This is a genomic window from Streptomyces rubiginosohelvolus (assembly GCF_014649875.1).
Lineage (GTDB): Bacteria > Actinomycetota > Actinomycetes > Streptomycetales > Streptomycetaceae > Streptomyces > Streptomyces rubiginosohelvolus.
This window is the reverse complement of sequence record NZ_BMTW01000012.1, coordinates 115,344-230,228: the sequence shown is the minus strand read 5'-3', so window position 1 is coordinate 230,228 and position 114,885 is coordinate 115,344. Positions and strand designations below refer to the sequence as shown.

The following is a 114,885-nucleotide window of genomic DNA, read 5'->3' as shown; positions in this document are numbered from 1 at the left end:
ATCTCCTGCCACCACAACTACGTGGCGGAGGAGCGGTACGACGGGGCGGACCTGCTCGTCACCCGTAAGGGAGCGATCCGCGCCGGTTCCGGGGAGTACGGGATCATCCCCGGCTCGATGGGCACCAGCTCCTACATCGTGAAGGGCCTCGGCAACGAGCAGGCGTTCAACTCGGCCTCGCACGGCGCCGGTCGCCGGATGAGCCGGAACGCGGCCAAGCGCCGGTTCACGGTGCGCGACCTGGAGGAGCAGACGCGGGGCGTGGAGTGCCGTAAGGACTCCGGCGTCCTGGACGAGATCCCGGCCGCGTACAAGCCGATCGAGCAGGTCATGGAGCAGCAGCGGGACCTGGTCGAGGTCGTCGCGAAGCTCAAGCAGGTCATCTGCATCAAGGGCTGAGGTGAGGGGCGCGCCGCGGGCAGCGGCGTGCCCCTCACGGTTCCGCGGACGCTCACGCGCCTGCGGGACCGCCCTCGGGGCGTCGCACCTTTCCGGTCTTCAGCCGCCACAGTCGTACGGAGCAGGAGGCTGAGCTGCGGCCCAGTTCGGCGGCCGCCGTCTCGGCGTCGTCATGGGCCAGCAGAGCGCGGTCCTCCCAGGGTTTCCAGCGTCGTCCGGGCGAGCGGACGGGCATGTCCGCCGGTCGTTCCCAGGACGCCAGGGCCGTGGCTGCCGTCTGCTTGCGGGCGAGGGACAGGCAGCCCGGGTAGTAGTGATGCCCGGCCAGCTGAACCGCCGCTTCCTTCGTGTAGACCACGTTGTAGATCCCGTCCCGCGCATTGCGTCCGATCTGCCGGGCGGAGCCCGTCACCGCCTTGGCGTACCTGCAGAGGTACGCGCCGACTGCGGCGCTCGCGGTGGTCAGCGAGACGAAGGGAAGGCCCTGTCCTGTGTGCCCGACCGAGCCGTCGGCGTCGATGACGCCCCGGAGGTAGTCGCGGCGGGAGAACTCCACCCGGGGCGGGGTGATCTTCCTCGACTTACGGCCGTAGGGAAGGCCCAGCCCGTTGACCGTGGCCCTGGCTTCCTGATCGCAGAGGGTCCAGATCGCCGAGTGGTGCTCCTCGGAGAAGTTCGTGGCCCGCACGCGTTCGGTGATGCTGCTGTTGTACGGGGTGAGGCGCTGGAACGCGCGCAGTACGGCGATGTCCCGGACGCTGATCTCCACCGTCAGGCGGCCTTTGTTGCCGGTGCCCTGTGCGAGGTGGCCGTCGGCCTGGAGGAAGCCGAACATGTAGGCGTAGTCGGGGCGTTGGAGATCCGTGAACGCCGGGGCCGGCGTTGGGGCGGGTGAGACATCTCCGAGTTCGAAGAGTGGGGGCGCGTTAGTGTCGTGCTCAGCCACGGGAAGCCCTACTTCCTGATGGTGAGGCCCTCGGTCGGGACGGCAATCCTGACCGAGGGCCGCGCTGTGTTTTGGCGCGACCGAGCCTAGGGAGCGGATTCGAGGGCAGGGCGGGCGATCCGGCCCGATCACCCGCACGAGTGATCGAGGGCAGTGGCGTGGGGCGCGGCTCCTACCCCACCGCGTCCGCCAGATCCGCCTCCGCCAGGGAGGCGACCAGGACCGTGCGCGGGCCCGGTTCGATGCCGGGGACCGACGGGACCGCGAGCAGGCGGCATCCCGCGGCCAGGGCGGCGGAGGCGCCCGTCGGGGTGTCCTCGACGGCCAGGCAGTCCTGTGGGGCCACCCCGAGCGCGGCCGCCGCCGCCAGGTACGGGTCGGGGTGCGGCTTTCCGCGCGGCGTCTCGCCCGAGGCGACCGAGGTGTCGAAGCGGTGCCGGCCCAGTGTGTCCAGCACCAGGTCGGCCACGTGCCGCTCGGACGCGGTCACCAGGGCCGTCGGTACGCCGAGGGCGCGCGCCCGGTCCAGGAGCCGGAGGGCGCCCGGCTGGACGGCCACCCCTGCCGCCACCCGTGCCGTGAACTCCTGGTCGAGCCGTGCGGCGGTCTCCGCCGGGGACAGTGCGGTGAGGCCGTCGCGTACGAGGCGGTCGGCCGCGTCGGCCACCGCGGCGCCCGCGAACGGGGCGAGGGTGCCCGCGCCGGCCGGGGAGCCCTGGGTCCGCAGGAAGCCGGCGACGGTGTCCAGCCAGGCGTGCTCGGTGTCGACGAGGGTGCCGTCCATGTCGCAGAGCAGGGCGGCGGGGCGGGGGAGCGGGGGCATGCGGGGCTCGCTGTTCCTGGGAGTGGCTGTTCCTGGCGTTGGGCTGTTCCTGGGGTGGGTGTGCGCCGTCCTGCCGTCAGTCCGCCGCCGTGCGGACCAACGGGTTGGCCTGCACCGAGTTGCGTACGGTGAACACGACCGAGCCGGGGCGGTAGCGGTCGTCCGAGGTCTCGACCGGGCGGCCCTCGGCCGTCGTCGTCGTGCGGCGCACCCTCAGCAGCGGGGAGCCGCGTCGGACGCCCAGCTCGCGGGCGTCCGTGGTGCCCGCGGCGACCGCGTCCAGGTGGTGTTCGCCGTGGCTCATGACCACGCCGGCTGTCTCGTACAGGCTCTGGGTGACCGACTCGCAGTCGTCCGGCAGCGCTTCGACGGCCGCCGCGGCCCACCCGGCGTACACCGTGCGTTCCAGGAGTGCCGCCTCGCCGTCCAGGGTGCGCAGCCGCAGGATGTGGAGGACCGTCTCGCCGGGTACGAGCTGGAGTTGGGCGGCCTGCGCCTCGGTCGCCTTCGCGCGGTGCGATCGGAGCACCAGGCCGCCGGGGGTGCGGTCGCCCGCCCTGGCCCACTGGGCGAAGCTGCGCAGCTCGGTGAAGCTCTGGCTGGGCGTGGTGGACAGGACCGTCCGGCGGGCGCCCTGCCGGGAGCCGATCAGGCCCTCCGACTGGAGGGTGCCGAAGGCCTGGCGGAGGGTGCCCCTGGACACCCCGTGGGCCAGGGCGAGTTCGGACTCGGACGGCAGCTCGGAGCCCACGGGGTGGGTGCCGTCGGCGATGGCGCGGCGCAGCTCCTCGGCGATCTGCTGGTGCCGTCGGGTCACGTCTCTCCTCGGGGAGTCGGGGGAGTCAGCGGACTTGGGGGAGTCACGGGGCGTCATGGGGCTTCGGGGTGGCGCGGGGGCGGATGGCCCGGGGCGATCATGTCATTCGCGCGAGGGGTTCCGCATCTTCCGGACTGCGCGCAATCAAGGTCCCCATCGAAGAGCGAACCCTGCGTCTTACCAGTTTGGGGGAAGGTAAACCTACGTCTTCATAACGCTTCTGACCTGCACTTTTTCCAGCCCGAAACCTTTACCTGCCGGTTGCCTGGCTGCTAGCTTCGGCTGGCTTACTGACGATGGCTTGTCCATACAGGTGGCTTGCCGCAGACCCAGGAGTACGCATCGTGAAGGCACACCATCCCCGCCGCGTCCTGACCGCCGCGGCCCTCGTCGGCCTCACCGCCCTGGTGGCCACCGGATGCGGCTCCGCACCCGACAACGCCGGCGGGCAGAACAGCAAGGCGGCGAAGGCGGAGTCGGCGGCGGACCTCGGCGGTATGGAGAAGCTCGTCGCGGCGGCGGAGAAGGAGGGCGAGCTCAACGTCTACGCCCTCGCGCCGGACTGGGCCAACTACGGTGAGATGATCGCGGCGTTCGAGAAGAAGTACGCCATCGAGGTCAACAACGAGGACCCGGGCGGCAGCAGCCAGGGCGCGCTGAACGCGGCGGCCAAGCGCAAGGGCCAGGCCCGGGCCGTGGACGCCCTGGACCTCGGGACCTCGTACATGCAGGACGCCAAGAAGCAGGGCCTGCTCGCTCCGTACCGGGTCGCGGGCTGGGACGGCATCCCGGACGCGCAGAAGCAGCCGGACGCCTCCTTCATGAACAACTACGGCGGCTACATCTCCATCGGCTGCGACGCCAAGGCCGTGAAGAACTGCCCGGAGACCTTCAAGGACCTCCTCAAGCCGGAGTACCGGAACAAGGTCGCGCTCAACGGCGACCCGACCGAGTCCAGTTCGGCGCTGGCGGCGGTCGTCGCCGCCTCGCTGGCCAGCGGCGGCTCCCTCGACGACGCGCAGCCGGGGCTCGACTTCTTCCAGGAGCTGAAGAAGAAGGGCAACTTCGTTCCCGCGAAGTCCACGCTCGCCACCATCCAGCAGGGCGAGACGCCGATCTCGATCGACTGGGACTACCTCAACCTCGGCTACGGCGAGAAGCTGAAGCCCAAGGGCGTCGACTGGCAGGTCGCGGTGCCCGCCGACGGGCTGTACTCCCGCTACTACAACCAGGGCGTCAACAAGCACGCCCCGCACCCGGCCGCCGCCCGCCTGTGGCTGGAGTTCGTCTACAGCCCCGAGGGCCAGAACATCTGGCTGAAGGGCTTCTCGCGCCCGGCGCTCCTCGACGCGATGCAGAAGGACGGCACCGCCGACAAGGCCGCCGTCGCCGCGATCCCCGAGGTCGACGGGGTGCCCGAGGAGCCGACCGTGGAGCAGGAGGCGAAGGCCAAGGAGACCGTCGTCCAGGGCTGGGGCAAGGCGGTCAGCTGACCATGCCCGACCAGACCGCACTTCCCGCCCCCGCCGCGGGCCCTGTGCCCGTGGCGGGCGCGGCGGCCCCCGTGCCGCCCGCACCGGATGCCCGGGGCGGCGGCGCCCCTCGCCGCCGTGGCGCGCGGCCCCACCGGTGGCCCGTCGTCGTCCCGTTCTTCGCGTTCCTCGCGGTGTGCTTCGGGCTGCCCGCCGGAACCATGGTGTACGGGGCGTTCACCGTCCTGGACCCGGAGAGCGGTGCGAGCCGCTTCTCCACGGAGAACGTCAGCGGTTCGCTCTCCGGCGCGTACGCCACCGGGCTCACCGGGAGCGTCGAACTCTCCCTGTTCACCGCTCTGTTGGCGACCGTGATCGGCACCCTGATCGCCCAGGCCGTCGTCACCTCGCCGCGGCCGGCGCTGCGCGGGATCGTCGTCTCCGCGAGCGGGGTCCTCGCCAACTTCTCCGGTGCGCCGCTCGCCTTCGCGTTCATCGCGACGCTCGGCACGACCGGCACGGTCACCCAGCTGTTCCACCTGGACCGGACCGGCTTCAGCCTCTACAGCTTCACCGGCCTGGTGCTGGCCTACCTCTACTTCATGGTCCCGCTGATGGTGGTGACCGTGCTGCCCGCGCTCGACGGGCTGCGCTCCCAGTGGCAGGAGGCCGCCGCGTCCTGCGGGGCGACCCGGGGGCAGTACTGGCGGCACGTCGGGATCCCGGTGCTGACGCCGTCGCTGCTCGGCGGCGCGGTGCTGATGTTCGGCACGGCGTTCGCCTCGCACGCCACCGCGGCCGTGATGGTCGGCTCCTCGCAGCCGCTGATCACCATCCAGATCGCCAACGCCCTCAACGGCAACGTCCTGGTGGGCCAGGAGAACCTGGCCCTCGCCATGAGCCTCAACATGGTCGTGATCGCGCTGCTCGTGATGGCCGTACAGATACCGCTGCAGCGCAGGAGTGCCCGATGGCTCGGATGAAGTTCACCTCGCGGGCCGTCGTCCTGCCGCTGGCCGCGCTGTACTTCCTGGTCCCCATCGGCGCCTCGGTCTGGTTCAGCGTCAACGAGGTCGAGGGCATCAGCTTCGACGCGTACACCCAGGGGCTCGGCACCGAGGGGCTGACCACCAGCCTGATGCTTTCGGTACGCCTGGGCCTGGCCACCATCGTCTGCGGGCTGCTCCTGATGGTGCCGACCCTGGTCGCGGTCGCGCTCTATCTGCCGGGGCTGCGCCGGACCGTCGAGATCCTGTGCATGATGCCGCTGGTCGTCCCGCCGATCGCGCTGGTCGCGGGCGTCACGACGGTGCTGTCCTGGGAACAGGACCTGGCGGACACGCCCTTCTACATGACCTTCCAGATGCTGCGGGACGAGAACTTCCCGCTGGTCCTGGTCCTCGTCTACACGGTGATGTCCCTGCCGTTCCTGTACCGCTCGCTGGACGCCGGGCTGCGCGCCGTCGATCTGCGCACGCTCGTCGAGGCCGCCCGCAGCCTGGGCGCGTCCCGGCTCCAGACCCTGTGGCAGGTGATCGTGCCGAACCTGCGGACCGCCGTGGTGGGCGGCGCGGTCCTCAGCCTGGCCATGGTGCTCGGCGAGTACACCGTCGCCTCCGTGCTCTCCTACCGCCCGTTCTCCGTCTGGATGGTGGAGATCAAGGACTCCGAGGCGCAGCTCTCGGTGGCGGCCGCGATGCTGAGCCTGCTGATCACCTGGGGGCTGCTGCTCCTGCTCACGACTCTGGCGGGCGGCCGCAGCCGTCGCCGCACGCCCCTGAACTCCGGCAGCGAGAAACGCGAGAGCCGCGACAACCGAAAGAAGACCGTGTCATGACCGTCTCCGTGCATCTCAAGAATCTCCGCCGGGAGTTCGGCTCCACGGTCGCCCTCGACGGACTCGACCTGGACATCGCCCCCGGCGAACTGGTCGCCCTGCTCGGCCCGTCCGGCTGCGGCAAGACGACCGCGCTGCGCATCGTCGCGGGCTTCGAGACCGCGGACGGCGGCGAACTGCTCATGGACGGCGAGGACGTCACCTCCGTCCCCGCCAACCGCCGTGACATCGGCATGGTGTTCCAGTCGTACAGCCTGTTCCCGAATATGACGGCCGCCGAGAACATCGCGTACGGCCTGCGGGTACGGGGCCGGGGCACCGCAGAACGCAAGACACGGGCAGGGGAGTTGCTGGAGCTGGTCGGGCTGCCCGGCCGCGAGGGCCACTACCCGCACCAGCTCTCCGGCGGACAGCAGCAGCGCGTCGCCCTCGCCCGGGCCCTGGCGATCTCGCCCAAGGTGCTGCTGCTGGACGAGCCGCTGTCGGCGCTCGACGCCAAGGTGCGGCTCACGCTCCGCGAGGAGATCCGGCGAATCCAGCTGGAGTTGGGCATCACCACCGTCTTCGTCACCCATGACCAGGAGGAGGCGCTGTCGATGGCGGACCGCGTCGCCGTGATGAAGGACGGGCGGCTCGAACAGTGCGCCGCGCCCGGCGAGTTGTACGACCGCCCGGCCACGCCGTTCGTCGCCGAGTTCGTCGGCACCATGAACCGGCTGCCGGGCACGGTCCAGGACGGCGGGGTCGTCGAGCTGTTCGGGCGCAGGCTGCCCATCCATGGCGAGCGGCCCGCCGTCGGCGCCGAGGTCGACGTCCTGCTGCGCCCCGAGGGGCTGGCGGTGGGCGCCGCCGACGACGGTGCGGGCGCTCCCGCGACCGTACGGGTGGCGACCTTCCTCGGCGCGACCACCCGGCTGCACCTGACCACCGATTCCGGAGCCGCGTGCAAGGCCGACCTGCCCAGCTGGGAGGCGACAGCGCTGGCCCCGGGAGCCCGCTGCATGATCACCCCGCACGAGAACCCCGTGCTCGTCGCCGAGCGAGCCGGTGCCCCGTCCCTCAAGGTGTAAGTGAAGGAGTGAGCAACCAGTGAGCGCCAAGCGTCGTGTGTTCCTGTCCGCCACCGGAGCGGTGGTCGCCCTCGCCGCGACCGCGGCCGTCGCGGTCGCCGGTCCCGAGGCGAAGCCCGACGGGCCGTCCGAGTCGCCGAAGCCCGGAAAGCCGGCCGCCGCGAGCGAGCTGCGCGTCATGACCCTGAACCTGTGGCACGGCGGTGCCAAGGTCGACGACGGGCTGGCCAAGCAGCTCGCCGTCATCAAGAAGCACCGGCCCGACGTGGTCGGCCTCCAGGAGACCTCCGGCCACTCCGCGAAGGAGATCGCGGAGGAACTCGGCTGGGACCACTGGCAGTCCGATGCCGACCTGGGCATCATCAGCCGCTTCCCGTTCACCTCCGAGGTCGAGACCAGCCAGGCCGCGGCGGGCGTCCGCATCCGGATCGACGAGGCCACCGGCCAGGAGGTCGAGCTCTGGACGGCGCACCTCGGCTACGACCCGTACGGCCCGTACGACGCCTGCTTCGACGGGATGGCCGTGGAGGACATCTTCCAGCGGGAGGCCCAGTCCGGCCGTACCCCGCAGGCCGAGGCCATCGCCAAGGACCTCGCGCCGAAGATCGCCGCCGCCGACGAGACGCCGGTGCTGCTGGTCGGCGACTTCAACACGCCCTCGCACCTGGACTGGACCGAGGCGACCAAGGACAGCCACTGCGGTTACGGGCAGGTGGACTGGCCGGTCACCAAGATCTTCGAGGGCGCCGGTCTGAAGGACTCCTTCCGGGAGGCCAACCCGGACCCGGCGGCCGTGCCCGGCACCACCTGGTCGCCCGTCTACCCGAAGCACGAGGGCTCCACGGGCGTCGACGAGCCGCAGGACCGGATCGACTTCATCGACTACGCGGGCGACAAGCTCACGGTGAAGGACTCGGTGTCCTTCGTCGAGGGCGACCCGAAGCCGGTGCCGGACCAGGCCGGCAACGCGTGGCCGACGGACCACGCGGCGGTGCTGACGACGTTCACGGTGGGCTGAGGCCGAGGCGCGGCCGAGAGGGGCCCGGGACCGGTACGCCGGTCCCGGGCCCCTCCGCTCACCGGCTCAGCGGCTCACAGCGTCCGGTGGACCTTCGTGTTGGAGGCCTGGGCGCGCGGGCGGACCACCAGCAGGTCGATGTTGACGTGGCTGGGCCGGGTGACGGCCCAGCCGATCGTGTCGGCCACGTCCTCGGCGGTCAGCGGGGCGTCGACGCCCGCGTAGACCTTGGCGGCCTTCTCGGTGTCGCCGCGGAAGCGTGTGGTGGCGAACTCCTCGGTCCTGACCATGCCGGGGGCCACCTCGATGACGCGGACCGGGGTGCCGACGATCTCCAGGCGGAGGGTCTCGGCGAGGACGTGCTCGCCGTGCTTGGCCGCGACGTAACCCCCGCCGCCCTCGTACGAGGAGAGCGCGGCGGTCGAGGAGAGGATCACGATCGTGCCGTCGCCGCTCGCGGTGAGCGCGGGCAGCAGGGCCTGGGTGACGTTGAGCGTGCCGATCACGTTCGTCTCGTACATCTGCCGCCAGTCGGCGGGGTCGCCGGTCGCCACCGGGTCGGCCCCGAGCGCCCCGCCCGCGTTGTTGACGAGGACGGCGAGGGAGCGGAAGGCGGTCGCGAACTCGTCGACCGCCGCCCGGTCGGTGACGTCCAGCGCGTACGCCGTCGCCTGGTGACCGGCGTCGGTGAGCTCGGCGGCCAGCGCCTCGATGCGGTCCTTGCGGCGGGCGGTCAGCACGACCCGGAAGCCTTCGGCGGCCAGCGTACGGGCGGTCGCGGCGCCGATGCCGCTGCTCGCGCCGGTGACGACGGCGATGGGGGTGGCGGCCATGGCGGATCTCTCTCCTCGGACTGCTGATGTGGATCGGACTGCTGATGCGGACTGCTGACGCGGAACGCTGATCGGGTACGGGCCAAGGATAGGCAGGCGCCTCCGGGAGGGCCGCCGGCCCCGTCATCATGGGCAGGTGATCGTTGAACGCGCCTACGCCCATGTGTACGACCCCGACCCGGACACCTGGCCGTGGACCGTGCCCGGTGTGCGGCAGTTCCTCGCCGAGGGGCTGCGGTTCCGGGCCCCGGTGACCTTCCTCGTCGGCGAGAACGGCTCGGGGAAGTCGACGCTGGTCGAGGCCCTGGCGGAGGGGTTCGGGCTGGACTCGTACGGCGGCTCCGCCGGCTGGAAGTACGCCACCTCGCGGGGCAAGTCCGTGCTCGGGGAGCGCGTCCGCTTCGACGCCGCGCCCCGGGGGCGGCGGATGATCGGCAGCCGGACCGCGCGCAAGGGGTTCTTCCTGCGCGCGGAGACCGCCCTCGACGCGCTGGAGCGGGAGAGCCTGGATCCGGACTCCCGCAGCCACGGGGAGGGGTTCCTCGCCGCGTTCCGGGAGAAGTTCACCGTGCCGGGGCTCTACGTCCTGGACGAGCCCGAGGCCGCGCTCTCCTTCGCCTCGTGCCTCGAACTTCTGGGCCATCTCGACCAGTTGGTCAAGGCGGGCGGCCAAGTGGTGTGCGCCACCCACTCACCGCTGCTCACCGCGCTGCCGGGCGCCGACATCGTGCAGCTGGGGGAGGGCGGCATGGAGCGGGTGCACTGGGCGGACCTGGAGCTCGTCGACCACTGGCGCCGCTACCTCGCCGACCCGCAGGCCTATCTGCGGCACATCCTCGGCTGAGCGCCCCCGGCTCTACGCCGGGGTGCCGCCGAACTCGCGGACCGCCTCGGACACGATCGTCTCCAGATGGCCGTGGTGGGCGCCGCGCCAGTACACCCGGGAGCACTCCGTGCACTGGGCGAACACGTCGTACGCCTCCTGCGTGCCGTGCTCCAGCAGTCCGCTCACGGAGTCCTTGGCGGCCCCGGCCAGGGTCCCGTTGCACGCGGTGCAGCGGGACCACGGGTCCAGGGCCGGGGCGAAGCGGCCGAGGACGTCGCGGAGCTGCTCCTTGGGGCGGTCGCTGTAGACGTACGCCCCCGCCCAGAGCTCGCGGCGGCGCAGCAGCCCGCGGTCCCGGGAGAGCAGGACCCGCCGCTCGCGCGCGGAGAGGGCGGCCAGGGCGGGGTCGCCGATGTCCTCGCTCTCGTACGCCGCGTCGACGCCCAGGAGCCGCAGCCGTCGGGCCAGGGTGCCGAGGTGGACGTCGAGGAGGAAGCGCAGGGGTGCGCCGGGGACCCGCTGGGGGCGTTCCACCGCGCGTACGTCGACGTGTTCGCCGTGGCCCGGCACGTGCGAGCGGGCCACCGGGGCGCCGTTCACCAGCAGCGTTCCGGCCTCGGTGAGCGGGACGCCGAGGGACTCGATGACATGGCCGAGGGTCGAGACGCCGTCCGTGACGAGGGGCGTGGGCCCGCCGCGACGGTCGTGCGGGACGAAGAGCCGCAGCTCAGGGGCTACGTCGAGGGTGATCTCGGGTCCGTTCACCCGGTCAGGATGCCACCGGGGCGGGACGGCCTGCCAGGGATTTGGCCGGGGTGCGGCGGGGCGCGCGGGTGTGCGTCCTGGCCGGTTCAGTGCGGTGCGAACGCCGTCGGGGGTACGCCCACCGTCGCGGTGAAGTCGCGCACCAGGTGGGCCTGGTCGCTGTAGCCGAGGTCGGCGGCGAGCCGCGCCCAGTCGACCTCCGGGCCGGATTCGGCGGCCTCCAGTGCCTCGTGGATGCGGTAGCGGAGGATGACCCACTTGGGGCCGACGCCGACGTACGCCGCGAACAGCCGTTGCAGGGAGCGGGCGGAGAGCCCGGTGTCCCGGGCGAGCCCGTCCACCCGGCGGACCGTGCGGTCCGTGCGCACCCGGTCGACGGCGGCCGTCGCGAGAGCCGCCCGGGGATCGGGGCGCGGCTCCAGCGCCAGCAGGAAGGCGTCCAGCGCCGCGACGCGCGCGTCCTCGTCGTCCGGGCCGAGGACGGCGTCGACGGGCGGCGGCAGCCGCAGCACCTCGGCGGCGTCGGCGCGCCGCCCGGTCCAGTCGGAGACCGGGCGCCCGGGGGCGAACGGGCGGAAGCCGCCGGGCCGGAACTGCACCCCGCAGACCCGGCCGCGCCCGGCCAGCTTCCGGGTGAAGAGCCCGGGGTCGACGCCCGCCACCTCGGCGTACCCGGAACGCTCCCGGGGGCTGTCCCCGGCCTCGTACCGCTGGCAGACCAGGTTCACCGACGGGTGCGGGACGACATGGGCGGCGTACGGCTCGGCGAGGTCCCAGTCGATCAGCCAGTAGTGCTCCAGGTACGGGCGGAGCGCGGCGGCGGGCTCGCGGCGGCGGAAGCGGACGTGCGCGAAGAGGTCCGGGGCGTCGACGATGCCTCGGGTGTCGCGGCGCGGTCCGGCAGCCATGACCATGATTTTAGTGGGGCTCCGATGTCAGTGCGGCTCCGGACGGCTGTCGTGTTTCTTCAAGACGCGGGCGGCGGGGCGGCGCAGGGTGGGGGCATGACTCAGACGATCGGTGAACTGCTGGAGACCGCCGCGGCCCGGGCCCTGCCCGTGGTCCGGGGGATCGACGACGCGCGGCTGGGCGACCGTACGCCCTGCGCCGAGTACGACGTACGGGCGCTGCTGAACCACCTGTTCCTGGTGGTCGTGAACTTCCAGGCCCTCGCGGCCCGCGAGGACGTGGATTTCACGCAGGAGCCGGACTTCGTGGCGGACGGCGACTGGCGGGGCAGGTTCGGTGACGAGACGGCCCGGCTGGTGGAGGCGTGGAGCGTGCCGGGGGCCGAGGAGGGCACGACGGGGCAGATGGGGCTGCCGGCCCGGACGGTGGGGCTCATGGTGCTCGGCGACCTGACCGTGCACGCCTGGGACTTGGCCCGGGCGACCGGCGGGGACTTCGTGCCGGAGCGGAGCGTGCTGGACGAGGTGGGCCCGGGACTGGCGGCGATGGCTCCGCAGGCCCGGGAGATGAAGGTGTTCGGCGACCCGTTCCCGGTGCCGGAGAGCGCTACGGCTTTTGAACGGCTGCTGGCGGTGACGGGGCGCGATCCGGGGTGGACGCGGGGCGGAACGGCCCGGCCGGCCGGGAGCTGAGCGCGGCGGGCGGGCCGTCGGGGCCCGGAGCGGACGAGGCGGCCGGGGCGTCGTAGAGGGGGCCGAGCGCGGCGTACGCGTCGTCGACGATCTCCTCGGCCAGCAGCAGCATGTCCTGCTCGGCCAGCCGGGCCGCCCGGTGGGTGTACGGGGACGGTGGCGCCGGATGCCTGCGGCGCCACCAGCAGTCGCAGGCGGCGTAGATGCCGCCGCCGAAGACGAGCACGGGGATGGACAGGGCCAGCAGAACGTCGCCCACGGCGGACCTCCTCGATGGGTCGGTGTCCTGTCCATCGGCGCGCGGGGCGGGTCGGCTGAAGACCTGCCGTCGGCCAAATCTCCCGTGGTTCTGGCTGGAATTTGACCGGATGTGTGCACGTGGGTGCGTCTGTTTGAACGCTTCGACCGGCTGTGCGGCCGGGCTTGGGTGATCCGCGGATCAGGGCCAGACCAGGCAGTACGCCTGATGTCCCGCGTCGTGCAGGCGGTGGGAGAAGTCCTGCCACTCGTGGAGCAGCTGGTAGACGTTGAACGCGTCGCGCGGGCCGCCGCGGTCGGGGACCGTGGACCAGATGAAGGCCGCCGCGCCGACCGACTCCTCGCCGACGCCGCGCAGCGGGTCGACGACGGTCATCGGGAGCTTGACCACGGCGTAGTCGGGGTGGAGGACGACCAGTTCCAGCGGGGGGACCTTGTGCAGGGGTATGCCCTGGATGCCGGTGAGGACCATGGCGGCCACGGTCTCCGGCTTGATCTTGGTGAACATGCCGCCCATGCCCAGCTCGTCACCGCCGAGCTCCTCCGGGCGCATCGAGATGGGCACCCGTGCGGCGGTGGCGCCGTCCGGCGCGCCGAAGTACTTGTACGTCACCCCCATCCCGCCCCCGCTCCTGGTCCCGGGGGGCGGCGTACTCTCCGCGCCCCTGCTCTGTGCGCGCTCGGCCCTGCGCCGGTGCCGCCCTCGCCGGGCAGGCTCGGGCCCCAGGTCGTCGGTCCCTTCGCCCACTCCGCCACCGCGATGCATATCTCATCCACCCGACTACTTCTTAGGAGACACAGCCCCCGCCGCGCAACCCGATCATCGTGTCAGTGACCTCCCCCGCGGGCGTGCGGTGAAACACCTGTCCGCAAAGACCGTCCGTGCCTCTGACACCATGGCATGGGTGAGCTTTCCCTATGACGCCCCAGTTTCGCAGACGTGAGAGCGCTGACGCTCTTTCGTGATACGAGGGGAGCGCCCTCCCTGCTCACCGGTGGCCGAGATTGTTTGGGATTTCCCGGCCCGGCCCCCCGACACCCGAATCGCAGATCAGGACCAAAGTGGCGTATTCATACGAAGCCCCAGTTTCGCAGTCGCTGTTCGACCGGGCGTCCGTCGTGACGCCCGGCGGCGTGAACTCTCCCGTGCGTGCCTTCCGGGCCGTGGGCGGTACGCCCCGGTTCATGGTCTCCGGCGCCGGTCCGTACCTCACCGACGCCGACGGCCGTGAGTACGTCGACCTCGTCTGCTCGTGGGGGCCGATGATTCTCGGCCACTCTCACCCCGAGGTCATCGCCGCCGTCCAGGAGGCGGTCTCCCGGGGGACCTCCTTCGGTACGCCGGGTGAGGGCGAGGTCGCGCTCGCCGAGGAGATCGTGGCGCGGATCGAGCCCGTCGAGCAGGTGCGCCTGGTCTCCTCCGGCACCGAGGCGACCATGTCGGCGATCCGGCTGGCCCGCGGCTTCACGGGCCGGGCCAAGGTCGTGAAGTTCGCCGGCTGCTACCACGGCCACGTGGACGCGCTGCTGGCCGCCGCCGGGTCGGGCGTGGCCACCTTCGGGCTGCCCGACACCCCCGGGGTCACGGGCGCCACGGCCGGGGACACCGTCGTGCTGCCGTACAACGACCTGGACGCCGTGCGGGCCGCCTTCGCCGCGCACCCGGGCGAGATCGCCTGCGTGATCACCGAGGCCTCGCCCGGCAACATGGGCGTCGTCCCGCCGGCGGAGGGCTTCAACGCCGGGCTCAAGGAGCTGTGCGCGGCCAACGGCGCGCTGTACATCTCCGACGAGGTCATGACGGGCTTCCGTACGTCGAAGGCCGGCTGGTACGGCGTCGACGGCGTCCGCCCCGACCTGATGACCTTCGGCAAGGTGATGGGCGGCGGCTTCCCCGCCGCGGCCTTCGGCGGCCGCGGCGACGTGATGGCGCACCTGGCCCCGGCCGGTCCGGTCTACCAGGCGGGCACCCTCTCCGGGAACCCGGTCGCCACCGCCGCCGGGCTCGCCCAGCTGCGGCTGCTGGACGACGCTGCGTACGCGAAGATCGACGCGGTATCCGCCGAGCTGCGCTCCCTGGTGGGCGACGCGCTCACCAAGGAGGGCGTCGCGCACACGGTGTCCGCCGCGAGCAACATGTTCTCCGTCTTCTTCACCGACCGGCCGGTGCGCGACTACGAGGACGCCAAGAAGCAGGACGTCTTCCGCTTCACCGCGTTCTTCCACTCCATGCTGGAGCAGGGCGTCTACCTGCCGCCCTCGGCGTTCGAGTCCTGGTTCGTCTCCACGGCCCACGACGAGCGGGCCGTCGAGCGCATCGCCGCCGCCCTGCCCGCGGCCGCCCGTGCGGCGTCGGAGGCCACCGCATGAGCGAGAAGGCCCCCAACCCCGAAAGCGTCGACCGCGACGAGCAGTTGACCGTGGTGCACGTGGTCCGGCACGGCGAGGTGCACAACCCGGACGGCGTGCTCTACGGCCGCCGCCCCGGCTACCACCTCTCCGACCTGGGCCGGAAGATGGCCGACCGGGTCGCCGAGCACCTGGAGAAGCGCGACATCACCCATGTCGTCGCCTCCCCGCTGGAGCGCGCCCAGGAGACCGCCGACCCCATCGCGCAGGCGCACGGCCTGGACCTGGCGACCGACGCCCGGCTGATCGAGGCCGCCAACGTCTTCGAGGGCAAGACCTTCGGCGTCGGCGACGGCGCGCTGCGCAAGCCGGACAACTGGAAGCACCTCACCAACCCGTTCAAGCCGTCCTGGGGCGAGCCGTACATCGAGCAGGTCGTCCGGATGATGGGCGCGATCGACACGGCGCGGGACGCGGCGCGCGGGCACGAGGCGGTCTGCGTCAGCCACCAGCTGCCGATCTGGATCCTGCGGTCCTTCGTGGAGCGCCGCCGCCTGTGGCACGACCCGCGCAAGCGGCAGTGCACGCTGGCCTCGCTGACCAGCTTCACCTACCGGGGCGACAAGATCGTCTCGGTCGGCTACTCGGAGCCGGCCCGGGACCTGGTGCCCGTGCATCTGCTGGCCGGGGCCAAGCCGGTGAAGGGGAAGGCCGCGAAGGGCCAGTCGAAGGCGTTCGGGGCGTAGTCGACGCCGGACGGGACGACGACAGGACGAGACGGACGAGACGTACGGGACCGGCTGCCGCACACCGCGGCGGGCGGTCCCGTCCCTTTTCCCGCACCAGCTAACGGTGAGTTAGGTTAGGCTAAGCTAACTCACCCCAGGCGGGCAGGCCGACGGCCTGCCGGGCCCTGCTGGTTCCCGTGGGGCTCGTCGTGGTCACGGACGCCTGCGACGAAACGGTGGAACGATGATCCGTACTGCGGCGGACGCCGCCCCCCGCCCGGCCACCGGCCCCCGGATAGCCCGGCTCGCCCGGCAGCTCGAAGCCGCCCGGGACGCCGCCGCCCGTACCGCCCTGACCGAGGCGTTCTGGGGCGAGGCCGCCCGCACCGGCACCCCGCTCGTCGAAACGCTCGACGACGCACCGGAACACCGCGCCGTCACCTTCCTCTGGCGCGGCCACCGGGCGACCCGCCAGGTCCTCCTGATGGCGACCGGCATCGGCGACCGCGACCGGCCGGCCGAGAGCCTCCTCCACCACCTCCCGGGCACCGACATCTGGTACCTCGGCTACCGGCTGCGCGCCGACCACCGCGGGTCCTACCGCCTGGTGGCCGACATCTCGCCCGGCCCCGCGCCCGCCGATCCCGTACGGCTCCAGCGGCGGCTGACCGGGCTGATGGCGCACGGGGTGGCCGACCCGCTCAACCCCCGCCGCCTGCCGGTCCGCTGGCGCGCGGTGGAGAGTTCGGTGTTTGCCCTCCCGGAGGCCCCGCCCCAGCCGTGGGCTGGCCGCCGGGACGACATCCGGCGGGGGACCGTCGAGCGGCACACCGTCACCGGCCGCACCCTGGGCGGGGAGCGCGAGGTCTGGACGTACCTCCCACCGGAAGGCGTGGATCTCCCGCCGAAAGGGGCGGACGACGGCGACGGTGGCCCGCTGCCGGTGCTCGTGCTCGGCGACGGCGACATGTGGTTCGGGCGGCTCGGCTTCAAGGACACCCTGGACGCCCTGATCGCCGACGGGGCCCTCCCGCCGATCGTCGTCCTCTCCCCGGACGCCGTCGACGCGGCGACCCGGCGGCGGGACCTGGGCGGGCGGGAGGCGTTCGCCGCCTTCCTCGCCGAGGAGCTGCTGCCCTGGGCGCGCGCCCGGTGGCCGCTGACCGACGACGCGGACCGGACCGTCGTCGCCGGGCAGGGGTCCGGCGGGACGGCGGCGCTGTACGCCGGCCTCACCCGGCCCGACCGCTTCGGCCGGGTCCTCGCCCAGTCGCCCTCGCCCGGCGGGCATCCCGAGGACGGGACGTACGGCGACGGGAGCGCGATGCCCGGCTCCGGGCAGCGGGCGTACGGAGACGAGGGGCCGGACCCCGCCCCCGTCGTCCACCTCGGCCTCGGCCTGCACGACGGTCCCGCTTCGGCCGAGCACGGCGAGGCCCTCATCCGGGCGTTGCGCGCCCGGGGGCACCGGGTCCACCGCACGGTCCACAACGGCGGCCGGGACCACGCCTGCTGGCAGGGGCTGCTCACCGAGGCCCTGGTGGAGACCTTCCGGGAGGAGCGGCCGGCGAACGGCCTCCGCGTCCGCGCATGAGTTCGACAGGGCGGGGAAGCCGACCCGTCGGCCGGTGGCAGAACTGCGGAGGGTCGTTCCCGCGTCCCCCTCCAGGAGTGCCCGTGAGGGCGTGCGAGAGCCGTACGGGCGTCTCGTCGCGACCGGAAGGTAAAGCGTAAAGAAAGTCCCCAAATGCACGGAACCGACGTGTTACGCGCCTCATCTAACCCTTCAGCAGTTTGTATGGGCTTGAGATAAAACGACCGCAGATGGGGACGGTATGCGCGACATCAATCGAAGGGGCCTGCTCGGCGCAGGGCTCGGGGCCGCAGCCGCGATCGGACTCGCCGGCTGTGGCACCTCGGGCTCCTCCGGTGACGGAGGGTCCCACCAGGGTGGCAAGGGCGACGCCGGCACCGGAGGCAACGGCAGCGGAAACGGTTCGCCGAAGAACAAGGTCCGGCTGATCGGTGACGGCTCGACGGCCGACACCGGCAAGCAGCCCCACCAGCCCGAGGCCCCCGTCCCGCTCGAACCCGGCCAGAAGCCGCCGCAGTTCGTGATCTTTTCCTGGGACGGTGCGGGCGAGGTCGGCAACGGGCTCTTCCCGCGCTTTCTCGAACTCGCCAAGGAACACGACGCGGCGATGACGTTCTTCCTCTCCGGGATCTATCTGCTGCCCGAGTCGAAGAAGTCCCTCTACCGTCCGCCGAACAACCCCCGCGGCGCCTCCGACATCGGCTATCTCACCGATGATCACGTCAAGGACACACTGAAGTACGTACGTCAGGCGTGGCTGGACGGCCATGAGATCGGCACCCACTTCAACGGGCATTTCTGCGGCGGTTCCGGATCCGTGGAGCGCTGGACCCCGGCCCAATGGCACAGCGAGATCAATCAGGCTGTGTCGTTCGTCACGGAATGGCGGACCAACACCGGCTGGGAGAACGAGGAACCGCTTCCGTTCGACTATCGCAAGGAACTGGTCGGCGGCCGCACCCCCTGTCTCCTCGGCCAGGACAATCTCCTGCCGACCGCGAGCAAGCTGGGCTGGCGCTACGACGCCAGCTCGCCCGGCGGCCGCCAGACCTGGCCCGTGAAGCGCGGCGGCGTCTGGGATCTGCCGCTGCAGGCGATGCCGTTCCCCGGCCACTCCTTCGAGGTCCTCTCGATGGACTACAACATCCTCGCCAACCAGTCGCAGAATTCGACCAAGGGCATGCCCTCGCGCTATCCGGGCTGGCGCAAGCAGGCCACCGACGCCTATCTCGCGGGATTCCAGCGCGCCTACGAGTCGAATCGCGCGCCGTTCTACATCGGCAACCACTTCGAGGAGTGGAACGGCGGCATCTATATGGACGCCGTGGAAGAAGTGATCAAGAAGGTCGCGGACAAGGACGACGTCCGTCTCGTCTCGTTCCGGCAGTACGTCGACTGGCTCGACGCCCAGGATCCCGCCGTGCTCGCCAAGCTCCGGACGCTGGAGGTCGGACAGGCGCCCGCGGGCGGCTGGAACTCCTTCTTTAAACAGGCTTGACAAGGGGCTTTACGGGCACCGAGGGGGGCGCGCAGATCCCCGGAAACTGCCATGCGAAACTTTTCACATGAGCTTTGGCCGCGCGTCCCGACGCCGCTTCACCCTGCTCGCCGCCACCGCCGTGGCCGGTGCCCTCACGCTGTCCGCGTGCGGCGACGGCAACAAGGCCGGGGGTGGCGGCAACACCAACTTCATCACCGGCAAGGGGGGCGTCTCCACCGTCGCGAAGGCGGACCGGGTGGCCGCGCCGAAGCTCGACGGCACCAGCCTGGAGGGCAAGACGCTCGACCTCGCCGACTACCAGGGCAAGGTCGTCGTGCTCAACGTCTGGGGCTCCTGGTGCGGCCCCTGCCGGCTGGAGGCGAAGTACTTCGCGCAGGTCTCCGAGGCGACGAAGGCGAAGGGCGTCCAGTTCGTCGGGATAAACACCCGGGACCCCGAGCGGGACAAGGCGATCAACTTCGAGAAGGACTACGGGGTGAAGTACCCCAGCTTCTACGACCCGATCGGCAAGCTCATCCTCCGCTTCCCCAAGGGCACCCTGAACCCGAAGGCCATCCCGTCCACCGTGGTCATCGACCGGGACGGGAAGATCGCGGCCCGCACGCTCCAGGCGCTGAACGGCGACGAGCTGCGCGAGATGATCGACCCGATCATCGCGGAGAAGTGATCCGGTGATCCCCCTCGCCGCCCACCACGAGACCGTCACGCTGGCCGCGTACAACGACACCGTCGTGTCCGGGGCCCTGCTGTTCGCTCTGCCGCTCGCCCTGCTGGCCGGTCTCGTCTCCTTCTTCTCGCCGTGCGTCCTGCCGCTGGTGCCCGGCTATCTGAGTTACGTCACCGGGGTCAGCGGCACCGACCTGGCCGACGCACGCCGGGGCCGGGTGGTGGCCGGCGCCTCGCTGTTCGTCCTCGGCTTCACCGTGGTGTTCGCCTCCACCGGCGCGCTCTTCGGCTACTTCGGCAACGAACTCCAGATGCACGCCGAGGTGCTCAACAAGGTCCTCGGCGGCCTGATGATCCTCATGGGCGTCTTCTTCATGGGGCTCCTGCCGGGCGTGACGCAGCGCGAGTTCCGCTTCCACAAACGCCCGGTGGCCGGACTGGCCGGAGCACCGCTGCTCGGTGCCCTCTTCGGGATCGGCTGGACGCCGTGCATCGGTCCGACGCTCTCCTCGGTGCTGTTCCTCTCCGCCGAGAGCGCCACCGCCGGACGCGGCGCGATACTGACCGTCGCGTACTGTCTCGGACTCGGTGTCCCGTTCGTCCTCGCCGCCGTCGCCTTCCGCAAGGCGCTCGGCGCGTTCGGCTGGGTCAAGCGCCACTACGCATGGGTGATGCGGATCGGCGGCGGCATGATGATCGTGACCGGAATCCTGCTGCTGACCGGCGTGTGGGCCACGCTCATGCAGCAGATGCAGAGCTGGTCCAGCGGCTTCGTTGTAGGGATCTGAGTCCAATGAGCAAGGCGAACAGCACCAGCACGCGGCAGCGCGAGGAGGAGGACGAGCAGGGCTCCGCCCACGGCGCGGCCGGCGAACAGCTCTCCACCGCGCCCCGCGAGGAGCGCCCCGACACCGGGGCGGGCGTCCCCGCGATGAGCGTGATCGGCTGGGTGCGCTGGTTCTGGCGTCAGCTCACCTCGATGCGGGTGGCGCTGATCCTGCTCTTCCTGCTCTCCCTCGGGGCGATCCCGGGATCACTGATCCCGCAGACCAGCGTCGACGACATGAAGGTGCAGGCCTTCAAGGAGCGGCACACCACGCTCACCCCGATCTACGAGGCGCTCCAGCTCTTCGACGTCTACAGCTCGGTGTGGTTCTCCGCGATCTACATCCTGCTGTTCGTCTCGCTCATCGGCTGCATCGTCCCGCGCACCGGCCAGTTCGTCGGCCAGCTCCGCAGCCGCCCGCCGGGCGCGCCGAAGCGGCTGACCCGGCTGCCCGCGTACACCACGTGGCGCACGGAGGCCGCGCCCGAGGAGGTCCGGGCAACGGCTCTCAGGCTCCTGCGGGGGCGGCGCTTCCGCGGCCACGAGGTGGGCGACGCGGTCGCCGCCGAGAAGGGCTACCTCCGCGAGGCCGGGAACCTGGTCTTCCACATCGCCCTGATCGTGATGCTGGTCGCCTTCGCCTCCGGCCAGCTCTTCAAGTCCGAGGGCGGCAAGCTGGTCGTCGAGGGCGACGGCTTCTCCAACACGCTCACCCAGTACGACAACTTCAAGTCGGGCTCGCTCTACGACTCCGACTCGCTGGCCCCGTTCAGCTTCGTCCTCGACGACTTCGTCGGTACGTACGAGAAGAGCGGCCCGCAGCGCGGCACCCCGCGCACCTTCGAGGCCCGGGTGACGTACGCCGAGGGGGCCGAGGGCACGGAGCGCAAGGGCGTCATCAAGGTCAACGAACCGCTCGTCGTGGACGGCACCAAGGTCTATCTGATCGCCCACGGTTACGCGCCCGTCGTCACCGTCCGGGACGGCAAGGGCAAGGTCGTCTCGAAGTCCGCCGTGCCGCTCCTGCCGATCGACAACAACATCACCTCGTCCGGCGCGATCAAGGTGATGGACGGCTACAAGGACAAGGACGGCAAGAAGACCCAGCTGGGCTTCAAGGCGTTCTTCGTGCCGACCTTCGCCGGTCACGGCAAGGGCCAGATGTTCTCGCAGTTCCCGGCGCTGGACTTCCCCGTGCTGGCGCTCAGCGCCTACCAGGGTTCGCTCGGCGTCGACTCCGGGCTCGCGCAGAACGTCTACCAGCTCGACACGTCCAAGATGAAGGAGTTCAAGGACAAGGACGGCGAGCTGCTCAAGAAGATGCTGATGCCCGGCGAGAAGCTGGACCTGCCCGACGGCGCCGGTTCCATCACCTACGAGGGCACCGAGGAGTGGGCCAGCTTCCAGATCTCCCAGCAGCCGGGCAACGGCTGGGCGCTCGGCGGAGCGATCGCCGCCATCGCCGGACTCGCCGGATCGCTGTTCATCCAGCGCCGCCGGGTCTGGGTGCGGGCGGTCCGGGGCGCCGACGGCGTCACGGTCGTGGAGATGGCGGGCCTGGGCCGCAGCGAGTCCGCGAAGCTCCCCGAGGAACTGGGCGACCTGTCGGCCGCCCTCGTCACGACGGCGCCCGTCGCGCCCGCCGCGCCGGAGGAACCGGACGCGGCGGACACGCCGGACGGGTCCGCCGGGACCGATGCCACCAACGAGGCCGGGAGCCGGCCCGTACACCCTGCCGAAGCACCTGCCGAAGGGGCTGAGAAGTGAATCTCGCCGCCGCAACCAACGAGAGCCTGGCCGAAGCCAGCAACGTGCTGATCTATTCGTCGATGGCCGTCTACACCCTCGCGTTCTTCGCGCACATCGCGGAGTGGGTCTTCGGCAGCCGCAGCAAGGTCGGCCGCACCGCCGCCGCGCTGTCCACCTCCCCGGCCAAGGCCTCCGCCGCCCCCGCGGTGAAGGCGCAGGCCGGTGGCACGGCCGTGCTGGAGCGGCCCGAGGTCATCACCCGGTCCGCCGCCGGTACGCGTGACGTGCCCGACGGCCCGGGTGCGGCGGGCGGCACGTTCAAGGGTGACCTGTACGGCCGGATCGCGGTCTCGCTGACCGTGGTCGCCTTCCTCGTCGAGGCGGGCGGGGTCATCACCCGCGCCCTGTCCGTGCAGCGGGCCCCCTGGGCCAACATGTACGAGTTCTCCATCACCTTCTCCACGGTGGCGGTCGGCTCCTACCTGGTGCTGCTCGCGCTGAAGAAGAACGTCCGCTGGATCGGCCTCCCGCTGGTCACCACCGTCCTGCTGGACCTCGGTATCGCGGTCACCACGCTCTACACCGACAGCGACCAGCTGGTGCCCGCCCTGCACTCGTACTGGCTGTGGATCCACGTCTCGACCGCGATCCTCTGCGGCGCCGTCTTCTACCTCGGCGCGGTCGGCACGATCCTCTACCTCTTCCGCGACAGCTACGAGAACAAGCTCGCCTCCGGCGGCACGCCCGGGAAGTTCGCGTCCTCGGTCATGGAGCGGCTGCCCTCGGCGTCCTCGCTGGACAAGTTCGCGTACCGGATCAACGCGGCCGTCTTCCCGCTGTGGACGTTCACGATCATCGCGGGGGCGATCTGGGCGGGCGACGCCTGGGGCCGGTACTGGGGCTGGGACCCCAAGGAGGTCTGGTCCTTCATCACCTGGGTCGCCTACGCCGCCTATCTGCACGCCCGCGCCACCGCGGGGTGGAAGGGCCGCAAGGCCGCCTACCTGGCGCTCCTCGCCTTCGCCTGCTGGCTGTTCAACTACTACGGCGTGAACATCTTCGTCTCCGGCCTGCACTCCTACGCGGGAGTCTGAGCAAGCCCGACCGGACACGCAACGGCTCCCCGGACGGATTCTCGTCCGGGGAGCCGTTGCGTCGTGTGCCGGTGGTACGCCGTCAGGACGTGGGCGGGGTCTTGTCGTCGGGGCTCGTGCCGCCGTCGCGACGGCCCGGCTCCTCCTCGGCCTCCGCCTCGGGCTTCTTGTCGTCCTTGAGGGACTTCAGGAAGTCCGGGTTGTCGTCCGGGGCCACCCACTGCTGCCGCCTGTTGCGCTGCCACGAGGAGGGCCCGGCGCCCCCGGTCCGGTTGTGGCGGTTCTTGCCGGCGACGAGCCAGACGACCGGGCCGACGATCCAGAACAGCAGGATGATGAAGACCCAGGCGATCTTCGGCAGATGCTTGGTGTCCTCCTCCGAGGTGTTCAGGCAGTCGATGAACGCGTAGATCGTCAGAGCCAGCGGGACGATGAACATCAGGGCTCTCATGGTGCGTCCCCCAGGAAGTGGCGGCGGGCGGGACGATTGCCCCGTATCGCGGCCAGGGTACCGGCTCGTCATGAAGGATCCGGGGCGTGGGACGGGGGAGCCCCGGCGGGCCCGCGGGGGCGGGGATGACAAACTGGACCGCATGGCTTACGACGATCTTCGCTCCCTGCTCCGGGCTCTTGAGCGCGATGGTGATCTCAAGCGCGTCAAGGTCGAGGTCGACCCCCACCTGGAGGTCGGCGAGATCGTCGACCGGGTGAACAAGGCGGGCGGTCCGGCCCTGCTGTTCGAGAACGTCAAGGGGTCCTCGATGCCCCTGGCCATGAACGTCTTCGGCACCGACCGGCGCCTGCTCAAGGCCCTCGGGCTGAAGTCGTACAGCGACATCAGCGACAAGATCGGCGGGCTCCTCAAGCCGGAGCTGCCGCAGGGCTTCGTCGGCGTACGGGAGGCCTTCGGGAAGCTCGGCTCGATGGTGCACGTGCCGCCGAAGAAGGTGAAGTCCGGCGACGCGCCCGTCCAGGAAGTGGTGCTGACCGGCGACGACGTCGACCTGGACCAGCTGCCCGCGCTGTTCACCTGGCCCGAGGACGGCGGCTCGTTCTTCAACCTGGGCCTCACCCACACCAAGCACCCCGAGAACGGCGTCCGGAACCTGGGCCTCTACCGGCTCCAGCGCCACGACAAGCGCACCATCGGGATGCACTGGCAGATCCACAAGGACAGCGCCAACCACTACCAGGTCGCGGCCAGGCGCGGGGAGCGGCTGCCCGTCGCCATCGCCTTCGGCTGCCCGCCCGCCGTCACGTACGCCTCCACCGCGCCGCTGCCCGGGGACATCGACGAGTACCTCTTCGCCGGGTTCGTCCAGGGCAAGCGGATCGAGATGGTCGACTGCAAGACCGTGCCGCTCCAGGTCCCCGCGCAGGCGGAGGTCGTCATCGAGGGCTGGCTGGAGCCGGGCGAGATGCTGCCCGAGGGCCCGTTCGGTGACCACACCGGCTTCTACACCCCGCAGGAACCGTTCCCCGCACTGACCATCGACTGCGTCACCATGCGCAAGCGGCCGCTGCTCCAGTCCATCGTGGTGGGCCGGCCGCCGACCGAGGACGGGCCGCTGGGCCGGGCCACGGAGCGGTTCTTCCTGCCGCTGCTGAAGATCATCGTGCCGGACATCGTGGACTACCACCTCCCCGAGGCGGGCGGCTTCCACAACTGCGCGATCGTCTCGATCGACAAGAAGTACCCGAAGCACGCCCAGAAGGTGATGAGCGCGATCTGGGGCGCGCACATGATGTCGCTGACCAAGCTGATCGTGGTCGTCGACTCCGACTGCGACGTCCACGATCTGCACGAGGTCGCCTGGCGGGCGCTCGGCAACACCGACTACGCCCGCGACCTCACGGTCGCCGAGGGCCCGGTCGACCACCTCGACCACGCCTCCTACCAGCAGTTCTGGGGCGGCAAGGCGGGTATCGACGCCACGAAGAAGCTGCCCACCGAGGGCTACACCCGGGACGGCGGCTGGCCGGAGATGGTCGTCTCCGACCCCGAGACGGCGGCGAAGGTCGACCGCCGCTGGAAGGAATACGGGCTGTGAGCAGTGCGGCAGAAGCGGCGTCCGTCCAGGGCCCCGCACCCTCCAGCAGCAAGGTGAAGGCGTTCCTGCGGCTCGTGATGATCGAGCACTCGGTCTTCGCGCTGCCCTTCGCCTACATCGCCGCGCTGACCGCGATGTTCCAGCTGGACGGCACGATCCACTGGGGTGTCCTGCTGCTGGTCACGCTGGCGATGGTGGGACTGCGGACGTTCGCGATGGCCGCCAACCGGATCATCGACCGGGAGATCGACGCCCGGAACCCGCGCACCGCGAGCCGTGAGCTGGTGACGGGCGCGGTGTCGGTGAAGTCCGCGTGGACCGGGGCGATCGTCGCGCTGGCCGTCTTCCTGGGCGCCGCCGCCCTGCTCAACCCGCTCTGCCTGGTGCTCGCACCGGTGGCCGTCGTCCCGATGGTGGTCTACCCGTACGGCAAGCGGTTCACGAACTTCCCGCACGCCATCCTGGGGCTCGCGCAGGCCATCGGCCCGGTCGGCGCGTGGCTCGCGGTGACCGGCAGCTGGTCGTGGGACGCGGTGATCCTCGGGCTCGCGGTGGGGATCTGGATCGGCGGCTTCGACCTGATCTTCGCCTGCCAGGACGTCCAGGCCGACCGGGCCCACGGGGTGCTGTCCTTCCCTGCGCGCTTCGGGATCCCCGCCTCGCTGTGGGGCGCGCGGGTGTGCCACGCGGTCACGACCGGGCTGCTGGTGTGGTTCGGTCTGGCGACGGACGCCGAGATCTTCTACTGGATCGGCATGGCGATCGTCGCCGTGGCGTTCGTCTACGAGCACCGGGTCGTCCGGCCGCACGACCTGTCCCGGCTGAACCGGGCGTTCTTCTCGGTGAACGGCTTCATCGGCATCGCGCTGTTCGCCTGCGCGCTGCTGGATCTGCTGGCGCGGGGCCTGACCCCGTAACGCACCTGGTACGTCGAGGGAGCCTCAGACCGTGACCAGGTTGTCCGGTCCGCGGCGCGCGGACGGGCGGCGGAAGAGGAACGCCGCCGCCACTCCGCCGATCAGCCCGAACAGGTGCCCCTGCCAGCTGACGCCCGACTGGGTCGGCAGGACGCCCCACAGCAGCGAGCCGTAGACCACGGCGACACCGACGCCTATGAGGATGTCCCAGGGGCGGCGGTCCACGAAGCCGCGGACGAGCAGATAGCCCAGCAGTCCGAAGACCACCCCGGACGCGCCGAGCGTGACCGTGTTCTCCGGGGCGGTCAGCCAGACGCCGAGGCCGCTGGCCACGATGATCGTGCACACGACGGCGGCGAACCGGCGCAGCCCCGCGAGGGCGGCTATGAAGCCGAGGACCAGCAGCGGGACGCTGTTGGAGGCCACGTGCTCCCAGCCGCTGTGCAGGAACGCGGCGGGCACCACGTCCCGCAGCTCGGACATCTCGCGCGGGCTGATGCCGTACGTGTCCAGCGCGTGGCCCGTGGCCACGTCGATGCCTTCGAGGACCCACAGCAGGGCCACCCAGCCCGCCATCAGCAGCCCGGCGGTCAGGGCCCGCGCGCTGCCGGTGGTGCCGTGGTCCGTGGTGCGGTCGGTGGTCCAGTAGTCGCCCATGGTCTGCCCCTGCCCCCGGGTTGCCCGTCATCCGGAGAACGTCTGTGGCGCCCGCCCGGTTCCGGGTGCCGCGCGCGGAGGGCCGCCGGATAGGCTCGCGGATGTGGAATCCAGGACTTCAGTGACTCAGCAGCAGCGGCGGCCTTGGATTGTCGGGGTGTCCGGTGCTTCGGGTACCCCGTTCGCGGCCGCCGTCCTGCGCGGGCTCCTGGCGGCCGGCGAGAGCGTGGACCTGGTGGTGAGCCGGGCCTCGCGCCTCACGCTGCTGGACGAGACCGGCATCGCGTTCCGGGACGCGCACTGGCGCGAGGACCTGCGGGCCTGGCTGGATCGCGGCGCCGACGGGAAGCCGGACGCGTTCGCGGTGGGGGACGCGGAGCTGGAGCGCGTACGCCACTGGCCGGCCGGCGATCTGGCGGCCGGGCCGTCCTCCGGGTCGTACCCGGCGAAGGGGATGCTCATCGTGCCGGCCTCGACGGCCTGTGTGGCCGGAGTGGCGCTCGGGCTGTCGAAGGATCTGCTCCAGCGGGCCGCGAGCGTGACGCTCAAGGAGCGCCGCCCGCTCGTCGTCGCGGTGCGCGAGACCCCGCTGAGCGGCCAGACGCTGAAGCAGATGGTGGCCCTGGACGAGGCGGGCGCGGTCGTGCTGCCCGCCTCTCCGGCGTTCTACGCGGGCGCGACGCACATCCAGGACCTGGTGGATTTCGTCGCGGGGCGGGTGCTGGACGCGGCAGCCGTGCCGCATCGCCTGTACCGCCGCTGGGAGGGAGAGCTCGGTGGCGGCTCCCGCAGCCCGGAGGACTGAGAGGTCCGGGTCAGCGCTTCTTGGGGGAGCGCGGGGAGCGGGTCTTGTCGACGCGGTGCGCGGCGGCGGGCTGGTGGGCACGCGAGCGGTTGGCCAGGTCCTGCAGCTCGCGCATCCGGGCGTAGGCCATCTCGATCGTGTACACGGTGAAGTTCACTCCTGAAGATTCGAAAGCGTTTCTTGGATGTTCTAGAAGATTTGCAGGGCGTCGGCCCTGCATGCCTTAGATTCTACACGTAGACTCGCGGTACTGCTGAACAATGGAAGGTTTCAGTCATATGGACGCGGTGGACAGGCAGCTCATCCAGGCCCTCAGGGAGAACGGCAGGGCCTCGTACGCCGAGCTGGGACGGCTCGTAGGGCTCTCCGGGCCCAGCGTCACCGACCGCATCAACCGGCTGGAAACCGCCGGTGTCATCACCGGCTACCGCGCCACCGTCGACTCCGCGTCGCTCGGCCTCGGCGTCACCGCGCTGATCGGCATCTCGCTCTCGGACGCGGCCGACCACGAGGACGTCGCGCGCCGCCTGAAGGACCTGGCGGAGATCGAGGACTGCTGGTTCATCGCGGGCGACGACTCGTACATGCTCAAGGTCCGCGTCGGCGACGTGGACGGCCTGGAGAAGACGATCCGCCGCCTCAGCGGTACGAAGGGCGTCTCGCGGACGCGTACGACGATCGTGCTCTCCACGAAGTGGGAGAACCGGGTCGGGGAACTTCCGGAAGAGTCGTAGGCGTACCGTGGGTCGGAGCCTGATACACGGAGATTTGGGAGGCGACGGGTGGACGCGGGACTCAAGCGCGAGCTGGAGGAGAAGGTCCGGGCCGGCGAGCGGCTGACCCGCGAGGACGGGATCGCCCTGTACGCGTCCGACGACCTGGCGTGGCTGGGCGGCCTGGCGCACGAGGTGCGCATGCGCAAGAACGGTGACGTGGTGCACTTCAACGTCAACCGGCACCTCAACATGACGAACGTGTGCACCGCCTCGTGCGCGTACTGCTCGTTCCAGCGCAAGCCGGGCGAGAAGGACGCGTACACGATGCGCATCGAGGAGGCCGTCCGCCTCGCCAAGGCGATGGAGAACGAGAACCTCACCGAGCTCCACATCGTCAACGGGCTCCACCCGACCCTCCCGTGGCGCTACTACCCGCGCTCGCTCAGCGCGCTGAAGGAAGCCCTGCCGGACGTGGCGCTGAAGGCGTTCACGGCGACGGAGATCCACCACTTCGAGACGATCTCCGGGCTCTCGGCCTCCGAGATCCTCGACGAGCTGATCGAGGCCGGTCTCGAATCGCTGACCGGCGGCGGCGCGGAGATCTTCGACTGGGAGGTCCGCCAGCACATCGTCGACCACCGCACCCACTGGGAGGACTGGTCGCGCATCCACCGCCTCGCGCACGAGAAGGGGCTCAAGACCCCCGCGACGATGCTGTACGGGCACATCGAGGAGCACCGTCACCGCGTCGACCACGTGCTGCGGCTGCGGGAGATGCAGGACGAGACCGGCGGCTTCCAGGTCTTCATCCCGCTGCGCTACCAGCACGACTTCGTGGACATGAAGGACGGCAAGGTCCGCAACAAGCTCCAGGCGCGCACGACGATGGCGACCGGCGCGGAGGCCCTGAAGACCTTCGCGGTCTCGCGTCTCCTCTTCGACAACGTGCCGCACGTCAAGGTGTTCTGGGTGATGCACGGCGTGCAGACCGCCCAGCTCGCGCTGCAGCACGGCGCGGACGACATGGACGGCTCGGTCGTCGAGTACAAGATCACGCACGACGCGGACGACTTCGGTACGCCGAACAAGCTCGGCCGTGACGACCTGCTGGACCTGATCCGCGACGCCGGTTTCCGGCCGGTCGAGCGGAACACCCGGTACGAGATCCTGCGCGAGTACCCGGGACCGGACGCGGATCTGCGCGAGTCGCCGCAGCCGATGCGCGTCTGAGACGCATCGCGTGACCCATGAAAGCCCCGGCCGCCGTCCCCGGCCGGGGCTTTCTCATGTTCCGGACAGGGTTGAGCCTCCCCGGAGGTAATAGTTACTGTTGCCTTATGGCCCTTACCTTTGAGCTGGACCCCTCGTTCACCCCGGCCCTCCGCGACGGCATCACCGCCCTGTGGGCCGACGTCACCAACGCGGGCGGGGCCGTCGGCTTCGTGCCGCCCGTCACTCCCCAGGGGATCCGGCCCGATCTGCTGAAGCACCTAACCGCCATGGAGAAGGGGACGGTCAGGCTGCTGGTCGGCCGGGACGAGGACGGCGCGGTCGCCGCCACGGCCTTCCTCACGCTCAACGACCACCGGCTGATGAAGCACTGGCTGTGGCTCTACACGGTCATGGTCCACCCCCGCCTCCAGGGCCAGGGGTGCGGCCGGGACCTCATGGCGGCCGCCGCCGACGCCGCGCGCTCCATCGAGGGCATCGAGGCCATCCGGCTGACCTGCCGGGGCGGCACCGGCAACGACCGCTTCTACGCCGCCTGCGGCTACAAGGAGGTCGGCCGGGTCCCGGACGCGATCCGCGTCGCCCCCGGAGACGACCGCGACGACATCATCATGCTGCTGCCGCTCTGAGGCCCGGCAACCCCCTGAACCGAGAGAATTCGGGCCATGCTTCACTGGACGGGCAGAAGTGTGCCGACCGTTGATGGGAAGAGAGGGCCAGCCGTGTCCGCTGCCAAGCCGAGCGCGTTGATCCGTTACACGGCGTTGCGCCTGCTGATCTTCGTCGGCTGTTTCTTCGTCGCCGGTGTCGCCGTCCACTTCGGGCTGATCCCCTCGGGCCTCGGCGGCTCCAACGCGGTCTGGGTCATCCTCCTCGGCCTCGTCCTCTCCGCGCCGCTCAGCTATGTGCTGCTCCGCAAGCAGCGCGACGAGGTGTCCGAGCAGATCGTCGCCGGCGTCGACCGCACCAAGGCGCGCCTGGACGCCAACCGCACGCGCGAGGACGCCGTTCAGTAACGTTCCTCACACGCGCCCCGCGCGACCCCTTCCTTTCCGCCGGACCCCGTACCGGAGCGAACCGCTCCGGTACGGGGTCCGCGGCGTTTTCCGGACAGGTGCGTGGCAGGAGCGCCGCCCCTGAGCCAAAGAAAGGCTTTGAGCTTCTCAAAGTTCAAGTGTTAACGTATTCGACGTGAAGACAGCTGTGCGCCTCCGTCATGCCGCGAGCATCCCGCTCGTGGCGCGCCTGCATGTCGATCTCTGCCGCTGTATGTCCGCGGTCTGTTGCCGCGAGGTCTGATACGGCATCATGCAGCGGCGCCGCCCCTCGACGCGGGCGCCGCGACCCCGTCCCCGTTCCACCGCACGACCGCACGGATGGCTTCCGTGTGTCCCGATGCGTCCTCACTGGAGTGTGTCCGTGTCCGCGAACCCCGCGTCCACCGCCCCCGAGGCCGAGCAGCCCACAGGCTCCGGCTCCGGGTCCCGTCCCCGTATACCCAAGGTCCCGTTCTGGGCCCAGATCGTCGCCGGTCTGGTCCTCGGTGTGCTGCTCGGCTGGCTGGCCCGCAGCCAGGACCTCGGCTGGCTCGTCACCACCCTCGACGAGATCGGCTCGCTCTTCGTCCAGCTGCTGAAGCTGGCCGTCGCCCCGCTGGTCTTCTTCGCGATCCTCGTGTCGATCACCAACCTGCGGCAGGTCAACAACGCCGCCCGGCTGGCCACCCGCACCCTGCTCTGGTTCATGATCACCTCGCTGATCGCGGTCGCCATCGGCCTCGCGATCGGTCTGATCACCAACCCGGGCTCCGGCACCGGCCTCACGCCGAAGGACGGCGAGCTCTCCGAGACCAAGGGCAGCTGGATCGACTTCCTGACCGGCATCGTCCCGACCGACGTGATCACGCCGTTCACCGAGCTGAACGTGCTCCAGATCGTCTTCATGGCCGCCGTCGCCGGTATCGCCGCCCTCAAGCTCGGCGAGAAGGCCAAGCCGATCCTCACCCTCAGCCAGTCGATCCTGGAGCTGCTCCAGAAGGCCCTGTGGTGGGTCATCCGCCTCGCCCCGATCGGCACCGTCGGCCTCATCGGCTACGCCATCGCCGACTACGGCTGGGACCTCATCGGCAAGTACGCGACGTTCACCGCCGACGTCTACATCGGCTGCGCCCTGGTGATGTTCGGCGTCTACCCGCTGCTCCTCGCCACCGTCGCCAAGGTCAGCCCGCTCCAGTTCTTCAAGGGCGCCTGGCCCGCGATCCAGCTCGCCTTCGTCTCCCGCTCCTCGGTCGGCACCATGCCGGTCACCCAGCGGGTCACCGAGCGCCTCGGCGTTCCGAAGGAGTACGCCTCCTTCGCCGTGCCGTTCGGCGCGACCACGAAGATGGACGGCTGCGCCGCGATCTACCCGGCGCTGGCGGCGATCTTCATCGCGCAGATCTTCGACGTGCAGCTGGGCATCGGCGACTACATCCTGATCGCCTTCGTCTCGGTGATCGGCTCGGCGGCCACCGCCGGCCTCACCGGCGCGACGGTCATGCTGACCCTCACCCTGTCCACGCTGGGCCTCCCGCTGGAGGGCGTCGGCCTGCTCATGGCCATCGACCCGATCCTGGACATGATGCGCACCGCCACCAACGTGGCCGGCCAGGCGCTGGTCCCGGTGATCGTCGCGGCCCGGGAGAAGATCCTCGACCACGACGCGTACAACTCCGCCTCGCCCTCCCCGATCGACTCCTTCGGCGACGACGCCGACCGGGACGAGATCCGCGACGCGGAGCCGAAGACCGCGGTGCCCGCCACCGCGTAGCGCCCCGGCGGACGCGACAGCGCCCCCGGACCACCACGTATCCGTACGTGGACGGCCCGGGGGCGCTGTCGTGCTCGCCGTCATGCTCCCCGTCAGGGGCGCTGGAAGAGCACCTCGGGGTGGGCCGGCGCCGGGCCGTCCAGCAGCCGGGCCGGCCGGCCGCGCAGGCTGCGGTCGAAGAACGCGGTCACATAGGCGCGGGTGATCGTCGTCGAACGGGCCGCGGAGAGCGGCGCGTCCGGATCCACGATGCCGAGCTGCTCCCCGATCGCCGGGGTGTCCGTGAAGGTGAAGTGCCCGGAGTCCCGGACCGTCAGCCACCGCTGGAAGCCGTCCAGCCGGGCCCAGCCCTCGTCCCAGGACGTGTCACCCGCACCGGGGGCGTGGTCGGGGTCGGTTCCCAGCATCAGGAACGAGCGCCCGTCGAGCCCGCGAGCGGCGACCGGGTCGAAGAACGTACCGTCCATGTTGACTCCCGCGTCCATCCGGCGGTCGGCGGCTATCGTGGAGGCGGCCGCGTTGCCCCCGATGGAGTGGCCCGCCATGCCCACCCGTCGCGCGTCGATCGTCCGGGCGTGCCGCCACGCGGGGCGCGGCCCGGTCAGCCGGTCCAGCAGGAACGAGAAGTCGGCGGCCCGCCCGGCGGAGACGGCGGCCAGCACCTTGCGCCGCCCGGCGTCGTCGGGCTGTGCGGCCACCTCGTCGCAGGCGGCACAGGTCAGGACCCGCCCGTCGGGCAGCTCCGTACCGGTCGACTCGTACGGATGGTCCGCCGTCGCCACGACGTAACCTCGGCTCGCCAGCTCCTCCGCGAGCCCGGTCAGCGTGGCCCGGGGCGTGCCGAAGCCGGGGGAGAGCAGAACGAGCGGGAAGCGCCCCGGGGCGGGCCGGGCGTCCGTACGGGAGAAGGTCCGGGTGGCGGCGACCAGCCCGGGCCACTCCGGGTCGTCCAGCCCGCGCTGCGCGAGCATCAGCCGCGCCTCCGCCTCCGGCATGTACGGGGCCGGGTCACCGCCGCTGCCCGGGCGGGCCGGGTAGTGCAGCGACACCAGCAACTGGCGTGCCCCGGCGGCCGGCACCCAGGGGTCGGTCCGCTCGTGGTCGGTGAGGAACAGGGTGTCGCGGCCGGTGGCGTAAGGCCCGGTGGGGCGGGGAAGCGTGAGCGCGGCGGGGACGGCGGGGTCGCCGGAGGCGGGCGGGGTGGAGGCGGCCGGGGAAGCGGGCTTCAGGGCGGCGGCCGACGCAGGCACTAAAGCCGTAGCCGTCGCCGCTGTCGCCCGCCCGGACGCCGAGGCGGGCGTGGCCGTCCCGGCGAGCGCCGCCAGGGAGGCCAGGGCCAGCGCCGTGGCGGTCGCGGCGGCCCAGGACCGTCGATTACGCAGGAAGATCGTCATGTCCGCCACGCTAGGCGGCGGCCCGGACGGGGCGCATCGGGCGGCGGGTGGAGACGTGTCGGACGACGGGTGGAGACGGGTCCGACCGGAGGAGGAGAAGGCCACGGTTCCACAGGCGCGGAGGCGCTGCGGGAACCGCTGTCCTTCGCTCGCCGGAACGGCTGTTTCAGCCAGCTGGAAAGGGCTGGACGCCCCTTTCCTGGTCGTATGTCCCTGGCTGCGTGGCCGGTACCAGCCACCCTTGCGTGGTCCAGACCATTGACTTGCGCTGTCTCGCCCTCCTACCGTGACCGTTGCCCGGGGCCGAGATCGCGGGGAGGCCGAAACGCGCCACTGCGGCCCCCTGCGCTGCTTTCTGACGACCCGTCGGCGCACGCGTCCGGTGCTGCCCGCCACCCTCGGCGGAGCGGTGCCGACGGTCGGCACACAGGGGAGCACCGCACATGATCGGTACGACAGGTGGGGCCACGGCGGGCGCGGACGGCGCCCTCGATCCGGCGGTGGCGGGAGCTGGGCAAGAGATCGGCCTCCCCCTGAGTCCGGCACAGGAACGCCTGTGGTTCCTGCACCAGTTGGACCCCGGCGACGCCTCGTACAACATCCCGCTCGTGCTCCGCCTGACCGGCGCGCTCCACGAACCGGCTCTGCGCTCCGCCTTCGACGCGACCGTCGCCCGGCACGAGGCCCTGCGTACCCGCTTCCCCGACCGGGACGGCCACCCCGTCGTCCTCGTGGAGCCGCCCGCTCCCGTCCCGGTCGAGAGCGTCGACCTGCGCCGCGACCCGGGACGCGCTCCCCGGCTGCTCGCCGAGCGGACCAACGCCGCCTTCGACCTCGCCCGCGGTCCGCTGCTGCGGGTGGCCCTGCTGCGGACCGACGACGACGAGCACCTGCTGTGCCTCGTCCTGCACCACATCGTCGCCGACGGCTGGTCGCTGAACCTCCTGCGCGCCGAGTTGGCCACCCGGTACGCCGCCCACCTGGACGGTCACGCGGTCGAGCTGCCCGAACCGTTCCCATACACCGAATTCGCCAGCAGGGAGCGGGAGTTCGCCGACGGTCCCGAGGCGGACGCGGCCGTGGCCCACTGGCGGGAGCGGCTGGCGGGTGCGCCCGTGCTCGACCTGCGCCCCACCGCCACGGCGACGGACGAAGGACCCGGTGGCGCCTTCCACACCCGGCGGCTCACCGGTGCGGGCCGTGCGGTGGACGCCCTGGCCCGCCGGCAGCGGTGCACCCCGTTCATGGTGCTGCTCGCCGCCTACCAGGTGCTGCTGCACCGCTGGACGCGCCAGGACGACTTCTGCGTCGGAGTCCCCGCGGCCGGCCGCGGGGAGCCGGAACTGGAGGAGACGATTGGCTACTTCTCCACCACTCTCGTCCTGCGCGCCGAACTCGCGGGAGCCCCGTCCTTCGCGGAGCTGCTGCGCCGGGTGCGCCGCTCGGTGCTGACCGCGTTCACCCATGACCGGGTCCCCTTCGAGCGGCTCATCGACGAACTGGGCGTCGAGCGACGGCTCGGTGGCAGTCCGCTCTTCCAGACGCTGCTGACCGTTCACACCCAGGACGAACCGGACGGTCACGCGGGGGAGTTCGCAGGCCTGGGCTGTGCCGAGACGGACGGCGGCCATGCGGCCAGCAAGTTCGAGGTGATGCTCGACCTGCGCCGCGAGGGCGACGACCTGATCGCCGTGTTCGGCTATCGCACCGACCTCTTCGACGACCCCTGGGCGGCCCGGTTCGCCCGGCACTTCGAGACGCTGCTGCGCGGCGCGCTGGCGGACCCGGACGCCCCGGTGCCCGGACTGCCGCTCCTGACCGGGGCGGAGGAGGACGAGCTGCTGGCCCTGGGCACCGGCTGCGCCGTACCGGAGGCCGACGGGGAGGCGCTGCCCGCCGCGCTGGAGCGTGCGGCACGGACGTACGGCGACGACCGGACGGCGGTGCGTGACGCGGCCGGTGCGCTCACCTACCGGGAGCTGTGGGAGGCGGCCGGGGCGCTCGCGGTGCGGCTGCGGGGCGCGGGGGTGCGGGACGGGGACACGGTCGGCGTCCGCCTGCCGCGCGGTACGCGGGCGGTCACCGCGATGCTGGCCGCCTGGCGGGCCGGCGCGGCCTATCTGCCCCTGGACCCGGCCTATCCCTCCGCCCGTCTCGACTTCATGGTCGCGGACACCGGCGTACGGGTGATCGTGGCCGACCCGGATGCCGCGAAGGGCGGTCCCGCGGACGTGGCCGAGGTCCCGGATGCCGCGGAGGGCGGCCCCGCGAGCGGCCCCGAGGCGCCGGACGCCGCGACGACCGCCCCCGTCGTGCTCGCGCCCGAGGTGCCCGGCCCGGCCGGTGTGCCCGATCCGCGCTGGGCGGCGGGCCGGGACCATCCGGCCTACGTCATCCACACCTCCGGCTCCACCGGCCGGCCCAAGGGCGTCGTCGTCCCGCACCGCGCACTGGCCGCCCGGGTCGGCTGGATGCGGGAGCACTACGGCATCACGGCGGACGACGAGGTGCTGCAGTTCGCGTCGCTGAGCTTCGACACCCACGCCGAGGAGATCTTCCCCGCCCTGATCGCCGGAGCCCGCCTCGTCGTCGCCGACCCGGACAGCACGCTGCCCGACCACCTCCACCAGGCAGCCGGGCGGGGCACGGGCCCGACCGTCCTGGACCTGCCCACCCCGTACTGGCACGAGCTGGCAGGCGACCTCGACGCCGTCACCTGGCCCCCGGGCCTGCGGCTCCTGATCCTCGGCGCGGACCAGGTGCAGCCCGGGGCGGTCGCCGCATGGCGGGCCCGGTTCGGCGACACCGTGCGGGTGGTCAACTCCTACGGTCCGACCGAGACCGCCGTCATCGCCGCCACCGCGGACCTGGGCCACGCCGACGCCCGTCACCGCCCGCCCATCGGCAGCCCGATCGGCGGGACCACCCTCACCGTCTGCGACCCGCTGGGCCGGCTCATGCCGCAGGGGGCGGCCGGTGAACTCCTGGTCGGCGGCGCCGGGGTGACGTACGGCTACGGCGGCAGGGCCGGGGCCACCGCGCGGGCCTTCGTGCCCGACCCGTACGGCCCGCCCGGCTCCCGCCGCTACCGCACCGGCGACCTGGTCCGCTGGCGGACGGACGGGCGGCTGGAGTTCCTGGGCCGCATCGACGACCAGGTCAAGGTACGCGGCTTCCGCGTGGAGCCCGGCGAGGTGGAGACCGCCCTGCTGGCCCTGGACGGGGTCGGCCGGGCGGTGGTGACCGTACGGGGCGAGGCGCTGGTCGGCTACGTGGTCCCGGAGCGGGGCGGGGGCGCCCCGCCGACCGCAGACGCTCCGACGGGGCCTGCGGCAGAAGCCCCGGCCGGGCACCCGGCGGGCGGGCTGTCCGCCGGGGCGCTGCGGGCCGCCCTGGCCGCCCGGCTCCCGGCCCATCTGGTCCCGAACTCCCTGGTCGTGCTGGACGCCCTGCCGCTGACCCCGAACGGCAAGGTGGACCGCCTCGCCCTGCCCGCGCCCGAGCGGCGGCCCGACCTCGGACCCGGTTACGTCGCCCCGCGCACCGATGCGGAGGCGCTCGTCGGAGAGGTGTGGACGGAGGTGCTGGGCCTGGACCGGGCGGGCGCGCTGGACGACTTTTTCGACCTGGGTGGACACTCGCTCCTCGCCACCCGCGTCATCGCCCGGATCCGGGCCGCCGCCGGGGTCACCGTGCCGCTGCGGACCCTGTTCGTCCACCGCACCGTCGAGACGTTCGCCGTCGCCGTGGAGGACCTCCTGCTCGCGGAGATCGAAGCGCTGACTGACGAGGACGCCGAGCGGCTTCTCGCGGCCGAGTCCGGCCCGGAGAGAAACGGAACGACCACCGCATGAGCAGCACCGAGACCCGCCCCGCGGACAGCACCCGGGAACCCGCAGAGGGACCCGACGACGGCACCCGGGAGCCCGGAGGGAGACCCGGCGGCAGCACCCGGGCCACCCCAGAACCCGGCGGGCGGGCCGCCGCCCCGCTCTCCGACGCCAAGCGCGCCCTGCTCGCCCGGCGGCTGCGCGGCCGCGCCCACCCGGCATCCCGGACCGTGCCCCGGCGGCCCGAGGGCACGGTGCCTCCGCTGTCGTTCGCCCAGGAACGCCTGTGGTTCATGGAGCAGTTCGCGCCCGGCACCGCCGCGTACAACATCCCGGTCGCCCGTCGGCTGCGCGGCCCGCTGGACCGTCCGGCCCTCCAGCGCGCCCTCGACGCGGTGATCGCGCGCCACGAGACGCTGCGCTCGCGCTACCCGGCCACCGACGACGGACGCCCGGTCCTGGAGATCGCCGCCCCGGCCCCGTTCGCCCTGCGCACCGCCGATGCGGACGACGAGGAGCACGCGGCCCGGCTGGTCGACGAGCTGGGAGCCCTGCCCTTCGACCTGGTCGCCGGCCCCCTGATCAACGGCCTGCTGGTCCGCGTCGGCGCCGACGACCACGTCCTGCTCCTCGTGGTCCACCACAGTGTCAGCGACGGCTGGTCGAGCGAGGTCCTGGTCTCCGAGGTGTTGCGCGGTTACGCCGCCCACGCCCGCGACGAACCCGATCCGCTCACCGAACTCCCAGTTCAGTACGGGGACTTCGCGCTCTGGCAGCGTGAGCGGCTGACCGGCGGACGCCTGGGGGACGAGGTCGCCTACTGGGGGCGGGAGCTGGCCGGGGTCCGGCCGCTGGAGCTCCCCACCACCCGGCCGCGCCCCGAGCACCAGACCTTCGACGGAGCCGGATACGGCTTCGATGTCGACCGGGACCTCCTCGACCGGCTCACCGCCCTGGGCAAGGAGCACGGCGCGACCGTGCACATGGTGCTGCTCGCCGCGTTCCAGCTGGTGCTGTCACGGTTCTCCGGGCAGCGGGACTTCGCCGTCGGATCACCCGTCGCGGGCCGGCCCGAGCCCGAACTCGAAGGTCTCATCGGCATGTTCGTCAACGTGCTGGCACTGCGGGCACGTCTGGACGGCGACCCGGCGTTCACCGAACTCCTCGCCCGGACCCGGGAGACCTGTCTGGAGGCGTACGCCCACCAGGAGCTGCCCTTCGCCCAGTTGGTCTCCGAGCTGAACGTCGAACGCGATGTGTCCCGCTCCCCGGTCTTCCAGGCGGTCCTCGCCGTCCAGAACTACGCGTCGGCCGCACCGGAAGCCGAACTGCCTCTGCACGTCGAATCGTTCGGGCTGCATGCCGCCGGGACCCGGTTCGACCTCGAACTGTTCCTGATGGAGGGGGAGGGCGGTCTGCGGGGCGCGTTCAACTACAACACCGACCTCTTCGACGAGTCCGCCGTCGCCCGGATCGCCGAAGCCCTCGACCGGCTGCTGCGCGACGTGGCCGACCGGCCCGATCTGCCGGTCTCCGCCCACGACACCCTGGACCCCGACGAGCGGCACCGGCTGCTCGACGCATGGAACGACACCTCCGTCGGCCTGCCGCACGACGCCACCCTCCCCGGTCTGGTGGCCGCACAGACCGCCCGTACCCCCGACGCCATCGCCGTCGGCTTCGGCGACGAGACCCTGACGTACGCCGAGCTGGACCGGGCCGCCGCGCGCGTCGCCCGGCGGCTGGCCCGGGAGGGCGTCGGACCGGGAAGCCTCGTGGCGGTCAGCGCCGAGCGGTCCCCGGACCTGCTTCCCGGCCTCCTCGGCGTCCTGCGCACCGGGGCGGCGTACACCCCGCTGGACCCCGAATACCCCTCCGAACGGCTCGCGTTCATGCTCGCGGACAGCGCGGCCGAGGTGCTCCTCACCCAGCGACGGCTGCCGGTGCCGGAGGGCTGCGCGGCCCGTGTCCTGCTGCTGGACGACCCGGCCGAGTGGGACGGGGACGGGGCGGACCCGGTGGGACCGGAGGCCGACGACCTCGCGTACATGATCTACACCTCGGGCTCCACCGGCCGGCCCAAGGGCGTGCCCAACACCCACCGGGCGATCGTCAACCGGCTGCTGTGGATGGCCCGCAGATACGAGGTGGGGGTGGGCGACACCGTCCTCCAGAAGACCCCGACCGGCTTCGACGTCTCCGTCTGGGAGCTGTTCCTGCCGCTGATCACCGGAGCCCGCCTGGTCCTCGCGCAGCCCGGGGGCCACAAGGACGCCGCCCACCTGCGCGACACCATCCTCCGACACCGGGTGACCGTGGCCCACTTCGTACCGGCGATGCTGGACGTGTTCCTCGCCGAGGACGATGTGGAGCGCTGCACCACCCTGCGCCGCGTCGTGTGCAGCGGCGAGGAACTGGCCCCGCACACCGCCCGCGCCTTCACCGCCCGGCTGCCGCACTGCGCCCTCGCCAACCTGTACGGGCCGACCGAGGCCGCCGTCGACGTGACCAGCTGGGAGTGCGCGGGCGACCTCACGTCGGTGCCGATCGGCGCCCCGGTGGACAACACCCGCCTGTACGTCCTCGACGCCGACCTGCGCCCCGCCCCCGTCGGCACACCCGGCGAACTCCACATCGGCGGCGTCCAGGTGTCCCTGGGCTACCACCGCCGCCCCGGCCTCACCGCCGCCCGCTACGTCCCCGACCCCTGCGGCCCGCCCGGCGCACGGCTCTACCGCACCGGAGACCTGGCCCGATGGCGGGAGGACGGGCAGCTGGAGCACCTGGGCCGGATCGACCAGCAGGTCAAGATCCGGGGCCTGCGCATCGAACCCGGCGAGATCGAGGCGGCCCTGCGCGCCGAGGACGGCATCGCCGCCGCGGCGGTGATCGTGCGCGAGGACCGGCCGGGCGACAAACGCCTGGTGGCGTACGTCGTACCGGGCGGGGCCGGGGACGCGAGCCCCGCTCGGGGCGGGGGCGACGACCGGGCTGGGGACGCGAGCCCCGCTCCGGCCCGGGGCGACGACCGGGCCGAGGGCGGTGAACCCGGCCGGAGCGGGTCCGCCGGGCCCGACCCCGCCGCCCTGCGCACCGCCTTGCGCCGCACGCTGCCCGACTACATGGTCCCGGCCGCCTTCGTCACCCTGGACGCCCTCCCGCTCACCCCCAACGGCAAGCTCGACCGCCGCGCCCTGCCCGCACCGCAGACCGCCCGCCGCACCGGTGAGCCGCTCGCCGCCCCGGAGACCGCCACCCAGCAGGTGCTGGCCATGATCTGGGCCGAGATCCTGCATCTTCCCGAAGTCGGTGTCGACGACGACTTCTTCGACCTGGGCGGGCACTCTCTGCTCGCCACCCAGGTCATCGCCCGGGCCCGCAAGCGGCTGCCCGAGGCGGGGGCGCGGCCGGTCAGCGTCATGGACCTCTTCACCTCCCGCACGGTCCGCGAACTCGCCGCCCTCGCCGACCTGGACGAGTCCGAGCGGGGCCCCCGCCACCTGCTCCACCGGCTGACCCGCCCCGCACCGCCCGGTGAGCGGACGCTCTCCTTCGTCTGCGTCCCGTACGGCGGCGGCAGCGCGGTCGTCTACCAGCCGGTCGCCGATGAACTGTCCGCCGGATACGACCTGTGGTCCGTCGCCATCCCCGGCCACGACATGGGCGTCACCGAGGAGCACCTGCCGTTCGACGAGCTGGCCGAGAAGATCGCCGCCGAGATCCGCGAACGGGTCGAGGGACCCGTGGCCCTGTACGGGCACTGCGCCGTCGGCAGCGCGCTCACCGTCGCCGTCTCCCGCCTGCTCGAAGCGTCGGACCGGGCGGTGGAGGCCGTCTACATCGGGGCCCAGTTCCCCTTCGCCCGCCCGCGCGGCCGGGTCCTGGGGCTGCTGAGCCGGATCTCCGCCCTGGACCCCCTGCTGAGCGACCGCGTCTACTTCACCTGGCTGCGCTCCATGGGGGCGGAGGTCGGGGACCTCGACGAGGCCCAGATGAAGTTCATGATCGGCAACATGCGCGCCGACTCCCGGGCCGCCGAGGCCTACTTCACCGAGGCGCTGGCCGAGGTCGAGGCGGGCGGCGCGCTGCTGAAGGCCCCGGTGATCTCGGTGATCGGCAACCGGGACCCGGCCACCGACTTCCACGAGGAGCGGTACCGCGAGTGGCAGATGCTCGCCGAGCGCTCGGCGCTGGCGGTCCTGGACGAGGCCGGCCACTTCTTCCTCAAGTACCGGGCGCGAGAACTCGCCGAGATCATCACCCGCACGCATCCAGCGGTCCTGGCCGGCCTGGACCCGGCGGGCGGGCTGCCGCGGGAGGCGGATGACGCTTCCTGGTGGTTCCACGAGGTGAGCGCGCGGGACGGCGGACGAACCGGCCCGCCGGGCGGCGTACAGGACGAGGAGGGGGCCGAGGCCTCCGACGCGCGGAGCGCGGGGGCGCCCGCCGCCGACGCCGACGGGCCGCGCGGCGGTACCCACGCGCCGGACGAGGCCCCCGACTCCGGTCCGGCGCCCGGCATGGGCCGCTTCCTGGCCGTCGCCTTCGGCCAGTTGCTGTCCATCACCGGATCCGCGCTGACCGAGTTCGCCCTGCCGGTGTGGATCTACATGGAGACCGGCTCGATGGGCAAATACGCCCTCTACGCCGTCATCGGCATGCTGCCCGGCATCCTCGTCGGACCACTGGCCGGAGCGGTCGTCGACCGGCTCGACCGCCGCAGGGTGATGCTGACCAGCGACATCGTCGCCGGATCCACCCAGGCGGCGCTGCTCACGCTCCTGCTGAGCGGCAACCTCGCCTCCTGGCACATCTACGTCCTGCTCGGCGTGCTGTCGGTGGCGCTCACCTTCCAACGGCTCGCCTACGCCTCCTCCGTACCGCAGCTGGTGCCCAAGCAGTACCTCGGTCACGCCAACGGCATCACCCAAATGGCCTTCGGTTTCGCCCAGTTCATCGTGCCGCTGGCGGCGGTGGCGCTGATGGCGGGGATCGGCCTGAAGGGCATCCTCATCCTCGACGTCGTCAGCTACACCATCGCCATCGGCGTGCTGTCGTTCGTGAGGTTCCCGAAGACCCTCCCCTGGAAGCGGAAGGAGTCGCTGGTCGCGGAGATCAAGCACGGCTTCGCCCACTCCTGGCGCAACCGGGGCTTCCGGGCGATGCTCCTGTGGTTCGCGGCTCTCAACATCTTCCTGTCCCCGCTGTTCCTGCTGATCACCCCGCTGGTGCTGTCGTTCGACTCGCTCGCGGCGGTGGCGCGGATCTCGGTCGCCGGGGGAGCGGGCGCCATCCTCGGCGGTATCGCGATGGGCTTCTGGGGCGGCCCGAAGAACCACCGCATGCGCGGCATGCTGGGCCTGGCCGGACTGCTCGCGCTGGCCTGTGCGCTGGTCGGGGTGCGGGCGGACCTGTGGATCATCGGCATCGGCGCGTTCGGGATGTCCTGCGCCCTGTCCATGGTCAACGGCGTCTACACGACGATCGTGCAGATCAAGGTGCCCCAGCGGTTCCACGGCCGGGTGTTCGCGCTGAACACCCTGGTCGCCTGGTCCACCCTGCCGATCGGGCACGGCGTCATCGCCCCGGTGGGCTCGGCGGTCTTCGGCCCGATGTTCGAGGACGGCGGCTCGCTGGCCTCGACCGTGGGCGCCCTGATCGGTACGGGGCCGGGGCGCGGCATCGGGTTCATGTACCTGCTGTTCGGCGCGGCGATGCTCGCCCTGGTGGTCATCGGCCTCCGGCTCCCGGTGCTGGCCCGGTTCGACCTCGACGTCCCGGACGCGCTGCCGGACGACCTGGTCGGCATCCAGGAACGCGACCGCCGGACACGGGCGGCGCAGGCCGGCGGGGCCGGAGCGGTCGAGGGCGACCCGGCCACCGCGGAGGCCGTCCGGTGAGCGCCGCCACTTCGGGCAGCCGTCCGACGGGCGCCGCCTCCCCGGGGGGCCGGGTGCGGACCGCCGTGCCGCCGCCCCGCAGTCTCCCCGCCCTCCTCGACCTCCGGGCCGCCACCGACCCCGGGCGCACCGCGCTGATCTGCGGCAGCCATTCCCTGACCTTCGGCGCGTGGCGCGACCGGTCCTCGGCGCTCGCCGCCGGACTGAGGGACCGTGGCCTGCGGCCAGGAGCACGGGTCGTGCTCCGTTACGGTGGCGGCGACTGGATCGCGTACGCCGTCGCCTACTGCGCCGTCCTCCGCGCCGGCTGCGTCGCCGTACCCCTCTCCGACCGGCAGTCCCCGGCGACCAGCGCCCATGTCCTCGCCGACAGCGGGGCCACGGCCCTGCTGCAACCGGGCGGCGCGGACCTGCCGCCGGATCTGCTTCCGGCGGGGGTGTGGTCGGCGACGGAGGAGGAGATCGGGTCGGAAGCCGGGACGGGGGCGGGAAGCGGAACCTCGGCCGGGCCCGGGGCGGAAGCGGAGGACGGAACGGGATCCGGAGCGGGACCGGCCACCGACCACGGCCTCCCGGACCCGCCCGACCCCGCCGCCCTCGCCCAGATCCTCTACACCTCCGGCACGACCGGAACCCCCAAGGGCGTCACCGCGACCCACGCCAACCTGGTGCACGGCTGTACGTCCGACGAACGCCGCCGCCCCCTGCGGCACTCCCGTCACTTCCTGCACGCCTTCCCCGTCGGCACCAACGCCGGGCAGACCATGCTGGTCAACGCCCTGGACTCGGCGGCCACCGCCGTGGCCACCCCGCAGTTCACCCCGGGGCGGTTCGCGCGGCTCATCGAGGAGTACGGGGTCGGCAGCGTGTTCCTCGTCCCGGCCATGGCCATCGAACTGCTCGGCTCACAGGCCGCCCGCCGGTACGCCACCGACACCGTCCGGCTCGTCGGCTCCACCGCCGCCGCCCTGCCGGGGCCCGTGGCGCTCGGCCTGGCCCGGGCCTTCCCGCGCGCCCAAATCGTCAACTACTACACCTCCACCGAGGCCGCGCCCGCCCAGATCACCCTGCTCTTCGACCCCGACCGCCCCGACTCCCCGGGACGCCCCGCCGACCTGCGCGACCTGCGGATCACGGCCCCCGACGGAACGCCCCTGCCGCCCGGCGAGCCGGGCGAGGTCTGGCTCCGCAGCCCCACCGCCCCCCGCGCCTACCTCGACGGAGCCGGCAGCGGGGCGGCAGTCGTCCGAGGCCCCGCGAACGGCGGCCCGGAGGTCTTCCGGGGCCGCTGGGTGCGGATGGGCGACCTCGGACGGGTGGACGAGGACGGGTACCTGCACCTGCTCGACCGGGAGCGGGACGTCATCAAGTCCGGTGCGCACAAGGTCTCGACGCTCCAGGTCGAGGACGCGCTGCACGCCCACCCGACGGTCGCGGACGCGGCGGCGTTCGGTGTGCCGCACCCCGTCCTGGGCGCGGTCGTCGCCGCCGTCGTCGTGCCACGCGGTGAGCTGACCGTGCCGGCCCTGCGGACCTTCCTGCTCGACCGGCTCGCGGCCCACGAACTCCCCGCGCGCCTGCTGTTCCACCCCTCCCTGCCGCGCAACGAGGGCGGCAAGATCCTCAAGCGCGAGCTGCGCCTGCTCCTGGACGACGAGGCCCTGCGATGACCAACCCGAACTCCCCTTCCCCGCAAGCTTCTTCCGCCCCTGCCCTGCCCGCCGGGCTCGGTCCTGCCCAGCACGGCATGTGGGTCACCGAACAGGTGCTGAACCCCGGGGCCGCCCACCACCTGGTGGTGACCGCCCGGTTCACCGGCCCGACGGCACCCGACGCGGCGGCCCTCGCCGCCGGGTGCGCCCGGCTCCTCGCCCGGCATCCGGTGCTGCTGTCCCGGGTGGACCCGGAGGGACCCGTGCTCGTCCCGGCCGCCGGACCGGCCCCCGGACTGCGCCGCCTGACCTGCGCGTCCGACGGCCTCGATGCCCTGCTCGCGGCGGAGAGCACCCGCGCCTTCGACCTGGCCGAGGGTCCGCTCGTCCGGTTCGCGCTCGTGAGCACCGGTGACGGCCATCCGGTCCTGCACGCCGTCGCCCACCACCTGGTGCTCGACGGCACCTCGAAGGACATCCTGCTCGCCGAGATCCTGGGCGTGGAGACGTACGCCGGCCCGGAGACGCACGCCGGCCCGGAGAAGGCCGAGCCCACCGGTCAGCTGGAGCCGACCGCCGAAGAAGCGCAAGCGGCAAGGGAGTTCTGGGCGGACCGCTGGACGGACCCGGCCGCCCCCGCGCTGCCCGGCCTTCCCGTCGACGCACGGGACGCCACCGCACCCGCGCCCGGGGACGCCGTGCCGTTCACCCTTGAGGGATCGCTTCTCGCCCGTCTCGCCGACACCGCGCGCTCCCTCGGCGTCACCCGCTTCGAACTGCTCCTCGCCCTCTGGCACACTCTGCTGCTCCGCTACGGCAACAGCTCGCCCGCCACCGCCGTGGAACTGTCCACCCGCCGCCCGGGGAGCCCCGAGCACATCGGCCTGTACGTCAACGAGCTGCCCGTTTTCACCCGCCCCGACCCGCACCGGAGCTTCGCCGACTTCGCCCGGGACGTCCGGTCCGAGCTGGCGGCCCTCTACGGCCACCGCCCGGTCCCGCTCGGCCGGGCGGTGCGCGGCCTCACCCCGCGCACCGCGCTCACCCCGCTCTCGGTCAGCTACCGCCGCCGCACCGGCTGGGAGGCGCTGGAAGCCCCGGACGTCGAGGTGGACTGGATCGGCTTCCCGCACGCCGTGCGCAACCTGGCCCACCTCCACCTGGTCTCAGGACCGGACCGGTTGGACGCCTCGTTCCAGTACCGGGCCGACGCCTTCGCGCCCGGTGCGCCCGCCCGGATCGTCGGCCACTTCCGCACCCTGCTGGACGCGGTGCTCGCCGACCCCGGCCTCCGTCTCGCCGACCTGCCGCTGCTGCCGGGCGACGAGCTGGACCGGGCGTTGTACGCGGGCAACGGGACGGCTGCGGCCCGCCCGGCGGACGCCACGGTGGTGGGCATGTTCGCGGAGCAGGCCGCCGCGACGCCCGGGGCGGTGGCCGTGGTGGCGGCCGACGGCACGGAACTCTCCTACGGTGAACTGCACACGGCCGTGGAGGCTTTCGCCGACCGGCTGGCCGCCGAGGGCATTGGTGCAGGAGACCTCGTCGGCGTCCAGGTGTCCCGTTCGGTGGCCGAACTTACCGCGCTGCTGGGAACGTTGTCCGCCGGAGCCGCCTACGTACCGCTGGATCCCGGCTACCCGGCCGACCGGCTCGCCTTCGTCCGCGCGGATGCCCGGCTGTCCGCCCTCGTGGTCGAGGGACCGGTACCGGAGGGGCTGCCGGGCGGGCTGCCCGTGCTGTCCCCTCAGGCCTCGGCGACCGGCGCGCCACCGCGTGGGCGGACGGCCGCCCCGACCGGCGATCACCCCGCCTATGTCCTCTACACCTCCGGCTCCACGGGGCGGCCCAAGGGCGTCGAGGTCCCGCACGGCGCCCTCGCCAACCTGCTCGGCTCCCTGGCCGACCGGCTGGAGGCCACCCCGGGCCACCGCTGGCTGGGGCTGACCTCGCTGTCCTTCGACATCTCCACCGTGGAACTGCTGCTGCCCCTGACCACCGGCGGCCGGGTCGTCCTGGTGCCGGAGGAGCGGCAGCGTGACGGCGCCGCCCTGCTGCAGCTGATCGACGCCCATGACGTCACCCATGTCCAGGCCACCCCGAGTGGCTGGCGGCTGATGCTGGCCGCCGGGCTGCACCGCCCCGGACTCGTCGTCCTGGCCGGGGGTGAGGCGCTTCCCGGGCCGCTCGCCGCCGAACTGGGCTCCGTCGTGGGCCGGTTGTTCAACGTGTACGGGCCAACCGAGACCACCGTCTGGTCCACACTGGCCGAACCGTCCCCCGGCGAACCGGTGACCATCGGCCGCCCGCTGGCCGCCACCCGGGCGTACGTGCTGGACGAGCACGGCGGACCCGTCCCCGACGGCCTTCCCGGCGAACTGCACCTCGGGGGCGCGGGTGTGGCGCACGGCTACCGGGGCCGCCCCGGGCTGACGGCCCGGTGCTTCGTGCCGGACCCGTGGGGGCCGCCGGGTTCCCGGATGTACCGCACAGGTGATCTGGTACGCCGACTGCCGGACGGGCGGCTGGAGTTCGCGGGACGTCTCGACACCCAGGTGAAGCTGCGGGGCCACCGGATCGAGCTGGGCGAGATCGAGGCCCGGCTCGCCGAGCACCCCGGGGTGGCGCAGGCGGTGGTCGTGCTGGACCCGGGGGAGGGCGAGGGCGCCGGGGGGTCCGGCCAGGAGCGGCTGGTGGCGTACACGGTCGGGGCCCCGGGCGGCCCGGAGGCCCCGGCCGCCGACGACCTGCGCGCCCATCTCGCCCGTACGCTCCCCGCCGCGATGATCCCGGCCGCCTGGGTTCCGCTGGCCGCGCTGCCGCTCACCCCGAACGGCAAGGTGGACCGGGCCCGGCTGCCGGCGGCCCCCAGGACCCGGCCGGACGGGGCGGACGCGGCCGACGGCCCCACGGCCGCACCCGAGGGGGACGCCGCCGTGGTGCGGGAGATCTGGCAGGAGGTGCTGCGGCTCGACGACATCGGCCCGGACGAGGACCTCTTCGACCTGGGCGGCCACTCCCTGACGATCACCGCCATCGCCGCCCGGATCCGCAAGCGGCTCGGCGTCGAGGTGCCCCTCGACGGCTTCTTCGACACCCCGACGCTCGCCGAGATCTCGGCCGTGGTGGGCGAACTCCGCCGACCGGCGGCGGGGACGGGACGGACGGCCCAGGCAGCAGCAGAAGGAGAGCAGCGATGAGCGACGCGACGGCATACCAGGTGGTCGTCAACGACGAGGAGCAGCACGCCCTGTGGCCCGCCCGGACGGAGCCTCCGGCCGGCTGGCGGGCGGAAGGGTTCACGGGATCCGAGGAGGAGTGCATGGCCTATGTCGACCGGGTCTGGGAGGACATCCGCCCGCTGAGTCTGCGCCGCCGCCTCGCGGAGCAGGGCCGGTGACGGCCCCGGCCGCCGCGGAGGCCGCGCTGCGGGGCAGGGTCGCCGTCCTGGTCTCCCGTGCCACCGACGGCGAGGTCACGGAGGAGGAACTGCTGGGAGCGGGAGTCTCGTTGACCGCTCTGGGCGTGACGTCCCTGGCGCTTCTGCGGCTGATCGACGCGGTGGAGGAGGAGTTCGGGATCGTTCTCGACCTGGACGGTCCGTTCCGGTTCCTGGACGACCTCGACGGCCTGGTCGGCCACCTGGCCGGGCTGGGCGTGGCGGCGGACGGAGGCAACGATGCCTGAAGGGACGGTGACGGCCGCCGGGCTGCGGGCCGCGGCGGTGCCGGCGGACACGGAGCCGGAGAAGGCCGGGGTGCCCGGCGGCCCGGTCCCCTCCGGGGCGTGCTCCTATACGCGCCGCGACGTCGCCTTCCAGGGGGAGCGGTCCGGCCGCGCCCCGCTCACCTGGGGCCAACGGGCCATCTGGCACGCGATTCGCCGCACCGCGCCCAACGACCACTACTTCAACATCGGCCGCGTCCTCCCGCTGGCCGACCGGGGCCGACCGGTGACCGTCCCCGAGGCGCTGAGGGCGCTGGCGCACCTGATGGAGCGGCACGAGTCGCTGCGCACCCGGCTGCTGTTGCCGCAGGACGGGGAGCCCGCCCAGAGCCTCACGGACGCCGGAACCCTGACCGTGACGATCACCCGGGCCGCCGGGCTCCCGGAGGCGGCGGCCGAGGCGGACGCGCTGCTCGGCCGGCTGTCCTCCACCCGTTTCGACTACCCGGCGGAGTGGCCCGTCCGCGCGGCCCTCGTCACCGCGGGCGACCGGGTGACCCACGCCGTACTGGTCCTGTGCCACCTCGCCGCCGACGGACACGCCGCCGAGATCCTCGTACGGGATCTGCGCCTGCTGGTCCGGCGCGGCTCGGCAGGCCGGCCGCCCGCCACCACCCCGCTGGACCTCGCCCGCGACCAGCACGCGGCGGCGGGCCGGCGGCGAGGGGCGGCGGCCCTCGCGCACTGGGATGCGGGCTACCGGGCCGCGCCCCCCACGATGTTCCCCGACCCGCGCGCGGAGCCCCGCACCCCGCGCTTCTGGACCGGGCGACTGGTGTCCCCCGCCCTGGCCCGGGCGGTCGGCACGGTGGCGGCGGCGCACCGGGTCAGCGGCTCGACCGTGCTGCTCACCGCGTCGGCCGCCCTGGTCGCGGCCGGAGAGGGACACCGCACGGCGGCCGTGCTGCCGATCGTCGGCAACCGCACCGCCGGGGCGCTGCGCGACCTGGTCTCGACGCTGTCGCAGGACGGCCTGTTCATCCTCGACCTGGCGGAGACGGCCGGTCTCGCGGAGTCCCCCGGGGCGAGGGAGCCGTCCGGTCCCGCGGAGCCGCCCGGGCCCAGGGAGCCGTCCGGTCCCGCCGAAACCGCCGGTCTCGCGGGCACGTTCACCGGCCTCCTCCCCGCCGCCTACCGGGCCGCCCTGCGCGCGTACCGGGCCGCGGTGTACGACCCCGTGGAGTGGGACGCGCTGGGGGAGCGGCTGAGCGCGGAGTACGGCACCGACGTGCACCCGTACTGCTGCTTCAACGACATGCGCCTGGTCGAACGGGCACTGCCCGGGGGCCCCTCGGCCGCAGCCGGGGAGCTGGCTGAGGCCCGGCGGCGGACCACCTTCGGTTTCCCGGCGACCCAGGACCGGGTGGCGTGCCGCTACTGCCTGCACGTCACCGAGGAGGGCGACGCGCTCGCGGTGTCGCTGACCGCCGACACCGCGTATCTGCCGCCGGAGGCGATCCGCGCGCACCTCTACGCGATGGAGGAGCTGATCGTGGCGAGCGCGGCCGGGGCGCCGCCCCCGCTGACGGAGCTCCGCACCCTGCTGGAGACGGCGGGAGGCGGCCGGCCGTGACCACCGCCGAGCCCGCCCCGGCCCTGGCCTCGGGCGAACCCCTGCGGGCCTGGGCGGACCGCACCTCGTGCGTCCAGGGCGGCAGGCTCCCGTTCCACCTGACCGGCGCCGGTCCGTCGGCCCCGGTCCGGGTGCGGATCAGCGACGCCATCAGCGGCGAACCGCTCCTCACCGCCGCGATGACCGGACCGGACTGGACTTTGGACGTGCCGCCCGAGTGGCCCAGCGCCCTGTGCCGCGCCGTCTTCGACGTACCGGGGGAGACCCGGCCCGCGACGGACGGGGCGGAGCACGAGGTCTGGTTCGTCGTCCGGGCCGCCCGCCCCGGTACGGCCTCCCGGATCCTCGTCTCGATCCCCTTCCCCACCTGGCGGGCCTACACCCACGCGGGCCGCCCGCACCGGGGCCTCTACTACTCCGAGCAGCCCCACCGCGCCGCCCGCGTCTCCTTCGCCTCCCCGGGCGGCGGGCCGCCGCCCGAGCGCTGGGAGGAAGGGCTGCTGCGCTGGCTGCCCTCGGCGGGATACCCGGTCGACCTGTGCTCCGGCCTCGACCTGCACGACGGCGGTGAACTCCTCTCCCACTACCGCCTGCTGGTGGTCAACGGCCATGACGAGTACTGGTCGATGGAGATGCGCGACAGCGTCGAGACCTTCGCCCGCCGGGGCGGCAACGTGGCCTTCTTCGCCGCCAACACCGCCTGGTGGCAGATGCGGCTGGAGGACGACGGGCGCACGATGGTCTGCCACCGGGACGCGCTCACCGACCCCGTCACGGCCACGGACCCGCGCCGGACCACCGTCGAGTGGTCCAGCTCGCCCGTCGACCGCCCGGAGAACTCGATGACCGGTCTCAGCTTCCGCCGGGGCGCGGGCGCGTGGGGCGAGGGCATGGCGGTGATGCGCAAGGACGCCTACACGGTCCGCTTCGCGGGGCACTGGGCCTTCGCCGGTACGGGGCTGGCGGACGGTGAACCCTTCGCGCGGGGCGCCCTCGGCTACGAGACGGACTCCTGCGCCCTGGAGTGGACCGGCGAGGTGCCCCGGGCGACGGGCGCGGACGGCACTCCGGCCTCGTTCGTCGTCCTGGCCACCGCCGATCTCCGGCACTGGCGGGAGTACGGGCAGGGCGGGGCGGCCACGATGGGCGTCTTCCGGCTGGGCGCGGGAACGGTCTTCAACGCGGGCACGATCAACTGGGGCAGCGTCCTGGCGGACGACCCGGTCGTGGACCGCGTCACGCGCAACGTGCTGGACCGGCTGGGCGGGACCGCCCCCGGTGACGGGTGGGAGGCCGCCGGGTCCCCGGACGAGGTCCACGCGCTCGCCGTCTGCGCGTCGGCGCTGTTCGGCGTGGACGGCCGGGGCCGGCTGCTGTGCCGGGAGCCGTCCGGGCAGAACCTGCCGTGGCGGCCCGTCGGACAGGCCCCCGGTGTGCGGGCGCTGGCCTCGGCCCGGGAGGCGTCGGGCGGGCTGCCGCTGGAGCTGTACGCGGCCACGGAGGACGGCAGGCTGCTGCGCCGCGACCCCGTCCCGGAGCCGGTCGAGGGCCGCGAGGAGTGGGCCGAGGTGGGGACGGTCCCGCCGGGGACCACCGGGATCGCGCTCTGCGACGCGGGGATCTTCGCCGTCACCCCGCACGACGACACCCTGCACCATCTCTCCGCGCTCGCCCTCGACGGGCCGTGGCAGGTGCTGGGGGACGCGGGCGGCGCGGTCGCGCTCACCACGCTGAACAGCAGACTGTGGGCGGTCACCGAGGACGGCCGCCTGCGGACCCGCCTCCCGGCGGGCCCGGCGGACGGACCCGTCCCCTTCACCGGCGCCGGTGTACCGGGCCCACCGCGGGACCCGACGTCCCCCGGCGGCTGCACGGCCCTGGCCGGCCGGGCCGGGACCCTGTACGCCGCCGTGGCCGGGGGCCCGCTGCTCCTGTGCGCGAGGCCCGCCGTCCCGCCCCGCTGATCGCTCCCTGCGACGCCGGGCCGCCCGCCGCCGTAGGGTGGGAAGCGGAGCAGGGCAGTGGGGGCGGGGAGGAAGCCGGACGTGGGTGCTGTGAAGAGCAAGCGGATGCCGCGCGCCGTGCGCGAGCAGCAGATGATGGACGCCGCCGTGCGGACCTTCGGGCAGCGCGGCTACCGGGCCGCCTCGATGGACGAGATCGCGGAGCTGGCGGGCGTCTCCAAGCCGTTGGTCTACCTGTACCTGAATTCCAAGGAGGACCTGTTCTCCGCCTGCATCCGCCGTGAGGCGCAGTCCCTGCTGGAGGCGGTGCGGGCCGGCGTGGACCCGGGGCTGCCCGCCGACGCCCAACTGTGGTCCGGGCTGCGGGCGTTCTTCGTCCACACCGCCGAGAACCCGGACGCCTGGTCGGTCCTGCACCGTCAGGCCCGCTCGCACGGGGAGCCGTTCGTCAGCGAGGTCGGCTGCATGCGGGACGAGATCGTCGCGTTCGTGACGGGCCTGATCGGAGCCGCCGCCCGCGAGGCCCACAGCGACCCCGCCCTCGCGGACCGGGATGTGGCGGGCCTCGCCCAGGCCCTCGTGGGGGCCGCGGAGTCGCTGGCGGGCTGGGCCAACGACACCCCCGACGTCTCGGCGCGGGAAGCGGCGGCGACGCTGATGAACTTCGCCTGGGCGGGCCTGGAGAACCTGATGCACGCCCGGCCCTGGACGCCCCCGGCCGACTAGACGTTCCGCGTCACTGTTGGACGTTCCGCGTCACCGCGCCCACGAGGTGCACACGCCCCTTCGTCCCGCGCAGCGCGAAGGCGTCGCCGGCGGCGTCGGCGGCGTACGTCACGGTGGCGGGCAGCAGGACAGGGGCCTTGAACTCGGCCCGTACGGAACGGATTTCGGATCCGTCCCCCGCCTCGGCCAGGCAGCGGGCGACCGTCCACATGCCGTGCGCGATGGCCCGGGGAAAGCCGAACAGCCGGGCGGTCAGCGGGTGGAGGTGGATCGGGTTGCGGTCCCCGGACACGGCCCCGTAGCGCCGCCCGAGGTCACCGGGCAGCCGCCACTCGGCGACGGCGGGCAGATCGCCGACGGCGTCCGGGTCCGGGCGAGGTGAGGCGGCCGCATCCGTCGTCGCGTGCCGGGACAGATAGCCGCTGCGGGACTCCCACACCAGCTCCCCGCCCACCCGCGCCTCGGTCACCATCGTGACCTCGGTGCCCCGCCGGTGCGGGGTCAACCCAGCGGCGTACACGGCCAGTTCGAGCGGTTCCGTCGGCCGCACGGCCCGATGCGGGGTGATCTCGATCCAGGTGTGGACGAGCCCGAGGACCGGCAGCGGGAAGGCGCGGTCGGTCATCAGCCGCATGGTGAGCGGAAAGGCCAGGACATGCGGATACGTCAGCGGCAGCGGGCCGGACTCCGTGAACCCGCAGATCCTCCCGTACGCCGCGAGCGGCCCGGGGGCGACGGGCGCGGCCGGGCGGGTCAGGCGGCCCGGGGGCAGGGCGGCGTCCGGCCGGCCTGCGCGCTTGAACGGTGAGGAGAGGGCCCCGCGCACGAGCGAGGCGCTGAGTGAGGTCATCGGTCTCACGCCCCCAGCAGGCTCTGGCCGCAGACGCGCAGCACCTGGCCGTTGACGGCGGCGGAGCCGGGCTGCGCGAACCAGGCGACGGCCTCGGCGACGTCCACCGGAAGCCCGCCCTGGGAAAGGGAGTTCATGCGGCGGCCCGCCTCGCGGATGAACAGCGGCACGGCGGCGGTCATCTTCGTCTCGATGAACCCGGGGGCCACCGCGTTGACCGTGACGCCGCGTTCGGCGGCGGCGCGCGGGCCGAGCGAGCGGACGAGGCCGATGACACCGGCCTTGCTGGCCGCGTAGTTGGTCTGGCCGTTGTTGCCCGCGATGCCCGCGATGGAGGCGGTGGCGACGACCCGGCCGCCCCGGTTCAGGGTGCCCGAGGTGAGAAGCTCGTCGGTGGTGCGGAGCACGCTGTCGAGGTTGACGTCGATGACCTGGGCCCAGCGGTCGGCCGGCATGTTGGCGAGGCGGCGGTCGCGGGTGATGCCCGCGTTGTGGACGAGGACGTCGAGCCCGTCCGGTGCGGCGGCGGCGATGCGGGCGGCGGCGTCGGGTGCGGTGATGTCCAGCGGCAGCGCGGTGGCCCCGAGCCTGTCGGCGGTGCGCACCAGGTCGTCCTGCGCCTGGGGGACGTCCAGGACGATCACGTGCGCCCCGTCGCGGGCCAGCACCGAGGCGACGGACGCGCCGATGCCCCGCGCCGCGCCGGTGACCAGGGCGGTGCGGCCGGAGAGCGGGGCGTCCTGGTCGGCCACGGGGTCCGGGGCGGCGGTGGTCAGCTCGATCACCTGGCCGCTGACGTAGGCGGACCGGGGGGAGAGGAGGAAGCGGAGGGTGGACTCGGCGGCCCCCGGCGCGGCCCCGGCCGGGATCCGCACGAGCTGGGCGGTGGAGCCGCGCCCGATCTCCTTCCCCAGCGACCGGACGAAACCCTCCAACGCCTGCTGCGCAGCGGCCTGATGGTGGTCCTCGGAGGACGGGGGCGTGCCGATGACGACGATCCGGCCACCGGGAGCCTGCGACCGTACGACAGGATGCAGGGCCGCGTGCACCTCGGCGAGACCGCGGACGGAGGTGACCCCGGTGGCGTCCAGCACGATCCCGGCGGGCCGGGCGGCCTGGGCGTCGACCGTCAGACCGGTCGCCGCCAGCACCTTCGCCAGCTCGTCCGAGATCGCCGAGTCCCCGGCGGTCAGATGCAGCAGCGGCCCTTCCAGGCGCGGGGTCTCCAGGGTCCAGCGGCGCAGCGGGGCGGGCTGCGGCAGGCCGAGCCGGCGGGTGAGGAAGCGGCCGGGGGCTGTGCCGGTGAGGTGCAGATAGCGATCGGCCATTGTCCTGACTCCCTGCTCGGTCGTAGATTTACTCTTGAGTAAGGTTACTGAAGAGTCAGGAGCTGGTCGAGATGAACAATCCCGGACCGACCGAGACGAGATGGTCACGATGACGCGCCAGGACCCGTTCGTGCCGCTCCCCGTGCCCCAGCCGCGCCGCGTCGCGGTGCTCGGCGGCAGTCGCACCCCCTTCGCCCGCTCCGACGGCCCGTACGCGACCGCTTCCAACCAGGACCTGCTGACGGCCGCGCTGAACGGCCTGGTCGAGCGGTACGGCCTGACCGGCGACCGGGTCGGGGCGTTCGTCGCGGGCGCGGTCCTCAAGCACAGCCGCGACTTCAACCTGGCCCGCGAGACCGTCCTCGGCTCCGCTCTCGACCCGCGTACCCCCGCCTACGACATCCAACAGGCCTGCGGCACCGGCCTTCAGGCGGTCATCGCCGCCGCGAACCAGATCGCGCTCGGGTCCGTCGACTCCGCGATCGCGGGCGGCTCCGACACCACCAGTGACGCCCCCCTCGGCGTCAACGACGACCTGCGCCGCATCCTGCTCGCGGCCCGCCGCGCGAAGACGACGGGCGCCCGCCTCGCAGCGCTGACCGCCGTACGTCCCCGCCACCTCGTCCCGGACATCCCGCGCAACGCCGAACCCCGCACCGGCCTGTCGATGGGCGACCACGCCGCCGTCACCGCCCGCCGCTGGGCGGTCACCCGCGAGGACCAGGACCTGCTGGCCGCCACGAGCCACCAGCGCCTGGCCGCCGCGTACGAACGGGGCTTCCTGGACGACCTGGTGGTCCCGTACCGCGGCCTGGACCGCGACCAGAACCTGCGCCCGGACTCGACGGCCGAGAAACTGGCGCGCCTGAAGCCGGTGTTCGGCACATCCGACCCCAACCCAACGATGACGGCGGGCAATTCGACGCCGCTGACGGACGGCGCGGCGACGGTCCTGCTGGCGAGCGAGGAGTGGGCCGAGGAGCGGGACCTGGAGCCGTTGGCGTACCTCTCCCTGTACGAGACGGGCGCGGTCGACTACGTGGACGGCGACGACGGCCTCCTCATGGCCCCGGCCTACGCGGTGCCGCGCCTGCTGGAGCGGGCGGGCCTGGGCATCGAGGACTTCGACCTGTACGAGATCCACGAGGCGTTCGCCTCCCAGGTGCTGGCCACCCTCGCCGCCTGGGAGGAGCAGGGCCTCGCCCCGGTGGACCGCACCCGCCTGAACGTGGCCGGCTCCTCCCTGGCCACCGGCCACCCGTTCGCCGCGACGGGCGCCCGGATCGTGGCGACGCTGGCGAAGCTGCTGGCGGAACGGGAGGGCCCGGGCCGGGGCCTGATCTCGATCTGCGCGGCGGGCGGGCAGGGGGTGACGGCGATCCTGGAACGCCCCTGACCTGCCTGCCTCTTCCGCTGTTTCCCTGCCGGACGGACGACCCGGCGAACCGACCCGCCCGACCCCCGAACCGAGGAGCCGCACGTGTCAACGCCACCTTCCGCCGTATCCGCAGCTGCTGTTCCGCAGCCCGTCCTGATCGAACCGACGAAGAAGCGGGGCCCGGACGGCCGGGTCCAGGAGGTCTCCGTACCGAAGTTCGCGCCGGTCGTGGAGCGCGGCTCGCTGGCCGAGATCCCGTTCGACAACGCCCGTGAGGCGCCAGGGGAGTTGGTCCTCAGCCGTAAGGACGCCGCGGGCGCGTGGCAGGACGTGAGCGCCGCGGAGTTCGCCGCCGAGGTACTGGCGGTGGCGAAGGGCCTGATGGCGGAGGGGCTGCGGGCGGGGGACCGGGTCGCGATCATGGCCCGGACGACGTACGAGTGGACGCTGCTGGACTTCGCGGCCTGGGCGGCGGGCATGGTGACGGTCCCGATCTACCCGACCTCGTCCGCCTTCCAGGCCCGCTGGATCCTCCAGAACTCGGGCGCGGTGGCGTGCGCGGTGGAGACGAAGGAGCAGGGCCGCCTGATCAGCCAGGAGCGCAAGCAGCTCGGCGACCTGGCGCACCTGTGGCAGTTCGACACGGGGGCGATCGGCCACCTGAAGTCCCTCGGCAAGGACATCCCGGACGCGGCGGTCGCGGCCCGCCGGGCCACCCTGGAACCGCACAGCCCGGCGACCCTCATCTACACCTCGGGCACGACGGGCCGCCCGAAGGGCTGCGTCCTGACCCACGGCAACTTCTTCGCCGAGGTCGACAACGCGATCGAACTCCTCCACCCGGTCTTCAAGTCGGTCTCGAAAGAACCGGCTTCCACTCTCCTCTTCCTCCCCCTCTCCCACGTCTTCGGCCGGATGGTGGCGATCGGCTGCATGCGGGCGAGGGTCCGCCTCGGCCACGCGCCGTCGATCCAGACGGAGGACCTGCTGGCGGACCTGGCCGGCTTCCGCCCCACGTTCCTCCTGGCCATCCCCTACGTCCTGGAGAAGGTCTACAACACGGGCCGGGCGACGGCGGAGAAGATGGGCCGCGCCTCGTCGTTCGACCGCGCGGCGCGGATCGCCCAGCGCTACGGCAAGGCGGTGGAGGCCGCCGAACACGGTACGGGCCCGGGCCCGGGCTTCGGCCTGCGCGCGGCCCGCGCCTTGTACGACCCGCTGGTCTACCGCCGCATCCGGGCGGCGCTGGGCGGCAAGGTCCGGTACGTGATCTGCGGCGGCTCCCCGCTGGGCCGGCGCCTCGCGGCGTTCTACGAGGGCGCGGGCATCGGCATCTTCGAGGGCTACGGCCTGACGGAGACCACGGCCGCCCACACGGTGACCCCGCCCCTCAAACCCCGCCTGGGCACGGTGGGTTGGCCGCTGCCCGGGACCTCGGTGCGCATCGCGGACGACGGCGAGGTGCTGCTGAAGGGCGGGCAGGTGTTCCGGGGCTACTGGGACGGGGAGCGGGCGGAGGTGACCCCGGCGCTGCTGGCCGACGACTGGTTCCCGACGGGCGACCTGGGCACGCTGGACGAGGACGGCTACCTGACGATCACGGGCCGCAAGAAGGACATCATCATCACGTCGGGCGGCAAGAACGTCACCCCTGCCCCTCTGGAGGACTGGCTGCGCGCTCACCCCCTGGTCAGCCAGTGCATGGTGGTCGGCGACAACCGCTCGTTCGTCACCGCCCTGATCACCCTGGAACCGGACGGCCTCCAGCACTGGCGCCAGATGACCAAGAAGCAGGACATCCCGATGCGCGACCTGGTCCACGACGAGGACCTGCGCACGTCCTTGCAGAAGGCGGTGGACGAGGCGAACCGCCTGGTATCCCGCGCCGAGTCGATCCGCAAGTTCACGGTGCTGCCGGTGGACTTCACGGAGGAGAACGGCCACTTGACGCCGTCGCTGAAGCTGAAACGGGACGCGATCGCGCGGGACTTCTCGGGGGAGATCGAGGGGTTGTACCGGAGGTAGGGGTTTTGGTGGAGGTGGGGCCCTTGTCACGTGTCGTCGGGGAGCAACCTGAATGCCACGTTGCGCTCGATGAACCGTGCTGCCGTCAGAGCCTTGTCAGCGCCCGCCTTGGTGGTGATCAGGTAGTCCAGCCGGGCAAGGGCGAACGGGGAGACGATCAGATGGCTGATCGTCGACAGGACCTTCTTGTGCGCTTCGTGGCCGGCGAGCCGTGGGTCGAGGAGCCTGTAGAGGGCGTTGGTGTCGGCAATGGCGATCAGGCTCACGACCGCATCCCCTTGAGTACGTCCTCGATGTCCTCGTCCGTGAGGTCGGGCAGGCCGAGGTCAGGGACACCCGCTTCAGGAGAGCGGTGCTCGACCTGTCCGAATCCAGTGGACGGGGCCGGTCCGGCTCGCGCCCTCCAGCGGAGCCGGGTCTGGCTCAGGCCGCTTGGAGCACCTCGCAGGAGCAGTGCCGGAATTCGAGGCCGAGCTCTCGGTCCACGGCCGCACTCGATCGCGTGGCGGCCTCGGACACCTTCTCCCAGGATCCGTACTTCAGGTGGAGTTGGTCGGCTGTCGGGCCGAGCGGGTTGCCGTACTTCTTCTGGTTGCGTGCCTCCAGCTCCGCGATCTGGTCGGGGGTCATGCCCGCGCGGACGACGTCCTTGGCGTCATTGCGCATCTGGACCAGAGTGCGGGCGACGTCCTCCTCCGAGCGCCCCTCGGAGCGCATGGCGCACTTCGTGCGTTCCATGTCCTCAAGGAGCGCGTGATACCGCATCCGCTGTCCGCGGGCGATCTCACGCTCCTGCGGGGTCTCACTCCGGATGAGACACACGACCGGTTCCGGACTGGTGCACTCACCGTGGGCCGGCGGCTCCTGGGAGACAGGGGCGACGACGACCGATCCGCACCCGGCGGACACGGCGCAGGGGCGTACCACGTGCTGGGCGGCGGAGGCGGACTGCGACGGGAGGAGGACGACTTGGGTGACCAGCAGCACGGGAACCACGCGGCGGGCCAGCGAGCGCAGACTGTTCAGTGACATGCGCTCATCGTTTTGCACACGGCGACGAGACCGAAGCAAGGCGGGGCCGGAACGCCTCCGACACCGGCCGACACCACTCCGCCGGGTGAAGGCGACTCTCCGCCGGGCCGGGGCGAGACCCGGATCCCGCACCTCACGCGGGCGTGCGCGTCGCTTCCCACCGGGAAGGTGCGGCACGCGGGTCTGTCGTCCCGCCCCGAGTTGCGGCACTCTGGTGCCCGTTCAACTCGCGTAGATTCCGCGGCGCTTCCCGCCCAGGCGTCACGCACCAAGGCACTTCGTCATCGCACCTCGCGCTCCACCGCCCGGTTGTCGACCCGAAGGACGTCCCCGCCCATGCGACGCTCGCCCCGCACCTGCCTCCTGGCCCTCCTCGCGCTCCTCGGAGGCCTGCTCACCGTCACCGCCACCGCGTCCCCCGCCGCGGCCGCCCCGAACTTCAAGGCGCCCTACGCCTGCGGTCAGCAGTGGACCTACAGCCATCACTCCGCCGAGGTCAGACAGGCTCTCGACTTCGTCCGCACCGACGGCGGGGGCACGGCCGGCTCCCCGGTGCTCGCCTCGGCCGCCGGGACCGCCTACCGCTACTCCCAGCCGAGCGGGGCGGGCAACTACATCGCCGTCGAGCACGGCGGCGGCTGGAAGACGTACTACTTCCATCTCGCCGCGTTCTCCGTCGCCAACGGGGCCCAGGTCGCCCAGGGCCAGCAGATCGGTACCACCGGCTCCACCGGCAACAGCTCCGGCGCGCACATCCACTACGAGCAGCTCTACAACGGCGTCGGCCAGACCATCGTGATCAACGGCCAGTCCCTCGCCCCGTATCCCGGCTCGTACTACGGCAAGTACCTGACCAGCGACAACGGTTGCGGTGGCGGAGGCGGCAAGTACTGGGTCGACACCTTCGCCAACGCCACCGGCTACGCCGCCGCCAACACCGCGGACGCGCAGGGCGTCCTCAACGCCGGTACCAACTACGTCTACTGCAAGGTGTGGGGAGCGCGGGTGGGCACGGCGAGCCAGTTCAACCACTGGTGGCTGCGCACCGACCTCGACGTCGTGTACGCGGGCAAGAACGGCCGCAACGCGTACGTCTCCGCGTACTACCTCTCCCGCTGGGGCAACGACGAGGCCCGCGACAACAACGGGACGGTGATCCCGAACTGCTGACGCGGCATCGTGAGGTTCACACCTGCGCGTATCCGCCGTCGGCGAAGAACTCCGCGCCGTTGACGTAGCTCGCCGCGTCCGAGGCGAGGAACGCCGTCACCGCGGCGATCTCCGCGGGTTCGGCGAGGCGGCCCAGCGGGACGCCTTCTCCGGCCTGTTCGAGAGCCTCGGCCGGGAGCAGATCCAGCAGGCCCGCCGTGCGGGTGCCGCCTGGCGACACGACGTTGACGCGGAAGCCGCGTGCCCGCGAGCTGAGGGCCCAGCCCCGAGCGAGGCTGCGCACCGCGGCCTTCGACGCCGCATAGACCTCCAGCCCCTCGTCAGGTCGTGTCGCCGCGGTTGAGCCGGTGAGTATCACCGAAGCGCCGTTGTTGAGGTGGGGCAGTGCCTGCTGGAAGGTGAGGATCGTCCCCTTGACGTTGGTGGCGAACAGGGAGTCGATCACCTCTTCCGTCACCTCGCCGAGTGGGGCCGCGGTGGCGATGCCGGCGTTGGCGACGAGTACGTCGATGCGGCCGGCCCGGTCGCGTACGGTCCGGTAGAAGGTGTCGAGTTGCGGGGGCGCCGAGACGTCGCACACCGCGCCGGTCACGCCGCTTCCGAGTTCGGCGACGGCGGCGTCCAGTGCGTCCTTGCGGCGACCGGTGATGAAGACCCGGGCGCCTTCGTCGCGCAGTGCGCGTGCTGTGGCGAAGCCGATGCCGCTGCTGCCTCCGGTGACCACGGCGACCTTGTCCGTCAGGACGGCCATGTTGTCCTCCTTCATAGTTATGGACCGCTAGGTCAACAACCATCCTCGATATGGACCGATCAGTCAAGAACGACGTCGGGGCGGGTCGCCCGTCTGTCCGGGGCGCGCGGGTGCGGCCTGGACCCGCGCGGAAGCGACGATCGTCCGCAGGGGGGTGTGGCGCAGCGGCATACCCGTCCGGGCGCGGGCGCGGGCGCGCGGGTGCTGCGGTGCTCGGATGTACGGGTGCCGCGGCGCGGCCGGCGGCGGCTACCGCGTGGCGGCGGGCAGAAGCCGGGTCAGCACGGACCGGGCTGCCGCGGCGAGGGTGCCGGGGGCCTCGCCGGTGCGCCCGAGGGCGACCAGGCCGAGCTGGGCGACGAGGACGGCGCGGGCGGTGTCGGCGGGGTCGGCGTCCGGGGCGAGGTCGCCCTCGCGTCGCGCCCGCTCCAGAGCCTCGGTGAGGATGGCGGTGATCGCGTCGTAACTCCGGCGGGCCTCGGCGGCCACATCCGGTGTACTGGCGGCGAGTTCGGCGTTGCTGTTGGCCAGCAGGCACCCCCGGCGCGCGGCCGTCCCGGTGGGATCGGCGGCCGGGCCGAGCACGAAGTCCCGCACCATGTCGATGCCGCGCGCCGCAGACTCCAGGCTCTCGCGAAGCGCCAGCAGGTTGGCGTTGTCGTAGTCGCGCAGCGCCCGCAGGAACAGGGTGTGCTTGTCGCCGAAGGCGCCGTACAGGCTGCCCTTGCCGAGCCCACTGGCCTGCAACAGGTCATCCAGGGACGTCGCCGCGTATCCCTTGTCCCAGAAGGTGTCGCGGACGGCGAGCATCACACGCTCTTCGTCGAATTTCCGAGGCCGGGCCATGTCTGCATCGTACCCAGTTCTGGACCGAGTGGGCCATAACGAGACGGGGCCGGTCCGGGGAGGCGGCGCGGCCGACGGGGACCGGCAAGGCTCCCGGAGCCGGTGACGCGAGGCCGACGGCGCGTGGTCGGCACGGAGCCCGGCACAGTCTGGCGCAAAACCCGTCGATCATCGTCCGTGCCGCCTGGCACCCTGGCTGCAAGGGCCCGACGGCAGCAGATCCGCGGGCAGGGCGTTGCGAAGGAGAGGCCACATGGCCGCGGTCGTCGAGCTGATCACCTATCCCGTCAAGGGCTGCGCGGGAACGTCCGTGGACAGTACGCACCTCACCCCGGCGGGCCTCGCCCACGACCGCAGTTTCATGGTCGTCAGCGTCGACGGCGTCTACCGCACCCAGCGCCGCGACCCCCGCCTCGCCCTCGTCCGGCCCACCGTCAGCGCCGACGGCAGCAGGCTCACGCTCGCATCGGCGGAGCCGGAGAGCGGTCACGGCGCACTGCACCTCGACGTCACCACCTCCGCGCCCCGGCGCGACGTCGACCTGTTCGGCGCGACGTACCAGGGCATCGACCAGGGCGAGGAGGCCGCCGCCTGGCTCACGGACTTCCTCGGCACCCCGAGCCGTCTGGTCCGCGTACCGCCGGAGCACGACCGGAAGACCGACGGCCTGACCCCCGGCACCTCCGGTTACGCCGACAGCAGCGCCGTCCACGCGCTCTCCCGCGCTTCCCTCGCCCACCTGCACACGCGGCTGGCCGAGCGCGGCGCCCCGCCCCTGGCCATGGACCGCTTCCGCCCGAACATCGTCATCGACAGCCTCCCCGAGGGGTGCCAGGGGGAGCAGGCGGCGGACTGGGCGGCGGAGCCCCACGCCGAGGACCGGATCCGCCGCGCGACCATCGGTGCGGCCGAGCTGGGCTACACCAAGCTCGCCGTGCGCTGCGCGGTCACCCTGGTCGACCAGGAGGCCGGCGCCCGGGGCGGCCCGGAACCGCTGCGGACGCTCGCGGGCTACCGCCGCTTCTCGGCAGGCGGGGTGGTGTTCGGCGCGAAGTTCTCCGTAGCGCGGCCGGGGAAGCTGTCGGTGGGCGACGAGGTGGCGGTGGAGGAGTGGGGCGACGCGGAGACGTGATATCCCGCGCCGCCCCGTACGCCTGCGGGGCGACGCGTCACTCGAAGAACTTCAGGCTCCACCCCTTGTCGGACGTGGGTCCCGGAACGTTGGCCCGCGAGTACGTCGTGTCGCCCCACCAGACGAACGTCCCGGTGTACCAGTGGCGGTTCGCCCAGGAGTACGGGGTGCCCTTGGCGACCGCGTGGTACATCGACGGGAACCTCGGGCCTGCGGGCGGGCTGGTGTTGATGTCGCCGTGCAGCAGCACGAAGGTGTGGTGGCCGGGCCCGTTCACGTGCAGCGTCGGGTCCCAACCGGCCATCATCGTGGCGCGGTTGGAGCCGAACAGGCAGCCGTTCGACTTGTACCAGTCCCATACGTACGTGGGGTCGCCGCCCTTGCGCAGGCGCAGGTCCGCCAGGCAGTACTGCTCGCTCCAACTGCCGTTGGCGGAGTAGGCGATGTGCAGTTGCCCGTTCGGGTCCTTGATCGCCTCGGGGCTCTCGTTGATGAACGGGTTCCCGACCACCCGCTCCCAACTCTCGCGCGGCTGGGAGATGACGTACCGCGCGCCGGTGGGCTGGGTCGGGCTGCTCATCCGGGCGATGTAGAGGTTCTGCTCGACGTTGGTGTCGCCCGCCCACCCGGACCAGACGAACCAGCGCTGCCCCTCGAAGGTGAACAGGGTGCCGTCGATGGCCCATTTGCCGTCGGGGAGGGCGAGTTGGGTCTCGGCCCCGTACCCGCTGTCCGGGGAGGCGGAGCTGATGACGAACATGCGGTGGGCGGCGCCGACTCCGGCCGTGAAGTAGATGTAGTACCGCCCGCCGTCCATCACGATCTCGGGAGCCCAGACCTCCCCGCGCCCCCGGCTGTCGGCCCAGACCTGCCGGGCGGGCGCGGTGGCAAGCCCGTCCGTGGACGACGCCTGCCGTACGACGATGCCGCCGCCGGTCGACTGGACCCCGACGTACATACTGCCCACCCGCAGCACGCTGGGGTCGGCCGCACGCAGACTGGTCTGCCCCTGCGGAGCCGCTTCGCGGGCGGGCGGCGCGCCCTGGGCGGTGTCGGGCGGCGAGAGGAAGAGCGTCGCGGCGAGGGCGGCGGCCAGCGTGAGCGCGCCGAGGGCGGACGAGCGGCGGAGGGGTCTTCCGGGTTTGCGCGTGGGGTCGCTCATGGGGGCTCGCTCCTGGGTGGGGGGATCCGATGATGGCGATGGGGATAGCGACGGCGGTGCCGTGACGATGGTGGCGGTGACGATTTACATCGATGGAAGCGCGCTCTCGCAGAATCTCGTCGAGGGTTGTCACTGTCAATGGCTGCGCAGGAGGCGGTAGTTCGGGAATGGTGCTGGGCCGATCGGGCGTCGCGCAGTTCCTGGGTGGGACCGTGGTGCGAGACTTCCGGCATGGACATGGGGCGCGAGTCGCGGTGGGGGAAGGACGCGATGACGGTGGAGATCGTCTTCGCCCTGGTGACTGCTGTCGTCCTTGCCGGGGCGGTCTTTGCCGTCGCTCTGGTCCTCGTTCTCGTCTTTGACCTTGCTGGTTCCGCGTCCAGAGGCGTACTGACGGGCGGAGCCCTGGTGGGAGCGGCGGCCGGAGTCGGGCGTCTGGTGCGGGTGCTGTACCGCTTCGACGCGGAGCGCCGTAATGGCAACTGACGTGGCCTGCGACAACTGCAGCCAATCCGATCCGATCCGATGGATCTCCACGTCGGCATGTGGACTCCATCGATAGCGCGTCGCGGCCGTCCAGGACGGCTCCCTCCGGGACTCCTCCAGCGGTGTCGGCGCGCGATAAATCCGGCGACTTCCGCGACCGTCGCCGGGATACTCGTCGCCCATGAATGAGGTCCAAGTCGTCGTCGCCCACTCCGAGCGCGCGACCCTGCGCGTCGGTGACGTATTCCTGAAGGTGGACGCCGACCGGGCGCGTATCGACGCCGAGGTCGAGGCGATGTCCCTCGCGCCCGTTCCGACCCCGGAAGTCCTGTGGCGCAAGCCGCCCGTGCTGGCGATCGCCGCGGTCCCCGGGACGACGCTCGGGCGCCTCGGCGGGCCCTCGACCGGGTCACCGGCGGCGTGGGCCGCGGCGGGCGCCGCCATCCGGAAGCTGCACGACGCGCCACTGCCGCCGGGGGTCGGCCGGGCAGGCCGAGGCGTCGGCGAGCTTGCGACCGAGCTCGACGCCGAGTGCGCGTTGCTCGTGGCGAACGGTCTTCTGCCCGCCGAGCTGGTTACCCGTAACCGCCAGGTCGCCGAGGCCGCGCTCAGGCCGTGGACTCCGGTCTTCACCCATGGCGACCTGCAGATCGCGCACGTCTTCGTCGACGGCGACGAGGTCACGGGCATCATCGACTGGTCCGAGGCGGGCCGGGGCGATGCGCTGTACGACCTCGCCACCTTCACGCTCGGACACGAGGAGCACCTCGATGACGTTCTCGTCGGCTACGGCGCCGGCGCCGTAGCCGACGCCGATGTCGACCTCGACGTGATCCACGCGTGGTGGGCGGTGCGGAGCCTGCTGGCAGTTCGGTGGCTGATCGAGCACGGCTTCGACCCGTTCTTGCCGGGCTGCGAGGTCGACGTGTTGAGATCCCGGATGTGAGGCGGCGGGCCCGTCCACCCCGCCCGCAGACGTTCTGATGCGTCGTGCACGCCATCTCCTGGAGCGGGTACAGCATCGTCCGTCAGCTGGTGGACGGTCGTGGCACGGGCAACACTGGTGCCATGCCCCATGATCGTCAGGCTCTGCAGGCCGGCTGGAAGCGGACCCGAGCCCATCTCGACGCCGCCCTGGCCCACCTTGCGCATCTGCCGGGCGTCGATCTCTCAACGACAACGGAGTTCCTGGAGCACAACGAGCTGGGACTCGCCTTCGACTGCCTGGTCGATCTCGGTGACGATCTCGGTCTCCCTCTCCGCTTCTGGCAGCACATGGACCGAGCGGCTCGTGACATGCGGCTCTACAGCGATGTGCTGCACTCGCCCCACCTCACAGCTGCCGACACCTGCCTTCGTCACCTCGCTGTGGCTTCCGAGCAGGAATGATCCGCCAACCTGGCTTTCCTGGCTCCCGAGTCCGTCGGCCGTGTCAGTAGGACGTGAGAAAGTCCGTACGGGGGATCGGGGCCGACCGGAGGGCCAGGGGCTGAGGAACGGATGAGGGAAAAAGAGCTGCCGGAGGTCGTTCGGGCCGACGAGTGGGCGCCGCTCGTCATCCGGACCGACTACACCGATGACGTCGCGTGGGGCGAGATCGTCGCGGCGTTGGCGCGTGCCGTCGAGGGGGAGCGGGAGTGGGAGGCGGCGGTGCATCTCGTCGAGGACCGGCGGTGGGAGGGGGTCACCGGCGACGAGGCTCTTGCCGCCGCGGCGCGGGACGGGGAGCTGAGCGTGGTGTTCCTCGCCGACGAGGTCACCATGCGCTCGCCCCTGCGTCCGCTGCTCGCCCTCGACCTCGGCGCCGATGACGACGAGGACCTCGACCCGGTGTACTACCAGGAGCTCATCGACTCCCCGCCGCCCCGCGAGGTGCGTGCCGTGCCGGACGCCGTGCACATGGTCCACGGGAACCTCCAGCTTGCCAACGTGGACTTTGCGGAGTTCGTGGAGGACGCGGCCGTCGATCCGGACGGGGTCGTCCGGGACGTGACAGCCGCACCGGCGAGTCCGGGCCCCCTGCCGCACCCCGGGCCGTGAGGCCGACCGGGGCAGATCGCCTGTCCGTCACGCCGCCCCCGCGATCCCGTCCAGCCGCCCCCGCAGCTCCGACGTGAGGACCAGGTCCGCCGCCGCCGCGTTCTCCTCCAGGTGGGCGATGCTCGACGTGCCCGGGATCGGGAGCATCACCGGGGAGTGGTCCAGCAGCCAGGCCAGGCAGACCTGGGTGGGGGTGGCGTCCAGTTCGGCGGCGATGGCTGCCACCTCCGCGCGGTCGCCCGCCTTGCCCCAGGCCACCGTGCGCCAGGGCAGGAACGCGATGTCCGCCGCCTCGCAGGCCGCGAGGACCGGTTCGTGTTCGCGGTCGGTGAGGTTGTAGCGGTTCTGGACGCTCGCGATGTCCACGATCTCCCGGGCCTCGGCCAGCTCGGCGGCCGTCACCTCGGACAGGCCGATCCGGCCCACCTTGCCCGCGTCGCGGAGGTCCCGCAGGGTGCCGAGCTGGTCGGCGAGCGGGGTCTCCGGGTCGATGCGGTGGAGTTGGAGCAGCTCCAGGCGGTCGACGCGGAGGCGGCGCAGGGCGTGGTCCACCTCCGCGCGCAGGGACTCCGGGCGGCCGTGCAGGGCCCACTCGCCCGTCTCGGCGGAGCGGACGACCCCGACCTTCGTGGTGATCAGGAGATCCTTCGGGTACGGGTGGAGCGCCTCGGCCAGGACCTCCTCGTTGGCCCCGTTCCCGTACATGTGGGCCGTGTCGATCAGCGTGATGCCCAGCTCGACCGCCCGGCGGGCCACCGCGACGGCCGACGGCCGGTCCTCGGGCTTCTCGGTGGGCAGGTGCATCGCGCCGAAGCCCAACCGGCCCACGGGCAGGTCCCCGCCGATGCGGAACGTCGTCGGTGGCATGGTCTCTGAACTCCCCCTCGATCGGGTGTGCTTGACAATCTAGGAGGATTCCAGGGGGGCGTCAGGGCGTTTCCGGGCCCTGGAGGATCTGGAGGTAGTTGCCCACCGGGTCCACGATCGTGGAGAAGAACCAGCCGCCCCCGACCTCCTCGACCGGCCGCACCCACGTGACCCCGAGCGTGTTGAGGTGCCTCTCGGCCGCCCGGACGTCCCGCACCGTGATGTTGATCATCTGCCGGCCCGGCTCGGCCGCCTTGTCCGCGACGTCGTCCCGCTCGTCGAAGCCGATGATCGCCCCGGGGCCGACGATCAGGAGGTGCTCCGCCCAGCGGGCGCCGAGCGGCTCCAGAGCGGCGCGGTACCAGGCGATCAGGGATGCGGTGTCCGTGCTGCCGATGATGATCCCGAGGCCGGTTATGCCCGTGTTGTCGCTGCCGTCGGTGGGCGCTGTCATGGCTGATCCCTCGCTCTGTGTGCCGTGTCCGCCGGGGTCGCCCCGGTCGCTCGTGTCGCTCGTTCTGTCCTGCTACCAGTCATGACCGCTCCCGGCCGTGAAACTCATCGGTGCCTGCCGCCGATGCGCCCGATGGGCCGCACCTCTTGTCTGATGACCCGTCAGGTATGACGATGGCGGCCGTCACCCGGGGCGGGAGCGCCCCGGGGCGGAGGGGAAGGAAGGCCGCCGTGCCGGTATCGCCCAGTCTGCCCATCGCGCCCAACGGGCCGCTCTCGTACGGGATGCAGCTGCCGGTCCAGTCGCAGAGCGCCATCTACGCGGAACCCTGGGAGGCGGCGGCCACCCCCGCCGATCTCGTCCGCGTCGCCCGCGCCGCCGATCGCGGCGGCTTCGCCTACATCGCCGGCTGCGACCATGTCGCCATCCCCCGGCGGCTCGCGGCGGGCATGAGCACCGTCTGGTACGACCCCGTCGCCACGCTCTCCTTTCTCGCCGGGGTCACCGAGCGTGTGCTGCTCATGAGCCATGTCGCCGTCGTCGGGCTGCGGCATCCGCTGATCAGCGCCAAGCAGTACGCCACCCTCGACCACCTCAGCGGCGGCCGGCTGGTCCTCGGGGTCGGGGCCGGGCACGTGCGGGAGGAGTTCGAGGCGGTCGGGGCGGACTTCGACGGGCGCGGCGGTGTCCTCGACGAGAGCATCGACGCGCTGCGGGCCGCGCTCGGGCCGGAGGAGTACCCGGAGTTCGCGGGGGAGCTGTTCTCGTTCAGCGGGCTCGGGCAGCTGCCCCGGCCCGCCCAGGAGCGGGTGCCGGTCTGGGTGGGCGGCTCGTCGCCCGCCGCCGTCCGCCGGGCCGCCGTACGCGGCGACGGGTGGCTGCCGCAGGGCGACCCCCGGGACCGGCTGCCCGCCCAGATCGCCCGGCTGCACGCCCTGCGGGAGGAGGCGGGCGTCGACGCGCCGATCGTCGTCGGGGCGATCACCGAGCCGCTGTACGTCGGTGAGCCCGGGTGGTCCGTGGGGCGGCGCACGCTCAGCGGGAAGCCCGAAGCGCTCGCGGAGTCGCTGCGGGAGTACGCGGCGATCGGCGTGCACCAGATCCAGGTGCGCTTCCGGAGCCGGAGCGTGGACGAACTGACCGATCAGATGGCGGCGTTCGATGCGGACGTGGCCCCTCACCTCGGTACGTGACGTACGTGAAGGAGACGGACATGGGCAAGCTGGACGGGCGGGTCGTCCTCGTCACCGGGGCGGCGCGCGGGCAGGGTGAGCAGGAGGCGCGGCTTTTCGCGGCCGAGGGTGCGCGGGTCGTCGTCGCCGACGTGCTGGTCGAGCAAGGGGAGGCGCTGGCCAAGGAGTTGAGGGAGGAGTTGGGGGCGGACGTCGCTCGGTTCGTGCGGCTGGACGTCGGCGACGAGCAGGACTGGGCCGCCGCCGTCGCCGTGGCCAAGGACGCCTTCGGGAAGATCGACGGGCTGGTCAACAACGCGGGCATCCTGCGCTTCAACGAACTGGTCAACACCCCGCTGGCGGAGTTCGAACAGGTGGTGCGGGTCAACATGACCGGGGCCTTCCTCGGGATCCGCGCCGTCGCGCCGGAGATCGAGGCCGCGGGCGGCGGGACGATCGTCAACACGTCCTCGTACACCGGTCTGACCGGCATGCCGCTGGTCGGCGCGTACGCCGCGACCAAGCACGCGGTGCTGGGGCTCACCCGGGTCGCCGCCATGGAGCTGGCGGGGAAGGGGGTCCGGGTCAACGCCGTCTGCCCGGGGGCCGTCGACACCGCGATGACCAACCCGGCCCTGCTGGACCCGGACGCCGACCTGGCGACGTCCGACGCCGCCCTGGAGGCGTACTACCGCAAGCTCCTCCCGATGGGCCGGATCGGGCGGCCGGAGGAGGTCGCCGCGCTGGTGCTGTTCCTGACCTGCGAGGACTCCTCGTACATCACCGGTCAGCCGTTCGTCGTGGACGGGGGGTGGCTGGCGGGCGTCAGCCCCTTCTGAAGCAGCGTGCCTGACTGGACGTCAGGTATTGACGGGGTGCGGCCGTGGTGGAACAGTCGGTCGCATCGGTATCTGACGGATCGTCAGATAAGTTGCCGGGAAAACTTGAGGACGGTGAACCTCCGTGGAATTCGGGCTCTTTGTTCAGGGGTACGTGCCCGCCGCGCGTGCCAAGGTGGACCCCGAGGCAGAGCACAAGGCGCTGATCGAGGAGACCGAGTACGTCATCCAGGCGGACAAGTCCGGCTTCAAGTACGCCTGGGCCTCCGAGCACCACTTCCTGGAGGAGTACTCGCACCTCTCCGCCAACGACGTCTACCTCGGCTATCTCGCGCACGCCACCGAGCGCATCCATCTCGGCTCCGGCATCTTCAACCCGCTCGCGCCCGTCAACCACCCCGTGAAGGTCGCCGAGAAGGTCGCGATGCTCGACCATCTCTCCGAAGGGCGCTTCGAGTTCGGCACCGGGCGGGGTGCCGGCAGCCACGAGATCCTCGGGTTCATGCCGGGCATCACCGACATGAACCACACGAAGGAGCTGTGGGAGGAGACGATCGCCGAGTTCCCCAAGATGTGGCTCCAGGACGAGTACGTCGGCTTCCAGGGCAAGCACTGGTCGCTGCCGCCGCGGAAGATCCTGCCGAAGCCGTACGGGGGTGCGCACCCGGCCATGTGGTACGCGGCCGGGTCGCCGTCCTCGTACGCCATGGCGGGGAAGAAGGGGCTCGGGGTGCTGGGCTTCAGCGTGCAGAAGGTCTCCGACATGGAGTGGGTCGTCGAGTCCTACAAGAACGCGGTCAAGGACGCGGAGCCGGTGGGGGCGTTCGTCAACGACAACGTGATGGTGACGTCCACGGCCATCTGTGCCGAGACACACGCCAAGGCGGTGGAGATCGCGGTGGGCGGGGGACTGAACTACCTCCAGTCGCTGTTGTTCCGCTACCACGACACGTTCCCGCGGCCGGAGGGGATTCCGGAGTGGCCGGAGCTTCTGCCGGAGTACACCGAGGAGATCGTGGAGCTGCTGATCGCGGAGGAGCTGATGATCTGCGGTGATCCGGACGAGGTGCTGAAGCAGTGCCGGCGGTGGGATCGGGCGGGGGCGGATCAGTTGAGCTTCGGGCTGCCGATCGGGATCAGTCCGGAGGACACGATGAACACGATCCGGTTGATCGGGGAGCATGTGATTCCGCAGATCGATACGGATCCGGTCCATCGGACCTCGCGGTTCCGGGCCGCGGCGAACTGATTCGGGGCGCTGCCCCGGACCCCGCTCCTCAATCGCCGGAGAGGCTGAAAAGATCCGCCTCAAACGCCGGCGGGGCTGGAAGCGGGCCCGCACATCAAGCCCCTCCGGCGATTGAGGAGCGGGGGTGTGGGGGCGGAGCCCCCGCCGGTGAACCGGGCGGCGTCTTCCCGGACCGTCGCCCCGAAGAGCCGGGGTACGTACCGCGGCCCAAGCGTGCGTACCCCGGCTGTCCCGACCGAGCCGAAGAAGGAACCCCCAGAAGGGAACCGTCATGCTCGACCACCTCATCCGCCGCGCGACCGTCGTGGACGGCACCGGCGGGCCCGCGTACACCGCCGACATCGGCATCCGCGGCGGCCGCATCGCCGTCATCGCCGAGCCCGGAACCGTCACCGAAGAGGCCGTCACCAGCGAGGACGCCGACGGGCTCGTCCTCGCCCCCGGGTTCGTCGACCCGCACACCCACTACGACGCCCAGCTCTTCTGGGACCCCTACGCCACCCCCTCCATGAACCACGGCGTCACCACCGTCGCGGGCGGCAACTGCGGGTTCACCCTCGCGCCGCTCCACCCCGACCGGCCCGAGGACGCCGACTACACCCGGCGGATGATGTCGCGGGTGGAGGGGATGGCCCTCGCCGCCCTGGAGGAAGGCGTCGACTGGACCTGGTCCACCTTCCGCGAGTACCTCGACGCCCTCGAAGGGCGCATCGCCGTCAACGCCGGGTTCATGGTCGGGCACTGCGCCCTGCGGCGGCACGTCATGGGCGCGGACGCGGTCGGGGGCCAGCCGACCCCCGCCCAGCTGGACGCCATGCTCGCGCTCTTCCATGACGCCATGGACGCCGGGGCCTGGGGGCTCTCCACCACCCAGTCGTCCACCCACTCCGACGGCGACGGCGAACCCGTCGCCTCCCGGCACGCCCTCCCCGAGGAGCTCCTCGCGCTGTCCCGCGCGGTCGGCGAGCACGAGGGGACCCAGCTGGAGGCGATCGTCGCCGGGTGCCTGGACCAGTTCTCCGACGAGGAGATCGACCTCTTCGTCGACATGACGGCCGCCGCCGGACGCCCCCTCAACTGGAACGTCCTCACCATCGACGCCGCCGTCCCCGAACGCGTACCGCGCCAGTTGATCCCCAGTGAGCGGGCCCGCCGGGCCGGCGGTCGAATCGTCGCGCTCACCATGCCGATCCTCACGCCCATGAACATGTCGCTCGGCACCTTCTGCGCCCTCAACCTCATCCCCGGCTGGGGCGAGATCCTCGCCCTCCCCGTCCCCGAGCGCATCGAACGGCTCCGGGACCCCGCCACCCGCGCCGAGATGCTGCGCCGCGCCGACAGCAAGGAGGCCGGGGTCTTCCGCCGCCTCGCCCACTTCGGCCGGTACGTCATCGGGGACACGTACAGCGCCGCCAACGAAGGGCTCAGCGGGCGGGTCGTCAATGACATCGCGGCCGAACGTGGTCAGGACGCCTTCCACTGCCTGGTGGAGATCTGCGCCGCCGACGACCTGCGGACGGTCCTGTGGCCGATGCCCACCGACAACGACCCGGACTCCTGGGCGCTGCGGCAACGCACCTGGGAGCACGAGGACGTCATGCTCGGCGGCTCCGACGCGGGCGCGCACCTGGACCGGATGTGCGGGGCCCCCTACACCACCCGCTTCCTCGGCGACTGTCTGCGGGGGCGGAAACTCGTGCCGCTCACCACCGCCGTCCGCATGCTCACCGACGATCCCGCCCGGCTCTTCGGGCTGCGCGAGCGCGGCCGGATCGAGGAGGGCTTCCACGCCGACCTCGTCCTCTTCGACCCCGAGCGGATCGACGCCGGACCCGCCACCCTCGTCCACGACCTGCCCGGCGACAGCCCGCGGCTGGACTCCAAGGCCATCGGGATCGTCTCCGTACGCGTCAACGGGGTCGAGACCCTGCGCGACGACAAGGTGACGGGGGCCGTGCCGGGGACGGTGCTGCGCTCGGGCCGTGACACCCGGACGGTGAGTACCGCGTGAGCCCCGCACCGGAGCGGCTGTTCATCGGCGGGGAGTGGGTCGAGCCCGCCGGCGGGCACTACGAGGTCGTCGACCCCGCCACCGAGGAGGTCGTCGGCCTCGCCCCCGAGGCGAGCCGCGCCCAGGTGCACGAGGCGGCAGCGGCGGCGAAAGCGGCCTTCCCGGCGTGGTCGCGGACCCGGCCCGAGGAGCGCGCCGCGATCCTGGACCGGACCGCCGACCTCGTCCAGCGCGACTTCCTGGCCCACGCCGAGATCGCCCGGCGGGAGAGCGGAGCCACCGCTTCCACCGCGCGGGGCATGCAGGTGGGGGTGGGCATCGCACGGTTCCGGCGGTACGCGCGGGGCGCGCTGGAGCCCGTCGAGGAGGCCGTCGCGCCCCAGGTCAACGAGGCCGGGCCGATGGGGCGGGCCGGGGTCTTCGGGGCGCTGGCCGTCCGCCAGCCGGTCGGCGTGGTCACCTGCATCACCTCGTACAACAACCCCTGGGCCAACCCGGCGGGCAAGATCGCGCCCGCGCTCGCGATGGGCAACACGGTCGTCGTGAAGCCCGCCCCGCAGGACCCGCTCTCCGTCCTCCGGATGGCCGCCGCCCTCGCGGAGGCGGGCGTTCCGCCTGGCGTGGTGAACGTGGTCACCGGGTCGGGCGCGGAAGCCGGTGAGGCCGCCGTCGACTCTCGGGACATCGACATGGTCAGCTTCACCGGGTCCACCGCCGTCGGGCAGCGCATCGCGGAGGTGTGCGGGCGCGGGATGAAGCGGCAGTTGATGGAGCTGGGCGGGAAGGGTGCCGCGCTGGTGCTGGAGGACGCGGATCTGGGCTCCGCCGTCGCGGGCATCGGGACCACCTTCTCCTTCTACAGCGGACAGATCTGTACGGCTCCGACCCGCGTCCTCGTCCACCGGTCCCGGTGCGACGAGCTGATCGGCGCGCTCGCCGCGTACGCGAACGCGCTCACCGTAGGGGACCCCGCCGACCGGGCCACCGTGGTGGGCCCGGTCATCTCCGCCGCCCACCGCGACCGCGTCGAGGCGTACGTGGAGCTGGGCCGGAAGGAAGGCGCGCGGGTCGTCACGGGCGGCGCCCGGCCCGCCCACCTGGACCGGGGCTTCTACGTGGCGCCCACCCTGCTGGCCGACTGCACCCCCGACATGCGGGTCGTCCGCGAGGAGATCTTCGGGCCGGTCGTCGTGGTCGTCCCCTTCGACGACGAGGAGGAGGGCGTCGCGCTGGCCAACGACAGCGACTACGGCCTCATCGACTACGTCTGGTCCGGCGATGTCGCCCGCGCCTTCCGTATCGCCCGCCGGCTGCGCGCGGGCGGGGTCGGCGTCAACACGGTCGGGCGGAACATGGAGGCCCCGTTCGGCGGGTTCAGGAAAAGCGGGGTGGGGCGGGACGTGGGCTCGTACGCCCTGCACGCCTACAGCGAGACACAGGCGATCGTCTGGCCCGGATGAACCTGCGGCGCAGCGGACGCGGAACGGCGCGGGAAAATTTTGAACCTACGCAAAACGGACAGGGCTACGGTTACCGTACGTCGTCACGCTCGGCCGAGTGGCATGCATTACAAGGTTTCATGTGAATGTGACCTTGAATTGATGAGGTGTTCACGGGTGATTGGCTGTTACATCCAAGGGTGAGACGTTGGAGTCTCACGCTCCGGATGTGGATATCGCAGCGCATAGCGTCCTTCTCATGACTCAGCTGGACGCGCGGCCACGGGCCGGAGACACGGTACGGGGAAGCGCCCCGGCCGACGGTGGCACGGGCAGCGGCGGCGTACGCGGCAAAGGGCTCGGCGGGAACTCCGTCGGCCTCATGGGCAGCGCGGTCATCGGTGTCTCCACCGTCGCGCCCGTCTACTGCCTGACCTCCACCCTCGGCTCCACCGCCGGAGAGGTCGGCGTGCAGATGCCCGCCGTCTTCCTGGCCGGGTTCCTGCCGATGCTGCTCGTGGCGTTCGCCTACCGCGAGCTGAACAAGGCGATGCCGGACTGCGGCACCTCCTTCACCTGGACGGTGAAGGCGTTCGGCCCGCGGGTCGGCTGGATGTGCGGCTGGGGCCTCGTCATCGCGACGATCATCGTGCTGTCCAACCTGGCGGGCGTCGCCACCTCGTACTTCTGGCTGCTGGCGGGCGAGATCACCAACAGCGCCTCGGTCGCCGCCCTGGACGACAGCAAGCCCGTCCACATCATCACCTGCCTCGCCCTCATCGCCGTCGCCACCGCGATCAGCTACCGGGGCATGACCGCCACCAAGGGCATCCAGTACGCCCTGGTCGGGCTCCAGTTGGTCGTCCTGGCCCTGTTCGTGACGATGGCGCTCAGCAAGGCCGGCAGCGGCGGCCCGGACTTCGCGTCCTCGCTCGACTTCTCCTGGTCCTGGCTGAACCCCTTCGCCGTCCAGTCCTTCGCCGCCTTCACGGCGGGCCTCTCCCTCTCCATCTTCATGTTCTGGGGCTGGGACGCCTGTCTGACCGCCAACGAGGAGACCACCGGCAGCGAGAAGACCCCCGGCCGCGCGGCCCTCATCGCGATGGTCGTCCTGGTCGGCTCCTACCTCGCCACCGGCATCGCCGCGCAGATGGCCGTCGGCTCCGGCGAGTCCGGGCTCGGCCTCGCCAACCCGGACACCTCCGACAACGTCTTCGCCGCCCTCGCCGGACCCGTGATGGGCCCCGGCCTCGGCATCCTGCTCTTCCTCGCGGTCCTCGCCTCGGCCGCCGCCAGCCTCCAGACCACGTTCATCCCGGTCGCCCGCACGGTGCTCGCGATGTCCGCGTACGAGGCGATGCCGGCCTCGTACGCCAAGGTCCACCCCCGCTTCAAGACGCCCGGCCGGGCGACGGTCACGGCGGGCATCGGCACCGGCGTCTTCTACACCGTGATGACCCTGGTCAGCGAGCACGTCCTGGTCGACACCATCTACGCGCTCGGCCTCATGATCTGCTTCTACTACGCGCTGACCGCCTTCGCCTGCGCCTGGTACTTCCGGGCCGAACTGACCCGCTCCGCCCGGGACCTGGTCTTCAAGGGCCTCTTCCCGCTGCTCGGCGGCATCCTGCTCGCCGCCGTCTTCGCCAAGACCCTCTACGACATGTGGGACCCGGCCTACGGCTCCGGCTCCTCGGTGTTCGGCGTCGGCTCGGTGTTCGTCATCGGGGTGGGGCTGCTGCTCCTCGGCGTGGTGCTGATGGTCGCGATGGAGCGCCGCAGCCCGGCGTTCTTCCGGGGCGAGGTGCTCACGAAGGAGACCCCGGCCCTCGTGGTCCAGGACTGAGGAGTGCGGCGGGGCGGGGCCCCGGTCGCGGACGGTCCGCTCGTACGATGAGGCCATGACACGAGCTTCGGCGGGACGCCTGCTCCAGGTGGTCGGAATCGCTCATGGCGCCATCGGCGCGGTGATCTACCGCGATGTGTTCGCCGACATCGGCCGGGGGCCCGTCGTCGGCTCCGTCCCCGACCGGGGCGACCGGGCCGCCGCCTTCTGGTTCATGGCCGCCGCCCCCACGCTGTGGCTGGGCGGCCGGCTGCTGCGCTCGGCCGAGGAGCACGGGGACCTGCCGGCCCAGCGCGCGGCGGGCGCCGTCCTGGCCGCCGTCGGCGCGGTGGGCACGGTCGCCATGCCGAAGAGCGGCTTCCCGAGCCTGGTGGGGATCGGCGGGGTGCTGCTGCGCAGGTCGCTGCGGTCCACGGGCACGTAAGGGCCCCGGCGAGCGAGCTCGCCGGGGCCCTTACGTCGTGGCCTTCTCGCGCTTACGGCCGCCAGTAACCCAGCGCGTTCACCCGGTCCTTGGGCAGGCCCAGCTCCTTGCGGAGGTACGTCGACAGGGTCCGGGTCGTCGACGTGTCGCAGGCGACCCAGACGTACGCGTCCGAGTGGTCGGCGCCCAGCGCCTCCGGCAGGGCCGCCTTCACCTCGGAGACCAGGTGCGCGCCCGCCTCGCGGCGCTCCACGTGGTGCAGGGCGTGGTGGGTCTCGTCGAGGCGGAACGGGAGTTTCCGGTCCTCCTCGTGCGCGGTCTCGAACCAGATGGTCGCCGGGGTCGACGGAATCGCGTCCAGCAGCGAGTTGATCGCGGGCAGCGCCGCCGCGTCACCGATCACGAAGAGCCGCTTCGGCGCCGGGTCGGGCAGCGTGAAACCGGTGCCCTGAAGCGTCGCGTCGATCGTGTCGCCGGGCTCGGCCGCTTTCGCCCAGTCGCAGGCGGAGCCCTCGTGGAGGGCGAATTCCAGACTGAAGGTCCCGGCCTCGGGGTCCGGGTCGACCAGGGTGAAGGCGCGCTGATGCGGTTTGCCGTCCTTCTCGAACCAGAGCCGCACCCACATCGTGGGGTGCGCCCCGCCGGTCGCGGCGAGCAGCCCGCCGTCGGTCAGATGCACCCGGCGGAAGCGGTCGGTGACCTGCTCGGCGCCGGTCACGGTGAACGTGAAATCCCGTCCCCGGAACAGTTTGAGAACGACGCCTTCCCAGCCATGCCCCACGGTGCTCCCCGCCCTCTCCTGCCGCCCCGGCCCACTGCCCAAAGGGTCTCTTTAGGTTAGGCTAACCTAAATCTCGGGGGCTGGGGAGTGGCTGAAAACCACCGGGAGCAGGGGATGGGCAGAGCGATGACCGCTGACGTCGACCGCGAGAGACCTGGAGCGAAACCGGCCGAGGGTCCGGGCGGGGGTCCGGGCGAGCAGCCCGGCGAGAGACCGGACCGGGGGGCGGGGGAGGAGTCCGGGGGCTACGAACTCTTCCGCGACGACTGGGGGATACCCCACCTGCGGGCCGCCGACGCCCTCGCACTGGCCCGCGCCCAGGGCCACGCCACCGCCCTCGACCGGGCCTGGCAGCTGGAGACCGAACGGCACCGGATGCTCGGCACCAGCGCCTCCCACCTGGGCGCGGAAGCCGTCGACTGGGACCGGTTCGTCCGGCGGGCCCGGATCGCCGACACCGCCCGCCGCTGCTTCGACCGCCTCGCACCGGAGACCGCCGCCTGGGTGACGGCGTACGCCGACGGCGTCAACGAGGGCCTCGCCGAAGGGGCCGAGCGGGCCCCCGAGTTCGCCGCCGTGGGCCTCGCGCCCGGCCGCTGGGAGCCCTGGACCCCGCTCGGCGTCTGGCTCTCCACCCACATCCTGTTCGCGGGGTTCCCGACCAAACTCTGGCGCGAAGAGGTGGCTCGCCGGCTCGGCGAGGACCGGATGACCCTCTTCGCCACCGACGGCCCCGGCACGGCGGGCAGCAACGGCTGGCTGCTCACCGGCGCCCGCACCGCCACCGGAGCCCCGCTCCTCGCGGGCGACCCGCACCGCTTCATCGAGGACCCCGGCGTCTACCAGCAGATCCGGCTGGCCTGCCCCGAGTTCGACGTCGTCGGCCTCGCGGTCCCCGGCATCCCCGGTCTCGCCCACTTCGGGCACACCGGCCACGTCGCCTGGGCGATCACCAACGCCATGGCCGACTACCAGGACCTCTACCGGGAGCGGTTGCGCCGCACCCCGGACGGCGGAGTGGAGGCACTCGGCCCGGACGGCTGGTACCGGGCCCACGCCCACACCGAGACGATCGAGGTGGCGGGGGCGGAGCCGGAGCAGGTCGAGGTCGTCGAGACGGACCGGGGGCCGGTGATCATCGGCGGCGACCCCGGAGCCGGGGCCAGGGCCGGGGCCGAGACGGCTGACGTGGCTGCCGGGGGCGAGGCATCCGACGCGGCCGAAGGCGCGCACCCCGAGTCGGGCGAAGCCGCCGACGGCACCTTCATCAGCCTCCGCTACCCGCCCCGCGTCACCGGCGAGCTCGGCTTCGACGTGCTGCCCGCGCTGCTCCGGGCCCGTACGGTCGCCGACGTCGACACCGCCCTCGACCGCTGGGTCGAACCCGTCAACGTGGTGCTCGCCGCCGACACCGCCGGGTCCACCCTGCACCGGGTCGCCGGACACGTCCCGGTGCGCCCGTACGCCAACCGGCTGCGGGTCGTTCCCGCCGAGGACCCGGCGTACGCCTGGCGCGGCGGCGAGACCGTCCCGCTGCCCCGTACCGAGGTCAACGGCTCCGCAGGGATCGCGGTGATGGCCAACGAGCGCGGCCTCGCCGCCCCGCTCGGCGTCGAGTTCGCACCCCCGCACCGGGCCCGCCGGATACGGGAGTTGCTCGGCGGGGACACCGACTGGACCTCCGACGCCCAGGCCGCCGTCCACACCGACACCCTCCTCGCCTCGTCCCGCCAGCTGCTGTCCCTGCTGGCCTGGGCCCCCGCCCTCGGCCCCGCCGCCGACCGCCTCCGGGACCGGCTGCTGCGCTGGGACCGTCACATGGACGCGGACAGCACCGACGCGACCCTCTACGCCCGCCTGCGCACCGACGTCGTCCACCGGCTGGCCGCCCACCCCGCGCTCAAGGGCGTCACGGGCGCGGACGATCCCTGGCGCTCGGCCGCCTACCCCGCCCTCTTCCGCCCCTGGCTCGCCGCCGTCCCCCGGATCGGCTACGCCCTGGAGAGCCTGCTCACCGTCGGACTCCTGCCGTACGAGGACCGGTTGGCGCTCGTCGCGGCCTCGGCCGAGGCCGTCGCGGCGGCGGCCGATGAGACCCCGCCCGCCCCGTGGGGCGAGCTGCACCGGCTCTCCCCCTGGCAGGCCCTGCCGGACCTCGCACCCGACGGCGTCGACGCGCAGGCGATCCGGCCGGGGGTCGCCGGCGACCACGACTGCGTGCTGTCCACCTCCAGCGTCCCCGGCGTCACCGACCTGTTCGCCCGGGGCCCGGCCGCCCGCTACGTCTGGGACCTGGCCCGCCGCGAGGACAGCCGGTGGGCGGTCCCGTTCGGCGCGTCCGGAGTCCCCGGATCCGCCCACCACCGCGACCAGACGCCCCTGTGGGCACGGGGCGCGCTCGCCCCGGTCGTCACGGACTGGAACCTGCTGCACCGCACGACGCCCCACCGCACGGCGCACCACCCCGAGGAGACCCCCGCCATGACCGCCGCCACCGAGCCCGTCGCCCCTGCCCTGCGCCCGGCCGTCCACGAGCAGAAGATCGAGGGCTTCGGCACCGTCCGTCTGGTCCCGGTCGACCCGGCGGCCGACGCCGAGCTGCTGCACGGCTGGGTCACCGAGGAGCGGGCCCGTTTCTGGGGCATGGCCGACCACACCCGGGAACAGGTCCGGGAGATCTACGAGTTCGTCGACTCGCTCCCCACGCACCACGCCTACCTCGCCCTGCGGGACGGGGTCCCGGCCGCGCTCTTCCAGACGTACGAGCCGGACGCCGACCCGGTCGGCGAGTGCCACGACGTCCGGCCCGGGGACTTCGGCATCCACCTGCTGATCGCCCCCGCCGAGGGCGAGGGAGCGGTGAAGGGGTACACGGAGGCCCTGCTCACCGCGTTCATCGCCTACGTCTTCAGCGACCCGGCCCACCTGCGGGTCGTCGTGGAGCCCGACGCCCGCAACGAGAAGGCCCTCGCGCGGATGGTCCGGGTCGGGTTCGAGCTGGGCCCGGAGATCAAGAAGCCGGAGAAGACGGCCCGGCTCGCGTTCCTGACGCGGGCGGCGCTGGGACTGGCGTAACGGAAACCGCTCGCGCGGAGCGGGGCGGAGCGGGCCGGGGCCCACGAGACGGGGGACCCGCCCGGTCAACGGTGCTGTGCCCGCCATGCGTCACGGCGCCGGGTCCGCCCCGTCCGGGTGCAGGGCGCCGCCCGGCCGGAACAGCCGCTTGGCCACCGCGTGCCCCCGCTCCGCCGCCATCCGGAACCACGGCTCCGCCGCCGCCAGGCCCTCGCGGTGCTCGACCAGGCGGCCGAGCTCCCACATCGACTCCACGTCACCGGCCTTCACCGCCTGCCGCAGCAGCCGCTCGGCCGTGTCGGGCCGCCCCTCGGCCCGGGCGGTCAGGGCGAGCGTCCGCAGCCCCCGTACCGCCCGGGCGTCCCCGGCGGCGGCCGCGACCGCCAGCGCGCGCGGATCGGCGGGACGGCGGTACCGGTTCCCCAGGATCAGCAGGATCCCCAGCACCCACATGATCCAGCTCAGGCTGATCAGCGTGCCGTTGCCGGTGATCACCCCGGTCAGGCTCAGCGCGCCGCCCGCCGGCAGCAGGAAGTACCCCAGCCCCGGTCCCATGCCCGCTCCTCTCCGCCCGGCCTCGCCGCCGGGCGTGCTTCGTCCCTTCCCGCTTCCGAGCCCGCCGTACCGGCCTCACCGGTCCCGCTGCTCAGCCGGCCGTACCGGCCTCGCCCGCCGGTCCCGCTGCTCAGCCCGCCCTGTCGGCCGCCACGTCGAGGAAGACCGGATTGGTGAGTGCCGCGAACGCGCCCGGCAGCCCGGGAACGGCCGGTGGGTGCCGGACCTCGGCGCGTACGTACGCGGCGTGGGCGGGGGTCGTACGCCACTCCACCACGCCCGCGCCCGCCGCGGGCAGCGCGGTGGTCAGCATGACCCCCTGGTCGGTGACCAGGCGCACCGTGCAGTCGGCGGCCGCCCCCGACACCTCCAGCCGTACGGTCACCGGGGCGTCGGCCGCCGCCCGCAGCCGCTCGCCGATGCCCGCGTGGCCGCCCCGCCCGTCCGTCGCGGCGAAGGAGAGGGTCAGGGCGGCGGACTCGGCGAGGTAGGAGCGGCCCGCCCGGATGCCCGCGAGGATCGCCCGCCGCGACAGCGACTCGGCCAGGACGACGGTCTGCGGGTGGCCCAGCAGGTCCGGTTCGCGGTGGGCGTCGCTGTTGCCCATCGCGGGCAGCCAGCGCCCCGGCCCGTCGTCCGCGTTCCGTACGTCCGCGTTCCGTACGGCGGCCACCAGGGCGTTGTCCCACTCGGCGAGGGCGACCTCGTCGTCCGGGGTCCAGGGCCCGTTCCACACCTCGACCGCATCCGCCTCCGCGAGGCCGAATTTCCAGTTGCAGCCGATGCACGTGGCGTGCGGATGGGCGGGCACGACGAGCCCGCCGACCCGGCGCACCTGGTGCGCGTACCGGCCGAAGCGGTTCTCGCGGGCCCGGTAGCGCCAGTCGACGAAGACGCCCGGGTCGGTGCCGACGGCCAGCACGTGCCCGTTGCGGGTGGTGATCTCCTCGCCGGTCAGGATCAGCAGGTCGTCGCCCCACAGCCCTTCCCACGCGGTGTGCGCGGAGGTGGTGTTGTGCTCGCTGCTGTTGATGAAGTCGAGCCCGGCGGCCCGCGCGGCGGCGGCGACCTCGGCCGGGGTGCGCCGCCCGTCGGAGTGGACGGAGTGGACATGGCAGTCGCCCCGGTACCAGGCCCGGCCACGCCCCTTCGCCCGCTCGGGCGGGTACACCGGCACGGGGGCGGGGGCCGCCTCGCCGAAGCGGAGGGTGACGGTCACCTCGTACGGGAGACCCTCGGGGGCCACGGTGTAGGGGGCCAGCGCGATGTGCCAGGTGCCGGGGCGTACGGGGCCGGGGAGATAGCTGGGGGTCGCGGCGTCGGACCGGACGAAGAACGCGGTGCGCGCCCCGCCGGACCAGCCCCGGAAGCCGCGCCCGCCCAGGGCCGTACCACGTTCGTCGAAGAGGCCGATGTCGAGCGCGTTGCCCTGGACTCCGGGCGGGACGGGTGGTTTGCCGTACGTGTAGGAGACGGCGAACTCGGCCACCCCGCGCGGGACTTCGACCGGGAGGTACACATAGTCCGGCGATCCGACGGGCAGAGTCCCGCGCACGGTCCGGGTGCGGTGGGGGCCTTCGGGGCCGGTCCCGGGGCGGTCCTCGGCGCGGGCGAAGTTCACGGGGGCCAACGCTAGGCCGCCGGCGGCGGTCGCGGCGAGGAGGCCGCGCCGGTTCACGGTGGTGTTCATCGCGGTGTTCACGGCGGTGTTCATGGCCGTCACGGTCTCGGATTTCGCCGACATACGGCTTACGTTGGCGCTTCGCACGGACGACGTACAGAAGGACGACGAAACAAGACGGCGTAACGGGACGGCGTGACAAGACGACGTACGGAACGACGACGACCACGGAGGTGGCTTCGATGCGGATTTCCACCACGATCTTCCTCACCGACGAGACGGTGACCCCGGTCAGGCTCGCCCGCGAGCTGGAGCAGCGGGGGTTCGGCGGGCTGTATCTGCCCGAGCACACGCACATTCCGGTCAGCCGCCGCACGCCGTACCCGATGGGCGGTGAGCTGCCCCGCGAGTACGGCCGGACGCTGGACCCGTTCGTCGCCCTCGGCCAGGCCGCCGCCGTCACCGAGCGCCTCACCCTGGGCACCGGCATCACGCTGGTCGCCCAGCACGACCCGATCGACCTGGCCAAGCAGGCGGCCACCCTGGACCACCTCTCCGGCGGCCGGTTCACGCTCGGCGTCGGCTACGGCTGGAACGTCGAGGAGGCCGCCGACCACGGGGTGGAGTGGCCGACGCGCCGCGACCGGGTCCGGGACCGGATGGCCCTGATGCGGGCCCTGTGGGCGGACGAGCCGACCGGGTACACGGGCGCGTCCGGGTCGGTGCAGGCGAGCGAGGCGCACCCGAAGCCCTTCCAGCGGCCCCGCGGCCCGGTCAACGGCCCGCGCACCCTGATCGGCGGCGGTGCGGGCCCGAAGCTGTTCGCGCACATCGCGGAGTACGCGGACGGCTGGCTGCCCATCGGCGGCGGGGGTCTCACCGAGTCCCTGCCGAAGCTGCGGGCGGCCTGGGAGGAGGCCGGGCGCGATCCGAAGGGCCTCCAGGTCGTGCCGTACGCGGTCCAGCCGAGCCCCGGGAAGCTCGCCCACTACGCGGAGCTGGGCATCGAGGAGGTCGTGCTCCAGCTGCCTCCGGCGGACGAAGCGGAGGTGCTGCGGACCCTGGACGCGTACGCCGCGTACCTGTGAGAAGGGGCCCTCCGGGGCCGCCGGTGCAACCGGGCCCGCGTACAGGGCATCCTTATTCACCGGGGATCGCATACGCGGGCCACAGGCCCGCCCGGGTGGGGAGTGGAATGAACAGGCCGTTGCGGCACATAGCCATCTTCTGCGGGCTGCTGGTGCTGGCCCTGCTGCTGCGGGCGAACTGGCTCCAGCACGTCGACCGCCAGGAGCTGGCCCAGAACGAGCACAACGCCCGGGTGCGGTTCGAGCGGTTCTCCACCCCGCGCGGCGACATCATCGTCGGCGGCAAGGCGATCACCGGCTCGAAGGAGACCGACAGCCGGGACTACGCGTTCCGCCGGACCAACAAGGACGGGGCGATGTACGCGCCCGTCACGGGGTACGCCTCCCAGTCCCGGGGCACCTCGCTGCTGGAGCGGACCTACGACAGCGTCCTCAGCGGCCAGGACGACCGCTTCGCCTTCCGGCACGCCAAGGACGTCCTGACCGGCCAGCCCCGGCGCGGCGGCGACGTGATCACCACGATCGACGCCAAGGCGCAGAAGGCGGGCTACAAGGGGCTGACCGACCTGGGCGCCCGGGGCGCGGTCGTCGCCCTGGACCCGAGCACCGGCAAGGTGCTGGCCCTGGTCTCGACCCCCTCGTACGACCCCGAGGTCTTCGCCGGCATCTCGTTCAAGGAGAGCGACCGCTTCACCGCGCTGGAGAAGAAGAAGGACAAGCCGCTGGCCAACCGCCCGCTGCGCGAGACCTACCCGCCCGGCTCCACCTTCAAGATCCTCACCGCCGCGGCGGCGCTGGAGCACGGCGTGGTCACCGATGTGGACGCGAAGACGGACGCGGTCTCGCCGTACCCCCTGCCGCTCTCCACCAACAAGATCGGCAGCGAGGCGGGTGACGCGGTGTGCAGCAAGGCGTCGATGAAGACCGCCATGCAGTACTCCTGCAACAACGTCTTCCTCGACGCGGCCGCCGAACTGGGCGAGGACCGGATGCGGGAGACGGCGGAGAAGTTCGGCTTCAACGAGGACGTGTACGCGGAGGAGTTCGGCGACATGCTCGCCACGAAGAGCCTCTACCCGCCGAAGCTCGACAAGCCCGGCACGGCCCTCACCGGCATGGGCCAGGGCAGCCTGACCAGCACCCCGATGCAGATGGCGATGGTCACGGCGGCCCTCGCCAACGACGGCAAGCTGATGCAGCCCTACATCGTCGACGAGCTGCGCGGCCCGGACCTCTCCACGCTGGAGAAGAACGAGCCGACGGAGATGAGCCAGGCCGTCTCGCCGGAGACGGCGAAGAAGGTCCAGGAGATGATGGAGCACACCGCGAAGGAGGGCAGCGCCCAGCGCGCCCTGATCGACGGTGTGACGGTCGGCGGCAAGACGGGCACCGCCCAGCGCGGCGTGAACGTCCAGGACGAGGTCCCGTACGGCTGGTTCGTCAGCTACGGCAAGAAGGACGACGGCCGCTCGGTCGCGGTCGCCGTGTTCATCGACCCGACGGACATGGACATCTCCCGCTCGGACATCTCGGGCGGCCGCCTGGGCGCCCCGATCGCGAAGAGCGTGATGCAGGCGGTGCTGGGGGACTAGGGGGCTTCTCCGCCCGGGGCGCCCACCCCAGCCCGTCCGGCGTTTGAGGACGGAACCGTGCAGGTGGACCTGGGTGACATGACGGGGTGCCGTGCTCCAGGGCCCTGTGAGTTCCGCGCCCTCCGAGGCGAGGGTTCCGTCCTCAAACGCCGGACGGGCTGGAAGAGGCCCCGGACGGGCTGGAAGGGGTCACGCCTACGGTTCCGGGCTGAAAGGGCGGCGCCGCCCCGACCGCAGCCGCTCCAGCAGGTCCCCCTCCGCCCGCTCCGCCACCGGGTCCTCCCAGAACCGCACCGGTACGCCCCGCAGATGGCGGCCCTTCGGGTCCAGGATCTGGCCCGCCAGCTTCAGCGGCCACAGGGTCACCGCCCGGTCGGCGATGGCGAGTTCGGGGAACCGGGCGCCGAGCCGGGCCTCGAACGTGGCGATGTCCTCCGCCGAGCGCAGCCAGACCGTGAGCAGCAGGTTGTACGGGCCGGACAGCGAGGCGCACAGCCGCATCTCGCGCAGGCCGATCAGCTGCGAGGCGATCCGGGCGGTCTCCCCGGGCGGGGCGATCCCCCACATCGTGACCGAGACCGGCCAGCCGGACAGGTAGCGGGCGACCTCGCAGCGGTAGACGAGGGCGTCCTCACGGTGCATCCGCTCCAGCCGCCGCCGGACCGTGCTCGCGCTCACCCCCGTACGTTCCGCGAGGCGCGCGGCCGGCTGGCGGCAGTCCTCGGCGAGCAGCATGCACAGCCGGGTGTCCAGTTCGTCCGGTGACGGCAGACCGCGCCGGGGCGCCGGGTGCGGACGGCCCCGGGTCAGCTCGGACCGGCCGTCCGGGTCCAGCCGGTCGAGCCGCCACCGGCTGCCCTCCGCGTGCACGGCGGTCGCGATCTGGGAGCGGGTGGCGGCGACCCCGGGCAGGGTGTCGAGCCGGAAGCCGACGTACCGGGCGAGGGCGGCCTGGTCGGGGAAGGCCGCCGTGAGGATCAGGTCCCGGGAGCCGGTGACATGGTCGACGGTGATCAGGTGCGGGTCGTCCGCGATCTCGACCGCCACGTCGTGCAGGGCGCCCGCCGCACAGTCCACCTCGATGAACGCGACGATCGGCACGGCGGGCCCCACCGCCACCGTGTAGCAGCTCAGCCACGCGTGCCCGGCCTCGGTGAGCCGGTTCCAGCGCCGGGCGGCGGTCGAGGCGTCGACCCCGAGGACCTTCCCGATCTGCTGCCATTCGGCCCGGGGCGAGGTCTGGAGCGCGGTGATGAGGAGGTAGTCCAGCTCATCGAGCACGGGCTCCGGGCCACCGGCAGCGGCGGCCTCGGTGGCGGATTCCTGCGCCGCGTGTGCCATCCGTGCACCTTCCCTGCGGACGATCATGAGGTGAGGGGGGTGCTCCGCACCATACGCCCATGTCCTTGCTGCACGACGCCCACGCCCTCGCCCCCGCCCTCACCGCCCTGCGCCACGCCCTGCACCGCGAGCCGGAACTCGGCCTCGACCTCCCCCGTACGCAGGCCAAGGTCCTCGCCGCCCTGGAGGGCCTGGGCCTGGAGATCACCCTCGGTACGGCTCTCAGCTCCGTCACCGCCGTGCTGCGCGGCGGGCACCCCGGCCCCGCCGTCCTGCTGCGCGGCGACATGGACGCGCTGCCCGTCCAGGAGGAGACCGGGCTCCCTTACGCCTCCGTCCTCGACGGCCGTATGCACGCCTGCGGCCACGACCTCCACACCACCGGCCTCGTCGGCGCCGCCCGGCTGCTGGCGGCCCGGCGCGAGGAGCTGGCCGGGGACGTGGTGTTCATGTTCCAGCCCGGCGAGGAGGGCCAGGGCGGCGCGAAGATCATGATCGACGAGGGGGTCCTCGACGCGGCGGGGGAGCGGGTCGTCGCCGCGTACGCCCTGCACGTCGTCTCCACCGGGGCCCCGACCGGCTTTGCCGCCACCCGGCCAGGACCGATGCTCGCCGCGTCCGACGCGGTCCATGTCACCGTGCACGGCCGGGGCGGACACGGCTCGTCCCCGCACTCCGCGACCGACCCGGTGCCCGCGCTGTGCGCCATGGTCACCGCGCTCCAGACCCTGGTCACCCGCGAGATCGACATCTTCGACCCGGCCGTCGTCACCGTCGGCCGGCTCCACGCGGGCACCGCCGCCAACGTCATCCCCGCCACCGCGCACTTCGACGCGACGGTCCGCACCTTCTCCGACACCGCCCACGCCACCGTCCGCGCCGCCTTCGAACGGACCGTGCACGGGGTGGCCGCCGCCCACGGCGTACGCGCGGAGATCGACTACGTCGAGCAGTACCCGCCGACCGTCAACCACCCCGACGAGGCCGCCTTCGCCCTGGCCACCGCCCGCGACATCCTCGGCGCCGACCACGCCTTCGAGGCCCCGAAGCCGATGGCCGGCTCCGAGGACTTCTCCTTCGTGCTGCGCGAGGTGCCCGGCGCGTTCGTCGGGCTCGGCGCCTGCCCGCCCGGCACGGACCCGGCCACCGCGCCGATGAACCACGCGCCGCAGGCGGTGTACGACGACGGCGCGCTGCCCCACGCGGCGGCCCTGCTCGCGGGCCTGGCCCTGCGCCGCCTGGCCGCCGCTGCCCTGTCGCCCGCCCTGCCGGAAGCCTCCCCGGCCCCTGCTCTCCCTCTCCCCTCTCCGCCGACCGACGAGGAGCCCGTCCGCCCATGACCGCCACCGCCCCCGGCCGGGCCGCCGCCCCGCCGCCCGCCGCGCCCCGCTCCGTCACCGCCGTCGTCGGCCTGCTGATCTTCTTCGAGGTGATGAGCGGCTTCCTCCAGGTCGGCCTCGCCCCGCTGCTGCCGGACCTCGCCGACCATCTGGGCATCGGCTCCGCCGACCTCAACTGGGTGGTCTCCGTCCAGCTGCTGGCCGCCGCCGTGTGCGTCCCGCTGTTCGGCCGGCTCGGCGACCTGTACGGGCACCGCCGGATGCTCCGGATCGCGCTGGCGCTGATCGCGGCCGGCACGGTGGTGGTCGCCCTCGCCCCCGGTTACGAGGTCCTGCTCCTGGGCCGTCTGCTGCAGGGCCCGATCGCCGCCCTGCTGCCGCTGGAGATCGCCCTCGTACGGGACCGGCTCCCGGTCACCGACGCGCGCCGGGCGATCGCCCGGCTGGTCGGGGCGCTCACGCTCGGCGCGATGGCCGGGGGTGTGGTGATGGGGCTCGTCGACTCCGCGTTCGGGGATCTGCGCCTCACGCTCCTGGTCCCGGCGGTGCTCGCGGTGATCTGCGTGCCGGTCTCCTTCATCGCCGTACCGGAGTCCGAGGGCCGCACCGGCGGCCGGGTCGACTGGGCGGGCGTCACGCTGCTCAGCGCCGCGATGCTCTCCCTGCTCGGCGGGATCGGCGGCGCGGAGGGCGGCTCCTGGCTCACGGCGCGGGTGCTGGGCCCGGTCCTGCTCGGGGCGGTGCTCCTGGCGGTGTGGGTGGTGGTGGAACTGCGCAGCGCGGAACCACTGGTGGACGTACGGGCGCTCGCCGACCGCCGCACGGCCCCGTTCTACGCGGCCGCGTTCCTGTTCGGCGTCTTCTTCTTCGGCAGCCAGGCGCCCAACTCCACGTTCTACGCGGCGGATCCGGAGGTGACGGGGTACGGGTTCGGGCTCAGCGCCCTGGCGATCTCCCTCGTCCTGCTGCCCGCGTCGGTCGGCAGCGTCATCGGCTCCCTGGGCACGGCCGCCGTCGCCCGCCGGATCGGCTACCGCCCCACGCTGATGGGCGCGTTCGGCCTGGTGGCGCTGAGCTTCCTCCAATTCGCGGTGCTGCACGGCTCGGTGGGGCAGATGGCGGTGGGCTCGGCCTTCCTGGGCCTCGGCATCGGGCTGGCGCTCGGGGCCATGCCGACGGTGATCGTGGAGGCCACGGAGCCCGCGCGCACGGGGATCGCCGCCGCGCTCTACAACAACGTGAAGACCCTGGGCGGCGCGGTGGCGGGCGGCGTCTTCGCCTCGGTCCTGGGCGCGTTCGCCGGCTCCTCCACGGGGGAGCCGAGCGAGGGCGGATACGTGGCGGTGTGGGTGGTGGGGTCGGTGTGCGCGGGGGTGGCGGTCCTGATGACGCTGTTCGCGCGCCGCGAGGAGAACCTCTTCCAGGGCGACCACTCCAGCCCGTCCGGCTGACCCGCACCCGCCTGTCCGGGAGGGCCTCTTCCAGCCCGTCCGGCGTTTGAGGACGGAACCCTGGCTCCCGGCGGCGACCCCAGCCCGTCCGGCGTTTGAGGACGGAACCCTTGCCTCGGAGGGCGTGAAACTCGCAGGGCCCTGGGGCACGGCACCCCGTCATGTCATCCCAGGGCCACCTGGACGGTTCCGTCCTCAAACGCCGGACGGGCTGGTGGTGCCCCCCGGGCCGGCGGGTGCGGTCAGCGCACCGACCTCAACGCGCCCCGGCGCACCACCTTCGGCTGCTCGTCCGCCGACGCGTCCGGAGCCGCCGTCCCGCCCGGGTCCGGCGACCCCACCAGCGCCACCAGCTCCGTCAACGCGTCGATACGGAAGTCCGCCGTCTCCACCACGTCCGGGTGGTCCGCCCACCAGTGCCCGTAAGGCCCCCGCCGCAGATGCGCCGTCCGCATCCCCGCCGCGGCGGCCGGGAACAGATCGTCGGCCGGGTGGTCGCCCACGTACAGCGTCGCCTCCGGGGCCGCGCCCGACGCCTCGGCCACCCGCGCGAAGAACTCCGGGTCGGGCTTCCGTACGCCCCACTCGTCCGAGGTGACCACCAGATCGGCGGGCAGGTCCAGCGCCCGCAGCAGCTCCCCGGCCCGGACCGTGCCGTCCCCCGCCACCACGACCCGCACGCCCGCGGCCCGCAGTTCGCCCAGCGCGGGCCGGACGTCCTGGTAGAGGTCCGACTCGTCGAGGTGCTCGCCGCGACCGGCGGCGGCCCGCGCACGGTAGGCCTCCTCGACGTCCATGTCGGGCCGCAGGATCCGCAGCGCGTCCGTGGCCACGCGGCCCTGGGCGACGGCCGCGCCCACCAGCGCACCGAGGGTGTGCGGTGGTACGCCGAGCCAGTCGGCCCAGGACGCCCAGTGCCGGTCGTCGCGTACGAGGGTTTCGCCGATGTCGAGGACGATCGTTTCCATCACCGTTCCGACACTAGGCGCGAGGACGCCGCCGACGGGGTCTCATCCGGGTGAGTCGGCCCGCACGAGTGACCAGGAGCACCCCACGGCCTGCACATACAGGTCCCGGGCCCTGGTCCGGTGCGCGCGCCTCGCTCGTATGCTCGGTTCATGACCGATCCCGATCCCGATCCTCAGAGCGGACGTCCCACCTCCAACGCCATGCGGCGCGCGCTCAAACGTGCCCGCGACGGTGTCGCCCTCGATGTGACCGAGGCCGCCGTCCTGCTCCAGGCGCGCGGCGACGACCTGAAGGATCTGGCCGCGTCCGCCGCCCGTGTCCGGAACGCGGGCCTGGAAGCGGCGGGCCGGCCGGGTGTGATCACGTACTCCCGCAAGGTTTTCATCCCGCTCACCCGTCTCTGCCGTGACCGGTGCCACTACTGCACCTTCGTCACCGTCCCCGGAAAGCTGCGCCGCGCGGGCCACGGGATGTTCCTGTCCCCGGACGAGGTGCTGAAGATCGCCCGCGAGGGCGCGGCGATGGGCTGCAAGGAAGCGCTGTTCACGCTCGGCGACCGCCCCGAGGACCGGTGGCCGGAGGCGCGGGAGTGGCTGGAGGCGGAGGGGTACGACGACACCCTCGCGTACGTACGCGCCATGGCGATCCGGGTCCTGGAGGAGACGGGCCTGCTGCCCCACCTCAACCCGGGCGTCATGACCTGGACCGATCTTCAGCGGCTGAAGCCGGTGGCCCCCTCGATGGGGATGATGCTGGAGACGACGGCGACCCGCCTGTGGTCCGAGCCGGGCGGCCCGCACCACGGCTCCCCGGACAAGGAACCGGCGGTACGGCTGCGGGTGCTGGAGGACGCGGGGCGCTCCAACGTGCCCTTCACCACCGGCATCCTGATCGGAATCGGCGAGTCGTACGAGGAGCGCGCCGACTCCCTCTTCGAGCTGCGGAAGACGGCCCGCGCCTACCACGGCATCCAGGAAGTCATCGTGCAGAACTTCCGCGCCAAGCCGGACACGGCGATGCGCGGGATGCCCGACGCGGAGCTGGAGGAGCTGGCCGCCGCCATCGCGGTGGCCCGGCACATCCTCGGCCCGTCCGCCCGGATCCAGGCCCCGCCGAACCTGGTGGACGCCGAGTACGCGCTCCTCATCGGCGCGGGCATCGACGACTGGGGCGGGGTCTCCCCCCTCACCCCCGACCACGTCAACCCGGAACGCCCCTGGCCGCACATCGACGAACTGGCCGCGCGCACCGCCGAGTCGGGCTTCACCCTCCGCGAACGCCTCACCATCTACCCCGAGTTCATCCAGCGCGGGGAGCCCTGGCTCGACCCCCGGCTCCTCCCGCACGTCCGCGCCCTGGCCGACCCGGAGACGGGCCTCGCCCGCGAGGGTGCGATTCCTGCCGGACTGCCCTGGCAGGAGCCCGACGAGGGGTTCACCTCCTCGGGCCGTACCGATCTGCACGCCACCATCGACACCGAGGGCCGCACGGGCGACCGCCGTAACGACTTCGACGAGGTGTACGGGGACTGGGAGGCGCTCCGCGAGGCGGCGGCCCCCGGCATGGTCCCGTCCCGCATCGACGCCGACGTACGCCAGGCCCTGAGCCAGGCCGACGACGACCCGACGAAGCTCACCGACGACCAGGCCCTCGCCCTGCTCCACGCGGACGGCCCGGCGCTGGACGAGCTGTGCCGGATCGCGGACACCCTGCGCCGGGACGTGGTCGGCGACGACGTCACGTACATCGTCACGCGGAACATCAACTTCACCAACGTCTGCTACACCGGCTGCCGCTTCTGCGCCTTCGCCCAGCGCCGCACCGACGCCGACGCGTACACCCTCTCCCTGGACCAGGTCGCGGACCGGGCGGCGCAGGCGTGGGACGTCGGCGCGGTCGAGGTCTGCATGCAGGGCGGCATCCACCCGGACCTGCCCGGCACGGCGTACTTCGACATCGCGCGGGCGGTGAAGGAACGCGTCCCCGGCATGCACGTGCACGCGTTCTCCCCCATGGAGGTCGTCAACGGCGCGACCCGCACCGGGATGTCGATCCGCGACTGGCTGACCGCCGCCAAGGAGGCCGGGCTCGACTCGATCCCCGGGACGGCGGCGGAGATCCTGGACGACGAGGTCCGCTGGGTCCTCACCAAGGGCAAACTGCCCACGGCCACCTGGCTGGAGGTCATCAAGACAGCGCACGAGGTGGGTCTGCGGTCGTCCTCGACGATGATGTACGGGCATGTCGACCAGCCCCGCCACTGGCTCGGCCACTTCCGTACGCTGGCCCGACTCCAGCAGGAGACAGGCGGGTTGACGGAGTTCGTGACGCTCCCCTTCATCCACACCAACGCCCCGGTCTACCTGGCCGGCATCGCCCGCCCGGGCCCGACGGACCGCGACAACCGGGCGGTGACGGCGATGGCGCGGCTCCTCCTCCACCCGCACATCACCAACATCCAGACGAGCTGGGTGAAGCTCGGTACGGAGGGGGCGGCGGAGATGCTCCGCTCGGGCGCGAACGACCTGGGCGGCACGCTGATGGAGGAGACCATCTCGCGTATGGCGGGGTCGAGTTACGGCTCGTACCGCTCCATCCAGGACCTGAAGGCCATCGCCGACCTGGCGGGCCGCCCGTCCCGTCCCCGTACGACGCTCTACGGCGAGGTTCCCGCCGAACGCGTTGCGGCGGCCACGGCGTCGGACGGTCATCTGCCGGACCTGCTGCCGGTGCTGCCGAGCTGAGGACGGTAACGCCCGCGGCCGTGCGGTTGGTTGGCTTCGTTATGATCGCTCCTCCCGACGCTGGAGGTCGAGTTGAGCGATAGCCCTGTCCGCACGGTCGAGGTGCCGTTGGGAGACGGCAGCGACGAGACGATCCGTGTGCAGATCCGTGAGGTGGACGAATCCCTGGTGCGGGTCGGCCGCGGCGACCGCTCCGTAGCCCGTGCGGGGCGGTCTTTCGGGCAGATGCTGGACACGGTGCGGCCGGTCGCGGAGAGCTTCGTCGGCAGGTTCCGGGGGATGGCGAACGCCCCGGACGAGGTCACGCTGGAGTTCGGCGTGTCGCTGTCGGCCGAGGCGGACGTGGTCATCGCCAGTACCGCGACGGCGGCCAACTTCTCGGTGAGCCTGACGTGGCACAAAAGCGATGCCGCTGATGCGAACGAGCCTGCGCAGGACGTACGTTGACCTGACCGGCTGACGGAGGTCACCGGGGTCACGGGGGTCACGGGGTCATGGTGTCGGGGGAAGAGGCGCTGAGCGCCGACGAGGCGTTGAACGCGGCGGTCGTCCGGGTCGGGGGAGTGACCGGGGCGATCGTCGGAGGCGGCTTCCTCGTCACCGCGGACCGGGTGCTGACCTGTGCGCATGTCGTGTCCGACGCCCTGGGGAGGGCGCGCGACCTCCCGGTCACCGCCGGGGAGGAGGTGCTGGTCGACTTCCCGCTCGTCGACGGGGCCGCCGAACGGCACGTCGTGGCCGAGGTCGAGCAGTGGATACCGGAGGCGCCCAAGCAGTGCGGAGACGTGGCGGTGCTGCGGTTGCGCGAGACGGTTCCCGGCACGCGCCCGCTGCCGCTGGCCGCCTCCGGCGCGTTGTCGCACCGCCCGGTGCGGGTCGTGGGGTTCCCGGACGACGAACTGGGTGTGGTCTGGCACCGGGGGGAGCTGAGCGGGAAGTCGGCGGGGGACTGGATCCAGCTCTCGCGCGCCGACAGCCGGACGGCTCACATCACGGCGGGCTACAGCGGAAGCCCGGTCTGGGACGAGCGGCGCGGTGCGGCGGTGGGCATCGTCGTCGCGTCCCAGCGCAAACGGGACGACGCGCAGCAGTCCTTCGCGATCAGCGTCAAGGCCGCGCTGGCCAAGCTGCCCGATCTCGATCGTGAGCTGGCCGGGGATCCGTTCCGGGGCATCGACACCTTCCAGGAATGCCACGAGGAGATCTTCTTCGGGCGCGACCGCGACATCGGGGACGTGGTCGCCGAACTGCAGCTGCACGGGGCCGTCACGCTCTTCGGACCGTCCGGCTGCGGAAAGTCCTCGCTGGCGCTGGCCGGAGTGGTTCCCCGGATGCGGCGCGGGGGCGGCGAGGACGAGGGCGAGGGCGAGGGCGAGCCGGGCTACGACGCGGTCGTGGTGAACGCCGGCGCCGGTGGCTCCTTGCTCTCCCGACTGGCCGTCGACCTCTACGAAGCCGTGCGCACCGGACAGTACGGGGACCGGCGCGCGGAGAGCGTCGACCAGGTGGAGAAGTGGCTGGCGGGCAAGGGCCTGGTGAAGACGCTGGACATTCTGCGGGGCGCTGCGGACGGCAGGTGTCTCGTCGTCCTCGACCAGGCCGAGGCGCTCCTGCAACTCGGGGACGAGGAGTTCGACGCGGGCGCCGGACTGCTCTTTCCGCCAGACGGCCCGACGGCCGGATTCCCCCTGCTCATCACGCTTCGGTCCGACTTCATGGACGCGGCGCTCCGGCATCCTCGCCTCGGCGCCCTGGTGGGCGGCACCCAGCTGATGCCCCTGATGCCGATGTCGGAGAACCAGCTTCGGGACGTGATCACCAAACCGGTGGAGAAGGCTCCGGCGGTGGCATACGAACCGGGCCTGGCCGACCGCATCCTGGCCGACGCGTGCCGGGAGCCGGAGAACCTGCCGCTCCTCGGGTTCCTGCTGAAACGTCTCTGGGACGAGCGGTTCGCCGGCCGGCTGCGCCTGTCGACGTACACGGCGCTGCACGGGGTCGAGGGGGCGCTGCAGGAGCACTGCGAGAAGGCCTGGAAGCGGTACGGCGAGAGCGAGCCGGTGGCCGCCGCCCGGCTGCTCAGGGGCCTGGTCCGGGTGCTGCCCGGGAGTGGGACGCCGCTGCGCCGCAGGCTCACGCGCGACGTGTCGGGCGAAGCTGCATGGGAGCTCGCCAGGTTGTTCGCCGCCGAGCGGCTGCTCGTGCTGCGCGGCGGCCAGGGAGAGCCGGAGACCGCCGAGCTGGCCCACGAGAAGCTGATAGAGGTGTGGCCCGCGCTGAAGGATCAGGTGCGGGAGGACGAACGGTTCCTGACGGGCCGCGCGGAGCTGAACCATGACCTCGACCGTTGGACGCAGCAGGAGAGGCCGACCGCGCTGCTACCCGGAGATGTGCAACTTGCCTATATCGAGGCTTGGTTGCGAGAGCGAGAGTACGAACTCGATGAACCGGAGCGCGACTTTCTGGCGCGAGCGCGACAAAACAGGCGCCTCCGTCGGGCCCGCGCTCGTGCGGCCTGGACCGCGGCGGCCGTGGTGTTCGCGCTGATCGTCGGTCTCGGCACGTTCCTCGTCTACCAGGAGCGCGTCAGTACGCAGCGCGAGGAGGACGGCCGGTCGCGGCTGCTGGCCACGTACTCCGCCGAGGCCGCCAAGCAGGACCCGGCGCAGGCCGCCCTGATCGCCCTGGGCGCGTACGCGATCTCGCCCACGGCCGAGGCCCGCAACGCCGTGCTCCGCCGGTACGACCAGGTCAAGAACGCCGCGTGGATCCTGAGCGGGACCGAGGGAAGCATCCGGGACGTGGCGATGAGCGTCGACGGCTCGGTGACGCTCGCGACGACGGAGAACGGTCGCGCCACCCTTTTCGTACGCCAGGCCGGAGGACGCATTCAGCGCCTCCAGCTCGACTTCGACGAGATGGCCTTCCATCCGCTGGTCAGCCGGGACGGCCGGCGGATCGCCCATGTGTCGGCGTCGGGCGCGTTGGTCTGGTACGAGGTCGACGTCACCGCCGCCGCGCCGCAGGACCTGCTCGGTCCGCCGCAGCCCCTGCGGGGTGCGGAGTTCGAGGAGATATCCGACTCCATGAGCTGGGCGAGGGAGGAGGACAGGCCCATGGCTCTGTCGCCGGACGCCGGGCACCTGGCCACGATGGTGGACGGCCGGCTGACGCTGTGGGACCTGACGACGGGACGCCGTCAGGACGTGCCGGGCCGCCTGCCTGTGATGAGCAGGTCCGTGTGGTTCGGACCCGACGAGAACACCCTGGTGGTCGGCCGCCGCGGCACGGGCGTCGGCGAGCTCGTGATGGACGCGGTGGACGTCCGTACGGGAAAGGTCCGTGAGCTGGCCGACGACGTCGACGACAGTTCGTCGGAGGGCCCGACCACGGCGCTGTCCGGTGACGGCGGCGTGCTGGTCTTCTGTCGTCGGGTGGAGAAGGGCGACGACAAGGTCGCCGTCTACCGTGCCCTGCGCGTGAAGGACGGACGACCACTGAAGAGCTACACCCACGACACCGGCTACAACAGCGATTGCGGAAGCATCGCCGTCGACGAGAAGGGTGACCGCTTCACGGCCAACCACCATGAGATGTGGATAACCGTTGGCACGCGACGCGGCAGCAGCGTGACCCAGGCCCAGGCGCCCTCGCCCGACCTGGTCATCGGCCGTCTCCTCGGAGACGCGCAGCACACGGTCCTTCCCATGGTCGCCTACGGTGACAACCATGTGACGGCCCAGCCGCTGGCCCGGCGCGACGTCGATGGTTCCGGCATCGTCCTCGGTTCGCCGCGCCTGGTCGACGGCGGAAAGTCCCTGCTGGCCCACCTCGTGGACTACGACAAGCGCGACAAGGGCGAGACGCTGGCGCTCGTCGACGCGGCGTCCGGCCGGATCACCACCGAGGTGAAATGGGCCGACCGGGCCGCGCAGAACGACCAGGGGCTGGAACGCAACCTGCAGGTGAACGACACAGGGACGCTCGTGGCGGACGTGGTCGACCGCGACCGGATCCAGATCCGGGAGATACCGTCGCTGCGCCAGGTGGCTGAGATCACCACGCACGAACCCCCGGTCGACCGGAGCGGAGGCCCGGAAGCGCTCACGTTCACCTTCCTCCAGGACGGCGACGAACTCGTGACCCTCTCCGGCAGCCGGGTCGAGCACTGGGACGCCAGGACCGGCCGCCGCCTGTCTCCCGCCATCGACGCCCGCGCACTGGGCCTGACGAAGAAGAACCCGCCTCGCTTCGGCGAGGGCCGTCCGGCGGCCGTCGACTCGGGTTTCGCCGTGAACAGTCACGTCGAGAAGGGCTATGTGCAGATCATGGCCGCCCGCGAACCGGTCCTGCACTCCGTTCATCTGCGTACCGGCAAGGAGAACAAGGATCTGCGCGTCAGTCTGGGCCCGAACATCGAGCGGGCGAGGCGGGACGGCAGTGGTCGCTATGCCGCCGCCAAGTCGCCCGGCGGCATGCTGGAGTTGTGGTCAACGGCGAAAGGCGAACAGCCCACCCGACTCGTCGGCCCCATCGGCCCGCTGGGCTCCGACGAACACTTCACGGGCGACGGATACGTCTTCAGCTTCACCGGAACCGACGGCGAGTTCTTCGTCGCGAACGGCAGCTCGGTGCGCTTCCAGCAGCTCTCGGACTCCGAAGCCCTCCAGACGTACGACTTCGCGGCGCACCAGTACTTCCTGGCCGCGTCCCCGGACGGCAGAACCCTGCTCCGTACGCTCTCCGGAGGCTCTTTCGGCGGAGGCAACGGAGAGCGCGGCCGCCTGGACCTGATCCACCTCGACCCCGCACTCTGGAAGCGCCACCTGTGCACCGTCGTCGGCCGCGACCTCACGGCGGACGAACGCGGCGGCCTGCCGTCGGGCCTTCCGGAGGGGATCTGCCCGGCCTGAACGGAAACGGTCACCGCCACCCCCCCGAGGCAGGCGTAACGTCGCGAGGTGATGAACTCCTTTCCCCTGGATGAGCACGCGGGCGCACACCTGGACGCGATCCGGCGGTCGTACGACACCGTCGCCGCCGACTACGCCCGCTTCGTGAAGGACCCCGGCGCGCTGGACCCGGTGTCGCGCGCCGTCTTGGCCGCCTTCGCGGAACTGGTCGCGTCGTCCGGCCTCGGGCCGACGGCGGACGTGGGCTGCGGACCGGGCAAGGTGACCGCCTACCTGACCGGACTCGGCGTCCACGCCTTCGGGGTCGACCTGTCGCCGAGGATGATCGAGCTGGCCCGCGCCGCCCACCCGGAGCTGCGCTTCGAGGTCGGCCCGATGTCGGCGCTGGCGGCCGGCGACGGCGAACTCGGCGGCGTCCTGGCGTTCTACTCCACCCACCACCTGCCACCGGCTGAACTGCCGCAGGCATACGCGGAGTTCCACCGGGCCCTGGCGCCCGGCGGTCACCTCCTCCTCGTCACCCGGGTCGGCGAGGAGGAGCATCAGCGCCGGACGTACGGCTACGGCGACGGCGACCCCGCCCCCTTCGACAGCTACCGGCTTCCCGCGGACCGGATCGCCGAACTGCTGGAGCGGGCGGGCTTCGCGATCACGGCACAGACGCTGCAAGCGCCGGAGGAGGGCGCGAAGAGGCCGGTGGCGGGCTTCCTGGCCCGGAAGCCCGCCACCGGCACCGCGTCGTAGAGATGCCGGGCTAGGCTGCCGCGCGTTCGCCCACCGGCCGCCTGCGCAGGGCGACATCGGTCAGGGAGGGCGGGGTCCACACGCCGTCCGGCGGGTAGACGTCGGTGCCCGGCGCGACGATCGCGTCGATCCGGTCGAGCGTCTCGTCGTCCAGCGTGAGCGAGGCGCCCTTCAGCAGCCCCTCCAGCTGCTCCATCGTGCGCGGTCCGATGATCACCGAGGTGACCGCAGGATGGGCCGGCGGGAAGGCGACCGCCAGCTGGGGCAGGGTGGTCCCGATGCTGTCGGCCACGGCGACGAGTTGCTCGACGACCTCCAGCTTGGCTGCGGTCAGCGGGGCCTCCGGGGCGAACCGGTGCGGGTGCAGCGCCGCCCGCCCGCTGGTCAGGTCGATGGCGCCGCCCTTGCGGTACTTCCCGGTCAGGAATCCGGAGGCCAGCGGGGACCAGGTCAGCACCCCCATCCCGTACCGCCGGCAGGTCGGCAGGACGGCCCGCTCGATCCCCCGGGCGAGGATCGAGTACGGCGGCTGCTCGGTCCGGAACCGCCCGAGCCCGCGCCGCTCGGCGACGACGTGCGACTCCACGATCTCCTCGGCCGGGAACGTCGAGCAGCCGAAGGCGCGGATCTTCCCCGCCCGCACGAGGTCGGTCAGCGCGGAGAGGGTCTCCTCGATGTCCGTGGTGTGGTCGGGGCGGTGGACCTGGTAGAGATCGATCCAGTCGGTGCCGAGGCGGCGCAGGCTCTCCTCGACCTCCTTGACGATCCAACGCCGTGAGTTTCCTCCCCGGTTGGGCCCTTCGCCCATCGGGAAGTGCACCTTGGTGGCGAGGACGACGTCTTCGCGCCGCCCACTCAGCGCCTTGCCGACGATGGTCTCGGACTCACCGGCGGAGTACATGTCCGCCGTGTCGACGAAGTTGATGCCCGCGTCGAGCGCGGCGTGGATGACGCGTACGGATTCGGTGTGGTCGGGGTTGCCGACCGAGCCGAACATCATCGTGCCGAGACAGTACGCGCTGACCTCGATGCCGGTGCCGCCGAGTGTGCGGTAGAGCATGGTCGAGCTCCCTGGTCGGTGCGGGGTGGCTGGGATCGGTTCCGGATCCGGTTCCGGAATCGTGCGCGCACTGTAGGACTTCGAGTGGACTCGATGGCAAGCGCGCCGCCCGCCTCGGTCTTACGGGCGGCAGCCCTCCGCTTCCACTGCGACGGGAAGTTGGGAGCGGAGGAACTCTTCCAGTGCCCGACGACGCTCAGCGGTGTCCTGGGGTCGGTCGACGCCGTCGAGATCAAGCACATACTGCCGCTTCTCGCCCTGGTAGGTACATGCCCGCACCGCCATTGCCCCGTGGTCCGCGATGGTGGCGCCGTCACCGATGTCGGCTGGAGCGGGATCGCCCAGCCGTCGCATGCTTTGCTCCGTGGCCTTCAGCGGGTCGAAGTCGGGCTCCACGATGTCTCCCCGTAGGTAGAGGTGGAGCGTGCCGTCCACGTACACCTTGCAACGCGGCTGCCCCGCTTCGGTGAGGCTGTCGTCCACCTTCAGTTCTTCGCCCTCGGGAAGGAAAGGCGCGACGAGGGCGGGATCGACCTTCGTTCCGCAGAGCTCCGACACCTCGAACGTCTTCGGGCTGCTGCATCCCGGCAGGATCATCAGTGCTGCTCCGAGCAGCGCGGCTCCGCGCACCGATACCGTCGATCGCTTCCCCGGTGTTCCCGTCATCATCCGCCCGCCAGTCCCTTGGCTCGGTCGTTACCGTTGTAGGCGGCTCCGTTGATCTCGTCGGTGATGGTGTAACGGGTGTTGGAGTGACCCGGGTTCGCCTTGGCCCACTCTTCGGCGAGTGCCTGCAATTGACGCTCCCGTCCCTCGAAGACCTTCTGGTTGTCGCGTGCCTGGATGTTGTCGATCCTGTCCTGTTCCTGTGTCTGCCACTCGTAGGCGGTCTTCCGTTTCTTTCTGTCATGACCCGGGCAATTCTTGCGGGAGTCATCTGTCGTGACGTGCTGCTGAGTCAGGAGCGATATAAGTCATGCGAACCTCGTCGATGTCGGATTTCCCCCGCAAGGTCCGTAGGAAGATGCCCCCGGCTGACTCAGTTCCCGTACGCAACCGAAAAGTCGGCCGCACCGCCACCGTCCTCGCCGCCGCAGGCATCCTCGTGCTGGGCACCGCCTCCGCCGCCCACGCCGACCCGCCCGGCAGCCTCCCTCGGAACGCGGGCGGTTACGAGCAGGCCTTCTCGCCCGCCTACGACTATGACGGCGACGGCTGCTACGCCACTCCCGCCATCGGCCCGGACGGCACGCTCGCTCCGGGGCTCAAGACTTCCGGGGCGGTCAACGGCAGTTGCCGGGACCAGTGGGACCTGGACAACTCCCAGACGTACGCCCGCTCGAAGTGCAACAACGGTTGGTGCGGCATCGTCTACGCGAGCTACTTCGAGAAGGACCAGGCCGTCCACGGGAGTGGACTCGGCGGGCACCGGCATGACTTCGAGCACGTGATCTCCTGGGTCAACCAGGCTTCCAACCAGGTGGATTACGTCTCGACCACCCAGCACAGCACCGTCAAGACCTACCCGCGCTCACAAGTGCGGTTCGACGGTTCGCACCCCAAGGCCGTCTATCACAAGGACGGTCCGAGCACGCACTTCTTCCGCCTCGCCAACGGCAACGACGAGCCGCCGGAGAACCACTACGGCACCTGGCGCTACCCGCCGATCGTCGACTGGAACGGCTTCCCCAGCGCGGAGTTGCGCGACAAGCTCATGAACGCCGACTTCGGGTCCGCGACCATCAAGGTCACCGACAAGGACGACCGCTTCCGCAACCTCCTCAACAACTCCAAGCCCGCCGGGATCCCCTTCGACCCCTGGGCCTGAGGGTCGCCGAGACGTCAGAAGAATTCCTCGATCAGGTAGTCCAGGTGCTCGACGTCTGCCACTTGTACGGATTCGCGCGGCAGGCGGCGCAGGGCGGCGATGTCCTCTGCCTCCACGAAGCCCGTCACCGAGAGCTCGCCCAGCGCGTTCAACTCGCTTTCCAGGCAGGTCTCGTCCTGCTCCAGGACGGCGGCCGAGGCGAGGAGAGAAGCCAGTGTCCGGACCTCCCTCCGGTCGAAGGACCGCACCCAGTCGCAGATCGTCTCGCACGCTCGCTCCCGGGCCTTCGCCGATTCCGACGTGAGGTTCCGGGTGAGGGCGAGCAGGTGTTCGTCGCCGACGGAGCGGGGCGCGGCTGCCGAGGTGGTCGCCTCCGCCTGCCGGTACGGACGCTGGTCCCCGTCCTGGTGGAGCAGGCCGCGGAGCAGCGTGTCGAGGTAGCGGCCGAACGGCGGCTCCTCCGGGGCGTTGCCCGCGGCGGCCAGCCACCGGACGACGCCGAGCCCGAAGACGGTCCAGTTCTCCTCGGCCTGCTGTGCGTCGGCGCCGCCCGCGCGGAACGCGGCGATCGCTCTGCCGCGCAGCCGCCCGAAGGACTCGGGGTGATGGCGGTGCGGGTGGGCCACATGCGCGGCGTACCCGGGCACCGCCAGGAACTCGTCGTGCATCGCCCACGCCAGCCGCGTCAGCCAGTCGAGCCAGCTCCCGGCATCGGGTTCGTCCTCGGGGAGCACCCGCTCGACCATGACCTCACTGACGAGGTCCAGCACGCCGTCGCGATCGGGCACCCACCGGTACAGCGACGAGTGCGAGACCCCGAGCCTCGTCGCGAGCTCACGCATGGTGAGCGTCGCGACGTCCCCCTGCAGCGCGGCCTCGGCGATCCGCTCCCGGCTCAGCCGCGCCGGCCGTCCGGGCCGCCCGTTCCCTCCGGTGCTGTTCATCGGGGTCAGCGTACGCAGAGAAGGCGTGCGCCCATTAGTGACCAATGGTCGCTAATGCTGTTACGGTCACCCGATGGACGTACGGAGCGCAGTACAGGAGCCACGGGAGATCGACGCCTCGGGGCTGCCCATGGAGCACGCCCAGGCGGTGATCCTCGACGCGTTGCGCGCCCTCACGGAACGCGCCGAACCGTTCGCGGCGATCCTCCTGATGCCCGCGCCACCGGAAGGGCGCACCCCGCCGGCATCCGGCGACGTGCCCGCCGCCGCCGACCGCATCCGCACCCTCAAGCTGATCCGGCCCGGCCTCACGGCGCTCTGCCGCGGCCTCGCCTTCGTCGCGCCGGCGGACATCCCGGCGGAGCGCGCGGAAGCCATCCACAGCGGTGAGCGACTCTGGGGCTGCCCGACGACGGCCACGCAGGACGTGACGGCCGCCCGCGCCTGGGCCGAGGCCCGCATCAGGGCTTGCGGGATCAGCCCAGGGTGAGCTGGAAGTGGGCCGTCTCCCGGTAGCCGGGGTGCGGAGGGGTGACCTCCAGCGTGACCGGGGCACCCTTCCGCTCCGGCTTCAGACGGACCGGGACGGTGCGCTCCTCGCCCTCGGGGAGGGGCGGCGCTAGGGCGGAGGCGACCTCGTCCCAGTTCAGCCAGCTCACGTCGTCGCCGGGGGCGTAATCCTCGCCGGACTCGCCGGGCTCGACGTCGAGCGTGCCGGAGAACTCCTCATTGCTGAGGCGCAGTTCTTCGTCGGTGCCGTTCTCGAAGGTCACGGTGACACCGTAGGTGCCGTCGTCGTGTCGCTCGGGGCGGCTGACGGTGACCCACAGCCCGTCCTCGTAACGAGCCGTCGTACCGGGACCGAGCGGCTGGGACACGCTGCCCGAAAGGCCGGGCTGCTCCAACTGCCCGTCGCCGTCTAGGCCCTTCTCGAACTCCGTGATGGCATGCGCTCCCAGCGCGAACAGCGTGAAGAAGGCGATCAGGGCGATCACGCAGCCGTAGAACCCCCGCGAGCTCGCGACGGGTGAGGTGTCTGTTGCGGTGGCTGCTTCTTCCGTGTCCATGCTGGCCACGTTAGGCAGCGGCGGGTGCTCGATCATGAGTGCTGGTACTCATGAGCTGCTCATGCGTTCGTCGAACTCGCGGTAGCCGCTGGCCACCTTCACCACCGGCGTGGAACTGACGGTGGACGGCGGGGTGCGGCCAGGGTCCCGGCGTTGACGGTCCCGGGCCGGAAGGCGTACGGCTCCCCGTACGTCGCGGTCCGCTGACAGACTGACCCTCATGCCTCCGTCCAGCCCCCGCCGCCTCTCCCTCCAGCAGATCGTCGAAAGTCGTCGGCGTGCCGCCTTCGTCGGCAGGGAGGCCGAACTCGGCTTGTTCCGCGTCAACTTCACGCTGCCGCCCGAGGATCCCCGGCACCGGTTCGTCTTTCATGTGCGGGGCAACGCCGGGGTCGGCAAGACCTCGCTGCTACGGGAATGGCGCCAGGCCGCAGGGGAGTTCGGAGCGCTGACCGCCTCGGCCGACGAGAGCGCCGACTCCGTACCCGACGTACTCGCCGCCTTCGCCGAGCAGTTCGCCGAGCAGGGGCACCCGCTCAAGGCGCTCGACCGGCTGCTCGCCACCTACCGGCGCGCGCTCCGCGAGGCTGCCGGCCGGCTCGCGGCGGACAACGAGGGCGCGGGGCCTTCGGCCGGGGCGCTCGCGGCGGCGCAGGCCGGGCTGATCGCCGCCGGGGCGATACCGGTCGTCGGGGCGCTGGCCGGGGGCATCGACCCGGCGGTCGTGGCACGCGGCGCGGGCGGGCTGCGGGCGGTGTTCGGCGGGCGGGCCCGGCAGGTGGAGGAGGCCCGGCTGCTGGCGGAGCCGGTCCAAATCCTCACCCCGGTGTTCGTCGCCGAGCTCGACCGGGTCGCGGACGCCGTGCCCTGGGTCGCCCTGTTCCTGGACACCTACGAGCGCACCGCCCCTCAACTGGACCGGTGGCTGGCGGACCTGCTGACCCCCGGGCGGTACGGCGAACTGCCCGCCAACCTCGTCCTGACCCTGGCCGGCCAGCGCCGCCTCGACCCCGCGCACTGGGGCGACCGGGGCCGGCTGGTCGCCGACGTACCGCTGGGGCCCTTCACGGAGGCCGAATCGCGCCAACTCCTCCATGAACGCGGGGTGGTGTCGGAGCCCGTAGTACGGGAAGTGCTGCGGCTCTCCGGCGGGCTGCCGGTCCTGGTGTCGACGCTCGCCGCCAACCCCGGCGCGGCCGGTGAGGCCAACGCGACGGCCGTCGAACGCTTTCTGGCCGGGGAGAGCGACCCGGCCCGCCGGGCGGCCGCGCTCGCCTGCGCACTGCCCCGCCGGTTCGACGAGGACCTGGTCGCCGTCGCCGTACCGCCGGACGGGCCGCACGCCGTGCCGGGGCTCTACGACTGGCTGCTCGAACTGCCCTTCGTCGCCGAGCCGTACAGCGGGCGGTCCCGCTATCACGCCGTCGTCCGGGCCCCCATGCTCCGCCTCCAGCGCACGGGCTCTCCCCGGCGGTGGAAGGCGGCGCACGACCGGCTGGCCGAAGCCTTCGCCGCCCGCCGGGACGCGGCGGCCGAGGGCATCGACCCGGAACGCCTCTGGGCCGAGCAGCCCTGGCGCCGGGCGGCCCTCGACGTGCTCTACCACCGGCTGTGCGCCCGCCCCCGCATCGCGCTGCCCGAGGCCCTGCGCGCCGGGATCGAACTCTTCGCCCAGCGGCCGTCCCGCGCCCGGCACTGGGCCCGGACCCTGGTCGACGCGGGCGAGGACGCTGACAACGCCGTACTGCGGGAGTGGGGCCGGGACCTGCTCGCCGCCATAACCGATCACGGCCCCCGCCCCACCGCCGCCCTCGGGCTCCTGCTGACCCGGGCCGAGCTGACCGACACCGACCGGGCGGCCGCCCTCGTGGCGCGGGCCTGGGACCGGTTCCGGGCCGGGGAGCTGGACGCCGCGCTCTCCGACCACGGGCGGGCCATCGCCGTGGACCCGCGCAGCGAACGCGCCCACCAGGGCCGGGCGGTGATCCTGCGCTCGCTCGGCCGCTACGAGGAAGCCCTCGCCGACCTGGACCGGGCCGAGGAGATCGCCCCCGCCTGGGCCTGGGCGGTGCGGGAGCGGGGCGAGACGTACCGGCGGATGGGCCGCCTGGAGGAGGCCCTGACCGTCCTGGACCGGGCGCACGCGATGGACCCGTCCGACGCCGTGCCGCTGGGCAGCCGGGGCCTGGTCCGTCATGTGCTGGGCCGTCCCGAGGAGGCGCTCGACGACTTCGACCGGGCGATCGCCCTGTGGCCGGAGTACGCCTGGGCGCTGGTGCGGCGCTCCCGGGTCCGCACGGTCCTGGGCGACCCGGTGGGCGCCCTCGCCGACCTGGACCGGGCCGAGGAGCTGAACCCCGGGCTGCCCGGGACGGAGGGGGAGCGGGGCGAGGTGTACCGGGCGACGGGCCGGTACGAGGAGGCCGTCGCCTGCTACGACCGTGCCCTCGCCCTGGACCCCGACTACGCCTGGGCCCACGGCAGCAGGGCCGCCGCCCTGGAGGCCCTCGGCCGCATCCCGGAGGCCCGGGCGGACCTGGACCGGGCGCTGGAGCTGGACCCGGGGTACGCGTGGGCCCGGGAGCGGCGGGGGCGGCTGGGGGCCTGGACGGGGCAGTAGGTTCGCGGGTATGCGTGATGTGCGGGTGGTGCTGATCGGCGGGACCTCGAACACCGGCAAGTCGACCGTGGCCGAGGCGGTGGCGGAGCGGCTCGGGTTCGAGCAACGCTCCACGGACGGTCTGGCCCGGCACCCGGGACGGCCCTGGCGGACCCCGGAGCACGAGGTACCGCCGCATGTCGCCGAGCACTACGGGACGTTGACCACCGACGAGCTCATCGCCTCCGTCCTCGCCCACTACGAACGGCTCTGGCCGCGTGTCGAGGAGCTGATCACCGACCGTGCGCGGGGCGGGGCGCCGGGGCTGGTCCTGGAGGGCTCGGCGCTGTGGCCCGAGCGGGTCGCCCGGCTGACCGTGCCCTCTACGGCCGCTGTGTGGCTGACCGCGGACGACACGGTCGTACGCGACCGGGTGCGGGCCGCGGGGCGGTACGAGGAAGCGACGGAGGGGGAGCGGCTGCTCATCGACCGGTTCCTGGCCCGTACCGATCGCTACCAGGCGCTGATGGTGGACGCCGTCGACGCGCTCGGCCTGGACCGGATCGACACCGGCGGCGGACGTACGGTGGCGGAGCTTGCCGACGCCGTGCTCACCGCGGCGGCGGCTCAGGCACGACCGGGACGTGGAGATGGGACCTGGGCCGGCCCCTTCCTCACCGATGAGGAGACGTACGACCTGGGAGGCCCGGTCATGCGTGACGACGTGCGTCGGATCATGGGCAGGGGGCCCCGGGGCGGGGAGCAGCCTTAGGGGGCGTCCGCCCACCGCCCAAAAACGACCTCAAGGACGTCCGTCGACATACCCGTACGTACCCCGGTCGCCCTCTCTACCGCCCGTTCCCGTTCGATTACAGTGCTTGCGCGGTCGCCCGCAGAGGCCCGCGCATCCGAGCACGTGGTGACGGGAAGGCGGCGGGGTGAGCACAGGGACCACAGCTGCGGTCTGGGGCCGGGCCGAACAGCAGGACTTCCGCAGCCGGGTCCGCGGGGCCCTGCTCGGCGGGGCCGTCGGGGACGCGCTCGGGGCCGGGGTCAGCGGGCTCGTGCTGGAGGAGATCCGCGCCGCCCACGGGGTCGAAGGGGTCGCCGACTACGTCCCCGCGCACGGCAGACGCGGCGCGGTCACCGCCCTCACCCAGCTCACCCTGTTCACCGTCGACGGCCTGATCCGCGCCCAGGTCCGCCGCGACACCGGCGCCTGGCACCCGCCCACCGATGTGCACCGGGCCCATCTGCGCTGGGCCGCCACCCAGCACGACTGGGGGCCCGACGAACGGCGCGAGGACAACGGCTGGCTGGCCGCCGAGGAATGGCTCTACGCCCGCCGCGATCCCGCCCGGGAATGCCTGGCCGGCTTCGGCGACACCGTCATGGGCACCCTCGACCGCCCGAAGAACCCCGCCGCCCGGGACGCGGGCGCGCTCACCCGGTCCGCGCCCTTCGGGCTCCTCGTGGGCTGGGAGCCGGGGCTCGTGCTCCAGCTGGCCGTCGAGTGCGCGGCCCAGTCCCACGGCCACCCCGCCGCCCAGCTGTCCGCCGGAGCCTTCGCCGTCATGGTGCACGGTCTTGCGCGCGGCGAGAGCCTGGACGGCGCGGTGCAGAACACGCTGGCCCTCCTCGCCGAACGCCCCGGCCACGAGCCGGTGACCGAGGCCCTGCGCCGGGCCCTCGGCTCGGTACGGCAGGGCATCCCGGGCCCGGCCCTGATCGAGGCGCTGGGCGCGAGCGACGCCGCCGAGGAGGTCCTCGCGGTGGCCGTGTACTGCGCGCTGGTCAGCGAGGACATCCGGCACGGGCTGCGGCTCGCGGTGAACCACAGCGGCCCCTCCCGCGCCACCGGGTCGGTCTGCGGGGCGCTGCTGGGCGCCTTGCACGGGGAGACCGCGCTGCCGCCGGCCTGGCTCGCGGAGCTGGAGGGGCGGGCCACCCTCCTCGAACTGGCCGACGACTTCGCGATGGAGATGACCCAGGGCCCCGCCCTGCACAGCCCGGCCGCCGTCGCCCCCGGCTGGCTGGCCCGCTACCCGCGCGGCTGAGTCGCCAGAGCCGCTGAAGCCCGCCCGGCCGCGCGGCCGTTCGCCCGCTACCCGCGCGGCTGAGGCGCGGGGGTCGGGCCGCCGTCCTGCGCGGGGACGGTCGCGGCCGTCCCCGTACCGTCGCCGTGACCCCCGTCCCCGTCACCCTCGTTGATCCGCGCCAGGACCGCGTCGCGCTCCGGGGTGTCCTCCGGCTTCACGAAGCCGATCAGGACGTACAGCACGAGCGAGACCGCGAGCGGTACGGACACCTGGTACTGGAGCGGCACTCCGCCCTCGACCGCCCAGTTGACCGGGTAGTTGACCAGCCAGAACGCGATCAGACCCGCCGCCCAGCTGACCAGTGCCGCCGTCGGGCCGGACTTCCGGAACGGGCGCAGCAGGCCCAGCATGAACGGGATCGCGATCGGGCCCATCAGCCCGGCGACCCACTTGATCACGACGGTGATGATGTCCTTGAACGTGGGCGAGTTGACCTGGGTCGCGATGGCCATGGAGAGGGCCAGGAAGGCCACCGTGGTCCAGCGGGCCGCGATCAGCCCGGCCCGCTCGCTCCAGCCGCGTGCCGCCTTCGACAGGGTCGGGGCGATGTCCCGGGTGAAGACGGCGGCGATGGCGTTGGCGTCCGACGAGCACATGGCCATCGTGTGGGAGAAGAAGCCGACGATGACCAGGCCCAACAGCCCGTGCGGCAGCAGCTGTTCGGTCATCAGGGCGTAGCTGTCGGAGGCGTCCGGCTTCTGCGCGTCGACCAGCAGGGGCGCGCACCACATCGGGAAGAACAGCACGAGCGGCCAGACGAACCACAGCACCGCCGAGAGCCGCGCCGAACGGGTCGCCGAGGCGGCCGAGTCGGTGGCCATGTACCGCTGGGCCTGGTTCCACATGCCGCCGTTGTACTCGAAGGTCTTGATGAACAGGAACGCCAGCAGGAACGTCACCGTGTACGGTCCGGCGGTCGGCTCCGCGTGTCCGTCGGGGAGCTCGTCCCAGACCGTCCACAGGGTGGAGAAGCCGTCGAGTTCGCTCATCACGGCGAGGAGCATCGCCAGCCCGGCGAACAACTGGATGATGAACTGGCCCAGTTCGGTGAGCGCGTCCGCCCACAGACCGCCGACGGTGCAGTAGATCCCGGTGACGACCCCGGTGATCAGGATGCCCTGGGAGATCGAGAGACCGGTGAACACGGACAACAGGGTGGCGATGGCCGCCCACTTGGCACCGACGTCCACGATCTTCAGCAGCAGCCCCGACCAGGCGAGCGCCTGCTGGGTCTGCAGGTTGTAGCGGTTCTTGAGGTACTCCAGCGGCGAGGCGACATGGAGCCGCGAGCGCAGCCGGTTCAGCCGGGGTGCGAAGAGCTTCGCGCCGATGAAGATGCCGATGGCGATCGGCAGCGACCAGGTCACGAAGGACGTGACCCCGTACTGGTACGCGATGCCGGCGTACCCGGTGAACATCACCGCGCTGTAGCCGGACATGTGGTGCGAGATGCCCGACAGCCACCACGGCATCTTGCCGCCGGCCGTGAAGAAGTCGCTGACGTTGTCCACGCGTTTGTGCGACCAGAGTCCGATCGCGACCATCACGCCGAAGTAGCCGATGAGTACAGCCCAGTCGAGACTGTTCATGTCCCCCTCCAGGGGTCCGCCTTGTGAACGGGAACGCACTTCGTCGGTACGGCCGTTCAGCGGTGTCCCCGTGCGGGAGCGGGGACTTCGGGGATTGAACCCCTTCCGAGGGGGCTCGGTCAAGGCTGTCAGTGGTCATGGATGTGAACTCAGGTCAGTAAGGCGAACGATTTTACTTGTTCTTGACCTTGTGGGCCGTTGTCGCGAACGTGACCGCGGCCACACGATGGGCGGGCACTTCGTCAGGCTGTGCAGAAGAGAAGTGAAGAGAAGTCCGGAGAAGTTCGGGGAGCGCGCGACAACGCGCGAAGGCCGCACGGGATGCGGGTCCCGTGCGGCCGAGAAGTCGAGAGGGAGGGTGCCGCTTGTACGTGTACGGGTACGGGGTCGTCAGCGCATCAGCTCACCCGCGTTGACCAGCAGCGACTGGCCGGTGATCGCCCGGGCCCGGTCGGAGGTCAGGAAGGCGGCGGCCTCCGCCACGTCCCCGTCCGTGGCCAGCTCGGGCAGCGCCATCCGCTCGGTGAGCCGGGCCAGCACCTCGGACTCCGGTACGCCCTCGGTGTCTGCGGTGAACCGGACGTACGCCTGCACCGGCGGCCCCCACATCCAGCCCGGCAGCACCGTGTTGACCCGGATCCGGTCCGGGCCCAGCTCCCGCGCCAGTGAGTACATCGCCGACGTGAGCGCCCCCTTCGACGCCGCGTACGCCGCCTGCCACACCTGCGACGGCGCGGCCACCGCGGACTGGGTGCCGATCACCACCACCGAGCCGCCCCGCTCCTTGAGTGCGGGCAGGCAGGCCCGGGTCATCCGCAGCGTCCCCAGGAGGTTCACGTCGATGACCGACTGCCAGGTGGCGAAGTCCGCGTCCTGGAGTCCGCCGAAGTAGCTGTCCCAGGCGGCGACATGGACCACCGCGTCGATCCTCCCGAACCGCTCCACCGCCAGCGCGGCGAGCGCCTCGCACTGCGCCTCGTCCGTGATGTCGGTGGGCAGGAAGGCCGTGCGGCCGCCGTCCGGATCGATCCCGGCCGCCGACTTGGCGAGATTCGCCGCCGTACGCGCGCCGAGCACCGCGCACCCGCCGTCCCGGACGACGGTCTCCGCGACCCGGTGCCCGAGCCCCGGCCCGACACCCGACACGATGACGGTCTTCCCCGTGAGCAACATCGGCGCCTCCCGGCTCTGGCAGTTCATCTGACGGTCCGTCAGGGTAGAGGGGTCCGGGATCCGATGGAAGGGGAAGGGAGAGACGGTGGACGAAGACGGCGGAACGGGCAGCGAGCGGTATGCGGAGCTGGCGGGGGAGGGGCCCTACGGGGTCCGCCCCGGGCATGCGCTGATCACCATGGTCGAACCGCATCCGGGCCATGAGTACGCGTACAACCGCTGGTACGAGGACGACCACTACTACGCGGGCGCCACCGCCATGCCGTGGATCTTCGCCGGACGCCGCTGGGTGGCCACCAAGGACCTCCAGGAGCTGCGCTATCCGGAGAAGTCGGCGGTCGCCCAGCCCGTCGGCGCGGGATGCTATCTGTCGACGTACTGGGTGACCGAGGGGCGCTACGACGACCACATGAAGTGGACCGTCGCGATCAACCGGCGGCTGAACCGGGACGGCCGGGTCTACCAGGACCGGACCCACGTCTTCACGGCGTTCCAGGACCACGAGGCCACTGTCTACCGCGACGGGGCCGCCGGCCCCCGGGACTTCCACGCCCTCGACCACCCGTACGCGGGCCTCGTCCTCCAGGTCGTCGACGCCGAAGGGCCCGAGCAACGGGCGGAGTTGCTCGAATGGCTGCGTTCGCGCCATCTCCCGAAGCGGCTGAAGGGCTCGCCCGCGGCCATGGTCACGGTGTTCCGGCCGACACCGCTGCCCGGCGACCGGATGACGTACGTGAAGCAGGTCGAAGGGGTCGACACCCGGCTGACCCTGCTGTGGTTCCTCCAGGAGGACCCGCGGAGCTGCTGGGCGAGCCGCTTCACCGGCCTCGACGCGGCGGTCGCGGAGACCGGCCTCGGCCGGGTCGAGCTGGTCGCGCCGTTCGTGCCGACCGTGCCGGGGACGGACCGTTACGTCGACCGGCTGCGGTGACACCGGATCATGCCGAGCCCCCTCGGCCAGGACGGCGAACCGGTCGAGAGGGCTCCATCAGGTGGTGCGGTGGTGCGGTGGTGCGGTGGTGCGGTGGTGCGGTAACGCGGTGATGCGGAGTGGTGCGGTGATACGTGAACGGTGCCGGCTGGTCAGGCGTTGATCGAGCCCGTGGCGACATCGCGTACGAACGCGTTCCACGCACCGGGGACGAAGCTGAGCGAGGGGCCCTCGGGGGCCTTCGAGTCACGCACGGCGATGGACAGCGCGACCGGGGACTTGACCTCGACGCACGCGCCGTTGCCCCCGGAGTACGACGACTTCGTCCACTGGTCCGTAGCACCCTGAAGAATTGCCATGTTCACTCCGGTTCCGAGAGTTGTGGGGAGTCGCACCAACCTGATTCCGATTGGCGTGATCGACGCTACTCGCCAAGCCCCGTCCATGAGATGGCCGTTCACTCGACCGGATGGTCTTTCTCCAGTAAGCCTTCTGCTGTGCGTGGGCGGCGGTGTACAATCCCGCCGCCGCTCGCTTCACTGTCCGGATTCAGCTGGTGTACGACTTGGCGATCTTGCTGATGAACTCCCGGGTCTGCTCCACGTTCAGCGCCTGCGCCCGCAGGTGCTCGTACATCACGCTGTAGCGCTGCACGTCGTTCGCCTTCTCCAGGTAGAGATCGCTCGTGACGCCCTCGATGTAGACGACGCTGGAGTCCGCGGCGTCCGGGAACTCCAGGATCGCGTACTGGCCGTTGATGCCCGGGTGCGCGCCCATGTCGAACGGCAGGACCTGCACGGTGACATGCGGCAGGTGCGACTGCTCGACGAGGTGTTCCAGCTGGTCGATCATCACCTGCTTGTCGCCGACCACCCGGCGCAGCGCCGACTCGTCGATCACGGCCCACAGCCGCAGCGGATTCTCGGGCGCGTTGACCCGGTCCTGCCGCCGGGACCGTACGTTGACGCGCTTCTCGATGTCCGACGGCGGGGCCTCCGGCAGCGCGCCGCTGATCAGCGCCTCGGCGTACGCCCGGGTCTGGAGCAGCCCCGGAACCATCTGGGGTTCGTACACGCGCAGCGACTCCGCGTCGGTCTCCAGACCGATGTAGACGCTGTACGGGATGTCGCCGAAGGCGTGCCACCAGCCCTGCTGGCGCGAGTCCTTCGCCATCTGCATCAGCGAGTCGACGATGCGGACGTCCTCGACCTCGTACACCCCGCAGAGGTCACGCACATCGCGCTGGCTGATGGAGCGGCGGCCGTTCTCCAGGCGGCTGATCTTCGACTGCGAGACCAGCAGGCGCTCCGCCACTTCCTCGGCCGTCATGCCTTTGAGTTCGCGCAGGCGGCGCAATTCCTGGCCCAACCTGCGTCGCCTGACAGTGGGATTGACGTTGGACGGCACGGAAACGGCACCTCCGGCTATGTAGCTGTGCGTATCTACTGCTCAGCAGATTGCCACCCCTGGCCCCGGCCGCGCTGGGAAATGGCCACACGCGGAGCACGGGGGCGTACGCATCGGGGCGCGGGGCGGCGCGCAAGCGCACGGGGCAGCCGGTGATGGTGACTACCGGCTGCCCCGTGCGTGGTGCGGCTCCCGGACCGGGTCGGTGATGACTGACGGCGGTACGGCGGTGTGCTGTTGTTCCCGGCCGCACCAGGCTGTTGCCGTGGTGTGCCGGGGCCGTGCGGTCAGCTCGCGGCGGTGTGCGCCATGCTCCCGCGACGGGCCTGTGCTTGCGGCTGCAACGGAACGC

Annotated in this window: 99 protein-coding genes (2 of these 99 running past the window's edge); 63 read left to right on the top strand and 36 right to left on the bottom strand. The window is 72.2% G+C overall.

The window, feature by feature from the left end; translation table 11 throughout:
- Positions 1-399: the end of an RtcB family protein gene (locus tag IE134_RS24980; protein WP_030710887.1), read on the top strand. 795 nt of this gene lie to the left of the window's left edge; 399 of the gene's 1,194 nt are visible here — the last part of the coding sequence; its start codon lies off the left edge, out of view; its stop codon occupies positions 397-399.
- Positions 400-451: 52 nt separating this feature from the next.
- On the opposite strand, the gene IE134_RS24975 is transcribed toward IE134_RS24980, so the two are convergent.
- The 3 genes from IE134_RS24975 to IE134_RS24965 all read right to left on the bottom strand — a co-directional run bounded on the left by IE134_RS24975 (position 452) and on the right by IE134_RS24965 (position 2,985).
- Entirely contained in the window at positions 452-1,345 is an 894-nt protein-coding gene (locus IE134_RS24975; protein WP_189431782.1) for a hypothetical protein, read from the bottom strand.
- Positions 1,346-1,517: 172 nt separating this feature from the next.
- Positions 1,518-2,168, bottom strand: a complete 651-nt coding sequence (locus IE134_RS24970) for an HAD family hydrolase (protein ID WP_032768208.1) — start codon at positions 2,166-2,168, stop codon at positions 1,518-1,520.
- A 76-nt stretch (positions 2,169-2,244) separates the two neighbouring features.
- On the bottom strand, positions 2,245-2,985 hold the full coding sequence (locus IE134_RS24965; RefSeq protein WP_030710884.1) for a GntR family transcriptional regulator: 741 nt from the start codon (positions 2,983-2,985) through the stop codon (positions 2,245-2,247).
- 344 nt (positions 2,986-3,329) lie between these two features.
- On the opposite strand from IE134_RS24965, the gene IE134_RS24960 reads away from it, so the two are divergent.
- The 5 genes from IE134_RS24960 to IE134_RS24940 are packed head-to-tail and all read left to right on the top strand — an operon-like array spanning position 3,330 to position 8,382.
- Positions 3,330-4,478 carry an extracellular solute-binding protein gene (locus IE134_RS24960; protein WP_050513631.1) on the top strand — a complete coding sequence of 383 codons (1,149 nt, stop codon included), beginning with the start codon at positions 3,330-3,332 and terminating at the stop codon, positions 4,476-4,478.
- Between the two features lie 2 nt (positions 4,479-4,480).
- Complete coding sequence (locus tag IE134_RS24955) at positions 4,481-5,440, top strand: ABC transporter permease (RefSeq protein WP_030710881.1); 960 nt, start codon at positions 4,481-4,483, stop codon at positions 5,438-5,440.
- Positions 5,437-6,294 carry an ABC transporter permease gene (locus IE134_RS24950; protein ID WP_063837349.1) on the top strand — a complete coding sequence of 286 codons (858 nt, stop codon included), beginning with the start codon at positions 5,437-5,439 and terminating at the stop codon, positions 6,292-6,294. Before IE134_RS24955 ends, IE134_RS24950 begins: the two co-directional genes overlap by 4 nt.
- Positions 6,291-7,364 carry an ABC transporter ATP-binding protein gene (locus IE134_RS24945; protein ID WP_189431780.1) on the top strand — a complete coding sequence of 358 codons (1,074 nt, stop codon included), beginning with the start codon at positions 6,291-6,293 and terminating at the stop codon, positions 7,362-7,364. The genes IE134_RS24950 and IE134_RS24945 overlap by 4 nt, the downstream gene beginning before the upstream one ends.
- 19 nt (positions 7,365-7,383) lie before the next feature.
- Positions 7,384-8,382 (top strand): endonuclease/exonuclease/phosphatase family protein, encoded by a 999-nt coding sequence (locus IE134_RS24940; protein ID WP_030710875.1) that lies wholly within the window; start codon positions 7,384-7,386, stop codon positions 8,380-8,382.
- A 74-nt stretch (positions 8,383-8,456) separates the two neighbouring features.
- Here the strand turns inward: IE134_RS24940 and IE134_RS24935 are convergent, their stop codons facing one another.
- Positions 8,457-9,215, bottom strand: a complete 759-nt coding sequence (locus tag IE134_RS24935; RefSeq protein WP_030710873.1) for an SDR family NAD(P)-dependent oxidoreductase — start codon at positions 9,213-9,215, stop codon at positions 8,457-8,459.
- A 136-nt stretch (positions 9,216-9,351) separates the two neighbouring features.
- Between IE134_RS24935 and IE134_RS24930 the strand changes: the two genes are divergently transcribed.
- On the top strand, positions 9,352-10,059 hold the full coding sequence (locus IE134_RS24930; RefSeq protein WP_030710871.1) for an AAA family ATPase: 708 nt from the start codon (positions 9,352-9,354) through the stop codon (positions 10,057-10,059).
- A gap of 12 nt (positions 10,060-10,071) precedes the next feature.
- Here the strand turns inward: IE134_RS24930 and IE134_RS24925 are convergent, their stop codons facing one another.
- On the bottom strand, positions 10,072-10,806 hold the full coding sequence (locus tag IE134_RS24925) for a Mut7-C RNAse domain-containing protein (protein WP_098016671.1): 735 nt from the start codon (positions 10,804-10,806) through the stop codon (positions 10,072-10,074).
- 86 nt (positions 10,807-10,892) lie between these two features.
- The gene (locus tag IE134_RS24920; RefSeq protein WP_098016699.1) at positions 10,893-11,714 is read right to left on the bottom strand and encodes an AraC family transcriptional regulator; all 822 of its coding nucleotides are present in this window, start codon (positions 11,712-11,714) and stop codon (positions 10,893-10,895) included.
- Positions 11,715-11,810: 96 nt separating this feature from the next.
- On the opposite strand from IE134_RS24920, the gene IE134_RS24915 reads away from it, so the two are divergent.
- Positions 11,811-12,407, top strand: coding sequence for a TIGR03086 family metal-binding protein (locus IE134_RS24915; protein ID WP_189431778.1), 597 nt, complete (start codon positions 11,811-11,813; stop codon positions 12,405-12,407).
- On the opposite strand, the gene IE134_RS24910 is transcribed toward IE134_RS24915, so the two are convergent.
- Both IE134_RS24910 and IE134_RS24905 read right to left on the bottom strand, forming a co-directional pair.
- The gene (locus IE134_RS24910) at positions 12,322-12,666 is read right to left on the bottom strand and encodes a hypothetical protein (protein ID WP_098016670.1); all 345 of its coding nucleotides are present in this window, start codon (positions 12,664-12,666) and stop codon (positions 12,322-12,324) included. The two genes, IE134_RS24915 and IE134_RS24910, sit on opposite strands and share 86 nt — an antisense overlap.
- Before the next feature lie 180 nt (positions 12,667-12,846).
- Positions 12,847-13,431, bottom strand: coding sequence for a hypothetical protein (locus IE134_RS24905; protein WP_073780093.1), 585 nt, complete (start codon positions 13,429-13,431; stop codon positions 12,847-12,849).
- A gap of 296 nt (positions 13,432-13,727) precedes the next feature.
- Between IE134_RS24905 and hemL the strand changes: the two genes are divergently transcribed.
- The 8 genes from hemL (at position 13,728) to ccsB (ending at position 23,172) form a co-directional block, all read left to right on the top strand.
- A complete protein-coding gene (hemL, locus tag IE134_RS24900; RefSeq protein ID WP_179887935.1) occupies positions 13,728-15,035 on the top strand; it encodes a glutamate-1-semialdehyde 2,1-aminomutase in 1,308 nt (435 codons plus the stop codon).
- The gene (locus IE134_RS24895; RefSeq protein ID WP_030710859.1) at positions 15,032-15,760 is read left to right on the top strand and encodes a histidine phosphatase family protein; all 729 of its coding nucleotides are present in this window, start codon (positions 15,032-15,034) and stop codon (positions 15,758-15,760) included. Before hemL ends, IE134_RS24895 begins: the two co-directional genes overlap by 4 nt.
- Before the next feature lie 226 nt (positions 15,761-15,986).
- Positions 15,987-17,336, top strand: a complete 1,350-nt coding sequence (locus IE134_RS24890) for an enterochelin esterase domain-containing protein (protein ID WP_098894073.1) — start codon at positions 15,987-15,989, stop codon at positions 17,334-17,336.
- Between the two features lie 241 nt (positions 17,337-17,577).
- Positions 17,578-18,834, top strand: coding sequence for a polysaccharide deacetylase family protein (locus IE134_RS24885; protein WP_030710855.1), 1,257 nt, complete (start codon positions 17,578-17,580; stop codon positions 18,832-18,834).
- A 67-nt stretch (positions 18,835-18,901) separates the two neighbouring features.
- Positions 18,902-19,504, top strand: a complete 603-nt coding sequence (locus IE134_RS24880) for a TlpA family protein disulfide reductase (RefSeq protein WP_189431776.1) — start codon at positions 18,902-18,904, stop codon at positions 19,502-19,504.
- 4 nt (positions 19,505-19,508) lie between these two features.
- Positions 19,509-20,291 carry a cytochrome c biogenesis CcdA family protein gene (locus IE134_RS24875; RefSeq protein ID WP_189431774.1) on the top strand — a complete coding sequence of 261 codons (783 nt, stop codon included), beginning with the start codon at positions 19,509-19,511 and terminating at the stop codon, positions 20,289-20,291.
- 5 nt (positions 20,292-20,296) lie between these two features.
- On the top strand, positions 20,297-22,096 hold the full coding sequence (gene resB / locus IE134_RS24870; RefSeq protein ID WP_189431773.1) for a cytochrome c biogenesis protein ResB: 1,800 nt from the start codon (positions 20,297-20,299) through the stop codon (positions 22,094-22,096).
- Positions 22,093-23,172 carry a c-type cytochrome biogenesis protein CcsB gene (gene ccsB / locus IE134_RS24865; protein WP_030710847.1) on the top strand — a complete coding sequence of 360 codons (1,080 nt, stop codon included), beginning with the start codon at positions 22,093-22,095 and terminating at the stop codon, positions 23,170-23,172. The genes resB and ccsB overlap by 4 nt, the downstream gene beginning before the upstream one ends.
- A gap of 82 nt (positions 23,173-23,254) precedes the next feature.
- Here ccsB and IE134_RS24860 read toward each other — a convergent pair whose 3' ends face one another.
- Positions 23,255-23,611, bottom strand: a complete 357-nt coding sequence (locus IE134_RS24860) for a PLD nuclease N-terminal domain-containing protein (protein ID WP_030710846.1) — start codon at positions 23,609-23,611, stop codon at positions 23,255-23,257.
- Positions 23,612-23,765: 154 nt separating this feature from the next.
- Here IE134_RS24860 and IE134_RS24855 point away from each other — a divergent pair, with 154 nt between their 5' ends.
- Together IE134_RS24855 and mqnP are read left to right on the top strand one after the other, a co-directional pair.
- Complete coding sequence (locus IE134_RS24855) at positions 23,766-25,223, top strand: menaquinone biosynthesis decarboxylase (protein ID WP_030710844.1); 1,458 nt, start codon at positions 23,766-23,768, stop codon at positions 25,221-25,223.
- A complete protein-coding gene (mqnP, locus tag IE134_RS24850) occupies positions 25,220-26,140 on the top strand; it encodes a menaquinone biosynthesis prenyltransferase MqnP (protein ID WP_030710842.1) in 921 nt (306 codons plus the stop codon). Before IE134_RS24855 ends, mqnP begins: the two co-directional genes overlap by 4 nt.
- Before the next feature lie 24 nt (positions 26,141-26,164).
- On the opposite strand, the gene IE134_RS24845 is transcribed toward mqnP, so the two are convergent.
- Positions 26,165-26,797, bottom strand: coding sequence for a rhomboid family intramembrane serine protease (locus IE134_RS24845; protein ID WP_030710840.1), 633 nt, complete (start codon positions 26,795-26,797; stop codon positions 26,165-26,167).
- 121 nt (positions 26,798-26,918) lie between these two features.
- Here IE134_RS24845 and IE134_RS24840 point away from each other — a divergent pair, with 121 nt between their 5' ends.
- Positions 26,919-27,602 (top strand): UbiX family flavin prenyltransferase, encoded by a 684-nt coding sequence (locus tag IE134_RS24840; RefSeq protein ID WP_098016666.1) that lies wholly within the window; start codon positions 26,919-26,921, stop codon positions 27,600-27,602.
- 10 nt (positions 27,603-27,612) lie between these two features.
- Here the strand turns inward: IE134_RS24840 and IE134_RS24835 are convergent, their stop codons facing one another.
- Positions 27,613-27,759 (bottom strand): hypothetical protein, encoded by a 147-nt coding sequence (locus IE134_RS24835; RefSeq protein ID WP_010063936.1) that lies wholly within the window; start codon positions 27,757-27,759, stop codon positions 27,613-27,615.
- 121 nt (positions 27,760-27,880) lie between these two features.
- On the opposite strand from IE134_RS24835, the gene IE134_RS24830 reads away from it, so the two are divergent.
- The 5 genes from IE134_RS24830 (at position 27,881) to IE134_RS24810 (ending at position 32,356) form a co-directional block, all read left to right on the top strand.
- A complete protein-coding gene (locus IE134_RS24830; RefSeq protein WP_010063935.1) occupies positions 27,881-28,336 on the top strand; it encodes an Lrp/AsnC family transcriptional regulator in 456 nt (151 codons plus the stop codon).
- 48 nt (positions 28,337-28,384) lie between these two features.
- Positions 28,385-29,548 (top strand): aminofutalosine synthase MqnE, encoded by a 1,164-nt coding sequence (mqnE, locus tag IE134_RS24825; protein ID WP_030710836.1) that lies wholly within the window; start codon positions 28,385-28,387, stop codon positions 29,546-29,548.
- Between the two features lie 107 nt (positions 29,549-29,655).
- Complete coding sequence (locus tag IE134_RS24820; protein ID WP_098894076.1) at positions 29,656-30,177, top strand: GNAT family N-acetyltransferase; 522 nt, start codon at positions 29,656-29,658, stop codon at positions 30,175-30,177.
- Between the two features lie 93 nt (positions 30,178-30,270).
- Positions 30,271-30,564, top strand: a complete 294-nt coding sequence (locus IE134_RS24815; RefSeq protein ID WP_030710832.1) for a DUF4229 domain-containing protein — start codon at positions 30,271-30,273, stop codon at positions 30,562-30,564.
- 403 nt (positions 30,565-30,967) lie between these two features.
- Complete coding sequence (locus IE134_RS24810; protein WP_030710830.1) at positions 30,968-32,356, top strand: dicarboxylate/amino acid:cation symporter; 1,389 nt, start codon at positions 30,968-30,970, stop codon at positions 32,354-32,356.
- Positions 32,357-32,448: 92 nt separating this feature from the next.
- On the opposite strand, the gene IE134_RS24805 is transcribed toward IE134_RS24810, so the two are convergent.
- The gene (locus IE134_RS24805) at positions 32,449-33,750 is read right to left on the bottom strand and encodes an alpha/beta hydrolase family protein (RefSeq protein WP_189431770.1); all 1,302 of its coding nucleotides are present in this window, start codon (positions 33,748-33,750) and stop codon (positions 32,449-32,451) included.
- Between the two features lie 443 nt (positions 33,751-34,193).
- On the opposite strand from IE134_RS24805, the gene IE134_RS24800 reads away from it, so the two are divergent.
- The 9 genes from IE134_RS24800 to IE134_RS24760 all read left to right on the top strand — a co-directional run bounded on the left by IE134_RS24800 (position 34,194) and on the right by IE134_RS24760 (position 53,121).
- Positions 34,194-37,604, top strand: coding sequence for a non-ribosomal peptide synthetase (locus IE134_RS24800; protein ID WP_030710826.1), 3,411 nt, complete (start codon positions 34,194-34,196; stop codon positions 37,602-37,604).
- On the top strand, positions 37,601-43,480 hold the full coding sequence (locus tag IE134_RS24795; RefSeq protein WP_189431769.1) for a non-ribosomal peptide synthetase/MFS transporter: 5,880 nt from the start codon (positions 37,601-37,603) through the stop codon (positions 43,478-43,480). Before IE134_RS24800 ends, IE134_RS24795 begins: the two co-directional genes overlap by 4 nt.
- 65 nt (positions 43,481-43,545) lie before the next feature.
- Complete coding sequence (locus IE134_RS24790; protein WP_189431797.1) at positions 43,546-45,150, top strand: class I adenylate-forming enzyme family protein; 1,605 nt, start codon at positions 43,546-43,548, stop codon at positions 45,148-45,150.
- Positions 45,147-48,332 carry a non-ribosomal peptide synthetase gene (locus tag IE134_RS24785; RefSeq protein ID WP_189431767.1) on the top strand — a complete coding sequence of 1,062 codons (3,186 nt, stop codon included), beginning with the start codon at positions 45,147-45,149 and terminating at the stop codon, positions 48,330-48,332. The genes IE134_RS24790 and IE134_RS24785 overlap by 4 nt, the downstream gene beginning before the upstream one ends.
- Positions 48,329-48,532 (top strand): MbtH family protein, encoded by a 204-nt coding sequence (locus IE134_RS24780; protein WP_030710818.1) that lies wholly within the window; start codon positions 48,329-48,331, stop codon positions 48,530-48,532. Before IE134_RS24785 ends, IE134_RS24780 begins: the two co-directional genes overlap by 4 nt.
- Positions 48,529-48,819, top strand: coding sequence for a phosphopantetheine-binding protein (locus IE134_RS24775; RefSeq protein WP_030710816.1), 291 nt, complete (start codon positions 48,529-48,531; stop codon positions 48,817-48,819). The genes IE134_RS24780 and IE134_RS24775 overlap by 4 nt, the downstream gene beginning before the upstream one ends.
- On the top strand, positions 48,812-50,431 hold the full coding sequence (locus IE134_RS24770) for a condensation domain-containing protein (RefSeq protein ID WP_229823729.1): 1,620 nt from the start codon (positions 48,812-48,814) through the stop codon (positions 50,429-50,431). The genes IE134_RS24775 and IE134_RS24770 overlap by 8 nt, the downstream gene beginning before the upstream one ends.
- On the top strand, positions 50,428-52,395 hold the full coding sequence (locus IE134_RS24765) for a N,N-dimethylformamidase beta subunit family domain-containing protein (RefSeq protein ID WP_189431766.1): 1,968 nt from the start codon (positions 50,428-50,430) through the stop codon (positions 52,393-52,395). The genes IE134_RS24770 and IE134_RS24765 overlap by 4 nt, the downstream gene beginning before the upstream one ends.
- An 81-nt stretch (positions 52,396-52,476) precedes the next feature.
- Positions 52,477-53,121, top strand: coding sequence for a TetR/AcrR family transcriptional regulator (locus IE134_RS24760; RefSeq protein ID WP_032768195.1), 645 nt, complete (start codon positions 52,477-52,479; stop codon positions 53,119-53,121).
- Positions 53,122-53,131: 10 nt separating this feature from the next.
- On the opposite strand, the gene IE134_RS24755 is transcribed toward IE134_RS24760, so the two are convergent.
- Positions 53,132-53,971 (bottom strand): MaoC/PaaZ C-terminal domain-containing protein, encoded by an 840-nt coding sequence (locus IE134_RS24755; protein WP_189431764.1) that lies wholly within the window; start codon positions 53,969-53,971, stop codon positions 53,132-53,134.
- 5 nt (positions 53,972-53,976) lie between these two features.
- Positions 53,977-55,299, bottom strand: coding sequence for a 3-oxoacyl-ACP reductase (locus IE134_RS24750; RefSeq protein ID WP_189431762.1), 1,323 nt, complete (start codon positions 55,297-55,299; stop codon positions 53,977-53,979).
- 100 nt (positions 55,300-55,399) lie between these two features.
- Between IE134_RS24750 and IE134_RS24745 the strand changes: the two genes are divergently transcribed.
- Entirely contained in the window at positions 55,400-56,695 is a 1,296-nt protein-coding gene (locus IE134_RS24745) for an acetyl-CoA C-acetyltransferase (RefSeq protein ID WP_189431760.1), read from the top strand.
- An 84-nt stretch (positions 56,696-56,779) separates the two neighbouring features.
- The gene (locus IE134_RS24740) at positions 56,780-58,702 is read left to right on the top strand and encodes an AMP-dependent synthetase/ligase (protein ID WP_030710800.1); all 1,923 of its coding nucleotides are present in this window, start codon (positions 56,780-56,782) and stop codon (positions 58,700-58,702) included.
- Between the two features lie 26 nt (positions 58,703-58,728).
- Here IE134_RS24740 and IE134_RS24735 read toward each other — a convergent pair whose 3' ends face one another.
- Together IE134_RS24735 and IE134_RS24730 are read right to left on the bottom strand one after the other, a co-directional pair.
- Entirely contained in the window at positions 58,729-58,968 is a 240-nt protein-coding gene (locus IE134_RS24735; protein WP_030710799.1) for a PIN domain-containing protein, read from the bottom strand.
- Between the two features lie 157 nt (positions 58,969-59,125).
- Positions 59,126-59,734: a hypothetical protein gene (locus tag IE134_RS24730; protein ID WP_030710798.1), complete on the bottom strand. Its 609-nt coding sequence runs from the start codon at positions 59,732-59,734 to the stop codon at positions 59,126-59,128.
- A gap of 336 nt (positions 59,735-60,070) precedes the next feature.
- Here IE134_RS24730 and IE134_RS24725 point away from each other — a divergent pair, with 336 nt between their 5' ends.
- Positions 60,071-60,904 (top strand): M23 family metallopeptidase, encoded by an 834-nt coding sequence (locus IE134_RS24725; RefSeq protein WP_030710796.1) that lies wholly within the window; start codon positions 60,071-60,073, stop codon positions 60,902-60,904.
- A gap of 16 nt (positions 60,905-60,920) precedes the next feature.
- Here the strand turns inward: IE134_RS24725 and IE134_RS24720 are convergent, their stop codons facing one another.
- On the bottom strand, positions 60,921-61,655 hold the full coding sequence (locus IE134_RS24720) for an SDR family NAD(P)-dependent oxidoreductase (RefSeq protein WP_030710794.1): 735 nt from the start codon (positions 61,653-61,655) through the stop codon (positions 60,921-60,923).
- A 249-nt stretch (positions 61,656-61,904) separates the two neighbouring features.
- Positions 61,905-62,501 carry a TetR/AcrR family transcriptional regulator gene (locus IE134_RS24715; protein ID WP_030710792.1) on the bottom strand — a complete coding sequence of 199 codons (597 nt, stop codon included), beginning with the start codon at positions 62,499-62,501 and terminating at the stop codon, positions 61,905-61,907.
- A 253-nt stretch (positions 62,502-62,754) separates the two neighbouring features.
- Between IE134_RS24715 and IE134_RS24710 the strand changes: the two genes are divergently transcribed.
- Complete coding sequence (locus IE134_RS24710) at positions 62,755-63,633, top strand: MOSC domain-containing protein (RefSeq protein ID WP_098016658.1); 879 nt, start codon at positions 62,755-62,757, stop codon at positions 63,631-63,633.
- Positions 63,634-63,670: 37 nt separating this feature from the next.
- On the opposite strand, the gene IE134_RS24705 is transcribed toward IE134_RS24710, so the two are convergent.
- Positions 63,671-64,795, bottom strand: a complete 1,125-nt coding sequence (locus IE134_RS24705) for a glycoside hydrolase family 43 protein (protein ID WP_098016657.1) — start codon at positions 64,793-64,795, stop codon at positions 63,671-63,673.
- 231 nt (positions 64,796-65,026) lie between these two features.
- Here IE134_RS24705 and IE134_RS24700 point away from each other — a divergent pair, with 231 nt between their 5' ends.
- From IE134_RS24700 to IE134_RS24685, 4 genes are all read left to right on the top strand, one after another.
- Positions 65,027-65,281: a DUF6332 family protein gene (locus IE134_RS24700; protein WP_189431758.1), complete on the top strand. Its 255-nt coding sequence runs from the start codon at positions 65,027-65,029 to the stop codon at positions 65,279-65,281.
- Between the two features lie 181 nt (positions 65,282-65,462).
- Positions 65,463-66,227 carry an aminoglycoside phosphotransferase family protein gene (locus IE134_RS24695; protein ID WP_189431756.1) on the top strand — a complete coding sequence of 255 codons (765 nt, stop codon included), beginning with the start codon at positions 65,463-65,465 and terminating at the stop codon, positions 66,225-66,227.
- A gap of 44 nt (positions 66,228-66,271) precedes the next feature.
- The gene (locus IE134_RS24690; protein WP_229823728.1) at positions 66,272-66,670 is read left to right on the top strand and encodes a MafI family immunity protein; all 399 of its coding nucleotides are present in this window, start codon (positions 66,272-66,274) and stop codon (positions 66,668-66,670) included.
- Positions 66,671-66,781: 111 nt separating this feature from the next.
- Positions 66,782-67,321, top strand: a complete 540-nt coding sequence (locus IE134_RS24685; RefSeq protein WP_126932179.1) for a DUF6924 domain-containing protein — start codon at positions 66,782-66,784, stop codon at positions 67,319-67,321.
- A 27-nt stretch (positions 67,322-67,348) separates the two neighbouring features.
- Here IE134_RS24685 and IE134_RS24680 read toward each other — a convergent pair whose 3' ends face one another.
- Both IE134_RS24680 and IE134_RS24675 read right to left on the bottom strand, forming a co-directional pair.
- A complete protein-coding gene (locus IE134_RS24680; protein ID WP_189431754.1) occupies positions 67,349-68,188 on the bottom strand; it encodes an aldo/keto reductase in 840 nt (279 codons plus the stop codon).
- Between the two features lie 61 nt (positions 68,189-68,249).
- Positions 68,250-68,642 carry a VOC family protein gene (locus IE134_RS24675; RefSeq protein ID WP_098894086.1) on the bottom strand — a complete coding sequence of 131 codons (393 nt, stop codon included), beginning with the start codon at positions 68,640-68,642 and terminating at the stop codon, positions 68,250-68,252.
- Positions 68,643-68,890: 248 nt separating this feature from the next.
- Between IE134_RS24675 and IE134_RS24670 the strand changes: the two genes are divergently transcribed.
- The 7 genes from IE134_RS24670 (at position 68,891) to IE134_RS24640 (ending at position 77,622) form a co-directional block, all read left to right on the top strand.
- A complete protein-coding gene (locus tag IE134_RS24670; RefSeq protein ID WP_098016693.1) occupies positions 68,891-69,835 on the top strand; it encodes an LLM class F420-dependent oxidoreductase in 945 nt (314 codons plus the stop codon).
- A gap of 20 nt (positions 69,836-69,855) precedes the next feature.
- The gene (locus IE134_RS24665) at positions 69,856-70,653 is read left to right on the top strand and encodes an SDR family NAD(P)-dependent oxidoreductase (RefSeq protein WP_098016651.1); all 798 of its coding nucleotides are present in this window, start codon (positions 69,856-69,858) and stop codon (positions 70,651-70,653) included.
- 124 nt (positions 70,654-70,777) lie between these two features.
- Positions 70,778-71,902 (top strand): LLM class flavin-dependent oxidoreductase, encoded by a 1,125-nt coding sequence (locus tag IE134_RS24660; protein ID WP_030710766.1) that lies wholly within the window; start codon positions 70,778-70,780, stop codon positions 71,900-71,902.
- 271 nt (positions 71,903-72,173) lie between these two features.
- On the top strand, positions 72,174-73,913 hold the full coding sequence (locus IE134_RS24655) for an N-acyl-D-amino-acid deacylase family protein (RefSeq protein WP_189431752.1): 1,740 nt from the start codon (positions 72,174-72,176) through the stop codon (positions 73,911-73,913).
- A complete protein-coding gene (locus IE134_RS24650; protein ID WP_189431750.1) occupies positions 73,910-75,373 on the top strand; it encodes an aldehyde dehydrogenase family protein in 1,464 nt (487 codons plus the stop codon). The genes IE134_RS24655 and IE134_RS24650 overlap by 4 nt, the downstream gene beginning before the upstream one ends.
- 238 nt (positions 75,374-75,611) lie before the next feature.
- The gene (locus IE134_RS24645) at positions 75,612-77,198 is read left to right on the top strand and encodes an APC family permease (RefSeq protein WP_030710760.1); all 1,587 of its coding nucleotides are present in this window, start codon (positions 75,612-75,614) and stop codon (positions 77,196-77,198) included.
- A 55-nt stretch (positions 77,199-77,253) separates the two neighbouring features.
- Positions 77,254-77,622, top strand: a complete 369-nt coding sequence (locus tag IE134_RS24640; protein ID WP_030710758.1) for a DUF6463 family protein — start codon at positions 77,254-77,256, stop codon at positions 77,620-77,622.
- A 52-nt stretch (positions 77,623-77,674) separates the two neighbouring features.
- On the opposite strand, the gene IE134_RS24635 is transcribed toward IE134_RS24640, so the two are convergent.
- Positions 77,675-78,403 carry a siderophore-interacting protein gene (locus IE134_RS24635; RefSeq protein WP_189431748.1) on the bottom strand — a complete coding sequence of 243 codons (729 nt, stop codon included), beginning with the start codon at positions 78,401-78,403 and terminating at the stop codon, positions 77,675-77,677.
- A gap of 126 nt (positions 78,404-78,529) precedes the next feature.
- Between IE134_RS24635 and IE134_RS24630 the strand changes: the two genes are divergently transcribed.
- Positions 78,530-81,478 (top strand): GNAT family N-acetyltransferase, encoded by a 2,949-nt coding sequence (locus tag IE134_RS24630; RefSeq protein ID WP_229823727.1) that lies wholly within the window; start codon positions 78,530-78,532, stop codon positions 81,476-81,478.
- Positions 81,479-81,568: 90 nt separating this feature from the next.
- Here IE134_RS24630 and IE134_RS24625 read toward each other — a convergent pair whose 3' ends face one another.
- Both IE134_RS24625 and IE134_RS24620 read right to left on the bottom strand, forming a co-directional pair.
- A complete protein-coding gene (locus IE134_RS24625; RefSeq protein WP_030710751.1) occupies positions 81,569-82,033 on the bottom strand; it encodes an SEL1-like repeat protein in 465 nt (154 codons plus the stop codon).
- A 130-nt stretch (positions 82,034-82,163) separates the two neighbouring features.
- Positions 82,164-83,723, bottom strand: a complete 1,560-nt coding sequence (locus tag IE134_RS24620; RefSeq protein WP_189431794.1) for a CehA/McbA family metallohydrolase — start codon at positions 83,721-83,723, stop codon at positions 82,164-82,166.
- A 173-nt stretch (positions 83,724-83,896) separates the two neighbouring features.
- On the opposite strand from IE134_RS24620, the gene IE134_RS24615 reads away from it, so the two are divergent.
- Positions 83,897-84,742 (top strand): LLM class F420-dependent oxidoreductase, encoded by an 846-nt coding sequence (locus IE134_RS24615; RefSeq protein ID WP_030710747.1) that lies wholly within the window; start codon positions 83,897-83,899, stop codon positions 84,740-84,742.
- Positions 84,743-84,849: 107 nt separating this feature from the next.
- Positions 84,850-86,334 (top strand): peptidoglycan D,D-transpeptidase FtsI family protein, encoded by a 1,485-nt coding sequence (locus IE134_RS24610; RefSeq protein ID WP_030710744.1) that lies wholly within the window; start codon positions 84,850-84,852, stop codon positions 86,332-86,334.
- Positions 86,335-86,529: 195 nt separating this feature from the next.
- On the opposite strand, the gene IE134_RS24605 is transcribed toward IE134_RS24610, so the two are convergent.
- Positions 86,530-87,675, bottom strand: a complete 1,146-nt coding sequence (locus IE134_RS24605) for an Lrp/AsnC family transcriptional regulator (protein WP_097943705.1) — start codon at positions 87,673-87,675, stop codon at positions 86,530-86,532.
- Positions 87,676-87,734: 59 nt separating this feature from the next.
- On the opposite strand from IE134_RS24605, the gene IE134_RS24600 reads away from it, so the two are divergent.
- Positions 87,735-89,015 carry a M20 metallopeptidase family protein gene (locus tag IE134_RS24600; RefSeq protein WP_189431744.1) on the top strand — a complete coding sequence of 427 codons (1,281 nt, stop codon included), beginning with the start codon at positions 87,735-87,737 and terminating at the stop codon, positions 89,013-89,015.
- Positions 89,012-90,466: an MFS transporter gene (locus tag IE134_RS24595; RefSeq protein ID WP_030710738.1), complete on the top strand. Its 1,455-nt coding sequence runs from the start codon at positions 89,012-89,014 to the stop codon at positions 90,464-90,466. The genes IE134_RS24600 and IE134_RS24595 overlap by 4 nt, the downstream gene beginning before the upstream one ends.
- Before the next feature lie 242 nt (positions 90,467-90,708).
- Here the strand turns inward: IE134_RS24595 and IE134_RS24590 are convergent, their stop codons facing one another.
- Complete coding sequence (locus IE134_RS24590; RefSeq protein WP_030710736.1) at positions 90,709-91,434, bottom strand: HAD family hydrolase; 726 nt, start codon at positions 91,432-91,434, stop codon at positions 90,709-90,711.
- Between the two features lie 150 nt (positions 91,435-91,584).
- On the opposite strand from IE134_RS24590, the gene IE134_RS24585 reads away from it, so the two are divergent.
- From IE134_RS24585 to IE134_RS24570, 4 genes are all read left to right on the top strand, one after another.
- Positions 91,585-94,179, top strand: a complete 2,595-nt coding sequence (locus IE134_RS24585; RefSeq protein WP_189431743.1) for a bifunctional FO biosynthesis protein CofGH — start codon at positions 91,585-91,587, stop codon at positions 94,177-94,179.
- 72 nt (positions 94,180-94,251) lie between these two features.
- The gene (locus IE134_RS24580) at positions 94,252-94,626 is read left to right on the top strand and encodes a CU044_2847 family protein (protein ID WP_032768190.1); all 375 of its coding nucleotides are present in this window, start codon (positions 94,252-94,254) and stop codon (positions 94,624-94,626) included.
- Positions 94,627-94,673: 47 nt separating this feature from the next.
- On the top strand, positions 94,674-99,092 hold the full coding sequence (locus tag IE134_RS24575) for a S1 family peptidase (RefSeq protein WP_189431741.1): 4,419 nt from the start codon (positions 94,674-94,676) through the stop codon (positions 99,090-99,092).
- Positions 99,093-99,143: 51 nt separating this feature from the next.
- Positions 99,144-99,836: a class I SAM-dependent methyltransferase gene (locus tag IE134_RS24570; RefSeq protein ID WP_030710727.1), complete on the top strand. Its 693-nt coding sequence runs from the start codon at positions 99,144-99,146 to the stop codon at positions 99,834-99,836.
- A 10-nt stretch (positions 99,837-99,846) separates the two neighbouring features.
- Here the strand turns inward: IE134_RS24570 and IE134_RS24565 are convergent, their stop codons facing one another.
- The 3 genes from IE134_RS24565 to IE134_RS34470 all read right to left on the bottom strand — a co-directional run bounded on the left by IE134_RS24565 (position 99,847) and on the right by IE134_RS34470 (position 101,693).
- Positions 99,847-100,896, bottom strand: coding sequence for an aldo/keto reductase (locus IE134_RS24565; RefSeq protein WP_030710725.1), 1,050 nt, complete (start codon positions 100,894-100,896; stop codon positions 99,847-99,849).
- Positions 100,897-101,016: 120 nt separating this feature from the next.
- Complete coding sequence (locus IE134_RS24560) at positions 101,017-101,565, bottom strand: hypothetical protein (protein WP_050513628.1); 549 nt, start codon at positions 101,563-101,565, stop codon at positions 101,017-101,019.
- Positions 101,562-101,693: a hypothetical protein gene (locus IE134_RS34470; RefSeq protein ID WP_257135977.1), complete on the bottom strand. Its 132-nt coding sequence runs from the start codon at positions 101,691-101,693 to the stop codon at positions 101,562-101,564. Before IE134_RS34470 ends, IE134_RS24560 begins: the two co-directional genes overlap by 4 nt.
- A 179-nt stretch (positions 101,694-101,872) precedes the next feature.
- On the opposite strand from IE134_RS34470, the gene IE134_RS24550 reads away from it, so the two are divergent.
- Positions 101,873-102,724: an NPP1 family protein gene (locus IE134_RS24550; protein ID WP_030710718.1), complete on the top strand. Its 852-nt coding sequence runs from the start codon at positions 101,873-101,875 to the stop codon at positions 102,722-102,724.
- 14 nt (positions 102,725-102,738) lie between these two features.
- Here the strand turns inward: IE134_RS24550 and IE134_RS24545 are convergent, their stop codons facing one another.
- Positions 102,739-103,668: a TetR/AcrR family transcriptional regulator gene (locus IE134_RS24545; RefSeq protein ID WP_030710717.1), complete on the bottom strand. Its 930-nt coding sequence runs from the start codon at positions 103,666-103,668 to the stop codon at positions 102,739-102,741.
- 73 nt (positions 103,669-103,741) lie between these two features.
- Between IE134_RS24545 and IE134_RS24540 the strand changes: the two genes are divergently transcribed.
- Positions 103,742-104,158, top strand: coding sequence for a hypothetical protein (locus tag IE134_RS24540; RefSeq protein ID WP_030710716.1), 417 nt, complete (start codon positions 103,742-103,744; stop codon positions 104,156-104,158).
- On the opposite strand, the gene IE134_RS24535 is transcribed toward IE134_RS24540, so the two are convergent.
- Positions 104,145-104,735 carry a hypothetical protein gene (locus IE134_RS24535; protein ID WP_229823726.1) on the bottom strand — a complete coding sequence of 197 codons (591 nt, stop codon included), beginning with the start codon at positions 104,733-104,735 and terminating at the stop codon, positions 104,145-104,147. The two genes, IE134_RS24540 and IE134_RS24535, sit on opposite strands and share 14 nt — an antisense overlap.
- A gap of 220 nt (positions 104,736-104,955) precedes the next feature.
- On the opposite strand from IE134_RS24535, the gene IE134_RS24530 reads away from it, so the two are divergent.
- The 3 genes from IE134_RS24530 to IE134_RS24520 all read left to right on the top strand — a co-directional run bounded on the left by IE134_RS24530 (position 104,956) and on the right by IE134_RS24520 (position 109,391).
- On the top strand, positions 104,956-107,355 hold the full coding sequence (locus tag IE134_RS24530; RefSeq protein WP_189431738.1) for a tetratricopeptide repeat protein: 2,400 nt from the start codon (positions 104,956-104,958) through the stop codon (positions 107,353-107,355).
- A 10-nt stretch (positions 107,356-107,365) separates the two neighbouring features.
- Complete coding sequence (locus IE134_RS24525; RefSeq protein ID WP_189431736.1) at positions 107,366-108,106, top strand: AAA family ATPase; 741 nt, start codon at positions 107,366-107,368, stop codon at positions 108,104-108,106.
- 166 nt (positions 108,107-108,272) lie between these two features.
- The gene (locus IE134_RS24520) at positions 108,273-109,391 is read left to right on the top strand and encodes an ADP-ribosylglycohydrolase family protein (protein ID WP_030710706.1); all 1,119 of its coding nucleotides are present in this window, start codon (positions 108,273-108,275) and stop codon (positions 109,389-109,391) included.
- Between the two features lie 47 nt (positions 109,392-109,438).
- On the opposite strand, the gene IE134_RS24515 is transcribed toward IE134_RS24520, so the two are convergent.
- Together IE134_RS24515 and IE134_RS24510 are read right to left on the bottom strand one after the other, a co-directional pair.
- Positions 109,439-111,022 (bottom strand): sodium:solute symporter family protein, encoded by a 1,584-nt coding sequence (locus tag IE134_RS24515; RefSeq protein ID WP_098016639.1) that lies wholly within the window; start codon positions 111,020-111,022, stop codon positions 109,439-109,441.
- Positions 111,023-111,412: 390 nt separating this feature from the next.
- The gene (locus IE134_RS24510; protein ID WP_030710702.1) at positions 111,413-112,195 is read right to left on the bottom strand and encodes an SDR family oxidoreductase; all 783 of its coding nucleotides are present in this window, start codon (positions 112,193-112,195) and stop codon (positions 111,413-111,415) included.
- A gap of 85 nt (positions 112,196-112,280) precedes the next feature.
- Between IE134_RS24510 and IE134_RS24505 the strand changes: the two genes are divergently transcribed.
- The gene (locus tag IE134_RS24505; protein ID WP_098896029.1) at positions 112,281-113,126 is read left to right on the top strand and encodes a hypothetical protein; all 846 of its coding nucleotides are present in this window, start codon (positions 112,281-112,283) and stop codon (positions 113,124-113,126) included.
- A gap of 152 nt (positions 113,127-113,278) precedes the next feature.
- Here IE134_RS24505 and IE134_RS24500 read toward each other — a convergent pair whose 3' ends face one another.
- The 3 genes from IE134_RS24500 to IE134_RS24490 form a co-directional block, all read right to left on the bottom strand.
- Positions 113,279-113,485 carry a DUF397 domain-containing protein gene (locus tag IE134_RS24500; protein WP_032787552.1) on the bottom strand — a complete coding sequence of 69 codons (207 nt, stop codon included), beginning with the start codon at positions 113,483-113,485 and terminating at the stop codon, positions 113,279-113,281.
- Between the two features lie 190 nt (positions 113,486-113,675).
- Positions 113,676-114,533, bottom strand: a complete 858-nt coding sequence (locus IE134_RS24495) for a helix-turn-helix domain-containing protein (protein WP_030710698.1) — start codon at positions 114,531-114,533, stop codon at positions 113,676-113,678.
- Positions 114,534-114,820: 287 nt separating this feature from the next.
- On the bottom strand, positions 114,821-114,885 hold the end of the coding sequence (locus IE134_RS24490; protein WP_006125323.1) for a GOLPH3/VPS74 family protein. The gene runs 655 nt beyond the window's last position; 65 of the gene's 720 nt are visible here — the last part of the coding sequence; its start codon lies off the right edge, out of view; it ends in the stop codon at positions 114,821-114,823.

Excerpts from the sequence above, each read along its gene's own strand:
- IE134_RS24970 (WP_032768208.1), bottom strand. The coding sequence starts at position 2,168 with ATGCCCCCGCTCCCCCGCCCCGCCGCCCTGCTCTGCGACATGGACGGC.
- IE134_RS24955 (WP_030710881.1), top strand. The coding sequence starts at position 4,481 with ATGCCCGACCAGACCGCACTTCCCGCCCCCGCCGCGGGCCCTGTGCCC.
- IE134_RS24950 (WP_063837349.1), top strand. The coding sequence starts at position 5,437 with ATGAAGTTCACCTCGCGGGCCGTCGTCCTGCCGCTGGCCGCGCTGTAC.
- IE134_RS24945 (WP_189431780.1), top strand. The coding sequence starts at position 6,291 with ATGACCGTCTCCGTGCATCTCAAGAATCTCCGCCGGGAGTTCGGCTCC.
- IE134_RS24935 (WP_030710873.1), bottom strand. The coding sequence starts at position 9,215 with ATGGCCGCCACCCCCATCGCCGTCGTCACCGGCGCGAGCAGCGGCATC.
- IE134_RS24920 (WP_098016699.1), bottom strand. The coding sequence starts at position 11,714 with ATGGCTGCCGGACCGCGCCGCGACACCCGAGGCATCGTCGACGCCCCG.
- IE134_RS24915 (WP_189431778.1), top strand. The coding sequence starts at position 11,811 with ATGACTCAGACGATCGGTGAACTGCTGGAGACCGCCGCGGCCCGGGCC.
- IE134_RS24905 (WP_073780093.1), bottom strand. The coding sequence starts at position 13,431 with ATGCATCGCGGTGGCGGAGTGGGCGAAGGGACCGACGACCTGGGGCCC.
- IE134_RS24895 (WP_030710859.1), top strand. The coding sequence starts at position 15,032 with ATGAGCGAGAAGGCCCCCAACCCCGAAAGCGTCGACCGCGACGAGCAG.
- IE134_RS24890 (WP_098894073.1), top strand. The coding sequence starts at position 15,987 with ATGATCCGTACTGCGGCGGACGCCGCCCCCCGCCCGGCCACCGGCCCC.
- IE134_RS24885 (WP_030710855.1), top strand. The coding sequence starts at position 17,578 with ATGCGCGACATCAATCGAAGGGGCCTGCTCGGCGCAGGGCTCGGGGCC.
- IE134_RS24880 (WP_189431776.1), top strand. The coding sequence starts at position 18,902 with ATGAGCTTTGGCCGCGCGTCCCGACGCCGCTTCACCCTGCTCGCCGCC.
- resB (WP_189431773.1), top strand. The coding sequence starts at position 20,297 with ATGAGCAAGGCGAACAGCACCAGCACGCGGCAGCGCGAGGAGGAGGAC.
- IE134_RS24860 (WP_030710846.1), bottom strand. The coding sequence starts at position 23,611 with ATGTTCATCGTCCCGCTGGCTCTGACGATCTACGCGTTCATCGACTGC.
- IE134_RS24855 (WP_030710844.1), top strand. The coding sequence starts at position 23,766 with ATGGCTTACGACGATCTTCGCTCCCTGCTCCGGGCTCTTGAGCGCGAT.
- IE134_RS24845 (WP_030710840.1), bottom strand. The coding sequence starts at position 26,797 with ATGGGCGACTACTGGACCACCGACCGCACCACGGACCACGGCACCACC.
- IE134_RS24830 (WP_010063935.1), top strand. The coding sequence starts at position 27,881 with ATGGACGCGGTGGACAGGCAGCTCATCCAGGCCCTCAGGGAGAACGGC.
- IE134_RS24820 (WP_098894076.1), top strand. The coding sequence starts at position 29,656 with ATGGCCCTTACCTTTGAGCTGGACCCCTCGTTCACCCCGGCCCTCCGC.
- IE134_RS24805 (WP_189431770.1), bottom strand. The coding sequence starts at position 33,750 with ATGACGATCTTCCTGCGTAATCGACGGTCCTGGGCCGCCGCGACCGCC.
- IE134_RS24800 (WP_030710826.1), top strand. The coding sequence starts at position 34,194 with ATGATCGGTACGACAGGTGGGGCCACGGCGGGCGCGGACGGCGCCCTC.
- IE134_RS24795 (WP_189431769.1), top strand. The coding sequence starts at position 37,601 with ATGAGCAGCACCGAGACCCGCCCCGCGGACAGCACCCGGGAACCCGCA.
- IE134_RS24785 (WP_189431767.1), top strand. The coding sequence starts at position 45,147 with ATGACCAACCCGAACTCCCCTTCCCCGCAAGCTTCTTCCGCCCCTGCC.
- IE134_RS24780 (WP_030710818.1), top strand. The coding sequence starts at position 48,329 with ATGAGCGACGCGACGGCATACCAGGTGGTCGTCAACGACGAGGAGCAG.
- IE134_RS24770 (WP_229823729.1), top strand. The coding sequence starts at position 48,812 with ATGCCTGAAGGGACGGTGACGGCCGCCGGGCTGCGGGCCGCGGCGGTG.
- IE134_RS24755 (WP_189431764.1), bottom strand. The coding sequence starts at position 53,971 with ATGACCTCACTCAGCGCCTCGCTCGTGCGCGGGGCCCTCTCCTCACCG.
- IE134_RS24750 (WP_189431762.1), bottom strand. The coding sequence starts at position 55,299 with ATGGCCGATCGCTATCTGCACCTCACCGGCACAGCCCCCGGCCGCTTC.
- IE134_RS24745 (WP_189431760.1), top strand. The coding sequence starts at position 55,400 with ATGGTCACGATGACGCGCCAGGACCCGTTCGTGCCGCTCCCCGTGCCC.
- IE134_RS24730 (WP_030710798.1), bottom strand. The coding sequence starts at position 59,734 with ATGTCACTGAACAGTCTGCGCTCGCTGGCCCGCCGCGTGGTTCCCGTG.
- IE134_RS24725 (WP_030710796.1), top strand. The coding sequence starts at position 60,071 with ATGCGACGCTCGCCCCGCACCTGCCTCCTGGCCCTCCTCGCGCTCCTC.
- IE134_RS24720 (WP_030710794.1), bottom strand. The coding sequence starts at position 61,655 with ATGGCCGTCCTGACGGACAAGGTCGCCGTGGTCACCGGAGGCAGCAGC.
- IE134_RS24715 (WP_030710792.1), bottom strand. The coding sequence starts at position 62,501 with ATGGCCCGGCCTCGGAAATTCGACGAAGAGCGTGTGATGCTCGCCGTC.
- IE134_RS24710 (WP_098016658.1), top strand. The coding sequence starts at position 62,755 with ATGGCCGCGGTCGTCGAGCTGATCACCTATCCCGTCAAGGGCTGCGCG.
- IE134_RS24705 (WP_098016657.1), bottom strand. The coding sequence starts at position 64,795 with ATGAGCGACCCCACGCGCAAACCCGGAAGACCCCTCCGCCGCTCGTCC.
- IE134_RS24700 (WP_189431758.1), top strand. The coding sequence starts at position 65,027 with ATGGACATGGGGCGCGAGTCGCGGTGGGGGAAGGACGCGATGACGGTG.
- IE134_RS24695 (WP_189431756.1), top strand. The coding sequence starts at position 65,463 with ATGAATGAGGTCCAAGTCGTCGTCGCCCACTCCGAGCGCGCGACCCTG.
- IE134_RS24685 (WP_126932179.1), top strand. The coding sequence starts at position 66,782 with ATGAGGGAAAAAGAGCTGCCGGAGGTCGTTCGGGCCGACGAGTGGGCG.
- IE134_RS24680 (WP_189431754.1), bottom strand. The coding sequence starts at position 68,188 with ATGCCACCGACGACGTTCCGCATCGGCGGGGACCTGCCCGTGGGCCGG.
- IE134_RS24675 (WP_098894086.1), bottom strand. The coding sequence starts at position 68,642 with ATGACAGCGCCCACCGACGGCAGCGACAACACGGGCATAACCGGCCTC.
- IE134_RS24665 (WP_098016651.1), top strand. The coding sequence starts at position 69,856 with ATGGGCAAGCTGGACGGGCGGGTCGTCCTCGTCACCGGGGCGGCGCGC.
- IE134_RS24655 (WP_189431752.1), top strand. The coding sequence starts at position 72,174 with ATGCTCGACCACCTCATCCGCCGCGCGACCGTCGTGGACGGCACCGGC.
- IE134_RS24645 (WP_030710760.1), top strand. The coding sequence starts at position 75,612 with ATGACTCAGCTGGACGCGCGGCCACGGGCCGGAGACACGGTACGGGGA.
- IE134_RS24640 (WP_030710758.1), top strand. The coding sequence starts at position 77,254 with ATGACACGAGCTTCGGCGGGACGCCTGCTCCAGGTGGTCGGAATCGCT.
- IE134_RS24630 (WP_229823727.1), top strand. The coding sequence starts at position 78,530 with ATGACCGCTGACGTCGACCGCGAGAGACCTGGAGCGAAACCGGCCGAG.
- IE134_RS24625 (WP_030710751.1), bottom strand. The coding sequence starts at position 82,033 with ATGGGACCGGGGCTGGGGTACTTCCTGCTGCCGGCGGGCGGCGCGCTG.
- IE134_RS24620 (WP_189431794.1), bottom strand. The coding sequence starts at position 83,723 with ATGAACACCACCGTGAACCGGCGCGGCCTCCTCGCCGCGACCGCCGCC.
- IE134_RS24615 (WP_030710747.1), top strand. The coding sequence starts at position 83,897 with ATGCGGATTTCCACCACGATCTTCCTCACCGACGAGACGGTGACCCCG.
- IE134_RS24610 (WP_030710744.1), top strand. The coding sequence starts at position 84,850 with ATGAACAGGCCGTTGCGGCACATAGCCATCTTCTGCGGGCTGCTGGTG.
- IE134_RS24605 (WP_097943705.1), bottom strand. The coding sequence starts at position 87,675 with ATGGCACACGCGGCGCAGGAATCCGCCACCGAGGCCGCCGCTGCCGGT.
- IE134_RS24600 (WP_189431744.1), top strand. The coding sequence starts at position 87,735 with ATGTCCTTGCTGCACGACGCCCACGCCCTCGCCCCCGCCCTCACCGCC.
- IE134_RS24595 (WP_030710738.1), top strand. The coding sequence starts at position 89,012 with ATGACCGCCACCGCCCCCGGCCGGGCCGCCGCCCCGCCGCCCGCCGCG.
- IE134_RS24590 (WP_030710736.1), bottom strand. The coding sequence starts at position 91,434 with ATGGAAACGATCGTCCTCGACATCGGCGAAACCCTCGTACGCGACGAC.
- IE134_RS24585 (WP_189431743.1), top strand. The coding sequence starts at position 91,585 with ATGACCGATCCCGATCCCGATCCTCAGAGCGGACGTCCCACCTCCAAC.
- IE134_RS24575 (WP_189431741.1), top strand. The coding sequence starts at position 94,674 with ATGGTGTCGGGGGAAGAGGCGCTGAGCGCCGACGAGGCGTTGAACGCG.
- IE134_RS24570 (WP_030710727.1), top strand. The coding sequence starts at position 99,144 with ATGAACTCCTTTCCCCTGGATGAGCACGCGGGCGCACACCTGGACGCG.
- IE134_RS24565 (WP_030710725.1), bottom strand. The coding sequence starts at position 100,896 with ATGCTCTACCGCACACTCGGCGGCACCGGCATCGAGGTCAGCGCGTAC.
- IE134_RS24560 (WP_050513628.1), bottom strand. The coding sequence starts at position 101,565 with ATGATGACGGGAACACCGGGGAAGCGATCGACGGTATCGGTGCGCGGA.
- IE134_RS24550 (WP_030710718.1), top strand. The coding sequence starts at position 101,873 with ATGCGAACCTCGTCGATGTCGGATTTCCCCCGCAAGGTCCGTAGGAAG.
- IE134_RS24545 (WP_030710717.1), bottom strand. The coding sequence starts at position 103,668 with ATGAACAGCACCGGAGGGAACGGGCGGCCCGGACGGCCGGCGCGGCTG.
- IE134_RS24540 (WP_030710716.1), top strand. The coding sequence starts at position 103,742 with ATGGACGTACGGAGCGCAGTACAGGAGCCACGGGAGATCGACGCCTCG.
- IE134_RS24535 (WP_229823726.1), bottom strand. The coding sequence starts at position 104,735 with ATGGACACGGAAGAAGCAGCCACCGCAACAGACACCTCACCCGTCGCG.
- IE134_RS24530 (WP_189431738.1), top strand. The coding sequence starts at position 104,956 with ATGCCTCCGTCCAGCCCCCGCCGCCTCTCCCTCCAGCAGATCGTCGAA.
- IE134_RS24525 (WP_189431736.1), top strand. The coding sequence starts at position 107,366 with ATGCGTGATGTGCGGGTGGTGCTGATCGGCGGGACCTCGAACACCGGC.
- IE134_RS24515 (WP_098016639.1), bottom strand. The coding sequence starts at position 111,022 with ATGAACAGTCTCGACTGGGCTGTACTCATCGGCTACTTCGGCGTGATG.
- IE134_RS24510 (WP_030710702.1), bottom strand. The coding sequence starts at position 112,195 with ATGTTGCTCACGGGGAAGACCGTCATCGTGTCGGGTGTCGGGCCGGGG.
- IE134_RS24500 (WP_032787552.1), bottom strand. The coding sequence starts at position 113,485 with ATGGCAATTCTTCAGGGTGCTACGGACCAGTGGACGAAGTCGTCGTAC.